86 protein-coding genes and 1 riboswitch (1 of these 87 running past the window's edge) are annotated in these 84,373 nt (G+C 36.4%); of the genes, 77 read left to right on the top strand and 9 right to left on the bottom strand.

Annotated elements, in window-relative coordinates; all coding sequences use genetic code 11:
- Positions 1–133: 133 nt before the first annotated feature.
- From CIL05_RS12045 to CIL05_RS12010, 8 genes are all read left to right on the top strand, one after another.
- Positions 134–1,225: a Leu/Phe/Val dehydrogenase gene (locus CIL05_RS12045; protein ID WP_095655786.1), complete on the top strand. Its 1,092-nt coding sequence runs from the start codon at positions 134–136 to the stop codon at positions 1,223–1,225.
- Between the two features lie 18 nt (positions 1,226–1,243).
- On the top strand, positions 1,244–2,326 hold the full coding sequence (gene buk, locus CIL05_RS12040) for a butyrate kinase (RefSeq protein WP_439144838.1): 1,083 nt from the start codon (positions 1,244–1,246) through the stop codon (positions 2,324–2,326).
- 22 nt (positions 2,327–2,348) lie between these two features.
- Positions 2,349–3,770 carry a dihydrolipoyl dehydrogenase gene (gene lpdA / locus CIL05_RS12035; RefSeq protein WP_095655784.1) on the top strand — a complete coding sequence of 474 codons (1,422 nt, stop codon included), beginning with the start codon at positions 2,349–2,351 and terminating at the stop codon, positions 3,768–3,770.
- 66 nt (positions 3,771–3,836) lie between these two features.
- Positions 3,837–4,829 (top strand): thiamine pyrophosphate-dependent dehydrogenase E1 component subunit alpha, encoded by a 993-nt coding sequence (locus CIL05_RS12030; RefSeq protein WP_095655783.1) that lies wholly within the window; start codon positions 3,837–3,839, stop codon positions 4,827–4,829.
- Between the two features lie 14 nt (positions 4,830–4,843).
- On the top strand, positions 4,844–5,827 hold the full coding sequence (locus CIL05_RS12025) for an alpha-ketoacid dehydrogenase subunit beta (RefSeq protein ID WP_095655782.1): 984 nt from the start codon (positions 4,844–4,846) through the stop codon (positions 5,825–5,827).
- Between the two features lie 22 nt (positions 5,828–5,849).
- Positions 5,850–7,115, top strand: a complete 1,266-nt coding sequence (locus CIL05_RS12020; RefSeq protein WP_095655781.1) for a dihydrolipoamide acetyltransferase family protein — start codon at positions 5,850–5,852, stop codon at positions 7,113–7,115.
- Between the two features lie 104 nt (positions 7,116–7,219).
- A complete protein-coding gene (locus CIL05_RS12015) occupies positions 7,220–7,651 on the top strand; it encodes a BrxA/BrxB family bacilliredoxin (protein ID WP_095655780.1) in 432 nt (143 codons plus the stop codon).
- A gap of 106 nt (positions 7,652–7,757) precedes the next feature.
- Positions 7,758–8,726 (top strand): aromatic acid exporter family protein, encoded by a 969-nt coding sequence (locus CIL05_RS12010; protein WP_206207778.1) that lies wholly within the window; start codon positions 7,758–7,760, stop codon positions 8,724–8,726.
- A gap of 56 nt (positions 8,727–8,782) precedes the next feature.
- Here the strand turns inward: CIL05_RS12010 and prli42 are convergent, their stop codons facing one another.
- Complete coding sequence (prli42, locus tag CIL05_RS12005) at positions 8,783–8,920, bottom strand: stressosome-associated protein Prli42 (RefSeq protein ID WP_095655778.1); 138 nt, start codon at positions 8,918–8,920, stop codon at positions 8,783–8,785.
- A 137-nt stretch (positions 8,921–9,057) separates the two neighbouring features.
- Here prli42 and CIL05_RS12000 point away from each other — a divergent pair, with 137 nt between their 5' ends.
- From CIL05_RS12000 to CIL05_RS11980, 5 genes are all read left to right on the top strand, one after another.
- Positions 9,058–10,710 carry an acyl-CoA mutase large subunit family protein gene (locus CIL05_RS12000; RefSeq protein WP_095655777.1) on the top strand — a complete coding sequence of 551 codons (1,653 nt, stop codon included), beginning with the start codon at positions 9,058–9,060 and terminating at the stop codon, positions 10,708–10,710.
- A gap of 173 nt (positions 10,711–10,883) precedes the next feature.
- Positions 10,884–11,708 (top strand): methylmalonyl-CoA epimerase, encoded by an 825-nt coding sequence (gene mce, locus CIL05_RS11995; protein ID WP_095655776.1) that lies wholly within the window; start codon positions 10,884–10,886, stop codon positions 11,706–11,708.
- The gene (locus CIL05_RS11990) at positions 11,708–13,255 is read left to right on the top strand and encodes an acyl-CoA carboxylase subunit beta (protein ID WP_095655775.1); all 1,548 of its coding nucleotides are present in this window, start codon (positions 11,708–11,710) and stop codon (positions 13,253–13,255) included. Before mce ends, CIL05_RS11990 begins: the two co-directional genes overlap by 1 nt.
- A gap of 41 nt (positions 13,256–13,296) precedes the next feature.
- Positions 13,297–14,421, top strand: a complete 1,125-nt coding sequence (locus tag CIL05_RS11985; protein WP_095655774.1) for a M20/M25/M40 family metallo-hydrolase — start codon at positions 13,297–13,299, stop codon at positions 14,419–14,421.
- A gap of 583 nt (positions 14,422–15,004) precedes the next feature.
- Positions 15,005–16,258 (top strand): DNA polymerase IV, encoded by a 1,254-nt coding sequence (locus CIL05_RS11980; protein WP_095655773.1) that lies wholly within the window; start codon positions 15,005–15,007, stop codon positions 16,256–16,258.
- 41 nt (positions 16,259–16,299) lie between these two features.
- On the opposite strand, the gene CIL05_RS11975 is transcribed toward CIL05_RS11980, so the two are convergent.
- Genes CIL05_RS11975 through CIL05_RS11960 form a run of 4 tightly spaced genes read right to left on the bottom strand, consistent with a single transcriptional unit; the run spans position 16,300 to position 20,435 of the window.
- The gene (locus tag CIL05_RS11975; protein ID WP_095655772.1) at positions 16,300–17,670 is read right to left on the bottom strand and encodes an aldehyde dehydrogenase; all 1,371 of its coding nucleotides are present in this window, start codon (positions 17,668–17,670) and stop codon (positions 16,300–16,302) included.
- 13 nt (positions 17,671–17,683) lie between these two features.
- Positions 17,684–18,631 carry a ribonuclease Z gene (gene rnz / locus CIL05_RS11970; protein ID WP_095655771.1) on the bottom strand — a complete coding sequence of 316 codons (948 nt, stop codon included), beginning with the start codon at positions 18,629–18,631 and terminating at the stop codon, positions 17,684–17,686.
- Positions 18,632–18,653: 22 nt separating this feature from the next.
- Positions 18,654–19,670 carry an NADPH dehydrogenase NamA gene (gene namA, locus CIL05_RS11965; protein ID WP_095655770.1) on the bottom strand — a complete coding sequence of 339 codons (1,017 nt, stop codon included), beginning with the start codon at positions 19,668–19,670 and terminating at the stop codon, positions 18,654–18,656.
- 24 nt (positions 19,671–19,694) lie between these two features.
- Entirely contained in the window at positions 19,695–20,435 is a 741-nt protein-coding gene (locus CIL05_RS11960) for a glycerophosphodiester phosphodiesterase (protein ID WP_095655769.1), read from the bottom strand.
- A gap of 70 nt (positions 20,436–20,505) precedes the next feature.
- Between CIL05_RS11960 and CIL05_RS11955 the strand changes: the two genes are divergently transcribed.
- The 4 genes from CIL05_RS11955 (at position 20,506) to CIL05_RS11940 (ending at position 25,051) form a co-directional block, all read left to right on the top strand.
- On the top strand, positions 20,506–22,143 hold the full coding sequence (locus CIL05_RS11955; RefSeq protein ID WP_095655768.1) for a M20/M25/M40 family metallo-hydrolase: 1,638 nt from the start codon (positions 20,506–20,508) through the stop codon (positions 22,141–22,143).
- 107 nt (positions 22,144–22,250) lie between these two features.
- Entirely contained in the window at positions 22,251–23,213 is a 963-nt protein-coding gene (locus CIL05_RS11950) for an MBL fold metallo-hydrolase (protein ID WP_095655767.1), read from the top strand.
- Positions 23,203–23,997 (top strand): SDR family NAD(P)-dependent oxidoreductase, encoded by a 795-nt coding sequence (locus CIL05_RS11945; protein WP_095655796.1) that lies wholly within the window; start codon positions 23,203–23,205, stop codon positions 23,995–23,997. The genes CIL05_RS11950 and CIL05_RS11945 overlap by 11 nt, the downstream gene beginning before the upstream one ends.
- Before the next feature lie 730 nt (positions 23,998–24,727).
- On the top strand, positions 24,728–25,051 hold the full coding sequence (locus CIL05_RS11940) for an iron-sulfur cluster biosynthesis family protein (RefSeq protein ID WP_095655766.1): 324 nt from the start codon (positions 24,728–24,730) through the stop codon (positions 25,049–25,051).
- Between the two features lie 42 nt (positions 25,052–25,093).
- Here the strand turns inward: CIL05_RS11940 and CIL05_RS11935 are convergent, their stop codons facing one another.
- Positions 25,094–26,017 (bottom strand): aldo/keto reductase, encoded by a 924-nt coding sequence (locus CIL05_RS11935; RefSeq protein ID WP_095655765.1) that lies wholly within the window; start codon positions 26,015–26,017, stop codon positions 25,094–25,096.
- Positions 26,018–26,152: 135 nt separating this feature from the next.
- Between CIL05_RS11935 and CIL05_RS11930 the strand changes: the two genes are divergently transcribed.
- The 20 genes from CIL05_RS11930 to CIL05_RS11835 all read left to right on the top strand — a co-directional run bounded on the left by CIL05_RS11930 (position 26,153) and on the right by CIL05_RS11835 (position 43,100).
- Positions 26,153–26,698 (top strand): NUDIX hydrolase, encoded by a 546-nt coding sequence (locus CIL05_RS11930; protein WP_095655764.1) that lies wholly within the window; start codon positions 26,153–26,155, stop codon positions 26,696–26,698.
- Position 26,699: 1 nt separating this feature from the next.
- Positions 26,700–27,869 (top strand): endonuclease Q family protein, encoded by a 1,170-nt coding sequence (locus CIL05_RS11925; protein ID WP_095655763.1) that lies wholly within the window; start codon positions 26,700–26,702, stop codon positions 27,867–27,869.
- 98 nt (positions 27,870–27,967) lie between these two features.
- Positions 27,968–28,606 (top strand): stage II sporulation protein M, encoded by a 639-nt coding sequence (gene spoIIM / locus CIL05_RS11920; RefSeq protein ID WP_095655762.1) that lies wholly within the window; start codon positions 27,968–27,970, stop codon positions 28,604–28,606.
- 109 nt (positions 28,607–28,715) lie between these two features.
- Positions 28,716–29,174 (top strand): ferric iron uptake transcriptional regulator, encoded by a 459-nt coding sequence (gene fur, locus CIL05_RS11915; protein WP_095655761.1) that lies wholly within the window; start codon positions 28,716–28,718, stop codon positions 29,172–29,174.
- A gap of 243 nt (positions 29,175–29,417) precedes the next feature.
- The gene (locus tag CIL05_RS11910) at positions 29,418–29,624 is read left to right on the top strand and encodes a YqzK family protein (protein WP_095655760.1); all 207 of its coding nucleotides are present in this window, start codon (positions 29,418–29,420) and stop codon (positions 29,622–29,624) included.
- Between the two features lie 5 nt (positions 29,625–29,629).
- A complete protein-coding gene (xerD, locus tag CIL05_RS11905; RefSeq protein ID WP_095655759.1) occupies positions 29,630–30,523 on the top strand; it encodes a site-specific tyrosine recombinase XerD in 894 nt (297 codons plus the stop codon).
- A 92-nt stretch (positions 30,524–30,615) separates the two neighbouring features.
- Positions 30,616–31,803: a phosphopentomutase gene (gene deoB, locus CIL05_RS11900; protein WP_095655758.1), complete on the top strand. Its 1,188-nt coding sequence runs from the start codon at positions 30,616–30,618 to the stop codon at positions 31,801–31,803.
- A 6-nt stretch (positions 31,804–31,809) separates the two neighbouring features.
- Positions 31,810–32,631, top strand: a complete 822-nt coding sequence (locus tag CIL05_RS11895; protein ID WP_095655757.1) for a purine-nucleoside phosphorylase — start codon at positions 31,810–31,812, stop codon at positions 32,629–32,631.
- A gap of 22 nt (positions 32,632–32,653) precedes the next feature.
- The gene (locus CIL05_RS11890; RefSeq protein ID WP_095655756.1) at positions 32,654–33,958 is read left to right on the top strand and encodes a pyrimidine-nucleoside phosphorylase; all 1,305 of its coding nucleotides are present in this window, start codon (positions 32,654–32,656) and stop codon (positions 33,956–33,958) included.
- A 628-nt stretch (positions 33,959–34,586) separates the two neighbouring features.
- Positions 34,587–35,771, top strand: coding sequence for a D-alanyl-D-alanine carboxypeptidase family protein (locus CIL05_RS11885; RefSeq protein WP_095655755.1), 1,185 nt, complete (start codon positions 34,587–34,589; stop codon positions 35,769–35,771).
- A 104-nt stretch (positions 35,772–35,875) separates the two neighbouring features.
- The gene (spoIIAA, locus tag CIL05_RS11880; RefSeq protein ID WP_095655754.1) at positions 35,876–36,229 is read left to right on the top strand and encodes an anti-sigma F factor antagonist; all 354 of its coding nucleotides are present in this window, start codon (positions 35,876–35,878) and stop codon (positions 36,227–36,229) included.
- Positions 36,226–36,666, top strand: coding sequence for an anti-sigma F factor (gene spoIIAB, locus CIL05_RS11875; RefSeq protein WP_095655753.1), 441 nt, complete (start codon positions 36,226–36,228; stop codon positions 36,664–36,666). Before spoIIAA ends, spoIIAB begins: the two co-directional genes overlap by 4 nt.
- An 8-nt stretch (positions 36,667–36,674) precedes the next feature.
- Positions 36,675–37,430, top strand: coding sequence for an RNA polymerase sporulation sigma factor SigF (gene sigF / locus CIL05_RS11870; RefSeq protein WP_095655752.1), 756 nt, complete (start codon positions 36,675–36,677; stop codon positions 37,428–37,430).
- Positions 37,431–37,553: 123 nt separating this feature from the next.
- A complete protein-coding gene (locus CIL05_RS11865; protein WP_095655751.1) occupies positions 37,554–38,171 on the top strand; it encodes a stage V sporulation protein AA in 618 nt (205 codons plus the stop codon).
- Positions 38,149–38,577, top strand: coding sequence for a stage V sporulation protein AB (locus CIL05_RS11860; protein ID WP_095655750.1), 429 nt, complete (start codon positions 38,149–38,151; stop codon positions 38,575–38,577). Before CIL05_RS11865 ends, CIL05_RS11860 begins: the two co-directional genes overlap by 23 nt.
- Before the next feature lie 29 nt (positions 38,578–38,606).
- Positions 38,607–40,088, top strand: a complete 1,482-nt coding sequence (locus tag CIL05_RS11855; protein WP_095655749.1) for a spore germination protein — start codon at positions 38,607–38,609, stop codon at positions 40,086–40,088.
- A 91-nt stretch (positions 40,089–40,179) separates the two neighbouring features.
- Positions 40,180–41,487: a diaminopimelate decarboxylase gene (gene lysA, locus CIL05_RS11850; RefSeq protein WP_095655748.1), complete on the top strand. Its 1,308-nt coding sequence runs from the start codon at positions 40,180–40,182 to the stop codon at positions 41,485–41,487.
- 89 nt (positions 41,488–41,576) lie between these two features.
- Positions 41,577–42,014, top strand: a complete 438-nt coding sequence (locus CIL05_RS11845) for a peptidylprolyl isomerase (protein ID WP_095655747.1) — start codon at positions 41,577–41,579, stop codon at positions 42,012–42,014.
- A gap of 47 nt (positions 42,015–42,061) precedes the next feature.
- Positions 42,062–42,529 carry a site-2 protease family protein gene (locus CIL05_RS11840; RefSeq protein ID WP_095655746.1) on the top strand — a complete coding sequence of 156 codons (468 nt, stop codon included), beginning with the start codon at positions 42,062–42,064 and terminating at the stop codon, positions 42,527–42,529.
- 199 nt (positions 42,530–42,728) lie between these two features.
- Positions 42,729–43,100 (top strand): GNAT family N-acetyltransferase, encoded by a 372-nt coding sequence (locus tag CIL05_RS11835; RefSeq protein WP_095655745.1) that lies wholly within the window; start codon positions 42,729–42,731, stop codon positions 43,098–43,100.
- Positions 43,101–43,192: 92 nt separating this feature from the next.
- Here the strand turns inward: CIL05_RS11835 and CIL05_RS22635 are convergent, their stop codons facing one another.
- Positions 43,193–43,276 carry a YjcZ family sporulation protein gene (locus CIL05_RS22635; RefSeq protein ID WP_077326775.1) on the bottom strand — a complete coding sequence of 28 codons (84 nt, stop codon included), beginning with the start codon at positions 43,274–43,276 and terminating at the stop codon, positions 43,193–43,195.
- A gap of 186 nt (positions 43,277–43,462) precedes the next feature.
- Here CIL05_RS22635 and CIL05_RS11825 point away from each other — a divergent pair, with 186 nt between their 5' ends.
- The 16 genes from CIL05_RS11825 to CIL05_RS11750 all read left to right on the top strand — a co-directional run bounded on the left by CIL05_RS11825 (position 43,463) and on the right by CIL05_RS11750 (position 59,050).
- Positions 43,463–44,200 carry a segregation/condensation protein A gene (locus CIL05_RS11825; RefSeq protein ID WP_095655743.1) on the top strand — a complete coding sequence of 246 codons (738 nt, stop codon included), beginning with the start codon at positions 43,463–43,465 and terminating at the stop codon, positions 44,198–44,200.
- A 2-nt stretch (positions 44,201–44,202) separates the two neighbouring features.
- The gene (gene scpB / locus CIL05_RS11820) at positions 44,203–44,790 is read left to right on the top strand and encodes an SMC-Scp complex subunit ScpB (RefSeq protein ID WP_095655742.1); all 588 of its coding nucleotides are present in this window, start codon (positions 44,203–44,205) and stop codon (positions 44,788–44,790) included.
- 104 nt (positions 44,791–44,894) lie between these two features.
- Positions 44,895–45,776: a superoxide dismutase gene (locus CIL05_RS11815; RefSeq protein WP_240510177.1), complete on the top strand. Its 882-nt coding sequence runs from the start codon at positions 44,895–44,897 to the stop codon at positions 45,774–45,776.
- A gap of 136 nt (positions 45,777–45,912) precedes the next feature.
- On the top strand, positions 45,913–47,013 hold the full coding sequence (locus CIL05_RS11810; protein WP_095655740.1) for a D-alanyl-D-alanine carboxypeptidase family protein: 1,101 nt from the start codon (positions 45,913–45,915) through the stop codon (positions 47,011–47,013).
- A 2-nt stretch (positions 47,014–47,015) separates the two neighbouring features.
- Positions 47,016–47,600, top strand: coding sequence for a nucleoside recognition domain-containing protein (locus CIL05_RS11805; protein WP_095655739.1), 585 nt, complete (start codon positions 47,016–47,018; stop codon positions 47,598–47,600).
- A gap of 2 nt (positions 47,601–47,602) precedes the next feature.
- Entirely contained in the window at positions 47,603–48,133 is a 531-nt protein-coding gene (locus CIL05_RS11800) for a spore maturation protein (RefSeq protein ID WP_095655738.1), read from the top strand.
- Positions 48,134–48,866: 733 nt separating this feature from the next.
- The gene (locus tag CIL05_RS11795) at positions 48,867–49,607 is read left to right on the top strand and encodes a pseudouridine synthase (protein ID WP_095655737.1); all 741 of its coding nucleotides are present in this window, start codon (positions 48,867–48,869) and stop codon (positions 49,605–49,607) included.
- A gap of 54 nt (positions 49,608–49,661) precedes the next feature.
- Entirely contained in the window at positions 49,662–50,234 is a 573-nt protein-coding gene (gene resA / locus CIL05_RS11790; RefSeq protein WP_095655736.1) for a thiol-disulfide oxidoreductase ResA, read from the top strand.
- Positions 50,235–50,275: 41 nt separating this feature from the next.
- Positions 50,276–51,925, top strand: coding sequence for a cytochrome c biogenesis protein ResB (resB, locus tag CIL05_RS11785; RefSeq protein ID WP_095655735.1), 1,650 nt, complete (start codon positions 50,276–50,278; stop codon positions 51,923–51,925).
- A 14-nt stretch (positions 51,926–51,939) separates the two neighbouring features.
- A complete protein-coding gene (gene ccsB, locus CIL05_RS11780; protein ID WP_095655734.1) occupies positions 51,940–53,127 on the top strand; it encodes a c-type cytochrome biogenesis protein CcsB in 1,188 nt (395 codons plus the stop codon).
- 292 nt (positions 53,128–53,419) lie between these two features.
- Positions 53,420–54,133 (top strand): response regulator transcription factor, encoded by a 714-nt coding sequence (locus CIL05_RS11775; RefSeq protein ID WP_095655733.1) that lies wholly within the window; start codon positions 53,420–53,422, stop codon positions 54,131–54,133.
- The gene (locus CIL05_RS11770) at positions 54,133–55,896 is read left to right on the top strand and encodes an ATP-binding protein (protein WP_095655732.1); all 1,764 of its coding nucleotides are present in this window, start codon (positions 54,133–54,135) and stop codon (positions 55,894–55,896) included. Before CIL05_RS11775 ends, CIL05_RS11770 begins: the two co-directional genes overlap by 1 nt.
- A 33-nt stretch (positions 55,897–55,929) precedes the next feature.
- Positions 55,930–56,113, top strand: a riboswitch (cobalamin riboswitch).
- 158 nt (positions 56,114–56,271) lie between these two features.
- Positions 56,272–56,712, top strand: coding sequence for a DUF4430 domain-containing protein (locus CIL05_RS11765; protein WP_095655731.1), 441 nt, complete (start codon positions 56,272–56,274; stop codon positions 56,710–56,712).
- Between the two features lie 4 nt (positions 56,713–56,716).
- Complete coding sequence (locus tag CIL05_RS11760) at positions 56,717–57,235, top strand: ECF transporter S component (protein ID WP_095655730.1); 519 nt, start codon at positions 56,717–56,719, stop codon at positions 57,233–57,235.
- Between the two features lie 98 nt (positions 57,236–57,333).
- Complete coding sequence (gene sigX / locus CIL05_RS11755; protein ID WP_095655729.1) at positions 57,334–57,876, top strand: RNA polymerase sigma factor SigX; 543 nt, start codon at positions 57,334–57,336, stop codon at positions 57,874–57,876.
- Positions 57,866–59,050 (top strand): RsiX family anti-sigma factor, encoded by a 1,185-nt coding sequence (locus tag CIL05_RS11750; RefSeq protein WP_095655728.1) that lies wholly within the window; start codon positions 57,866–57,868, stop codon positions 59,048–59,050. The genes sigX and CIL05_RS11750 overlap by 11 nt, the downstream gene beginning before the upstream one ends.
- A gap of 630 nt (positions 59,051–59,680) precedes the next feature.
- Here CIL05_RS11750 and CIL05_RS11745 read toward each other — a convergent pair.
- Entirely contained in the window at positions 59,681–59,932 is a 252-nt protein-coding gene (locus tag CIL05_RS11745; RefSeq protein ID WP_095655727.1) for a ferredoxin, read from the bottom strand.
- A gap of 190 nt (positions 59,933–60,122) precedes the next feature.
- On the opposite strand from CIL05_RS11745, the gene CIL05_RS11740 reads away from it, so the two are divergent.
- The 8 genes from CIL05_RS11740 to CIL05_RS11705 all read left to right on the top strand — a co-directional run bounded on the left by CIL05_RS11740 (position 60,123) and on the right by CIL05_RS11705 (position 68,063).
- Positions 60,123–61,184: a YpbB family protein gene (locus tag CIL05_RS11740; RefSeq protein ID WP_165769114.1), complete on the top strand. Its 1,062-nt coding sequence runs from the start codon at positions 60,123–60,125 to the stop codon at positions 61,182–61,184.
- A 4-nt stretch (positions 61,185–61,188) separates the two neighbouring features.
- Positions 61,189–62,736 (top strand): RecQ family ATP-dependent DNA helicase, encoded by a 1,548-nt coding sequence (locus CIL05_RS11735; protein ID WP_240510176.1) that lies wholly within the window; start codon positions 61,189–61,191, stop codon positions 62,734–62,736.
- A complete protein-coding gene (locus tag CIL05_RS11730; protein WP_338066936.1) occupies positions 62,723–63,250 on the top strand; it encodes a CPBP family glutamic-type intramembrane protease in 528 nt (175 codons plus the stop codon). Before CIL05_RS11735 ends, CIL05_RS11730 begins: the two co-directional genes overlap by 14 nt.
- A gap of 49 nt (positions 63,251–63,299) precedes the next feature.
- Positions 63,300–63,632, top strand: a complete 333-nt coding sequence (locus CIL05_RS11725) for a hypothetical protein (RefSeq protein ID WP_095655725.1) — start codon at positions 63,300–63,302, stop codon at positions 63,630–63,632.
- 183 nt (positions 63,633–63,815) lie between these two features.
- Positions 63,816–64,589: a metallophosphoesterase gene (locus tag CIL05_RS11720; protein ID WP_095655724.1), complete on the top strand. Its 774-nt coding sequence runs from the start codon at positions 63,816–63,818 to the stop codon at positions 64,587–64,589.
- Positions 64,590–64,727: 138 nt separating this feature from the next.
- Entirely contained in the window at positions 64,728–65,312 is a 585-nt protein-coding gene (locus CIL05_RS11715) for a genetic competence negative regulator (protein WP_095655723.1), read from the top strand.
- 297 nt (positions 65,313–65,609) lie between these two features.
- On the top strand, positions 65,610–66,887 hold the full coding sequence (locus tag CIL05_RS11710) for a Glu/Leu/Phe/Val family dehydrogenase (protein WP_095655722.1): 1,278 nt from the start codon (positions 65,610–65,612) through the stop codon (positions 66,885–66,887).
- Positions 66,888–67,070: 183 nt separating this feature from the next.
- Positions 67,071–68,063: a YpdA family putative bacillithiol disulfide reductase gene (locus CIL05_RS11705; protein ID WP_095655721.1), complete on the top strand. Its 993-nt coding sequence runs from the start codon at positions 67,071–67,073 to the stop codon at positions 68,061–68,063.
- 643 nt (positions 68,064–68,706) lie between these two features.
- Here the strand turns inward: CIL05_RS11705 and CIL05_RS11700 are convergent.
- On the bottom strand, positions 68,707–69,678 hold the full coding sequence (locus tag CIL05_RS11700) for an asparaginase (RefSeq protein WP_095655794.1): 972 nt from the start codon (positions 69,676–69,678) through the stop codon (positions 68,707–68,709).
- A gap of 88 nt (positions 69,679–69,766) precedes the next feature.
- Between CIL05_RS11700 and prsW the strand changes: the two genes are divergently transcribed.
- From prsW to hbs, 16 genes are all read left to right on the top strand, one after another.
- Positions 69,767–70,444, top strand: a complete 678-nt coding sequence (prsW, locus tag CIL05_RS11695) for a glutamic-type intramembrane protease PrsW (RefSeq protein WP_095655720.1) — start codon at positions 69,767–69,769, stop codon at positions 70,442–70,444.
- 162 nt (positions 70,445–70,606) lie between these two features.
- Positions 70,607–71,437, top strand: coding sequence for a spore cortex-lytic enzyme (sleB, locus tag CIL05_RS11690; protein WP_095655719.1), 831 nt, complete (start codon positions 70,607–70,609; stop codon positions 71,435–71,437).
- A gap of 15 nt (positions 71,438–71,452) precedes the next feature.
- Positions 71,453–72,796, top strand: coding sequence for a germination protein YpeB (gene ypeB, locus CIL05_RS11685; RefSeq protein ID WP_095655718.1), 1,344 nt, complete (start codon positions 71,453–71,455; stop codon positions 72,794–72,796).
- A gap of 88 nt (positions 72,797–72,884) precedes the next feature.
- Entirely contained in the window at positions 72,885–73,544 is a 660-nt protein-coding gene (locus CIL05_RS11680; RefSeq protein WP_095655717.1) for a flagellar brake protein, read from the top strand.
- 124 nt (positions 73,545–73,668) lie between these two features.
- Positions 73,669–74,343, top strand: a complete 675-nt coding sequence (gene cmk, locus CIL05_RS11675) for a (d)CMP kinase (protein WP_095655716.1) — start codon at positions 73,669–73,671, stop codon at positions 74,341–74,343.
- A 142-nt stretch (positions 74,344–74,485) separates the two neighbouring features.
- The gene (gene rpsA / locus CIL05_RS11670; protein WP_095655715.1) at positions 74,486–75,616 is read left to right on the top strand and encodes a 30S ribosomal protein S1; all 1,131 of its coding nucleotides are present in this window, start codon (positions 74,486–74,488) and stop codon (positions 75,614–75,616) included.
- Positions 75,617–75,775: 159 nt separating this feature from the next.
- Positions 75,776–76,390, top strand: a complete 615-nt coding sequence (locus CIL05_RS11665; protein WP_439144837.1) for a YphA family membrane protein — start codon at positions 75,776–75,778, stop codon at positions 76,388–76,390.
- Entirely contained in the window at positions 76,387–77,274 is an 888-nt protein-coding gene (locus CIL05_RS11660; protein WP_095655713.1) for a YIEGIA family protein, read from the top strand. The genes CIL05_RS11665 and CIL05_RS11660 overlap by 4 nt, the downstream gene beginning before the upstream one ends.
- A 5-nt stretch (positions 77,275–77,279) precedes the next feature.
- Complete coding sequence (locus tag CIL05_RS11655) at positions 77,280–77,465, top strand: capping complex subunit for YIEGIA (RefSeq protein ID WP_095655712.1); 186 nt, start codon at positions 77,280–77,282, stop codon at positions 77,463–77,465.
- Positions 77,466–77,630: 165 nt separating this feature from the next.
- Positions 77,631–78,941, top strand: coding sequence for a ribosome biogenesis GTPase Der (der, locus tag CIL05_RS11650; RefSeq protein ID WP_095655711.1), 1,311 nt, complete (start codon positions 77,631–77,633; stop codon positions 78,939–78,941).
- Positions 78,942–78,957: 16 nt separating this feature from the next.
- On the top strand, positions 78,958–79,995 hold the full coding sequence (locus tag CIL05_RS11645; RefSeq protein ID WP_095655710.1) for an NAD(P)H-dependent glycerol-3-phosphate dehydrogenase: 1,038 nt from the start codon (positions 78,958–78,960) through the stop codon (positions 79,993–79,995).
- A gap of 58 nt (positions 79,996–80,053) precedes the next feature.
- On the top strand, positions 80,054–80,314 hold the full coding sequence (locus CIL05_RS11640; RefSeq protein WP_095655709.1) for a stage VI sporulation protein F: 261 nt from the start codon (positions 80,054–80,056) through the stop codon (positions 80,312–80,314).
- Between the two features lie 254 nt (positions 80,315–80,568).
- Positions 80,569–80,766: a DUF2768 domain-containing protein gene (locus CIL05_RS11635; protein WP_095655708.1), complete on the top strand. Its 198-nt coding sequence runs from the start codon at positions 80,569–80,571 to the stop codon at positions 80,764–80,766.
- A gap of 21 nt (positions 80,767–80,787) precedes the next feature.
- On the top strand, positions 80,788–81,507 hold the full coding sequence (locus tag CIL05_RS11630; protein WP_095655707.1) for a YphF family lipoprotein: 720 nt from the start codon (positions 80,788–80,790) through the stop codon (positions 81,505–81,507).
- 208 nt (positions 81,508–81,715) lie between these two features.
- Positions 81,716–83,194 (top strand): stage IV sporulation protein A, encoded by a 1,479-nt coding sequence (gene spoIVA, locus CIL05_RS11625; RefSeq protein ID WP_095655706.1) that lies wholly within the window; start codon positions 81,716–81,718, stop codon positions 83,192–83,194.
- A gap of 922 nt (positions 83,195–84,116) precedes the next feature.
- Positions 84,117–84,373 carry the 5' portion of a non-specific DNA-binding protein Hbs gene (gene hbs, locus CIL05_RS11620; protein ID WP_095655705.1) on the top strand. The gene runs 16 nt beyond the window's last position, so only the first 257 of its 273 coding nucleotides appear in the window; the start codon lies at positions 84,117–84,119; its stop codon lies beyond the right edge, outside the window.

The following is an 84,373-nucleotide window of genomic DNA, read 5'->3' as shown; positions in this document are numbered from 1 at the left end:
TGGATCCATTCCAATTCTATTATCTAAGGACATCACGCAATACCCAAGCAAAATGTTTTGAATGTAACGAAATTATTCAATTGTCAAAGAGCAATTTTTTGTTCTTAAATATACTATACGAGGAGGAATAAAAATGGAAACTTTTACTTATATGGAAAAATTCGATTATGAACAGTTAGTATTTTGTCAGGATAAAAACTCAGGATTGAAAGCAATAATTGCAATACATGATACAACACTTGGACCTGCTTTAGGTGGAACAAGAATGTGGACATATGATTCAGAAGCAGAAGCTATTGAAGATGCATTGAGACTTGCTAAAGGGATGACATATAAAAATGCAGCGGCTGGATTAAATCTTGGTGGAGGTAAAACGGTAATCATTGGTGATCCCAAAAAGGATAAAAATCCAGAAATGTTTCGAGCATTCGGACGATACATCCAAGGTCTGAATGGCCGTTATATTACTGCTGAAGATGTAGGAACAACGGAACATGACATGGATCTAATTCATTTGGAAACTGATTTCGTAACAGGTATTTCTGATGCCGCGTCGTCAGGTAATCCATCACCTGTAACTGCCTATGGAATCTATAAAGGAATGAAAGCAGCAGCAAAAGAAGCCTTTGGCGATGATTCTGTAGCAGGAAAAACGGTAGCTGTTCAAGGTGTGGGAAATGTAGCGTTTGCACTATGTGAGTACTTACACAAAGAAGGCGCTGAACTAATTGTAACAGACATAAATAAAGCTGCTGTTCAACGGGCGGTGGACGCTTTTGGAGCTAAGGCAGTTGATCCTGATGCTATCTACGATGTGGAATGTGATATTTACGCACCTTGTGCACTTGGGGCTACTATTAATGACGATACGATTCCTCAATTGAAAGCAAAAGTTATTGCCGGATCTGCAAATAACCAGTTAAAAACACCTAATCATGGTGATATTATTCATGAAAAAGGAATTGTATATGCTCCGGACTATATAATTAATTCTGGTGGAGTAATTAATGTGGCCGATGAACTAAATGGTTATAACCAGGATAGAGCTATGAAGAAGGTGGAAACTATTTACGACAGTCTTACGAAAGTATTTGAAATATCCAGACGTGATAATATCCCAACATATGTTGCGGCTGACCGCATGGCTGAAGAGAGAATAGAGTCAGTAAGAAATTCCAGAAATCAGTTCCTGTTAAATGGACATCATACATTAAGCAGAAGGTAACGGGCGGAGGATAATATCTTGCAATCACTTTATCGAATACTAGTTATAAATCCAGGATCTACATCAACAAAAATAGGTGTTTTTGATGAAGAAAATTGTGTTTTCGAAAAGACGATTCGTCACAGTCAGGAAGAAATAAATCATATTAATCGGGTTATCGACCAGTATGATTTCCGCAAAAATATAATACTTGAAACATTACATTACGAGGGAATAAACATATCAAAATTAAGTGCTGTCTGTGGAAGAGGCGGGTTACTGAAACCAATCGAGGGTGGCACGTATGAAGTAAATGAATCCATGTTAAACGATCTAAGGCTTGGCTTAAATGGTGAACATGCATCCAATTTGGGTGGGATTCTGGCACATGAAATTGCAGCTGGTCTCAACATCCCTGCATATATAGTTGACCCTGTTGTAGTGGATGAGCTTGAAGGAATAGCAAGATATTCCGGAGTACCGGAAATTCCCAGAAAAAGTATTTTCCATGCATTGAACCAAAAAGCAGTTGCAAGAAAAGCTGCAACCGATATAAACAAAAAGTATGAAAATATAAATCTTATCGTTTCACATATGGGTGGGGGTATTACTGTTGGCGCCCATAAAAATGGAAAAGTGATTGATGTTAATAATGGACTTCATGGTGATGGACCATTCTCCCCGGAACGTGCAGGGACAGTTCCGGCAGGGGATTTGATTTCCTTATGTTTTTCTGGACAATATTACCGTGATGAAGTTATGAAGAAGATAGTCGGTCGAGGTGGGCTGATGGCATATCTCGAAACAAATGATGCAGTGGAAGTAGAAAAAAGAATTGCAGCAGGTGATCAGGTCGCTAAACAAATGTATGAAGCAATGGCATATCAGATAGCTAAAGAAATTGGAGCAATGAGTGCCGTATTATACGGGAAAGTGGATGCTATCGTACTTACAGGTGGACTTGCTTATGGCAAAGAATTTACAAACTTGATTACAGAACATGTTCATTGGATAGCGGATACTATTATTTACCCTGGAGAGAATGAATTGCAAGCATTAAATGAGGGTGTATTAAGGGTGCTTCATAAAGAAGAGCTTCCAAAAATATATTCAAATAATTAACAGATAAAGGAGTATACAACATATGGCAAAAGATTATGATCTGGTTGTACTGGGCGGGGGAACCGGTGGCTATGTAGCTGCTATAAGGGCATCTCAACTGGGTATGCAGGTTGCTATTGTAGAAAAAGGGGATCTGGGCGGTACTTGTCTTCATCGTGGTTGTATTCCTTCAAAAGCATTACTTCGCAGTGCTGAAGTATTCAGACAGACAAAAGAGGCCGATAGTTACGGCATCGATATAAATGAATCTACGTTGAATTTTACAAAAGTACAGGAAAGAAAACAATCAATTGTAAACACATTGCATCAAGGTGTACAAGGGTTAATGAAAAAGGGAAAAATTGATGTATTTGAAGGGTTTGGCAGAATTCTGGGGCCAAGTATTTTTTCTCCAATGGCTGGTACGATTTCGATTGAATATGCAAACGGTGATGAAAATACAATGATTGTTCCAAAAAATGTTATAATTGCTACAGGATCCAGTCCAAAATCACTTCCAGGGCTGGAAATTGATGGCACCTATGTCATGAGCTCTGATGAAGCATTGCAAATGGATGAGCTGCCTGGCAACATTATTATTGTTGGCGGGGGTGTAATTGGTATTGAATGGGCATCCATGTTGGCTGACTTTGGTGTGGAGGTTACGGTTATTGAATATATGAATCAAATTCTCCCAACGGAAGATGAGTCAATTGCTAAAGAAGTTGAAAAGCTGTTGAAAAAGAAAGGGATCACTTTTGTTAAAAATGCAAAAGTACTTGCTGACACACTGAAAACAACTGATCATGTAACAATTAATGCTCAAATAGATGATGAAAACGAAACATTTAAAGCTGAGAAAATGCTGGTATCCATAGGCCGTGAAGCAAATTCTGCAAATATAGGAATCAATAACACTGAAATTGTTACAGAAAAGGGGTTTATTCAAACCAATAATTATTTCCAGACAAAAGAATCTCATATATATGCTATTGGTGATGTAATTGGAGGAATGCAATTAGCTCATGTGGCATCACATGAAGGAATAGTTGCAGTTGAGCATATGGCAAATGAAAATCCATTACCGATTGATTATGAGAATATTCCAACCTGTGTTTATTCAAATCCTGAAGTTGCAAGTGTTGGTTTAACCGAAAAACAGGCTAAAGAAAAAGGATTCGAAATTAAAATAGGAAAGTTTCCTTTTAAAGCAATTGGAAAAGCACTTGTACACGGGGAATCAGATGGTTTTGTTAAAATTATTGCTGATAAAAATAACGAAGATTTATTAGGTGTCCATATGGTTGGCCCACATGTTACGGATATGATCTCTGAAGCAGGTCTTGCAAAAGTGCTGGACGCGACCCCTTGGGAGATTTCACATACGATTCACCCACATCCATCTCTTTCGGAAATCATGGGTGAAGCAGCACTAGCTGTAGAAGGAAAACAAATACATGGATAACTACAGAAATTCCCAGCGGTAAAGTATAATTTTAATATGGAAAATAACCAAGAAGGAGGGATTTGTATGTCAAATACTCGTCATGCGGAATTAGGCTTATCAGATGAAAAGGTATTGGATATGTATAGAACAATGCTATTGGCAAGAAAACTGGATGAGAGAATGTGGTTGTTAAACCGTGCAGGTAAAATCCCATTTGTAATCTCGTGCCAGGGTCAGGAAGCAGCTCAGGTAGGGGCATCCTTTGCTTTAGACAGGGAGATTGATTATGTTGCTCCATATTACCGTGATATGGGTGTCGTACTTGCTTTTGGTATGACGGCAAAAGAACTGATGCTTTCAGGTTTTGCGAAAGCAGAAGACCCAAATTCCGGCGGTCGTCAGATGCCAGGACATTTTGGTCAGAAGAAAAATAGAATTCTATCAGGCTCATCTCCCGTTACAACACAGCTTCCCCATGCGGTTGGAATAGCTTTGGCAGCAAAAATGGAAAAGAAGGATTTTGTTTCTTTTGTAACATTGGGGGAAGGATCATCCAATCAAGGGGACTTTCATGAAGGTTTGAACTTTGCAGGAGTCCATAATCTACCTGTTATAACTATGGTAGAAAACAATAAATATGCAATTTCAGTACCAATCGAAAAACAAATTGCCAGTAAAACCGTTGCTGATCGTGCTGTGAGTTATGGAATGCCTGGAGTTACCATAGACGGTAATGACCCATTAGCTGTTTATGAAGCTGTAAAGGAAGCCAGGGAACGTGCAGTGAATGGTGAAGGACCATCATTAATAGAGGCTGTATCCTATCGATTAACCGCCCACTCGAGTGATGATGATGATCGTACATATCGTGAGAGTGAAGAGGTGGAAGAAGCCAGGAAGAAAGATTCTATTATTACATTCGCTGCATACTTGAAAGAAGTTGGAATTCTAACAGAAGAGGTTGAAAAAGAAATAAATAAAAGTATTACTGATATTGTAAATGAGGCTACAGATTATGCCGAAAACGCACCATATGCTGAGGCGGAAAGTGCATTGAAATATGTATACGAAGAGTAGGGAGGGAAGATATAATGCCAGTAATGTCATATATACAGGCAGTAACTACTGCTTTACGAGAAGAAATGCATCGTGATGAGAAAGTATTTGTGCTGGGGGAAGATGTAGGGAAAAAAGGTGGCGTTTTCCGTGCAACAGATGGTTTGTATGATGAGTTTGGAGAACACCGGGTATTAGACACACCACTCGCGGAATCAGCAATCGCAGGTGTTGGAATAGGGGCGGCAATGTACGGGATGCGGCCGGTTGCTGAAATGCAGTTTGCTGATTTTATTATGCCTGCTGTAAACCAAATAATTTCAGAGGCAGCTAAAATGCGTTATCGCTCAAATAATGATTGGGATGCTCCCATTACCATTCGTGCACCTTATGGAGGTGGGGTTCATGGGGCGCTTTATCATTCGCAGTCCGTAGAATCTATTTTCGCTAATCAACCTGGTTTAAAAATTGTTATACCATCAACACCTTACGATGTGAAAGGATTATTAAAAGCAGCAATCCGTGATAATGACCCTGTTCTATTCTTTGAACACAAGCGTGCATACCGCCTGCTTAAAGGTGAGGTACCGGAAGATGACTATGTACTTCCGATCGGTAAAGCAGATGTGAAGCGTGAAGGTTCTGACATTACCATTATCACATATGGTTTATGTGTTCATTTCGCACTCCAGGCAGCAGAAAAACTGGCTGAAGAAGGAATAGATGCACATATTCTTGACCTAAGAACCATTTACCCGCTCGATCAGGAAGCAATTATTGAAGCAGCTAAAAAGACGGGAAAAGTTTTACTGATTACAGAAGATAATAAAGAGGGAAGTATTATTGGGGAAGTTGCAGCAATCATCGCTGAAAATTGTTTATTCGATTTAGATGCACCCATTCAGCGGTTAGCAGGTCCCGATATACCAGCTATGCCATATGCACCAACAATGGAAAAATATTTTATGGTTAATCCGGATAAAGTAGAAAAAGCAATGCGTGATCTGGCGGAATTTTAAATCCCGAAAGGAGGGACATGTAATGGCTTCTGAAAAAATTAATATGCCACAATTAGGTGAAAGTGTTACAGAAGGAACTATCAGCACCTGGCTTGTAAGTGTTGGTGATAAAGTTAATAAATATGATCCAATAGCTGAGGTTTTGACAGATAAAGTAAATGCAGAAGTTCCATCATCATTTACAGGAGTAATTAAAGAGCTGGTTGCTGACGAAGGAGAAACGATAGCGGTTGGCGATTTAATGTGTTACATCGAAACAGAAGGTGGAGCAAGCGAGGATACCTCAGAAAGGGATGCTGAACCTAAGGAAGAAAGTATAAATGAAAAGGAAGTATCTGCTGATCAATCAATGAAAAAGCGTTATTCCCCGGCGGTTCTTAGGATGGCACAGGAAAATGATATTGATCTATCAGAGGTTAATGGAACCGGTCGAGGTGGAAGAATTACACGAAAAGATATTGAAAAAGTAATTAAAACCGGTGAGATGCCAAAACCAGCCTCATCTGAGGAAACAGCTGCTCCTAAAGCTGCAGGTAGTGTTTCTTCTGCATCTAAACAGGCACCTGTTAAACAGCAGGAGACACAAGCTGGGGATATTGAAATACCAGTTACTGGTGTCCGTAAAATAATTGCTGAGAATATGGTACGTTCCAAACAGGAAATTCCACATGCATGGATGACTGTTGAAGCTGATGTAACAGATCTTGTCAGCTATAGAAACCAGGTTAAAAATGAATTTAAACAAAAAGAAGGATTCAGCTTAACATTCTTTGCTTTCTTTGTTAAAGCAGTTGCTCAGGGCTTAAAAGAGTTTCCACAACTAAACAGTACATGGGCAGGAGATAAAATTATTCAGCGTAAAGATATCAATTTATCGATCGCAGTTGCAAAAGATCAGGAGCTTTACGTACCAGTAATCAAGCATGCTGATGAGAAGAGCATTAAAGGTATTGCAAGAGATATCTATGAACTTGCAATGAAAGCCCGGTCCGGCAAATTAACAGCAGATGATATGAGGGGCGGTACATTTACCGTTAACAATACAGGTTCATTTGGATCAATTCATTCCATGGGTGTTATAAACCACCCGCAAGCAGCTATACTTCAAGTTGAATCCATTGTAAAACGTCCTGTTATAATTAATGATATGTTTGCAGCCAGAGATATGGTAAATCTGTCATTATCACTAGACCACCGAATTTTAGATGGACTGGTTTGTGGTCAATTTTTAGCACGTGTTAAGGAATTATTGGAAAACACAAATCAGGATAATACGAATGTATATTAATTAACTCATACATTCTCAGATAGTATGAATTGAAAAATCTAAATAATATTGATAAGCTAATGATAGGTTTTACCAATACTTAAATAAAGGGGATGCTAGTTCAGATGGATTTTAACCTTTTCATGAACGATGTGGTAGACGCTGCACGTAAGGATATAACAGAAGCCGGCTATGTTGAGTTGAAGAGCCCGGAAGATGTGGATAAAGAACTTTCACAGGATGGAACAACTTTAGTTATGGTTAATTCAACTTGTGGATGTGCTGGAGGAGTAGCACGACCGGCAGCTGCAAATTCAATTCATTACGATAAACGACCGGATCATTTACTAACTGTGTTTGCTGGTCAGGACAGGGAAGCAACTGAAAAAGCCCGGGAGTATTTCAAAGGATTTCCACCGTCTTCACCTTCTTTTGCATTATTAAAAGACGGAGAAATTGTTACGATGCTGGAACGCCATGATATAGAAGGTTATAGTGCTGTTGATGTAATAGGTAAACTCCAAAACCTTTTTGAAGAACATTGTGAAGAAGTGTAAAACTTTGTAATCCAGTGGTGAGGCTGTCTCTATTTAATATAGGTCAGCCTCATTTTATTAAGGGTGGATGTTTAAAAAAGATGCTATCTGCAAAGGAGAAATTAATGTGAAAATTGGCTATCGAACAATTAAGACTGCAATAGGTACTCCTGTTGCTATTTCGATTGCTCAATTATTGGGAGTAACAAACTTTGTATCTGCTGGTATATTAACTATTTTATGTATTCAGCCATCCAGAAAACGCTCATTTTTAAGTGCATGGCATCGTTTCCTTGCATGTATCATTGCAAGTATCTATTCCGTGGTATTTTTCGAATTGATTGGTTATAGTCCCATTGTAGTTGGAATAATGTTAGCAGTATTTATACCAACCACAGTATTTTTAAAGATTGCACCAGGTATAACAACAAGTTCTGTCATTATTTTAAATTTATATAGTTCATCTTATATTAATTTCTCATTTTTAATGGATCAGTTCTTATTGATAATTGTAGGTATAGGCACAGGTTTATTATTAAATTTGTACATGCCGAGCCTTGACAAACAATTAAAATCACATCAGAAAAAGCTTGAAGGTAATTTCCAGGTCATTTTGTATGAAATTGCCCTATATATCAGGGATAAAAATAAAACCTGGGATGGAAAAGAAATAACAGAGTGTGAAGAATTACTGGAGGAAGCAACTGAATTAGTGGAGCGTGACCTTGAAAATCACTTGTTTCGAAGTAAACATGCGTACCGTGATTATTTTAAAATGCGTGCAAGACAATTTGAATTATTACAAAGAATGCTGCCACTTGTCACAAGACTCCCTAATCAAGATTATATTTCTGAAAAAATTGCCCAGTTTTTCGAAGAATTATCAGAATCTGTCCATCCGGAAAACACTGCAATTTTATTTTTGGAAGAATTAGTGGAACTGCAAAAAGAATTTAATACGGAAGAACTGCCAACTTCCCGTGAAGAATTTGAAACAAGAGCGAATCTTTACAGACTATTACATGAAATAGAGGATTACCTGCGTATTAAAAGAAAGTATAAAAAAAGTGATATCAAGACGAGGGCTAGTGTTTGATTAAGAAAAGACTGGAACCTTTTGAAAAAGTCCCAGTCTTGATTTTATCTATTTTTTTATATAAACATTGCCAAACCAGCAGTCAGTGAAGATAGTAACATTGCAATAATCATTATATATATTACAAGTCTGGTTCTTTTTTCACGTTTCGATCTTTTTTTAGGTGCAGGTTTATTCGTTTGTTTTGCAGCCATTTTAAATCCTCCTTAAAAATCCACTATACTATTATGTATTTTATCGTTAAAATTGGTATTGGACAAGTATAAAAAAATAAATCGAAAAAAGGATTGAAAAATTATACTTTTAAAAGTGAAATGGAGGTAATACATAAATGACAAACAATAAGGGGAATTTTTCACAAAAAGAGAATTGGGAGAATTCAGTGGATCATGCGGTAAAGCGCTTTCCTGAAAGAAAAGATCCATTTACTACATCTTCTAATATTGAAGTAGATCGTTTATACATAGCAAATAAAGATTCAGAAGGTAATGAATTGGGTTACCCGGGCCAATACCCATATACAAGGGGAATACAGCCGACAATGTATCGCAGTCGACTTTGGACGATGAGACAGTATGCCGGTTTTGGCTCTGCAGTGGAAACGAATAAACGGTTTCGCTATTTATTGGAACAAGGCCAAACAGGACTCTCTGTTGCGTTTGATTTGCCAACACAAATTGGCTATGACTCTGACGATGTCATGTCTGAGGGGGAAGTGGGTAAAGTTGGTGTAGCAATTGATACATTGCATGACATGGAAAAATTACTTGATGAGATTCCACTCGATAAAGTAAGTACATCCATGACGATTAATGCACCTGCAGCAGTTTTACTTTGTATGTATATCGCTGTTGGAGAAAAACAGGGCGTACCTTCAGAGAAGCTGACAGGGACAATTCAAAATGATATTTTGAAGGAATATATTGCCAGAGGCACATATATCTATCCACCAAAACCATCTATGCGTTTAATTACGAATATTTTTGAATACTGTCAGAAAAACCTGCCGAAATTTAATACGATCAGTATTTCGGGTTACCACATAAGGGAAGCCGGATCCAACGCTGTACAGGAAGCTGCTTTTACAATTGCAAATGGGATGGCGTATGTTGATGCAGCTATCGAATCAGGTCTTGATGTTGACTCCTTTGCACCACGACTTGCTTTTTTCTTCAATGCGCATAATAACTTCTTTGAGGAAGTAGCAAAATTTCGTGCAGCCAGAAGAATATGGGCAAAAATAATGAAAGATCATTATCAGGCAAAAGATCCGAAAAGCTGGAAATTACGTTTTCACACACAAACAGGTGGTTCAACATTGACTGCACAACAGCCTGATAACAATATCGTACGTGTAACATTACAGGCTCTTTCTGCTGTAATGGGAGGAACACAAAGCCTGCACACGAATTCACGTGACGAAGCTTTATCATTGCCGACAGAAGAATCTGCACGAATTGCTTTACGGACCCAACAAATTTTAGCAAATGAAAGTGGCGTTGCAGACACAATTGATCCATTAGGCGGATCTTTTTATGTAGAGGAATTAACAGACAGGATCGAAAAAGAAGTAAATGATTATTTAGAGCGGATAACAGAAATAGGTGGAGCAGTTCAAGCCGTTGAAGAAGGATTCATGCAACGTGAAATCCAGCAAAATGCCTATGAGATCCAAAAGGGAATTGAGAAGGAAGAAGAAATCATTGTAGGATTAAATAAATTTAAGGTGGATGAAGAAGTTAATCCTGATTTATTAAAAGTTGATGAGAAATTAGAAAAAGAACAAATTGATTCAATCACATCAATTCGTAAGGACAGAGATTCAAAAAAAGTTGAGCAAGCATTGGGCGCATTAAAAAAGCATGCTCAGGATAACAACAGTAATTTAATACCATATATTTTAGATGCAGTTAAAGTATATGCAACAATCGGTGAAATTTGTAATATAATGCGAGATGAATTTGGCGAGTATGCGGGGATATAAGAGCGGATTCAAAAAGGAGGATAAAAAGGACCGAGAAGTTCAAGGCGGCGTAGCTTTGAGTACCGGAACGTATGCAATTAATACGTGAGGAACGGAAAAGCAAGCCAACGAAGAAATTCGATGTGTCATTTTTACCGGAATTTTTGAAAATCTATTATAAGGGGGAAATAAAGATGGGAAAGATTCGTGTATTAGTAGCAAAACCGGGACTGGATGGACATGATCGTGGTGCATTGGTTATTTCCCAGGCACTTAGGGACCATGGAATGGAAGTAATTTATACAGGTCTCAGACAATCACCGGTTCAAATAGCACAAGCAGCAATCCAGGAAGATGTTGATGTCATTGGTTTGTCATCTTTATCGGGTGCACATAAAACGCTATTTCCTAAGGTAATTGAAGAATTAATCAAACGAAATGCAGAAGATATACCGGTAGTTGGGGGAGGGGTAATCCCGAGTGAGGATATTCCATTTTTGCTGGAAAAAGGAGTTAAAAAAATATTCACCAGTGGCGCCTCTACAGAAGCACTGGCAAATTATATCCAGGAATTAATTCAACCAGGAGAGGTAACTGAAATAAAGCCCAAAAAAATTGCTCACATTGGAATTGCAGTAAAAAGTCTTGATCAGGCACTTACGTTTTACACCGATTTACTGGGTCTGGAGCTGGAAGGTGTAGAAAAGGTAGAATCTGAAGGTGTCAAGGTAGCATTTTTGAAAATTGGTGAGTCTAGAATCGAATTACTGGAAGGGTTAAATGAGTCCTCTCCTATCCAGTCGTTTATTGAGAAAAAGGGGGAAGGGATTCATCATATAGCGCTTGAGGTTGACGATATCGAATCCAGGCTGAAAAAATTAAAAACAGAAGGAATTCAGTTAATAAATAATGAAGCAAAACAAGGAGCACACAATAGTCAAATCGCTTTTATCCATCCAAAAGCAGCAAATGGAGTATTAGTTGAATTGTGTCAGCATGACGAGGGAAGTGAAGACTAATGGATATTTTCGACAAAATTAACGAACTCTATGATAAACGCAGACAAACAGAGCTTGGTGGCGGAGACGAACGAATCGAAAAACAGCATGCCAAGGGAAAAATGACTGCAAGAGAAAGAATCGATTATCTACTTGATGAGGATACTTTTGTAGAATTAAACCCATTTATCGAACACAGGTCTTCTGATTTTGGTATGAATAATAATAATGCCAAAGGTGAAGGTGTAGTTACAGGTTATGGTAAAATATTTGGAAAGCCAATTTATTTATTTGCCCAGGATTTCACAGTATATGGTGGTGCACTTGGAGAAATGCATGGAAAGAAAATTGCAGCAGTCATGGACTTAGCCGCAAAAAACGGTGTACCCTTTATTGGATTAAATGACTCAGGTGGAGCACGTATTCAGGAAGGTGTTTCCTCTCTTGATGGATATGGGCAGGTTTTTTATCGTAACTCCATTTATTCGGGTGTAATCCCGCAGATTTCCGTTATTATGGGTCCAAGTGCAGGTGGTGCTGTTTATTCACCAGCTATCACTGACTTTGTTTTCATGGTTGAAAAAACATCTCAAATGTTTATCACAGGTCCAAAGGTAATTGAGACCGTTACCGGCGAACAAATTTCATCCGAAAATCTGGGTGGAGCACAAATTCATAATGCCAAAAGTGGTAATGCACATTTCAAAGCAGAAAGTGAAGAGGATGTGCTTGATGCAGTTCGTAAATTACTTAGCTATTTACCCGCGAATAATCAAGAAAAAGCGGGGATAAAAGCATACAACGAGGAAGATCAGCTCAGGCCTGATCTGACTGATATCGTTCCTTTTGATGCAAAAAGTCCATATGATGTTAAAAAAGTAATAGCTCAAGTCGTTGATGAAGATAGCTTTTTTGAAATACATGAAAGTTTTGCGAAAAACATTGTAGTCGGTTTTGCAAGAATAAAAGGGGAAACAGTTGGATTAGTTTGTAATCAGCCCAAATATTTGGCTGGAGGACTTGATATTGATTCAAGTGACAAAGCAGCCCGGTTTATTCGCTTTTGTGATGCATTTAATATACCGATCATTACCTTTGAAGATGTAACAGGATTTTTCCCGGGGGTTAAACAGGAGCATGGTGGAATAATTCGTCACGGTGCAAAAATTTTATTTGCCTATTCGGAAGCAACGGTACCAAAAATTACTGTTATTACACGCAAAGCCTATGGTGGAGCATATGTTGCTTTAAACAGCAAATCAATCGGAGCAGATCTTGTTTATGCATGGCCAAATGCTGAAATAGCTGTAATGGGCCCAGAAGGTGCAGCAAATATTATTTTTGCAAAAGAGATAGCGGAAAGTGAAAATCCAGAAAAAACTCGTCAGGAAAAAATTGATACATATCGTGAGAAATTCGCTAATCCTTATGTTGCAGCCGGACTTGGGATGGTTGATGATGTAATTGATCCAAGGGAAACTCGAATCAAGCTTATTCAGGCGTTAGAGATGCTTTACAATAAACAGGAAGATCGGCCGAAGAAAAAACACGGGAATATTCCATTATAGTGTTTGAGCACTCAAAGAAAATACATAGGAGGACTTAAGTGATGAAAAAAGTAAATCAAGATCGGTTAATTAATGAATTTATAGAGCTTGTACAGATTGATTCAGAGACAAAATATGAAGCTGATATAGCAGAGGTTCTAAAGAAAAAGTTTTCAGATCTGGGACTTGATGTTTATGAAGATAACAGCAAGGAACAAACCGGTCATGGTGCCGGAAATCTAATTTGTACATTAAAAGGAAATAAAGAAGATGTAGATCCGATCTATTTCACTTCACATATGGATACGGTTGTTCCTGGAAAAGGAATTAAACCATCCATTCAAGATGGCTATATTGTATCAGATGGAACAACGATTTTAGGCGCAGATGACAAGGCGGGTCTTGCTGCCATGCTAGAATCAATCCGCACATTGCAGGAAAATGAAATAAAGCATGGTAATATACAATTTGTTATTACTGTTGGAGAAGAATCTGGATTAGTTGGTGCAAAAGCATTAGATGGATCTTTAATACATGCAAAATATGGCTATGCACTTGATAGCAATGGAGAAGTGGGTGATATCATTGTAGCAGCTCCTACCCAGGCTAAAGTTTATGCTGTAGTAAAAGGGAAAACCGCTCATGCTGGTGTAGCTCCTGAAAAAGGTGTTTCAGCAATAACACTTGCTTCAAAAGCCATTTCGAAAATGCCACTGGGTCGAATTGATGATGAAACTACAGCAAATATTGGACGATTCGAGGGTGGCAAACAGACAAATATTGTTGTTGACCATGTAGAAATATTAGCAGAAGCCAGGTCATTAATTCCTGAAAAAATGGAAGCACAGGTTGCTAAAATGAAAGATGCATTTGAAACTACTGCTGAAGAATTAGGCGGTTCTGCAGAAGTTTCGATTAAAGTCATGTATCCCGGATTTAAGCAGCAAGCTGGTGACGAAGTTGTTGAAATAGCGCGAAATGCAGCAAAAAACATTGCCCGTGAAAGTAAACTGGTTAAAAGCGGTGGCGGAAGTGATGCCAACGTGATTGCAGGACTCGGAATTCCTACAGTTAATTTAGCTGTTGGCTATGAAGAGATTCATACAACAAATGAACGTATCCCTGTTGACGAGCTTGTTAAAGTAACGGAATTAGTAACAGCAATCATAGAGGAAGTAGCAAAATAATGAACGGCTATTTTTGTTAAGATTTGGGACTGCATCATGGGTTCGTCCCACCGAATTGATTTATTTTTTGTCACAAAAGATGTAGACTGCGAAGTAACTTTTAATGATAATATGTGCTAAATCTACCGCTACGGAAACACATTTCGCTTTCCGCGGGCGGCTGGTGAGCCTCCTCGTGCTACGCACTGCGGGGTCTCACCTATGCCTTTCCTCCCGCAGGAGTCTTCAATGTGTTTCCTCCACTGGGACGGTGCTCTTTCTAGCGTAGGCAGAATACGAAGACTCCTACGGGAACAGCACGCGTCCGAAGACCTCGCAGAGTGGTTTTCTCGAGGAGGCTGAGGCCGTGCCCGTGGAAAGCGAAGTATTCTGTCGGAGCGAGTTTTAGCGCTCAACCATCATTAGAATAAGAGAAAGCGTCATGTTAGATAATTTTCACTATGTCGCAGTTTATATCAACTGCGACATGATTCAACCTATTGAAATGATGAAGCCCCTTTTATGAGAGCAGTTTTCTTAAGGGGCTTTATTCCGTATGCTATAATTAGTGTAGCTATTATGGATTTAGAAGGATGGATTAAGTATGATAAAGCCGAAACCTAAAAAAGGAAGAGTTATATTTCATATAGATATGAATTGCTTTTATGCTTCGGTGGAAATGGCCTATAATCCTGACCTGAAAGGAAAGCCATTGGCAATTGCAGGAAATCCGGAAGAACGAAAAGGAATTATTGTGACAAGCAGTTATGAAGCAAGAGCAAAAGGTGTTAAAACTACAATGACTGTATGGCAAGCAAGAAAACTTTGCCCTGAATTAATTATAATGCGTCCCAATTTCGATCGTTACCGAAAGGCATCCAAAGAAATGTTTCAGATGCTTGCTGAAATTACACCTGATATTCAACCTGTTTCTATTGATGAAGGATACATGGACGTAACTGAAGCACAGCATTTCGGAAGTCCGTTGGAAACAGCAAAGGACTTACAGCAAAAAATTTTAAAGGAACTCGATTTGCCTTGCAGTATTGGGATTGCCCCAAACAAATTTTTGGCAAAAATGGCCTCTGACATGAAAAAGCCGCTGGGTATAACTGTACTTAGAAAAAGGGAATTATCCCAAATTCTATGGCCATTGCCGATTGAGGAAATGTATGGAGTCGGGGAGAAAACAGCTGCCAAATTAAAGAAAATTGAAGTAGAAACGATTGGTGATCTGGCTGCAAAGGACGTCTACCAGTTAAGACAGGTATTAGGAATAAACGGGGAGCGTTTAAAAAATAGAGCGAATGGTGTAGACACAAGACCAGTTGACCCGGATGCAGTATATGAGTTCAAAAGTATTGGAAGCTCACAAACTTTACCATATGATACAATAGATGAAGCGGAAATAAGTAAACTAATGGATCAGCTTGCAGACAATGTGGAAAGACGAATGAAGCGTAAAAATGCAGCAGGCCTCAGTGTACAGATTATGATTCGTTTTCACGACCGTAAAACCATTACAAGAAGTAAAAAGCTTCAATCCTATATTGATTCAAAAGAAGAAATTCTTCATACAGCCACTGAATTATTGAAAAAGCATTGGAATCAGGAGCCAGTACGATTACTTGGTATTACCATTCAGGATGTTGATGAAAAACAAAACCTCGGCAGACAGCTTGATTTGTTTACATATGAAAAAGAGGCAAGTAAAGAGAAGTTATACACTGCAATTGATACTTTGTCAGCGAAATATGGTGAAAATGTGTTTAAAAAATGGAAGGAAAATAATCGTAAGGATGAAGAGCTCTCCCGAACAAGCTTTCAAAAGGATTTTTTAGATGATTATAAACATTAAAGACTTACACATTTAAGAGATTACCAGTGTAAGTCTTTTGCCTATTTCATAATTTTTTTAACTACAGATTGAGCTAGTTTACTACCGGGATAGCGAAATGGCATATCAAATTTAGTTGTTTGTTTTAAGATACTTTTTTCATGTGAGAAAGTATCAAAGCTGTACTTACCATGATATGATCCCATGCCACTTGCCCCGACTCCGCCAAAAGGTAAATGTGGATTGGCCAGATGGTAAAAGGTGTCATTAATACTACCACCACCAAATGATAAAAATTGCATAATCTGCTGCTGTGTTTTATCACTTTCTCCGAAGTAATAGAGTGCCAGCGGTTTTTCCCTGCTTTTTATTTTTACAACTGCATCTTCAATATGATTGAAGGTTAAAACTGGCAGAATAGGGCCAAATATCTCCTCATCCATAATAGGATCGTTCCATGAAATCCTGTCTAAAATCGTTGGCTCAATTGCTAATAATTCACGATCTGCATTTCCGCCGTGTAATACAGTCCCTGTTGATAAAAATTGTTCAAGACGATTAAAATGTTTTTGATTTATAATATGTGTATACTCATCATTCTTAAGCGGGTCTTTCCCATAAAAGGACTTTATATATTTTTTCATCGCCTTTAGTAGTTTAAATTTAGCTTTTTCATGTACATATAAATAATCAGGTGCCACACAGGTTTGTCCTGCATTTGTAAATTTCCCCCAAACAATTCGTTTTGCTGCAAGGCTGATGTTGGCATCCTCATCAACAATAACCGGGCTTTTTCCACCTAATTCCAGTGTAACAGGCGTAAGATTTGTGCTGGCTTCTTTCATAATGATTTTGCCAACCTCCGTACTGCCGGTGAAAAATATATAATCGAATCGCTGTTTTACCAATTCTTCACTTATTTCCTTATCCCCTTCAACCACTGTAAAGTAAGAAGGATCAAACGTGTTTTGTATCATTTCTGCCAGGATTAAGGAAGTAGCTTTAGCATATTCCGATGGCTTTAAAACTACACAATTCCCAGCAGCTAAAGATCCAATTGCAGGAGCCAATGCCAATTGTAATGGGTAATTCCAGGCAGAAATAATTAAGCTGACCCCATAAGGTTCTTTCATAATAAAGTTTTTGGTCCCTTTATGTGTAATTGGGGCAGCTACTTTACTTGGTTCCATCCATGCAGCAAGGTTTTTAATAGCAAAATCCAATTCACTGTAAAGAAATCCCAGTTCTGTTGTAAGTGTTTCATGGGTAGATTTATTTAAATCGATTTTTAATGCCTGATAAATTTCAGTTTCGTAGTCTTTTAGCATTTGTTTTAATTTTTTTAATTGCTCTTTACGAGTTAAATAATCCAATGTATTTCCATTCATAAAAAACGCATGCTGATCGGCAACTATTTCAGCTGGTTGCTTCATTGAAATCTCTCCTCTAATTAGATCGTTCTCTATTTTTTTGTTTTGTATTTATTTCGATTTTGACAAAGTCATTTGCTAACTCTGTATCAGGAAAAATTTCACGGGCTTCATTTAATAATAACTGATTATCCTGCTTTTGATATCGGGATGAAATATGTGTTAATACTAATCTTCCCACATTATTTTCTTTTGCCATTGTTGCTGCTTGTGTAGTAGTGGAATGAAAATACTGTTTTGCCAAAGCTGCTTTTTTATGATTAAAGGTTGCTTCATGAACAAGGACATCCGAATCTTCCACAAGTGGGTTATGTAAATGTGATGTACGGGTATCACCAAGAATACTTATAATACGTCCTTTTTTATCAGTTCCAATAAATTCTTCACGATGAATAACTTGCCCATCTGCCGTATGTAACACCGCATTTTCCTTTATTTGCTGGTATATGGGGCCTGGCATAATGCCGATATCCATTAATTTATCTACCAATAATTCACCTGGTTTATTTTTTTCAACAATACGAAAACCATAACTTGGAATACCGTGATCGAGTTTCCCTGCATGGACAATAAACTTTTCATCCTCCATGATTTTCCCCTCACTAATTTCAACTATGGTTAGCGGATAGGTTAGGTGTGTACCACTGACTTTGAGGCTTGTTTCTATATATTCTTTAATTCCAGCAGGGCCGTAAATGGTTAATGGTCCATCACCACCCTGAAAAGACCTGCTGCTCAGGAAACCAGGCAATCCAAAAATATGATCACCATGCAGATGTGTAATAAAAATTTTTTTTATTTTTCCTGGTTTAATGGATGTATGTAAAATTTGCTGCTGGGTTGATTCTCCGCAGTCAAATAACCATATACTGTTTAGTTCCTGTAATAAAGTCAGGGCAATTGCTGATACATTTCTCTCTTTTGAAGGAACACCTGCACCGGTACCAAGAAAAATTAATTCCATCATATAGCCCTCCTGTCATTTGTTATTTCCACCCACGTTTATATTGTGTGGGTGCATCTATAGTATATCCTATTTCATCTGCTGCTGCTTTTGCCCAGTAAGGGTTTCTAAGTAGTGACCTTCCAATAAACACAAGATCTGCTCGATTATTTTGCAAAATTTCTTCGGCCTGGATACCTGACGTTATTAAACCAACTGCACCTGTTGCAATAGAGGCTTCATTTTTTATTGCTTCACATCGCTTTAGCTGATAGCCGGGATATGTTGTAATTGAAGCTGGAACTACGCCTCCGGAACTGCAGTCAATTAAATCTACACCTTGTTCTTTCATCCTGTTTGTATAATAAAATATATTTTCCAGGGTATTTCCGGCTTCATGATATTCATCTGTAGAAATTCTAACAAATAATGGACCAGTCCACTCAGATTTAATTACTTCAATAATTTCACTTAGAAAATGATAGCGGTTTTCCATACTGCCTCCATACGCATCGTTACGCTTATTTGTTAATGGAGAAAGAAATTGATTGATTAAGTATCCATGTGCACCGTGAATTTCAATCATATCAAAACCAGCTTCCTTAGACCGTCTTGCTGCATTTTTAAATGCATCTATTGTAGTTTTGATATCATCCAATGTCATTTCTGCAGGCTGCTTCGATCTTTCATTAAAAGCAAATGGGGAAGGTGCATAAATGGTTGATTCTAAATTAGCCTTCCTCCCGGCATGTGCAAGCTGTATTGCTGACTTTGCACCACATGTATGAATCTGTTTATTTAATTGTTGAAATCCGTTTATATGTGCCTCACTCCAGATCCCCAGATCCTGGGCTGAAATCCGTCCCTCTGGCTGAACTGCGGTTGCTTCAGTCATTACTAATCCAACCTGACCAACTGCACGTGAGGTATAATGTGTAAGATGGAATGGTGTGATTTTTCCATCCTCTTCCATTGATGAATACATACACATTGGTGACATAACAATGCGGTTTTTAATAGTGATTCCTTTTATATCTATTGGTGTAAATAGTTTTGCCATTTGGACTCTCCCCTTAGTTTTCTATTAATGCTTCTGATCAACCATTTCCCGATATTGCAATGCTTTTTCCGGAACATCGGTGAAAATACCATCACAATCAAAATTAAAACATTTTTTCATATTTGCTAATCGATTAACTGTATAAACACGAATAGCCATTTCAGCCTGATGGCACTGATTGACAAGCAGTGGAGTAAATAATCGGTATTTTATGTGAAGGGCATTTGCGCCAAGCTCCTGTGCGTATCGGACCAGATTTTTATTCCGCTTCGAGGTTAAAAATGCGACTTCAATCTCTTTATTAAAGCTTTTCAGCCGCTTCACACTGCTTGGATTGAATGTTGATAATGTGGTACGATTTAATAGTTGATAATGTTCAATTAATTCATAAACAATTGACTCTAGGTTCTTGTAATCTATTTTATTATTTTTAAGCTCAATATTTAAATATAAAGCCTTATCTTTTGCCCATATTAAAAATTCTTCCAGCGAAATTATTTTTGTACTGGCAAACTTATCTGTAAACCACGAGCCTGCATCGAAGTTATTAAGTTGTTCAAAGGTATAGTCTTTTATGTACCCAGTACCATTTGTTGTTCGTTTTAAATGTTCATCATGAATTAATACTGGAATATTATCTTTCGTTAGTTGTACATCTGTCTCAATACCGTCTGCCTTCTGGTGATAAGCAAGTTCGAATGCCGGCATTGTATTTTCAGGTGCTTGTTTACTGGCTCCACGATGAGCTATTATTTTTGTTTTCAATAAATCCACCTCTCAGTTGATTGTGTTTTATTTTTAGTTAAAAGTCAATTTATACAAAGGAGGAATAACGATGAAAAGCTGGCAAACCAAGACCGAATTAACAGAGCTGTTATATTCACTTGTTAATCATCAAAGTATTACAGGTACAAAAGCGGAAATTGCGCTTGCTGAGTATCTACATCATCTATTAGCACAAAAGGAATACTTTCAAACCAATCCTGCCTATTTAAATTTACACCCACTTGATGATGGAAGACGACTTTTAACCGCATTGGTAAAAGGAAAAGAGGACAGGAAAGAAACAGTTATTTTATTAAGTCATTTTGATGTAGTTGGTACCGAGGATTATGGTTCCATCCAAAATCTTGCTTTTCATCCAAAGGAATTGACGAGAAAAATGCATACAATCAAAGATGAATTGCCTAAAGCTGTCCAGGAAGATTTAGAAAACGGTGATTGGTTGTTCGGACGTGGAACAATGGATATGAAAGCAGGTCTTGCGATTCATTTATCTATGATAGAAAAAGCAATTGATGGTGAATTTGATGGCAATATTTTATTGGTAACCGTACCTGATGAAGAGGTAAATTCGAAAGGGATGTTAACAGCTTTACCTGTATTAAATCAATTGCGAAAAGAAGAAAATCTTATCTATAGTGCATGTATGAATGGGGAGCCAATGTTTAGTAAATATCCCGGTGACACTAACCATTATGTATATACCGGGTCAATCGGAAAAGTCTTACCCGGATTTTATTGTTATGGTAAAGAATCACATGTAGGAGAGCCATTTGCCGGAATAAATCCAAATTTAATGGTTAGCTTTTTGTCACAAAAGCTTGAATTAAATGAGTCATTTATCGAAAAAATAGATGATGAAGTAACACCACCACCTGTTAGTCTGATGCAACGCGATCTTAAAGAGGAATACTCTGTGCAAACACCAGGCGCAGCTATCGCCATGTATAATGTATTATATTTAAAGCAATCTTTTAAAGAAATTAATCAAAAATTACTGGCAGGTGCCCAAACCGCAGCTCAGGAAATTGAGGCATATATTCAGCAAAAGGCGGCAAAGTTTGCTGCGGTATCCGAAAAATTCACCATACCTGATTCAACTGTAAATGTATTCATGTATGAAGAATTATATGCCGAAGCAGTTAAACGGTATGGTGAAGCGGAAATCATTCGCCGGCAAAATTTATTAGTAAGCCAGCGGAAACAAGGGGATCGTGACTTTTCTTCATTGCTTGTGCAGGATTTAGCATCAATTTGTAAAGAGCTATCACCAATGATCGTACTATTTTATAGCCCGCCGTTTTATCCGGCTGTATCTTCACATGATGAGCCAATTATTAAAAAAGTAATGAAATATGTAAAAGAATATACCAAAGTAAATTTTGCCATCGATTTAACAGTATCGGAATTTTTTACTGGATTATCTGATTTAAGCTATGTTGGCCCCGTATCTTCTAATAGTAAGTTAAAACAATTAACAATAAATATGCCATTGCAAAATAAAGGGTTTGTTTTTCCAGATGACATTATGAATCAATTAACCATGCCTGTTTTAAATATCGGACCGCTTGGAAAGGACCCGCATCAATGGACGGAGAGATTGGAGGTAACCTATAGTTTTGACTATTTACCCTCAGTTATAACAGAGGCTATTCATCAGCTGTTAAAAACAAAGGAACCGAGGAGTTGATAACCATCTCAGGCGATCCAAAGCTTCACTTTATGTGACTTTTAGAAAGAAAAGGTGTAAAATTATACAATAACTGAATGAACATTCATTTTTGGAGGATCTAACTTATGAAAGTATTAGATAAGACAGTCAGTCAAATTACTATACCAACACCTTTTGCAGTAGGAGATACGCATGTATATCTGATTAAAGGAGATATGCTTTCATTGGTTGATGCAGGTGTGAAGACAAAAGAAGCATGGGAAGCTTTACAAATCCAATTAAAGGAATTGGGTTATTACCCAAATGATATTGAACAAATTATTCTAACACATCATCATCCGGATCATACAGGTCTAATAGAACAATTTCCCCGGGCACAAAGCTTGTTTGCACATGAAAATGTAGACTTGTGGCTGACAAGAGATGAGTCTTTCTTCTTACACTATGAAAACTTTTTTAAGGAATACTTTATATCCTGTGGAATTCCGGAACGTTTTCATTCTGTTTTGGATAAATTACGGGCACCTTTAAGATTTTCAGGTGAGGGAAAACTAACAGCAACAATTGATGAAGGCGATGTACTGCCGGGACATGGGGATTGGCAGGTTATAGAAACGAAAGGTCATGCACAAAGTCATGTATCCTTTTTACGCCAAAATGATGGTGCTTTTATAGGAGGGGATCATTTATTGCAACATATCTCACCAAATCCATTAATTGAAGCTCCACATGTTGGTGCCACTGAGCGTGCTAAACCGATGCTGCAATACCGAAGAAATTTAAAGAAGTGTCTTCATTTAGGAATTGCTTCGGTCTTACCTGGACATGGCGAGGTGTTTTCCAATGTGGAAGAATTAATTCCGTATCGATTAAAGAAACAGGAACAACGTGCAAATAAGGTCTACCTGTTAATAAAAGAAAAATCGCAGTCAGCCTATCAGCTCTGTAAGCAAATCTTTCCCAAACAATATGAGAAACAGATTGATCTAACCATGTCTGAAACCATTGGACAACTGGATTATCTCGAGGATGAGGGATTAATTGTAAAAACGGTTGAGAATGGTATTTTTATGTACGATGCAAAATAAAGTAGCGAATAAAAATATAATAATCACTGGTGCCTCAAGCGGTATTGGAGAAAGAATTGCCTGGCATATTGCCGAAAATGGCGGTGTGCCAATTATGCTTGCACGTTCTATCGACAAACTAGAAAAACAACAGAAGCTTATGGAAAAAGAGTTGAATGCAAAGAGTTTTGCCTACAAAGTTAACCTGCAAAACAGCTCAGAGATTGATAGTGTGATTGAAGGAATTCTATTGAAACACGAAAAAATCGATGGTTTGATTAATAATGCCGGAACAGGAATGTTCGCTTACGTAAACGATATGGCATGGCCTGATGTTGAGGGAATGTTTCAGTTAAATGTGCTTGCTTTAATGCGAACTACAAAGCTGATGCTGCCTCATTTTTTGGATAACGAAGAAGCTCATATTATAAATATCGCTTCACAGGCCGGGAAAATTTCAACCCCAAAAACCGCTGCCTATGCTGCGACTAAACATGCAGTTCTTGGTTTTACGAATGCATTAAGACTTGAAATAAAACAAGAAAAAATACATGTCACTACAGTTAATTTAGGACCAGTTCGAACTAACTTCTTTAAAGAAGCAGATCCTAATGGGACTTATCAAAAAAATGTTGATCGGTATATGTTGGATCCGGACATGGTTGCAGCTAAAATAGTTCAACATTTATTTACGAATAAACGGGAAATTAATCTACCATATTGGATGGAATTAGGAAGCAAGCTCTATCATCTTTTTCCACAATTAATGGAGCGCTTGTTAAAGAAACAGTTTGATCAGAAATAAACTTAAGGGTACTTCACTACTATAATCCAACCGGTAGTCATAAAGACGGCTAATTTTTTCAGCTCTTTATCTTTATTTTCTACTGTTTTCTAAAAGATTGGGACTGCACCATAGGTTTGTCTCACCAAAAAGAAATGTTGTTTATGTCATAAAATCTATAGACTGCGACGTAACTTTTAATGATAATATGTGCTAAATCCATCGCTACGGAAACACATTTCGCTTTTCGCGGGCGGCTGGTGAGCCTCCTCGTGCTACGCACTTGCGGGGTCTCACCTATGCCTTTCCTCCCGCAGGAGTCTTCAATGTGTTTCCTCCGCTGGAATTGTACTTAAAAACTTTTTTAAAGTTCTTGATTAATTAAACAAATCCTTGCACTTTTATGGCGGTTGTTTGGAGCGGAGGGCCGTTGACTCCTGTGGGAACAAAGGCTTTCGGTGGGGCGAGTAATCGCAGTCCCAGCACGTGTCAGAAGACCCCGCAGAGTGGTTTTCTCGAGGAGGCTAAGGCCGTGCCCGCGGAAAGCAACGGTCCGCAGCGGAAAACCACCCACTGATACGTCGCAGTATATATCAACTACGAAGTTTAAAAGCAACAAATGGTTTCGATGGGGCGAGCAGAACGCAGTCTCAAAATTTGCGTAAAGAGTCTTATTTATATGAGGATTATGTATCAATTTTTTTAGAATTTATCCTTTTTCTGTTAAGCTAATAGTAGAGGAGGGGTTCTGATGCATTTAACAATTACTCCCGAAGCCAAAGTGCTTTTAGATAGGTTAAATACAGATAATAATCATTATTTAGTACTATGGTATGATACAGAAGGTTGCGGATGTGGTGTAAATGGTATTCCTACGATCCGTTTTACCAATGAGAAAGATCCATTAGATATAAAAGTAGAAAATGAAGTATATCCAATTTTGATTCATAAACAGCAAGCGACATTTTTTGCTGAAGATATGAAGTTGGACGTTAAAGGTGAAATGTTCCGCCTTTCCAGTCCGGAAGGCATTTTAAATCCATTTATTTCAGCGCAAAGTGTATGTGTAGTATAAAATAGTAAAGGAAGGGATGACAGCCACTGTCATCCCTTATCTTTAAATACGGTGACTTTTATATGTTATTGGGCTGGATGCTTTTTGAAGCTTTAAATACATTTCATCTGTTAAGCCTTTTGAAGGATCAAAGCTGGTATTTTCCTTTAGTTGATCAATCGAACTTGCTCCAAAAACAGCACTTGCTACTGCAGGGTGTTTCAGTATATATTTAAATGCAATTTCATTTAATGTTAATCCATCTTCTAAATTTCCTGAGATACCCTGATATACATTTTTAAGTTCTTCATAGGAATAATCCAAAAATCCATTCTTTCCTTTTGCTTCTATCTGTCTTTCAGCTTTGTTGCTTAACATTCCTTTTGCCAAGGGGCCACGGGCAAGCACACTTATATTGTTAGCATGCAGTAAGTCCAGAACATCTTCCTCGGGTCTTCGGTCAAGTATATTATACTGCATCATGACAGCATCAATTGTGGAATGTTTGACATACTCATGAATGACATTCGGACGAATTGACGATATACCATAAGCACGAATAAGCCCCTCTGTTTTTAATTCCTCAAATGCTTCGATCGATTCATTGATTGGATCATCAATTGTCCCGCCATGAAGCATATAAAAATCAATATAATCAGTACCTAAACGCAGCAGACTATCTTTTGCACCTTCTTTTATATGTTTTTTTGACGGATCCCAGAACCAATCCTTATTATCTTTGTTAAAATTATTTCCAACCTTTGTGGTTAAGATAACCTTGTCGCGTTTATTTTTAATTGCTTTTCCGATAATTTCCTCATTTTCTCCAAAATCATATAAATCAGCAGTGTCAAGATGATTTATCCCGGTATCCAAAGCATGATCAATGATTGCAGCAGCTTTTTGTACATCTGTACCAAGTGACATACAACCGAGTGTCAGCTCAGAAATATAAATATCTGATTTACCTAACTGTCTATTATTCATTGTAGGCAGCCTCCAATTCTTTTTCTATATTCCTATTGTAGGAATAGCCTATAACTATTACAACTATTTCACAGCGATAATTTGAATAACTATGATAAAATGGAGGAAATATTATATTTGTAAGGGTGATAATAAATGAAAAAATTTGAGGAAAAAACAATAAAAAGTGAAAAAATTTATAATGGAAAAATGATACAATTACAGGTCGATGACGTAACTTTACCTAATGGCAAAACAGCTAAACGTGAATTGATAAAGCACCCGGGTGCTGTCGCTGTTATTCCAATTACCAAAGATAATAAAATTGTATTTGTAGAGCAATTTAGAAAGCCGCTTGAAAAATCAATCATTGAAATCCCGGCTGGAAAATTAGAAGAAGGGGAAGAACCGGAAGTAACTGCAATTCGCGAGCTGGAAGAAGAAACAGGATATACTGCGAGTAGCCTGTCTTTTGTCAGTTCGTTTTACACATCGCCCGGTTTTGCCGATGAGCTTATGTATATTTATATAACAGATCAATTGGAAAAGATGGAAAATCCAGTAGCTGGGGATGATGATGAATTTATTGAAATCCTGGAATTGACATTGGATGAAGCGAAACAATATTTGGAGGAAGAACGCATTCATGATGCAAAAACGAATTATGCGATCCTTTACCTACATGCACTGGAGATGAGATAGGATGCTAAATGCTTACTTTGCAGATATGCATATTCATATTGGGCGGGATATTTATGATAAACCCGTTAAAATAACAGGGGCAAAAACCCTGACATTGACGAATATTTTAAAGGAATCCAGTCGAAATAAGGGAATAAACCTGATTGGAGTAATCGATAGCCATGCACCGGCAGTTCAACAGGAAATAGAACAGCTTATTGAAGCAGATAAGGCATATGAACTTTCTGATGGTGGAATCCGATTTGAGAAAGTTACGTTATTATTAGGTTCAGAAATTGAAGTATATGACGAACATTGTCATGGTCCAATCCATGTATTATGTTATTTTCCATCCCTTGAAAAAATAAAAAGATTTTCCGAATGGTTAACTACAAAGATGAAAAACATTACACTGAGTTCCCAAAGGTATTATGGAACAGCTAAAGAATTGCAATATAAGGTGAAAGAGCTGGGCGGTATTTTTATTCCAGCACATGTATTTACTCCATTTAAAAGCTTATACGGAAAAGGAGTAATTAAATCTTTGGAAGAAGTACTCGATCCGGATTTAATAGACGCAATTGAACTTGGTCTCAGTTCAGATACAGAAATGGCTGACCAAATAAAAGAATTGCATAACTATACGTTTGTTTCAAATTCCGATGCTCATTCTTTAGCTAAAATTGCACGTGAATATCAGGAAATATATATGGAAACACCTTCATTTAAAGAATTTTACTGGGCCTTGCATCAAGTGAATGGTAGAAAAATCAAACAAAACTTTGGTATGAATCCACAACTGGGTAAATATCATACGACTGTTTGTAATAATTGTATGGAAGTTCTGAGTCCTGATGCCAGTAAATGTTCTGCATGTGGTTCAACTAAAATTACCAAAGGTGTATTTGATCGGATTCAGGAATTGAAAGATGCAATCGAAGTAGAAACAGACAGGCCCCCATACTTATATCAGGTTCCATTAGAATACCTGCCAACACTGGGTAAGAAGACTTTTCAGAAACTACTGGACCATTTTGGGACAGAAATGAATGTAATCCACTATGCAACACTGGAACAATTAAAAGAAGTAATCCCGGAGAAACTAGCAATTTCTATTATGGAAATGCGAGAAGGGCAATTAAAGATCAAAGCCGGTGGGGGCGGCAAATATGGAAGTATAACTTCTTCCTAAATTATTATTTAAAAAATAAATGATAGTGAATTTGGTATTTTTACTCGGAATTCTTCATAGTTTTTAACATAGTAAGATCTTTTGAATGGAGGATTCCGATGTACAAAAATAGAGCGCTACTAATGAATCACATAAAAGAGCATGCAACTATTTATCTTTTTATGGTCATTTTATTTTTAACCGGGATTATATTTGGAGCAATTATCGTTAATAGTATGAACTGGATCCAAAGAGATGAGTTGTTTTTTTATCTGGAAAGATTTTTTGGGCAAATTTCAGAAAATCAGCAGTATGATAATATTGAGCTGCTTAAAAGTAGTTTTTTTTATCATGCTAAATATTTGCTATTATTATTTATTTTAGGAATATCTGTGATTGGTTTGCCGATTATTTGGATTTTATTGTTTATCAAAGGATTAGTAGTCGGTTTTTCAGTGGGCTTTATGGTTAATCAACTTGGTTTCAAAGGACTGCTGCTTGCCTCATTGTCAATTGCTCCACAAAATATTTTAATCATACCAATATATATTATTGCCGGAAGTTTATCGATGATATTCTCACTTACTTTATTGAGTAAATTATTCAGCCGAAAAATTTCTCAACCTGTTTTTGAACCTTTTGGTAGATATGTTACTATATTTTCTTTACTACTGGTGGCTTCTTTTGCTGCTGCATTGCTGGAAACATTTGTTGCCAACGAGGCAATGGAGTCATTAATTAAATCATTTTACCAATAATGAAACTTATATTATAATTATTATAAATATAAATTAGTGACTATTATACTTTGACACGCTTTTCATAGGTGCATATAATAAAGATGGGATATGAGGGAGGGGACTTGCCATGGAACATCGAATTGATCGTATAAAAAAACAGCTCCATGCACAGAGCTATAAGCTTACTCCGCAAAGAGAAGCAACTGTAAGGGTACTGCTGGAGCGGGAAGAGGATCATTTAAGTGCGGAAAATGTCTTCCTGCTTGTTAAGGAAAAAGCACCTGAAATTGGTTTGGCTACCGTTTATCGTACATTGGAATTATTATCAGAATTAAAGATTGTTGATAAAATAAATTTCGGTGATGGCGTTTCTCGTTATGACCTTCGTAAAGAGGGAGCCGAACATTTTCATCATCACCTTGTTTGTATTGAATGTGGTTCTGTTGAAGAAATTGTGGATGATTTATTGGAAGATGTTGAAAAAATCGTCCAGGATGACTGGGGATTTCAAGTAAAAGATCATCGTCTTACATTTCACGGAATCTGTAAGCAATGTCAGAAAGCAGCGGTGAAAACATCAACATAATATTGCCTGATTTGCCTTTTTTCCATGGGAAGAAAGGCTTTTTGTTATAATTTCAATCCAGGTTACAAGTGTTTTTTTAATTTACAAATCAATCGAAAAGAGGTACATTTGTGATGTAATGCTTTTTAGTTGGATAAAAAAGGCATTTAAACCCAGCTTCTTAATATTGTATGTATAATGTTATTCTTTTTTGGCATATCTTCTAATAGGATTAGTTTTTCTGAGAAAGAGAGGATATGCTGTATGAAACGAATAATATGGGATACAATAAAGGTTTTTATTATATTTATAGCATGCACATTTTTATTTTATTTTGGTTTGCGTGCGATGCATTCCGAATATGAGCAATATCATCGCTACGATCCACCAGAAGGTCCGGCAGTAAAAGTATTTAATACAGAGCAAAGTTTTTTTGATCGATTGAATTTATTTTTTCGATTAGGGGAGTAACAGGTATGCTTACTTATGCAATAGATGATTTTTTTCATTATTTACAAATAGAAAGAGGTTTATCAGATAATACATTAACATCGTACAAGCGTGACTTAAGAGGATACATTCACTATATTGAAAAAGTAGTTCAGAAAACGGATTGGAACGATGTTATCAGAAATGATATTATTGGCTTTTTGTACATGCTAAAGGATAATGGGAAATCATCATCAACGATTTCACGTCATATTTCATCGATACGTGCATTTCATCAATTTTTAATACGGGAACAAATTGTAAATAAGGATGCAAGTCTACATATTGAAACACCAAAAAAAGAAAGAAAACTTCCTGATGTATTATCAGTACAGGAAATTGAAGCATTACTGAGTATTAATGGAAGCACACCTTTAAGAAGCCGGAATAAAGCAATGTTCGAACTACTTTATGCTACTGGATTACGTGTCAGTGAAATGATTTCATTGAAAGTAAGTGATCTTCATTTAACTATGGGGTTTGTCCAATGTTTTGGAAAAGGGTCAAAAGAGAGAATTGTTCCACTTGGAAATGTCGCAATACATGCAGTAGAAGAATATCTAAATGATGCAAGAGGGCAATTAGTAAAACGAAATAATGATACAACAATGCTGTTTGTTAACCAGCATGGAAGACAATTATCACGCCAGGGGTTCTGGAAAATATTAAAAGCTGCTTCAAGAGAGGCAGGTATAAAAAAGACAATAACCCCACATACATTACGTCATTCCTTTGCTACACATTTGCTGGAGAATGGTGCAGATTTACGTGTGGTTCAGGAGATGCTTGGACATGTGGATATATCCACAACACAAATATACACACATGTGACAAAAACTAGATTAAAAGATATATATGAATCATATCATCCCAGGGCTTAATTTTTAATTTTAGTTGTCTGACATCCTACAACATGAAACCAAAGACATATATATGGTGAGAGTTGGGAATATAATTACAGGAGGTATTAAATATGAAAAATTTCAAACGTGTATTTTTAATCGTAATGGATTCAGTTGGTATCGGGGAAGCACCGGATGCCGATGAGTTCAATGATAGAGGCGCTGATACACTGGGACATATTGCAGAGCATATGAATGGACTCCATATGCCCAATATGGCGAAGCTGGGTCTGAGCAATATAAAAGAAATTAAAGGAATCCAAAAACCGGAAACACCAAAGGCACACTATACAAAAATGCAGGAAGCATCCAATGGTAAAGATACAATGACAGGACACTGGGAAATAATGGGGTTAAATATTCAACAGCCTTTCAGAACGTTCCCTGATGGTTTTCCTGAAGAATTAATAAATGAGTTAGAGAGTAGATCAGGTCGAAAAATCATCGGAAATAAACCAGCCTCAGGTACAGAAATATTGGAAGAGCTTGGTAAGGAGCATATGGAAACAGGGGCATTAATCGTATATACCTCAGCAGATTCAGTGCTGCAAATCGCAGCACATGAAGAAATTATTCCAATCGAAGAGCAGTATCGAATTTGTGAAATTGCACGTGAATTAACACTTGATGAAAAATATATGGTTGGCCGTATAATTGCACGACCGTTTATCGGGGAACCTGGTGCATTTCAACGGACATCTAACCGTCATGATTATGCTTTAAAACCATTTGGCCGAACAGTAATGAATGAGCTTAAGGATGATAACTATGATGTTATTGCACTTGGCAAAATTTCTGATATTTATGACGGTGAAGGGGTAACAGAATCTATCCGTACCATAGATAATGAAGATGGTATGACAAAACTGGTTGAATCAATGGATAAGGATTTTAACGGGATAAGTTTCTTAAACTTAGTTGATTTTGATGCAAAATATGGTCATCGCCGTGATCCCGAAGGTTATGGGAAAGCTCTTGAAGCATATGACGTGAGACTTCCTGAGGTTTTTAACAAGCTTAAAGCGGATGACCTTTTGCTTATTACTGCAGACCATGGGAATGACCCTGTTCATCACGGAACTGATCATACACGTGAATTTGTTCCATTAATAGCTTTTCATACAGGTATTACCTCAGGTCAGCAACTCCCGGAAAGAGAAACATTTGCAGACATTGGAGCAACTATTGCGGAAAATTTTAATGTTAGCATGCCGAAATTCGGGAAAAGTTTTTTAAATGAAATTAATATGAAGGGATGAAGTCAATTGGATCAATTAACAATCAATGAGGCAAGTTCGTTTATACAGAATAAATTATCAATTAAACCATCAATTGGACTAATACTTGGATCTGGACTGGGAATATTAGCCGACGAAATTGAGGATTCAGTAGCAATCTCTTATAAAGATATTCCTCATTTTCCGGAATCAACTGTTGCGGGCCACAAAGGGCAAATAGTTGCTGGTACTTTAGAGGGGAAACAGGTTATTGCTATGCAGGGGCGTTTTCATTACTATGAAGGTTATTCTATGAAGCAGGTGACTTTTCCAATACGTGTCATGAAACAATTGGGTATTGAAGGAATTATTGTTACAAACGCTGCAGGCGGGATAAATACAAGCTTCAGTCCCGGTGATCTCATGTTAATTACAGATCATATAAATAATATGGGGAATAATCCATTAATCGGAAAAAATAATGATGAATTAGGAGCACGTTTTCCGGATATGTCTCAATGTTATGACAGGCAATATATTAAACATGCCGAGGATTGTTCCAAAGAGCTGGGGCTAACTATTCAAAAAGGCGTTTATGTAGGAAACACCGGTCCTGTTTACGAAACACCGGCAGAAATTAAAATGCTGAGAACCTTTGGTGGTGACGCTGTAGGAATGTCTACAGTGCCAGAAGTTACTGTTGCTGCACATGCAGGTGTTCGTGTCCTGGGAATTTCATGTATTTCAAATATGGCAGCAGGTATATTAGACCAACCGTTAACACATACAGAGGTAATTGAAACAACTGATAAGGTAAAAGAAGACTTTTTACTGTTTGTAAAGAAAATTATTCATTCATTACCACAATAAATTTAAAAAAGGTGATCATAAAATGCGAATGTACGATATTATCGAAAAAAAGAGAGATGGACATGAATTATCAAAGGCAGAAATTAATTTTTTCATAAAAGGATATACAGAAGGAGAAATTCCGGATTATCAGGTTAGCGCGTTATTAATGGCAATCTACTTTCAGGATATGACGGAAGAAGAACGGGCGAATTTAACCGATTCCATGGTGAAATCGGGTGATCAAATTGACCTTTCTCCTATTTCGGGAATAAAGGTTGATAAACATTCCACAGGTGGAGTTGGTGATACAACAACATTAGTATTAGCTCCTTTAGTTGCGTCAGTTGGAGTACCTGTTGCAAAAATGAGTGGAAGAGGACTAGGTCACACAGGTGGAACAGTTGATAAGTTAGAGGCAGTTTCCGGATTTCATGTCGAAATATCGAATGATGAGTTTATCGGGCTTGTAAATAAAAATAAAGTTGCTGTAGTTGGTCAGTCAGGTAATTTGACACCTGCAGATAAGAAACTTTACAGCTTAAGAGATGTTACGGCAACGGTGAATTCCATTCCGTTGATTGCAAGCTCCATTATGAGTAAAAAAATAGCTTCAGGTGCTGATGCCATCGTTCTTGATGTTAAAACAGGTGCTGGTGCATTTATGAAAGACCTGGATGATGCAAGAGATCTTGCAAATGCAATGGTGTCTATTGGAAACCGTGTAGGAAGAAATACAATGGCGATTATTTCAGACATGAGTCAGCCCTTAGGTAATGCTATTGGTAATGCTTTAGAAGTAAAAGAAGCTATTGATACTCTAAAAGGCAAAGGACCTGATGACTTAACGGAACTTTCGCTTACTTTAGGCAGTCAAATGGTTGTACTGGCAAAGAAAGCAAGCAGTATTGAAGAAGCAAGAGAAAAATTAAAAGAAAACATTTCAAATGGCAAGGCATTTGAACAGTTCAAAATCTTTCTAAAGTCCCAGGGTGGAGATGCTGCTATAGCCGACAATCCTGAACTACTTCCAAAAGCATCATATAAAATAGAGCTTCCAGCAAAAGTATCCGGGACAATTGAAGAAATAATTGCCGATGATATAGGTACTGCAGCAATGCTGCTAGGCGCCGGCAGAGCAACAAAAGAATCCGAAATTGATCTTGCTGTAGGAATTGTACTACATAAAAAGATTGGGGATTTAGTTGAAGAAGGCGAGTCATTATTGACTATACATGCAAATCAAGATTCAGTTGAAGAAGTAAAAGAAAAGCTATATGCTAGTATAGCTATTACAAAAAATGACGTAAAAGCACCAACTTTAATCTATGATACAGTTACAAAATAATTATCAAAAACACACTTTAACAGGTGTGTTTTTTTTGGCTTTTTTGGTATACTCTGGGACTGCACTTCATTCGCTCCATCAAAATATTGTTACTTTTTAACTATCGTATTTGATAGAAAAGACGACGTAAAATCAATGTTAGTAGGTCTCAACGACCGCTCCGGAAACACATTTTGCGGACCTTAGGGCGGCTGGTGAGCCTCCTCATGCTACGCACTCGGGGGTCTCACCTATGCCTTTCCCCCCGCAGGAGTCTTCAATGTGTTTCCTCCACTGTGATGGAACTTTGTAACTTTAAAAAAAATTCTTGATTAATTCAAACAAATGGTTCTTGTTTGTATATTTTTGGCAGTTGTTTGGAGCGGAGGACCGTTGACTCCTACTTAGAACAGCACGTGTCTGAAGACCCCGCAGAGTGGGTTTCTCGAGGAGGCTGAAGCCGTGCCCTAAGGTCCGCAACGGTCCGCAGCGGAAAACAACCAAGCGCATACGTCGTCTTCTACATCTTTTATGCCAAAAACAATAACCTTTTCGAAAACAGCCTTTTTGATTATTTGGGCGTTTATTCCGTATAAAAAATACCAGTTTCGGTAACCCTAGAATTATATTGATTGTTGGAGGTAAAACTATGAAAAAGTATGTGTTAATTTTTAGCATCGTCATTTCTATGCTTTTTATTTCAGTTATACCAGTATTTGGTGAAGAAAAAAGCACAGATAATTCTGATGGAAATTTAAGCCTTGCGCCTAATGCAAAATCAGCTATTCTAATTGAACGTGATACGGGAAAATTGCTTTTTGATAAAAATGCGAATGAGAAGCTTCCACCTGCAAGCATGACGAAGGTTATGACACTTCTATTAATAATGGAGGCATTGGATCAAGGCAATTTAAAATATGATGAAATAATTCGTGTAAGCGAACGTGCTGCTTCCATGGGAGGTTCACAGGTGTTTCTTGAAGCAGGTGAAGAAATGTCAGTTGAAGACCTATTAAAGGGAGTTGCAATTGCTTCAGGAAATGATGCAAGTGTAGCATTGGCAGAACGAATAGCTGGAAGTGAAGATGCTTTCGTTACTAAAATGAACGATAAAGTAAAGGAATTAAATTTAAAAAATACTAAATTTCAAAATTCTACAGGTTTACCTGCTGAGGATCATTACAGTACAGCATATGATATGGCAATAATTGCGAAAGAATTATTAAAATACGAAACTATAACAGAATACACATCAATTTATGAAGATTACCTGCGAAAAGGTGAAAAGAATGAATTTTGGTTAGTAAATACGAATAAATTGGTTAAATTCTATCCTGGAGTGGATGGTTTAAAAACAGGTTTTACAAATGAAGCTAAATATTGTTTAACTGCTACAGCTAAAAAGAATGACATGCGTGTCATTGCAGTTGTAATGGGAGCAGAAACTACGAAAGAACGAAATGCCACGGTATCACAAATGCTAGATTATGCATTTAACCAGTTTGATACAAAAAAATTATTTGAAAAAGATCAAATTATTACCAATTTACAACTATTAAAAGCAGAGAATAAAAACATTGATATTGTAGCATCACAATCAATTAGTGTGATTCATGGAAAAGGGGAGAGTACTGAAAATATAAATACGGAGGTTCACCTGAATAAGGAGATTGATCTTCCATTAAAAAGAGGAGACCAGGTTGGAAAATTAATTGTAAAAAATGGGGAGGAAGTTTTATCCGAAACCCCTCTAACAGTTGAACAGAACATTGAAAAGGCAAGCTATTTTACATTATTTAAAAGATCCTTGCAGAAATTGGTGAAATCCAGATAATTTCTTCTAATTTAGATGGATTTCTTCTTCTTTTGTCATATAGCAGGAATTAACCCCCTTCATAAAGAAAGAGAACTTACAGAGTAAAATGAGGAGGTAAGGAAATGGGATTAAATTCAATGTTTGATATTAAAGAAGATGTATTGATTGTAAGATTGTCCGGAGAGCTGGACCATCATGAGGCAGAGGCACTAAGAAATAAATGGAAGGATCTCATCTATACAAATTCAGTAAAGCATGTAATTTTAAATTTGGAATTTGTAACCTTTATGGATAGCTCCGGCCTTGGTGTGATACTGGGCAGATATAAAGAAGTATTGCAGCTTGGTGGAGAGATGGTTGTATGCTCCATCTCTCCGCCAATTAAACGTTTATTTGAAATGTCAGGGTTGTTTAAAATTGTGCGTTTAGAGGAGAACGAGGAATTTGCATTAGAATCATTGGGGGTGGCTTCATGAGGAATGAAATGTTTGTAGAATTTTCAAGTGTCAGTGAAAATGAAGCTTTTGCAAGAGTAACTGTTGGGGCCTTTATTACACAATTGGATCCAACAATGGATGAGTTAACGGAAATTAAAACGGTAGTTTCAGAGGCAGTAACAAATTCCATTATTCATGGGTATAATAACGAAGCACATCATAAAATCTCTATTAATTGCGTCATATATGACGGGGAAATCGAATTAACAATTAAAGATAATGGCATTGGTATTGGTGACATTGATGAAGCGTTGCAACCACTGTATACATCCAAACCGGAATTGGAAAGGTCCGGAATGGGTTTTACAATCATTGAAAATTTTATGGATTCCGTTGAAGTTATTTCTACCCCTGGTAAAGGAACAACAGTTTTCATGACGAAGCAACTAATGAAAAGTAAAACGGTTAGTAAATAGGGATGCCTATGGATGTAAATGTTAAAAAGACGAAACGAAAAAACGCTTTAACGGATGAACAGGTAAAAGATTATATTCTTAGGAGTCAACAGGGGGATAAAGAAGCCAGGGATCAATTAGTTGAAAAAAACATTCGTCTAGTATGGTCTGTTGTACAGCGCTTTATCAACAGGGGATATGATCCTGATGATTTATTCCAAATTGGAAGTATCGGTTTAATAAAATCGATTGATAAATTTGATCTTTCCTATGATGTTCGTTTCTCAACATATGCTGTTCCGATGATTATTGGGGAGATTCAGCGATTTATAAGGGATGACGGAAGTGTGAAAGTAAGTCGTTCTTTAAAAGAAGCAGGGAATAAAATTCGTAAAAAGAAAGATGAGTTAACCAAACAGCATGGGAGGTCTCCCACAGTAAATGAAATTGCTGAAGCATTGGAAATTTCTCCTGAAGAAGTAGTTCATGCACAGGAAGCAGCAAAATCACCGCATTCCATTCATGAAACAGTTTTTGAAAATGATGGTGACCCGATTACACTACTGGATCAAATCGCTGAACACGATACGAAATGGTTTGACAAACTGACCTTACAAGAGGCAATCAGAGGTTTAAATGAACGTGAACGATTAATAGTCTACTTACGCTATTATAAAGACCAAACCCAGTCAGAAGTTGCGGAAAGACTTGGAATATCACAGGTGCAGGTATCAAGACTTGAAAAAAAGATATTACATGACATGAAGATGAATATGGATTCATGAAATGATTAAATCATCACGTAGCTGTGATGATTTTTTTTCGTCATAATAATCATAGTTCTGGCAAATACTATTTCTATAACAAATGATCACCTATTCAAACAACAACTAAGAGGATGATATATAGTGGGAGACATTATTTATTTGCGAATGAAAAAAAATCTGGAATTATCCTCAATGCAAGAGGTTCAATTAAAAGATATTGCTTATATATCAACTACTGCAGTAAGTAAGGAAAAATTAGAAAGTATTCCGATTTATAGAATCACAAAAAAGGATAAAAATATTGTTATCATTGACAGTTTTTTAATCCTTGATCATTTAAACAGCATATACAAAAATATAGAAATACAGCTGATTGGACCAACTCAAACGATCATACGAATTAAAAAAAATAATAAGAAACCAGCTATTTTGTTAGTGTCAGCAGTTTGGGTTTTATTATTTGTTGGGGCGGCAATGACTATTATGAATTTTCATTATGACGTCAGCATGCAGGAAGTTCAACAAAAACTGCATTATATACTTACAGGCAAGCAAAATGAATTCCCTCTGTGGATTCAAATTCCATATTCAATTGGTCTGGGGATGGGGATGTTGTTATTTTTTAACCATTGGTTTAATAAGCGGATTAATGAAGAGCCAAGCCCATTGGAAGTAGAGATTTTTAATTACCAGCAGGATCTTGATAATTATGTAAATTACTATGAAAATGAATTAAATGATACAAAGCCTCCTCTTTAATTTAATACAGATTATTATTGGGTTTTCAGGAGGTCTTGCTGTTGGAGCTGGGTTTGTTGCATTTCTGACCGTTTTGGGAATTATTCCACGTTTAATTCAACTAAGTAAATCGGAAAAATTATTAAAAGTTTATATTGGATGCGTCATTTTTGGGATATTATTTGGAACCTATCTGTCTTTTACAAATATAACCTGGGAGCAACCAATGATTCTACTTGCTTTTTGGGGATTGCTGCACGGAATATTTAACGGGATGCTTGCTGCGGCATTAACTGAGGTGTTGAATGTTTTCCCGATATTAAATAAGCGGCTGGGAATAGACCAACATATCCTGTGGTTACTTATGGCGATTGTTTTTGGTAAGATCGCAGGTTCAATATTTCAGTGGACGATATTTGTTAAGTAATTCCGCAACATGAAGGTGGATTGTAAATAATGAAACAAAAAGATAATAAAAGTCTTATATCTCCAACTATAAAAAATAATGAAGCCTATATGAGAGAAAGAATAGGTGTTGACGTTTCATTTGATCTCGGATTTAGAGAACTCATCATTCTTAAGAAAGAAATACAAATCTATTATGTGACGGGTTTATGTGATTCATTAATTATTTCTGAACTTTTAAGTAAACTGGTGAGTATCAATGATACGGAGAGCAATTCAAAAAAGGTTTATGAAATAATTAAGAATCGTTTAGTCCATCAGCAGGTAACACCCATCGAAACAATGGACGAAGCAGTAGACCAAATGCTGTCAGGTTTAATCGTCCTATTCGTAAACGGGGAAAAACATGCACTTGTAATTGATGTACGGAGTTACCCTGGAAGAACTCCGGATGAGCCGGATACAGAAAGAGTCGTTCGTGGTTCAAGAGATGGATATACTGAAAATGTCGTAGAAAATTCTGCCTTAACAAGAAGAAGAATCAGGGATGCAAGGCTGAGAAATGAAATGTTAAAGGTTGGCGAGCGCTCTAAAACGGATATTTGTATTAGTTATCTGCAGGATGTTGCCGATGATGGACTTATCGATTTAATAAAAAAGAAAATTAATGATATTGAAATTGATGGAATTTCGATGGCGGATAAAACAGTTGAGGAATTTATTATAGAATCTAAATGGAATCCATATCCTTTAGTAAGATATACTGAAAGACCTGATGTAGCTGCAAGTCACTTATTGGAAGGTCATGTACTCATTATTGTGGATACATCCCCAAGTGCGATTATTTTGCCGACAACATTTTTTCATCATTTGCAGCATGCAGAAGAATATCGTCAATCTCCTGCAATCGGAACATTTGTGAGATGGATCAGATTTATTGCTGTATTTGCATCGATGTATCTATTGCCATTATGGTTGTTATTTGTTTTGGATCCGACTTTGCTTCCTAAAGAACTGTCATTTATTGGCCCGAATGATGAGGGAAATATTCCGATAACCGTTCAAATAATTATGGCAAGTTTAGGAATAGAGTTTCTGCGTATGGCAGCAATTCATACACCAACTCCGCTATCTACTGCTATGGGACTTATAGCAGCTGTATTGATAGGGCAAATAGCAATTGATGTGGGTATGTTTACCCCTGAGGTAATATTATATGTTGCCGTCAGTGCGATTGGAGCATATGTGACTCCCAGCTATGAATTAAGTGTAGCAAATAAATTAATAAATTTATTGTTCGTGTTGTTAACAGGTATTTTTTTATTAAATGGATTTATTATTGGTATTGTGATTCATACCCTCTATTTAGTAAATTTAAGGTCTTTAAAAACACCTTATCTATGGCCATTCATACCGTTTAATGCGAAAGCTATACTCCATATCATATTCCGCATTCCAGTTCCATTTGCAAATACAAGACCAAGTATTGTCCACCCGAAAAACAATTATCGTCAACCAATAGAAAAGAGCTAACTTAGAATTGTTAGCTCTTTTGTTTTTTCCTTTAATATGATAAAGTTTTTGTATCATTTTATATTTTTGAAGGGAATCGGGGTAAATAGATATGTTAATAGACAATCATCCGTTTCAAGTAAACAAACAGGGCCATTTGGAAATTGGCGGGCTTGATACCACCATATTAGCTGAAAAATATGGTACACCGTTATACGTATATGATGTTTCTATTATACGGGATAATTGCAGAGCTTTTGTAAATACGTTTGACGATTTAGGTGTAAAAGCCAGGGTGGCCTATGCCAGTAAAGCATTTTCTTCGATTGCAATGCTTCAGGTAGTTAAGCAGGAAGGATTATGTTTGGATGTAGTTTCAGAAGGAGAATTATACACTGCACTACAAGCTGGTTTTCCAAAAGAAAGAATTCATTTGCATGGTAATAATAAAAGCTCACGTGAACTATCAATGGCTATTGAACATAATATAGGCTGTATTGTTGTTGATAATTTTTATGAAATAGATCTTATCACCGGAATTTTAGAAGAACATAATAAAGAAATAGATGTTCTCATGCGTGTCACACCCGGTATTGAATCAAAAACACATCAATACATTATGACCGGAAATGAAGATTCCAAATTTGGTTTTAATCTTCAAAATGGACAGGCTGATGAAGCGTTTAAACTATTGCATAATCATAAATCGATTCGTTTTAAAGGGTTACATTGTCATATTGGTTCACAAATTTTTGAAACAGATCGTTTTATAAAAGCAACAAGTGTATTATTTGAAGAGATTTCCAAATGGAATAAATTATTTGGTTATACACCTGAAGTATTAAATCTTGGAGGAGGATTTGGTATTCGTTATACGAAAGAAGATTCTCCTGCCCCATACCAATCCTACGCAGAGGCCCTGGTGCAGGCAGTTCAACAACATGTAGAAGAGTTGAATATACCAATGCCCGAGATATGGATTGAACCAGGCAGATCAATCGCAGGAAATGCAGGAATTACGCTATATACAATCGGCTCCATGAAAGATATACCCGGCATTCGTAAATATGTTTCGGTTGATGGTGGAATGACTGATAATTTAAGACCGGCACTATATCAGGCTGAATATGAAGCGGTTTTGGCTAATAAAGCAATGGATCCTGTAACAAATGAAGTTTCAATCGCAGGTAAATGCTGTGAATCCGGTGATATGCTTATTTGGGATCTACCCGTTCCACATGTTGATCATGGTGATATTCTGGCAGTATTTTCAACGGGGGCGTACGGTTATTCCATGGCCAATCATTATAATCGTTTTCCGAATGCAGCGGTTGTATTTGTTGAAAAAGGTGAAGACAAATTAGTAGTAAAAAGAGAGACTTATCAGGATGTTGTTACAAACGATTTATCCTATGAATAATAAATGAAAAGTAATGAAATCTTTTAAATGTAATAATTTAGTGTTAAAATATACAATGATCTAAATCAAATTCTGGAGGGAATCTAATAATGACTAAAACAGGTTATATAGTAATGGAAAATGGTAATAAAATTGAGTTTGAACTTTATCCTGAGGAAGCACCGAATACAGTAGCAAATTTTGAAAAACTGGCAAATGAGAATTTCTATGATGGACTAGCCTTTCATCGGGTAATTCCAGGATTTGTTAGTCAAGGTGGTTGTCCAGTAGGAAATGGTACTGGATCAGCTGGATATACAATTAAATGTGAAACAGAAGGAAATCCTCATAAACATGAAGAAGGTTCACTCTCTATGGCACATGCTGGTAAAGATACTGGAAGCTGTCAATTCTTTATTGTTCATGAACCACAGCCACATTTAAATGGTGTTCATACGGTCTTTGGAAAAGTTACATCAGGTATTGAATATGCAAAAGAAATGAATAATGGTGATGTAATGAAAGAAATGAAGATAGCTTCAGAATAATTGCATGAACCTGGAACTGATCCAGGTAAATTTTAAGGAAGTAATTGATGGATATATATTTGCTGGTTTTCCTTATTACGATAGCAGCTCCCTTTAGTATCTTTTTGCATGAACTAGGTCATGCTATTGCGGCTCGCACCGTCAATGCTGATCAAATTACATTATCAATTGGTCTCGGCAATAAAATAAGTACAATTTTTCTGGGGAAAATTCAAATAACTATTAATGCTATTTTCTTTTTAGGCGGTTTAGCTAAAAGTGAAAGGAACATTCCATATAAGTCGTCTGAAATTGTATGGATTTCAATTTCAGGTCCGATAACAAATGCTGTATTTGCGTTTTTGGTTTATTTAGCCTATTTCATTTACCCGAATAATTTTTTGCATTTACTTTTCTTGTTTAATTTATGGCTTGCCTTTGCAAATATTATCCCATTTAAAATTAAAGAAAAGAAAACGGATGGCTATACAATTTTTAAAGAGGCTGTCCATACTTTAAAAAGGATGTTAAAGTAATTATCAAAAATAACTTTTAAAATTCCGGGATTAATAGTAGTATGATTTATATAAATATTGTTAATGCTGGATGATAGAGCAATTTGGAATCAGAATTTGACAAAGCAGAGTAATAATGCATAAATATATATACAAAACAAACTCTAACCACCATATTACTTAATGAGATTGTAAGTTATTTTGTTAATGAGGGGTATCTATGTTAATTCGTTATAAAAAGAATTTAGAAAAAATAGCCATGGGATTACTATCTTTTATGCCGGAAGAGAAAAAAGATGTAAAAAAATTACTTCAAACAATAAAAGAATATGAAACGAACCCTAATTGGCATCTTTATTTGTGGAAAGATGAAGATGTATTAGGTGCGATAGGATTAAGGATTGAAAATGATATTAATGCAGTTGTCCAGCATATTTCTGTAAATCCTTCACATCGCAGTCAAGGGATTGGCAAGAAAATGGTAAATGAAGTGAATAGGCTATATAAAGAAAAATATGCTGTTTGTGCAAATGATGAAATACAGCAATTTTACAGTAAATGTGATGAAACTGACACACAGGAAAATGAATAAAAAAGCCAGCCCATTGTCAGAGGCTGGCTTTCTTCTTACTATAAATAGCTAATAATATTCACATATTAGCTACTGTAGAATAGTACTACAGCTTACATCCAAGCAGCACCAACAATAATTAATAGAATGAACAGTACTACTATCAACGCAAATCCTCCGCCATAATTACCACTCACTGAAAAAACCTCCTTTGTCTTCTGAACATAAATGTTTTGTGGTAACATTTATCTTACGTTAATAACTTATGATGATAAGAGTCATGATGTATAGGCGTTTATGACAAAACTGAAAGATTTTCGTTATAAAAGTGCATTCTGAAGCTGTTAACAGTTGATTAGATTTTATTGAAAGGAAGAAAAAAGATGAATCAGGCTTATCAGGTAAAATTAGATGCATTTGAAGGCCCGCTTGATTTATTGCTGCATTTAATCAAACAATATGAAATTGATATTTATGATATACCTGTTGCACAAATTACAGAACAGTATATGAATTATATTCATACAATGCAACGGCTCGAGTTGAATGTTGCAAGTGAATATCTTGTGATGGCTGCAACACTTGTAGCGATTAAGAGCCAAATGCTCCTGCCAAAACAGGAAATTGATGAGGATATGGATGATTATGAAGAAGATCCGAGAGAAGAACTAATGCAGCGGCTGATTGAATATCGACAATTTAAACATGCTGCCGAAAAACTAAAAGATAAAGAATTAGATGCAAATCAAATCTTCACCAGACCCCCTGTTGTATTTGACAATCAAATCGCTAAAAAAGCTCTGATGAACCAAGGAGATATTTCCATTTATGATATGCTTGGCGCTTTAGATAAAATGTTTGAGAGGAAAAAGTGGAATGAACCGCTCGATACAAAAGTAAAAAGAGCGGAAATACCGATTGATGAAAGAATGAAAGATGTTCTCGAGCTTGTGAGGGGATCAAAACAAGGTATTTCATTTGATCAGTTATTTACAACAAAAAGCCGATCACATATCGTCGTAACCTTTATGGCATTATTGGAATTAATGAAGTCCAATGAGATTTTTTGTAAACAAAAAAATAACTTCGATGAATTAATTGTGTTCTATATGGGGGAATAAATATGGAATTTAATGCATTAAAAGCAATTACGGAAGGCCTCTTATTTGCGAGTGGTGACGATGGAATTACTTGTAGACAATTATCAAAAATACTGGAGATTATCGAGCCAACTGTTATACATATACTGGATGAATTAAAGTCTGATTATGACCGTACAGACAGAGGGATTATGATTATGCAGTCCAATGAGGTTTTTCATTTAACAACAAAACCCGAACATAGCGCTTATTTTAAAAAATTATTGGAAACACCCCAAACCACGAAAATGTCGCAGGCTGCATTGGAAACACTGGCCATTATTGCGTACAAGCAACCGATAACCCGAACGGAAATTGACGAAATCAGAGGGGTCAAAAGTGATCGACCAGTCCGGACACTGCTCTCAAGATTTTTAATTGAAGAGGTTGGTCGGAAGGAAAGTATAGGTAGACCAATATTGTTTGGCACCAATAAAGATTTTTTAACGTACTTTGGGTTAACATCTTTGGATGAACTACCACCCCTTCCGGATCATGCAGATTCAGATGAACTTGAACAGGAAGCTGATTTGTTTTTTGAAAAATTTAACCAAAAGATGGATATAGAATAAGTATTAAAACAAGCCTCACAGTGATTTTTTTATAAATTACTGTGAGGCTTGTTTAAAATACACAGATGACTAAGGGTGGGCATATGCTACTCCGGGGTGATTATGTGAATAAAACCAATCAAAAGTATCTGGAAAGTCTTAATGAATGGGGAGAACAAATTAAAACTAAGTTGAAAGATAATGAAATTCCTGATGATGAATTGAATCTGGCAATCGGGCAAATCGACAGCTGGCAGCAACAAATTAATCATGAGCTGGAACGGGATCAAAATCCTGAAAATGAAGAATTAACTTTATTACAAACGGAAGGTGAACGAATACTGAATGATATAAAATACAAAAAGCATAAGAAACCTGGGCAGTCGAGTATTCCATATGGAAAGCATCAATTGCCACCGTTACCTTACGAATATAATGCTTTAGAACCCTATATTAACGAAGAGATTATGAGGCTGCATCATGATGTACATCATCAATCCTATGTAGATGGTTTAAATAAAGCCGAAAAAGCTTTATATGAACATAAACAGGATAATAACATAATAAAACATTGGTTAAGAGAACAAGCTTACAATGGTTCGGGACACTATTTGCATACTATTTTTTGGTACAATATGACACCAAATTCAAGCAAAGAACCAATTGGTGAAATCAAAAAACGGATAAATAAAGACTTTGGTTCATGGAAAAAATTTAAGGAACTTTTTAGTGAGGCAGCAAATTCTGTAGAAGGGGTTGGATGGGCTATTTTGGTGTGGTCACCAAGAAGTGGAAGACTTGCTGTTCAAACAATTGAAAAACATCAGCTATTTCAACAGGCTGACGTGATTCCTTTACTTGTATTGGATGTATGGGAACATGCCTATTATTTACAATATCAGACGGATAAAAAAGATTATATAAATAACTGGTGGAATGTAGTTAATTGGGAAAATGTAAATAAGCGGTATATAGAAGCTGAAAAGGTCAAATGGCATTTATATTAAAGGGTGCTATCCCAAACTAATAGTATAATAGCACGGTTTCCTCAGGCGTTTTGTATGAGCGATGATTAATTTATTCATATCATTATGTCTCCTGCATAAAATATACAGACATAATAACCGTGGGAGGAAACCTGCTATGAGATTTATTTTTTTCATCATTATTTTGTTATTATTCAGTCTGGTAAATCCGGTAATTGGACAAGCAACCCCTGAAGTATCCGCTAATAATGCTATTTTAATAGAACAATCGACGGGAAGGGTATTATATGAAAAAGATGCACATGAACCAGAATTGATTGCCAGTATTACTAAAATTATGACTGCACTTATAGCAATTGAATCGGACAAGATGAAAGAGAAAGCTAAAATAAGCAGAAAAGCAATTTATACAGAGGGATCATCCATCTACCTGGAGCAGGGAGAAAAAATGACGATTGAAGATCTTGTATATGGTTTAATGCTCAGATCCGGTAATGATGCTGCAGTAGCTATTAGTGAACATATAGGAGGAAGTGAAGAAGGCTTTGTTTATTTAATGAATGAAAAAGCAAAATGGCTGGGAATGACAAACAGCAGTTTTGAAAATCCGCATGGGCTCGATTCGGACAATCATTATTCTTCCGCTTATGATATGGCATTATTGATGCGTAGCGCAATGAAAAATGAAGAATTCAGAAAGATAACCGGGACTACTTCCTATAAATCGGAGAACAGATCTTATAGCTGGCAGAACAAAAACAAATTACTAACTCAATATTATGATAGTTGCACAGGTGGAAAAACGGGTTATACGAAAAAGACCGGCAGAACGTTAGTCACTACAGCCAGCAAAAATGGAATGGATCTTATCGCAGTGACATTAAACGCTCCTGATGACTGGCGGGATCATATAAATATGTTTGAATGGGGATTTGATAACTATGATATGGAGTCAATTGCTAAAAAAGGAGAAATACAATATAAACTTAAAAAAACGGACAAATCCATCCCCGGTTTTACCCGGAATGATATTTTTTACCCGTTAACAGAAGCAGAAAAAGATAATATAAAGAAAAAATCCTATTTACTAAAAGAGGATAATAGGGTAGCTGATGATACCATCGGGAAAACTGTTTTTTATCTCGATGACATACCAATAGCTGAAACAACCATTTACAATGAAGAAAACAGACCACGTGAGGATAAGTTTTATTCTCTGGTGTTATCAATGTATCAGAAAATTATTGGGTTTGAATAATCATGGTAAATATTATATGGGCAGGTATGGCTGTTATTGGAATCATATATGCAATGTTTAATGGGACGATGGATCAAGTGAATAAAGCTGTATTTGAGAGTGCAGATGAAGCTGTTACTTTGTCAATTGGATTAATTAGTGTTTTGGTTTTCTGGCTAGGCATTATGAGAGTTGCCGAGAAAGCTGGTATATTGCGGGTACTTACAAGGTTATTAAGACCCATTATCAGTAAGCTGTTTCCGGATATACCAAAAGATCATCCTGCAATGGGATATATATTATCAAACTTTACTGCAAATATATTTGGTCTTGGTAATGCAGCAACACCGATGGGGATCAAAGCAATGGAACAGATGAAACAGTTAAGTGGCAATGATACCGCCTCAAGATCAATGATCACATTTTTAGCATTAAATACTTCGAGTTTAACAATCATCCCAACAATGGTAATTTCGATTCGTATGCAATATAATTCACTCGCTCCTACTGAAATAGTTGGGACAACGATTATAGCTACAGTCATATCTTCATTAAGTGCGATTCTGATTGACCGTTTTTTCTATTATAAAAGTACCTGGAGGAAATAAAAATGGGGATTTTAACGTCGGTTAGTACCTGGTTGATACCATGTTTTCTATTGCTTGTACTAATTACTGCGACATGGAAGCAGGTTTCAACCTATGAAGTGTTTGTCGAAGGAGGGAAAGAAGGTGTCAAGATGGCATTTTCTTTACTTCCTTTTTTAGTAGGAATGATTGTTTCTATTTCAATACTGAGAAGTTCAGGAGCCCTGGAAGCATTTACAAATCTGATTACACCATTTCTTGTATTTATCGGAATTCCACCTGAGATTATACCACTGGCCCTGGTGAGACCTATTTCAGGTACAGCTGCACTTGGAATGACCACGGAATTAATTGCCACAAACGGGCCAGATTCATTTATTGGCAGATTAGCCTCAACCATGCAAGGGAGTACAGATACGACATTATACATTTTAACCGTCTATTTTGGTGCTGTTGGAATTAAGAAGATGGGGTATGCGTTAAAGGTTGGACTATTAGCAGACCTAATTGGTATACTAGCATCAATAATTGTTGTTTCGATTATTTTTGGATAATATTTTTTACTGGCGTTAACGTAGAGTTAGCGCTATTATTATGGAAGAAAATATAAAAAAAGGCTGTTTTTGCATAGAATGGGACTAAGCACTGCTCGTCCTACCGAAGTGATTTGTTTTTTTCTGCTCTGTAGTCGATATAAAAGACGACGTAAAATCAATGATAGTAGATCCATTGACCGCTACAGAAACACATTTCGCGGACCTTAGGGCGGCTGGTGAGCCTCCTCGTGCTACTCGTCTTTAGGGGTCTCACCGATGCCTTTCCTCCCGCAGGACAAGGAAGACTACGTAAGCGAAATATCGCACGCAGAAAAAGTGTTTTTCTTTTTCAAGGAGTCTTCATGTGTTTCCTCCGCTGGGTTTGCGCTTTGTAACATTTGAAAAATTTCTTGATTAATTCAAACAAATCGTTCTTGTTTGCACATTTATAGCGGTTGTGTGTTGAGCGAAGGACCGTTGACTCCTGCGGGAACAGCACGTGTCTGAAGACCCCGCAGAGTGGGTTTCTCGAGGAGACTGAAGCCGTGCCCGCGGAAAGCAACGGTCCGAAGCGGAAAACAACCTAGCGCTTACGTCGTCTACTATAGAAACTACGAAAGTTAAAAAAGCAACAAATGGTTTCGATGGGGCGAGCAGTGCGCAGCCCCAGTATTTTGGTCGAGCGAACGAAGTGCAGTCAGTCCCAAAGTTTACGAAAAGAGCCTAAAAAAAACTAAAGTATGGTGATAATATGACAAACAAGTTGGAAAGATTACAAAAAGTGATTGCACAGAGTGGTGTAACGTCAAGACGAAAAGCGGAACAGCTTATTATAGATGGTAAAGTAAAGGTAAATGATGAGATCATCAATACGCTCGGTTCAAAGGTTTCTGAGAGTGACAAAATTGAAGTAAATGGTGTACCTTTGGAAAAAGAAGCACCTGTATATTACATGATGTATAAGCCGCGTGGTGTCATTTCCAGCGTGAAAGATGATAAAGGCAGAAAGGTTGTAACTGAACTTTTAGGTGGTGTAACAGAACGGGTTTTTCCAATTGGACGACTTGACTATAATACATCCGGTATCCTGTTATTAACAAATGATGGGGAATTTGCTAATCTGCTCATGCATCCGAAGCATGAAATTGAAAAGGTATATGTTGCTAAAATTAAAGGAATACCGGGAAATGCGGAATTAGGGCAATTGAAAAAAGGTGTAAAGGCTGACAGGGATGTTCTAAAAGCAGTTAAGTACAATATATTGTCCACAGACAAAACGAAAAACACGATGATTATTGAATTGACATTGCATGAAGGCAAGAACAAACATGTAAGAAGAATGATGGAGGGACTTGGTTATCCTGTCATGAAATTAAAACGAGAAAAATATGGAATGCTGACACTACAAGGACTGCAACCAGGGAACTACCGGTCACTAACCCCAAAGGAAGTAAAACAAATGCGTAATGAAGCGATAAAAATTGTTGAATAATAGTCAAATTTAACATAGCTTTTAAATGGTATAATGGCTTGGGGAGTGATCCAATTGAGTCTAGATCAAATAAGAAAAAATAAAAAAAATAAAAAAAGAAACCGTCTGATTTTTAGATCAGTAATTTTGGCAGTTATGCTGGTGGCAGTTGTTTTTGCTGTTGTCTCAAACCTCCAAAAAGATAATACAATATACAGAGCAGGGGATCCTGCACCTGATTTTAAGCTGCAGCAAATAAGTAAAAATAATGAGCTTGAAACAATCCAGCTAAGTGATTTGGAGGGTAAAGGTGTCATGCTGAATTTCTGGGGCACCTGGTGCAAGCCGTGTGAAGCAGAAATGCCGTACATGCAGGATTTATACCCTGAATATAAAGAAAAAGGAATCGAAATTGTTGCAGTCAGTTTGGATGCAACAGAGCTAGTTGTGCATCGTTTTATTGATGAATATGATTTGACTTTTCCTATTCCACATGACAAAACAGGAGAAGTAAAGGATTTATATAAAGTAGGACCAATACCCAGTACGTTTTTTATTAATCCGGACGGAGAAATTGAGGAAGTAGTAGAGGGTGCACTGAGTTTAGAGAGATTGGAAGGGTACTTTCAGGATATACAGCCAAAGTAAAAGTAATAAAAAGCAACCTACTATTATTGTGAGGGATATGAATGAATAAAATAAAATGTGAATGCGGACATGTCAATCCTGAAGGAACTGTCCTTTGTGAAGCTTGTGGTAAACCGATTGAAGGAAATCAGCATATTGAAGGAAATGATGAGAAAAAACTCCTGAATATGCGTTATGATGGAACGGCTCGAAGATCACAAACATATAACAAATCTATCATTGATAAAACATGGAGTTTTTTCTCATCTGTAAAAGTGGGAATCTGGTTAATTGTTCTTGCTTTAATTGCTTCAGCAGTAGGATCTATCTTCCCACAGGAAATATACATACCTGCAGACGCTGTATCACGCGATCCTGCAATTTTTTACGAAGAACGTTATGGAATATTTGGTCTTATTTTTTACCAGCTGGGATTTCATAATCTATATGGCTCCTGGTGGTATATGATTTTAATTGCTTTAATAGGGGTTTCATTGGTAATTTGCAGTCTGGATCGATTTGTGCCATTATATAAAGCTTTAAAAAAACAAAAAGCAAAACGCCATGAGACATTTTTAAACAGACAACGATTATTCAGTGAAACGGAAGTTGTATCTGGTGATGAGATACAAAAAGTAAAAGCCCGTTTAAAGAAGCAAAATTACAAGGTCAGGGATGAAGATGGACACATTCTGGCTGAAAAGGGACGGTTTTCCAGATGGGGTCCCTATGTAAACCATATTGGACTTATTATCATTTTACTTGCAGCGTTACTTCGTACAACACCACTTTTTTATACGAGTGAGTATGTCTGGGTTAGAGAAGGACAGCAAATGGTAATTCCTGGAACAAAGGGCGAATATCATATCGAAAACAAAGACTTTACTATCGAGAATTATGATGAAAATGACGAACGATTTTCTGATGCGATAACTCAAGAGGGTGGTATGGTACCAAGTAATTACCAGACTGATGTAGTTATTTATAAAGCAGAGGAGTCTTCAGTCCCTGGTGCAGAACCTGAACTTAAAACAATAATTGAGGATGATATACGGATGAATCATCCTATAGAATTTGACGGATATACAGTTTATCAAAAAGGTTATCAATTGAATGAATTTACAAACATGTCATTTAAAATACATGAAACAGATGATTCCAATGAGGAAGCTTTGGGTACATTTACGATTGATTTAACAGCACCTGAATCTGAATACGAGCTGGATAATGGTTTTCGTGTAGAATTGGGTCAATACTACCCGGATTATTATTTAGATGATAATGGAGAACCGGCATCTGAAACAAATTTCCCAAGAAACCCTGCATTTGTTCTAATGGTTTATCCTCCAGGAAGTGATCAAGCAGAAATAAGCTTCTTAGGAATTGGTAAAAATATTGATGCAACTGGTGAAAATGAATATAAAGTTGGGATAACCGATTTCGAGATGCATGACGTTAGTGGATTAAGTGTCAGAAAAGATTACACATTGCCATTTTTCGGCCTTGGAGCAGCTATTTTTATGATTGGTGTTATCCAAGGGATGTACTGGCAGCATAGAAGAATTTGGATACGTCCGAAAAAGGATGGGCTATTACTGGCTGCACATACAAATAAAAACTGGTTCGGTGTTAAAAAGGATATTGAAAAAGCAATTTCAGATACAAATATTGAAATGGTGGATGATCAACAAGAACTTGATGAACAGAATTAATTAGGAGGGTTTTTATGGATTTAGTTAGTTTAAGCAGTACAATGCTTTATTCAGCTTTTGTACTCTACTTGATTGCTACAATATTCTTTTCGGCTACGATTGGAAAAAAAAGAAAAGAGTCCAATAAAGGAATAGCAGGAAAAATTGGGATTACATTAACCATTATTGGTTTTATTGCGCAAATTGTTTATTTTATAACAAGATGGATTGCAAGCGGACATGCTCCTGTAAGTAACCTGTTTGAATTTATGACATTTTTTGGAATGACCATCGTATTTGCGTTTATTATCATTTATTTTATTTATAAATTAAGTGTATTAGGATTATTTGCCTTACCTGTGGCACTGATTATTATTGCATATGCAAGCATGTTTCCTACTGATATTGCACCATTAGTGCCGTCATTGCAAAGTCACTGGCTATATATACATGTGACTACAGTTTCGTTGGCGCAAGGTATATTGACAATAAGTTTTGTTGCTGGTCTGATCTATTTAATAAGACAAATTGATCAATCGGTTAGAAGTAAACGAACTACCTGGCTAGAAATTATTTTATATTCATTAATTTTATTTGTTGGTTTCATTGTTACAACAACTGCCTTTAACTTAATGAATTATAATGCAACATTTGAATATCCATCAGGTAATAATGTGCTTACATCTGAATATACTATGCCTGCTATTGCCGCCCCGTCAGATGGTACATTAATTACGGAAGACGTGATGCAACCATGGTTTGAAACACCTGAATGGATGCATGGTGTTGATGCAGGCAGAAAATTTAATACATTAATCTGGTCATTTATTTCCGGATCAATTATTTATGTGTTACTCAGGTTACTATTGAGAAAACGAATTGGTGCAGCAATACAGCCGTTGTTAAAGGGTACAAAACCGGATTTATTGGATGAAGTAGCATATCGTGCAGTTGCAATTGGATTTCCGATATTTACATTAGGAGGATTAATCTTTGCAGCTATCTGGGCAGAAGAAGCCTGGGGACGCTTCTGGGGCTGGGATCCGAAAGAGGTTTGGGCATTAATAACCTTTTTCTTCTATGCAGCTTTTCTGCATTTAAGACTTTCACGTGGATGGCATGGAGAAAAAACAGCCTGGCTAGCTGCAGGCGGCTTTGCGATTATCATGTTTAATCTGATAGCTGTTAACTTAATATTAGCCGGCCTTCATTCGTATGCATAAGTTATTTACACTGATAGGAAACTTTTTTAGGCAGTAAAGGAAATATATCCATATTCCTTTCTGCATAAGTGCAACTAAGGCATCGCCCAAAGGCTGGCGAGTGCCAAGTTTTCTAAGAAATCAGTATAAGTGCAGGCTTTACGCTTTCGCCGTTAAGGCTTGGCGATAAGCCAAGATTTCTAAGAAAGAGGCACCATTGTTTTTTGGATGATGGTGTCTATTTCTTTATACAAATCTGTCCGGTTAGTCTATAATTAATGTATAGATAAAATATTGATGAGGGGGAGCACATATGGAACCAATTGCCAGCATATTAGTTGTAGATGACGAAGAAAGAATCCGCCGTTTAATTCGAATGTATTTAGAGCGTGAAGATTACATCGTGGAAGAAGCTGAGAATGGCACGGTGGCTTTGGAAAAGGCCTTAAATAAAGATTATGATGTCATATTATTGGATATTATGATGCCTGAAATGGATGGTATTGAAGTTTGTCAGGAATTAAGAAAGGAAAAAACAACTCCTGTCATTATGCTGACAGCAAAAGGGGAAGAAGTGAACCGGGTTCAGGGATTTGAAACAGGAGCAGATGATTATATTGTAAAACCTTTCAGTCCGAGAGAAGTTGTTCTGCGAATAAAAGCGTTGTTACGTAGAGCGACAACTTCCTTTAACAAAACCAATGCATCTGCAAAAAATATTCTTATGTTTCCACATATCTCAATTGACCATGATGCCCATCGTGTAACGGCAGATGGTGAAGAAGTGGCTCTTACTCCGAAAGAGTATGAATTACTTTGTTTCTTAGCAGAGTCACCGGATAAAGTATTTAATCGGGAGACTTTGTTAAAAGAAGTTTGGCAATATGAATTTTTTGGTGATTTACGAACAGTTGATACACATGTGAAAAGACTTAGGGAAAAGTTAAATAATGTTTCCAAGCAGGCTTCTAAAATGATTGTGACTGTTTGGGGCGTAGGATATAAATTTGAGGTAGATGATGTGTAATGTTTTGGAAAAGCGTAGTAGGTAAACTAGCAATAACAATTTTGTTGCTAGTTTCTTTTGTATTATTAATATTATCGATACTGTTACTCGAGTTTTTCGAGAACTTCCATATTGAAGAAGCTGAAAAGGATATGTTGCAAACAGCTACAAAAGTATCTGTATTGGTTGAACAGAATGATGATAAATCTGTAATTTTGGAAACGACCAATCGTGTTAAAGATCCTAGAAGTAGAGTTGCAATTTTATTTGATGATGGAGAAATATGGGTTTCAGACAGTGCAGATGAAAATTTATCTGAATTAGAAAGATCATGGATAGAAAATGAAAGAGATTTAACAAGAGTAGTAACAAATAATAAAGAGATTAGGAAACAAATAATCCTGCCTAATACTGAGATGGAAGCAATGATTGTAGGTACTCCTATCGATCGCAGTGGTGGAGCTATATTTGTGTATCAATCATTAGATGTAATTGATCAAACGAAGGCTGAAACGACTAAAATTATCTTTTTGGCTGCAGGTATAGCTATTATTCTGACAACTATTTTTGCGTTTTTCCTATCAACGCGGATTACTTCACCATTAATAAAGATGAGAGAAGCTGCCTTTGACTTAACAAGGGGGGAGTTCAATACAAAAGTTCCCATCCTAACACATGACGAGATCGGTGGACTGGCGCTTGCATTTAATCGAATGGGCAGACAGCTGAAATTTCACATCAATGCATTGCGTCAGGAAAAAGAACAGCTGTCAGGAATCGTGAGTTCCATGGCGGATGGTGTAATGACTTTGAACAGAAATGGCGACATGATTGTTACGAATCCTCCGGCAGAAAGGTTTATTGAAGATTGGTATTTTGAAAATAACCTTAAAATGAATGATGAGAATCGAAAGTTACCAAGCGAGTTAAATGAAATCCTGCAGGAAGTAATAGATGGAGAGAAAGAGGCTTTACATGAATTGAACGTTCAGGGGCGTAGCTTTGTTATGCTGATGACACCACTATATGATCAATCCTATGTTAGAGGAGCTGTAGCGGTGATTCGTGATATGACAGAGGAAAGACGATTGGACAAGCTTCGTAAGGATTTTATAGCGAATGTATCCCATGAACTAAGGACACCTATTTCCATGCTGCAGGGATACAGTGAGGCAATTGTTGATAATATAGCTGAAAGTAAGGAAGAAAAGAATGAGTTAGCACAAATTATCCATGAAGAATCTTTACGTATGGGACGACTTGTAAATGAATTATTGGATCTTGCAAGAATGGAAGCAGGCCATATTCAACTTAATAAGGAAACGATGGAAGTTGAGGCTTATGTCCAGCGAATTATGAAGAAATTTAATGGAATAGCAAATGATAATCAAATTGAACTCGTATTAACGATGGACATAACCGAACCTGAAGCCTTATTTGATCCGGATCGGATAGAACAGGTTTTTACAAATTTAACAGATAATGCAATTAGACATACAGCAGAGGGCGGATTTGTGAAGGTTCATATCGAATGTAGTAAAAATGAGCTGCATGTGGCCATCGAAGATAGTGGAAGCGGTATTCCCGAAGAGGACCTGCCATTTGTATTTGAACGTTTTTACAAGGCAGACAAATCCAGAACTAGAAATAAAGAGAAAAAAGGAACAGGGCTTGGATTGGCAATTGCCAGAAATATAATTGACGCACATAATGGAAAAATTTTTGTGAAGAGTAAAGTGAATCAGGGAACTACTTTTAGTTTTAAAATCCCACAAAATTATTAAAATATGTTAAGCTATAAAAAGTAATTAAATTGAATAAATTATACAGAAATTGGTGTTTTTTCTTAAAAGGGAATCTGGTGAGAATCCGGAACTGTCCTCGCAACTGTAAGTGATATACGAAATAAGCAATATCCACTGTATGAAGATCTCATATGGGAAGGGCTTAGAGTAGGCTAATATCATAAGTCAGTAGACCTGCCAATTCCTGTGTTTCAATGCTTCCGGGGGTGTGAGCAATTGAGACAACCGATTACATATGATCTATATGACATGTATATTTCGATTGTCTAATTAACTAACTCACTGAAGCAGAGTTAGTTTTTTTATTTTCTTTTTAATTACATACATAGATTAAAACAGGAGGAATGATGGGAAATGAATAAATGGATATTGCGTTTAGGATCCATATTTGTTGTATTTGCTTTATTAGCTGGATGTGGATCAGATGAAAATAATGAACAAAATTCAACGTCAACGAACAATTCAAGTGGGCAGGAAGAAAGTAATCAGGAATCAGAAGAAGTAAGTGAAGATTCTGTGCTGATTACAATTTCTAAAGATGAAGGATCAGAGTTTATACATGAGAAGGAAATAGAAATTGAAGAAGGTGACATTTTAATGGATGTCATGAAAGAAAACTTTTACGTGGAAGAAGAAGATGGATTCATTACGTCCATTGAAAGAGCTGCACCAAAAGAAGATGAGCAAAAAGCCTGGATGTTTTTTGTCAATGATGAAATGGCCCCCGTTGGAGCACATGAATTTGAATTAACTCCTGGCGATAAGATAACCTTTGACCTGCAATCATGGGAATGATTAGTTGAACACGTATAAATTAACCTTGTTGGCATTATTGGCAGCACTTGCAGTTGCAGGAAGAGTTGTTTTTGTATATCTGCCAAATGTTCAGCCTGTTACTGCTTTGATCATCATTTGTGGCATATTTCTAGGTCCTGTCGCCGCCGTGATATTAGCGGTTTTAACAACCTTTTTATCGAATATGCTTTTAGGGATGGGGATCTGGGCAATTTGGCAAATTGTATCCTGGTCACTAATTGGAATAATGAGTGGGTTTTTAGGAAAAATACCAAGACGTATTCCACTCTTTGTCATCGTATTATTCTCTATTTTCAGTGGATACTTCTATGGGTTTATTATTTCATTAACAAATTATCAAATAGCAGGTGGCAATTTCTTTGCGTATTATGTATTCGGATTACCATTTGACACGAATCACGCAATAGGAAATGCTGTATTTATGATATTATTGTACCCAACCATTTCCTATTTTTTAAAAAAATATGCCAATAATCGTTTCAGTACGCAAAATACCAACTAAATTTAGTTGGTATTTTTCCTTTATATACTCTATATTAAGGTTAGAATGTAACTTTTAGGTGATTACAAACGACTATATAGATGAACGGAGGATCTTTTATGAAGGTCGTTTTTGAAGAGTTTTATGAAAAATACCATCAAGATTTATTTCAATTTGTATTTTATATGGTAAAAGATAAGCAATTAACAGAAGATCTCGTTCAGGAAATTTATATAAAAGTATTAAAATCCTATAAAACATTTAAGGGTGAAAGCAGTGAGAAGACGTGGCTGTTTTCGATTGCGAGACATGTTACAATCGACTATTTTCGTTCGCAAAGCCGAAAAAGGAAACGGATAATGGAATTCTTTGACTGGGGTGAAAAGGGACAGTTAATCCAGGATCTGAAACCATTACCTGATGAACTAGCTGTACAAAATGAGGAAATACAAACCGTTTATAGGTATTTAGATAAATGTACGGTTGATCAAAAAAGTGTACTTATTTTGCGATACATACAATCGTTTTCAATACAGGAAACAGCAGAGATTTTAAACTTTAGTGAAAGCAAGGTAAAAACTACCCAGCACCGCGGGCTAAAAGTATTAAAAAAGCATTTAGCCGAAGACCAAATGAAAGGGGGAGATGTTGATGAAACATAATGATGATCAGGAATTAATCGAAAAACTAAAAAACATGCCGAAGATACAAGATACTCAGGATAAAGATAGCTTATACCAGCACATCTCCTCAGGGTTAAATCCAAAACAAAAACAGCCGAAAAGAAACAATAAATTAGTACCTGTCTTAGGGACATTAATGGCTGCCATATTATTACTAATCATGCTGCCATCATTTTTAAATACGAATATGTTCGAAACGCAAAATGAGAATTCTACTGCAGACCGCGCATTTGATGACGCTAACTTGAATAACAAGGCAGAAGAATCTCTAAGTGGGCAGGAAGAATCAAGTGATATGCAAGATGCGGAATCAGAAATAATGATGATGAGTGAACCTCTCGATAGCTATGTCATTGATGGAAGTGTTAATAATGAAGTAATTGCTCATGGCGCTATTGCAGACAGTCAGCAGCAGTTTGTTATTCCACTTACTTTTGTTGTACCAGAGTCAGAGGATATAGATACGTTTTATAGTGAAATGGAACATTATCTGCACGTTCAGGAGTGGGGAGTTAGTGATTATTTATTTAAGAATGTATCTTTTAAACTGGAAAAAGAGAACAATCAGGTAGTCGTAGATCTTCCAGCGGATTTTTCCGTAGGTGAGGGATCAGCCACTGCAAGTATTTTTGAAAAATCACTGACAACTATGTTTAAGCAAGAAGGAATTGATAAAGCAGTATTTAATACAGAGAATGATCAGGGACTGGACCTTGGACCATTCGGATTAATAGATGAATTACCTCTTAGTAAAGAGCAAAATGCCAGTTATAAAATTTATCATGAAGAAGATGCTGTTAGATCATTTCTAATTCCAATCCCGAATGAGGGTGAAATGATGATTGATGATGCTTTAATGGCAATGAAAACTGATGATAAGGACTTCAATGTCTCTCAAACTATACCTGACAATATCAATATGACAACTGATTCAACAGAACAAGAGCTTACAGTAACTTTTTCTGATGAAAGCTCACTAATGAATAATCAGGATACCCTTACGATGATTGAGGCTATTCTTATGACAGCAAAAAGTTATGGCTATGATTCAGTTTCTTTTCAGAATAGTAACCTGGAAAAAATCGGCTCATATTTACTGACAGAATCCATTCCCGTTCCAGTGGGGGCAAATCCAATCAACTCTATAGAATAAACTCTCTTCCTTCACTCGCATTTGATGTCAAGTGCGACGTAACTTTAGTGTGATTTCCTCTCCCCCTTTAGAAGATGGGTGCTAATTCAGCGCTACGGAAATACACTACGCTTTCCGTGGGCGGCTGGTGAGCCTCCTTGTGCTACGCACTGCGGGGTCTCACCTATGCCTTTCCTCCCACAGGAGTCTACGTGTATTTCCTCCGCTGGTATTACGGTTACTGCCGATGAACTGAATTAGTAATCAATAAACAAACGAACCACCTCGCCAGTCCGGGTGAGCGGAGGCCGTGCCTGCGGAAAGCATCCGCCCGCAGCGATCCCGGACGGCGGCAATAGCACATGTAATTGGAGTCAATCTCGATTTACTTCGCAGTTTATAGAATTTGTGACAAAACTAACCCCAATCTTTTAGAAGGCAGCATAGATTAAAAGTGACTGATCATAAGAAGGTCCCAGGGCTTTAGCGATGGGGTGGATGCGCCCTATCTAATCGCTAGCTAAATATAGCCTAAAGTTTTATATTCCCTAACATAGTAAAAAAGTGTTATAGAAATATCTTTTCTAAAACACTTCCTAACTTATTTTGCTATAATAAAGATAGAGAAACATTTTTGCCTGAAACAATTGATTAATCCTCAAATTTCAATGGGTCACCATCAAATGGTTTTTCTGAAACTTTAATAGAATCAGTTGGACAACCCATATTTGCATCAATCATATCTTCCTGCAAAAACTCATCGAGTTCTAATGTACCGGTATTGTCATCCAATACGACAAAGGCTAGGCCTTCATCATCGTAATCATATATATCAGGAGCCGCTGCCCCGCATGCCCCACAGGCAATACATGTTTCTTTGTCAACAATAGTATATTTTGGCATGTAGTACCTCCTAAGAAACGCTTGCATTTCACCAAGCATAAACGATATATAATTATTGTAAAACTGATTTTGATGCAATTCAACTTAAATTTAATGTGGTTATGATAACAAATACTTTTTATCCTGGTAATTTTACAAAACAGTCACAATTGCGATGGGTTTTGATATCCAGATAAAGGAGGATCTGAAAATGTTGGTGGAAGGAATTATTTTGAAATGCAGTATGAATATACAAGGGGAACGAACGGATTCAGCCATCTACCATATTCTTAAGGGGAAAAGATCCATCCAGACTGTTCAGGATATACATCTTTATCAATTAGAAAACTTTTTTGGTGTTTATAAATCTTTAAAGAAGCAATTATTTGAACGGAAGATTAATGAATTAAATGCCAAGGGATTCCTTCAAAGAATATCAACTTCCGAGCCTCTTTTTAAAACCTCAAAGGCTGGTGTGGATTGGCTTGATCAAAGTACTGTTGAAATACCTTATCATTATTTTGCTGGTTTAAAGTATAATGGAATGGCTAACAGCTTTTTTGAACGGTTAACATTGCTTATTCAGACATTAACAAACAGTTATATGAAATACTATAAATTTATTCCAGTCATTGATACAACTTCGGTTGAAAATTGGGTTAAAGCCCTTTTTTTAAAAGCGAAATCTAAAGAATCCTACATTCTGTCAACTATATTTCAGGAGTTGGAAAGCTTACTGCATTATTTAACTGATCAGGAAGCGGAAATGTTTGTTGATCGCTTATCCGGTTATAAAAATTATGGGATGAGTATTCATCAGCTTGCTGTTAAATATGAAATGACAAGTGAAGATACGCAACTGTATTTCACGGGAATTATTCATCGTATGCTAACAATGATAGAAAATGCAAATTCCAGTTTTCCTTTCATGTCATTTATATTAAAAGATATATCGAACAAGCATATGATTACAAATTCAGCCAACAGTACATATACGTTTTTAAAAAGAGGTTATTCCATTGACACGATTGCACAATTAAGACAACTGAAAAACAATACAATTTATGATCATATCGTTGAAATTGCTTTATATGATGCAAACTTTCCAATACATAACTACGTTTCCAAAGAGGATCAGCAGAAGATTATGAAAGCATCCAGCATAACGAGATCATACAAATTAAAAATGATTAAACAATCAGTTGATGAGCATATCAGTTATTTTCAAATTAGACTTGTTCTGGCATATGCTAAAAATTCACTCGGGAGGTGATTTCGTGAGTCAGCCGGAATTAGAAAATTACTTACAGACTTATTTTGGCTACAGTACCTTTCGGGTGGGACAAAAAGAAATCATTCAGGATATAATGGAGGGCAGGGATGTACTGGGAGTATTACCAACGGGATCAGGTAAATCAATTTGTTATCAATTGTCTGCCAAGTTGCTCGATGGTATAACAATTGTTGTATCCCCTCTTATTTCCCTAATGATTGATCAGGTAAAACAATTAAAGGCGATAAATTTTAAAGAAGTAATTGCATTAAATAGTTTTATGGAGCCGATGGAGAGAAGAAAAGTCTATCAAAAACTGCATACATATAAATTAATTTATGTATCTCCGGAATTGTTGCAGAAGAAGGAATTACAAAATATACTTAGTAAATTACATATAAGCTTATTCGTCATTGATGAAGCGCATTGTATTTCACAATGGGGCTATGAATTCAGGCCAGATTACTTAAAATTAAACACCATTGTTGAAACATTAAATAACCCGACCATCCTGGCCTTGAGTGCTACGGCAACATCCAATGTGCAGCGTGACATAATAGACGCTATGAAAAGGCCCGCTATTATTAAACATATTTATCCAATGGACAGAGATAATATTGCCTTTTGTGTAGAAGAAGTGGAAACTGATAATGAAAAGCTTCCAATTCTTAGCAATTTATTAACAAATTACCGAATTCCAACGCTGATCTATTTTTCAAGCAGACAAACTGCGGAAGATATTTCGAAACTATTATCGGATAAAATTCCATTTAGACGAATCGCTTTTTATCATGGTGGAATGGAACAAATAGATCGTATAGCCATCCAACAGCAGTTTATGAATGATCAACTGGATATAATTTGCTGTACAAGTGCATTTGGAATGGGGATTAATAAAAGCAATATTCGTCTGGTCATTCATTATCATCTTCCCCCACAACTGGAATCGTTTATTCAGGAGGTGGGGCGGGCCGGAAGAGATGGGGAGTCAAGTTTAAGTTTGCTGCTATTTTCAAAGAAGGATTTATATATTCCAAAAAGAATTATACAGAGTGAATTACCATCAAAACAGGATTTGCAGTCAGTTTTTTCTCATCTATTGAACATTTTTAACTCAAGCGGCAAGCTTCCTTCCAATGAACAGCAAGTGCAAAATTTATTGCAGCTAAGTGAAACACAATGGCGATTCCTGCGTTTTCAATTAGAAAAACATGGTATGATTGATGAGAATACGATTTTATATGAGAAAGAAAATTGGGAAAAAGTGTTTCAAAAAATAAATAATCTTATTTTTGAACGATCATTATTGAAAGAAAACAAGTTAAATGAAATCATCCAATGGGTACATGAAAAGGAATGCTTACGGAAGCATTTATACAAAAGCTTTCAATCTTCATACCAAAAACCTAAATTCCAATGCTGCAGTAATTGTGGCTTTTCCATATCCGAATGGGAACCGCTGGAAATAACGAATGTTAAAAATGTTGAGTTGTCATGGGAAAATAAACTAAAGAAATTATTATTTATTGGAGTAAACGATGAAGCAAAGTGAATTAATTAAACAAATGTCAGATGAGGAATTAAAAAAGCAACTCGTTTTATCTCAAATATTAATTTTGTTCGCAGGTATTGTTTTAAGTCTATTTCTCTTCGATAGCCAACGGGAATGGTTGTTCTATTTTGAGTGGGATCTAAAAGATATTCTCATTTACGGCTTCACTCCAGGTTTGCTAATTGTCTTTGTTGATATGATATTAATTTATAGTTTGCCGAAAAAATACTATGATGATGATGGAATAAATGATAGAATTTTTAGCAACCAATCTATATTATATATTTTTTCAATTTCTTTAATCGTTGCTGTCTCTGAGGAGTTATTATTCAGAGGCGTGATCCAAACAACTTTTGGATATGTGTTTGCCAGTGTATTATTTGCACTCATTCATTTCAGATATATTAAAAAGCCGGTTATGCTGATCTCAATATTTTTTGTAAGCTTTTTTATTGATATTTGTTTGAAATCACAGGAAACTTGGTTGTCACAATTACTGCTCATTTTATTGTAGATTTTTTATTGGGATTAGTTATTCGCTTTAAAAAGTGAGGTGCTTTCGATTGGAAAATAAAACAGATCAGCATGAAAATCAAGCAACAGAACTGCGTAAACTATTGGACGAGGTTCAGCAGGGAGAAAAAGAAGTTCAGGAACAGCAAATAACAGAAGCTGAAGCTGAATCAGAAGCTGAAATGGAACAAGTTAGAGATATAGATATATTGAATTTACCCCCTAGAAAAGAAGTACATGGGAAGATGCTAAAAAGAACCCATATAAAAATAAGTATTCCACTTCTTCGTCTATTATTTGTAATTATTCTCCTTTTAGGTATTGGAGTGGGGGCATATTATTTTTACGGGGAAGAAATGATTGATATGTTTTCTAATATTTAATAGCTATGCAGAATCGCTTTTCTGCATAGCTATTGTTCTTCTTAGATTGCTTTTTGAAATGTGACTTCAGGTCCCCAGGCGATTAAATGAGATGTCGCCTTAAGTTATCCCTATTCATCAAATAAGATGTATTATATAATTTATAAGGGATTCTTAGTTTAGTTAGTTTAGGAGAGGTTATGATTGGTTTATATAATTTTAATACTAATTTTTGTGTTTTTCCTTATCATTTACATGTTTTTCAAAGCACATCATGATACGATTGATTATAGAACAATACTTGATGAAAGATTGCCGTCAAACTTTAATAATTTCCGGATTTTTTTCATATCGGATATCCATAGGAGAAACATTAATGAAACGACAATAAAATCAATAAAGCAATCGATTGATGCAGTCATTATTGGTGGTGACTTAACTGAAAATGGAGTGCCACTAAAGCGTACAAGCGAAAATATAAAAAAACTGAAAAGGTGGAATGCTCCTATCTATTTCATTTGGGGAAACAATGACTATGAGGAGCAACCTGAGAAAATTCATTCCATGCTACTAGAGGAAAATGTTACGATTTTGGCGAACAATCATAAAGACATTGTAAGAGGAAATGAAACCATAAGTTTATTAGGCTTGGATTGCTGTACATATAGTGAAGCAAGAATCGACCTAGCCAGGAAAGATGCAGCTGGAGAATATTTTATTTTAACAACACATGCACCAAAAGCTTTTGATGAGCTTGACTCAATGCTAAAAAACAGTATACATACAGTACTTGCAGGACATACACATGGAGGCCAAATACGTATTTTCGGGTATGGTCCATATGAAAGAGGCGGCTTTCAAAAATCACGTTATACAAACAAATTAGTTAGTGAAGGATATGGATATACAACTTTACCTTTTCGATTAGGCACAAAATCAGAGTGTCATGTCATTACATTTTCAAATTATATACAATAAATGTATAGGTTCAGTTCAACAATTTCACCTCATGCATATAGTGTATAAAGAGCAGATAACTTTGTTGTGTTTATTATTTTCACAAGATATATATAAGCTTTTTTTAAATAAAATGGTTTCTTAAAAGGAGGATACTGTATGCGTATTGAAAGAGTGTCCGATGATCAATTCACGATTTTTTTAACATTTGATGATTTAATAGAACGTGGTTTTACAAAAGAAGATTTGTGGCATGATGCGTCAAGTGTCCAAAATCTGTTTAGTGATATGATGTATGAAGCTAGTACGGAATTAGGGTTTGAATTAGATGGCATGCTGCTTGTTCAAGTGCACTTGATGCAGGCACAAGGGATGCATGTTATCGTTACACAAAAATATGAAAATATAAATTGGGATGAGGATTTCATTGAAATGAAAGTTACTTTGGATGAAAGTAAAGAACTAATTTTCTCCTTTGAAGAGTTTGAAGACGTGATCCGGGTAGCATCTTATTTAACAGCATTATCCATTGACGGTGGTCAGGTTTATCATATGGATGGCCGTTATTATATGTTATTAAATGATGATGATTTGGTAAATAAAAATAAAGAAAATATTATTGCAGTTATGTCCGAGTATTCCTACCCCAGTATTATCACTTCCTATAGATTAAAAGAGTATGGAAAAGTGATTTTTATGGGAAATGCAGTCCAACAAATTATTCATAACTTTTACTATAGCTAAAGCCTGATCAGTATTTATTCGCCAGGAAAGAAGTGCAATCGATGAATAATTTCTTACTTATGGGGAGTTTTCGGTGAGAGAGAACCTTTATTATCATCAACTATAAACAAGCGTTAAAAGAAAATGAAAATATTAGAAAACCTGATAAAGTCATAGGAAAAAGGAATCGTTTACATTATTTAGATAATATTGTGATGAAAGAATTTATTTTATTGCATATTTCTTATGAAAGTGTATACTAATCACTGAGTAGAGCTATTTATAAAATATTATTGAGATATTCTAGGAGGTAAATTCATGGTAGCCGACAAAGCAGCAGATTCTACCAAAGAAGATAATAAACTGGATGTGTTAAGTTCAACACGAACTGTTGTAAAAACTGCATTGGAAAAGTTGGGATACCCAGATGAAGTTTTTGAGCTATTAAAAGATCCAATCAGAATGATGACAGTAAGAATTCCTGTACGCATGGATGATGGATCAATAAAGATTTTCACTGGTTATCGCGCCCAGCATAATGATGCTGTAGGACCTACTAAAGGTGGGGTTCGATTCCATCCGGATGTAACCGAAAAAGAAGTAAAAGCATTGTCCATTTGGATGAGTTTAAAAGCTGGTATTGTTAACTTGCCATATGGTGGCGGTAAGGGTGGAATAATTTGTGATCCACGTGAAATGTCTTTTCGTGAGCTAGAAGGGCTTAGCCGGGGATATGTGCGTGCTATTAGCCAAATCGTAGGACCAACGAAGGATATTCCTGCACCGGATGTATTTACAAATTCACAAATCATGGCATGGATGATGGATGAATACAGTCGTATCGATGAATTTAACAGTCCAGGATTCATTACAGGGAAACCAATTGTTCTTGGTGGTTCCCATGGAAGAGAATCTGCAACTGCGAAAGGTGTTACAATTGTTCTTAATGAAGCTGCCAAGAAGAAAGGCATTGATGTAAAAGGAGCCCGTGTTGTTGTACAGGGGTTTGGAAATGCCGGTAGCTTTTTATCAAAATTCCTCCATGATGCCGGGGCAAAAATTGTAGGAATTTCAGATGCATATGGAGCATTGCATGATCCGGACGGTCTGGATATTGATTATTTACTCGATAGAAGAGATAGTTTTGGAACAGTGACAAAATTATTTAATAACACCATATCAAATAAGGAATTACTCGAGTTGGATTGTGATATTATCGTTCCAGCCGCAGTAGAAAACCAGATTACTGAAGAAAATGCCCATAATATTAAAGCAAGCATCGTTGTAGAAGCGGCAAATGGCCCGACTACAATGGAAGGAACTAAGATTCTAACTGAAAGAGGAATTCTTTTAGTTCCGGACGTATTGGCTTCTGCTGGTGGTGTAACCGTTTCTTATTTTGAGTGGGTACAGAATAACCAGGGGTATTATTGGTCAGAAGAAGATATTGATCAAAAATTACATGAAATTATGATTAAGTCATTTAACACTATTTTTGAAACTGCTGAAACTAGACGTGTAGATATGAGATTGGCAGCATATATGGTTGGTGTCAGAAAAATGGCTGAAGCCTCCAGATTCCGTGGTTGGGTTTAAAAATAGAACATAACAAATGAAAAAAAAACTCTTATCATGTATAGTTGGATAAGAGTTTTTTTGTATGTTTATTAAGGCAGATAGGAGAGAGTTCTTATCTGACTACGTGCAACTAAGGCATTCACTTAAAACTTGACGAATGCTAGGGTAAAAGCTAATGCAGGATAAAGGAAGTGCATAATTGTGCAGAATGAAAAGGTTATTATTATAGGTGGGGGGCCTTGTGGTATGTCATGTGCGATTGAATTGCAAAAACATGGCATGAACCCATTAATTATTGAAAAGGAAAATATTGTAAATACAATATATAACTTTCCAACCCATCAGATGTTTTTTAGTTCAAGTGAGAAATTGGAGATCGGGGATGTTCCCTTCATAACAGAGAATCAAAAGCCGGTAAGAAATCAGGCTTTAGCATACTATCGTGCTGTGGCAGAGCGTAAAAATCTGCGTGTTAACACTTTTGAAAAAGTGATAGAGGTTAAACCCGAGAATAATGGGTTTCTTGTTCGTACGTCAAAAAACACACACGAAATATGTAATTATGAGGCAGACCATGTCATCATCGCAACAGGGTACTATGACCAGCCTAATTACTTGGGTATTCCTGGAGAAGAATTAAGTAAAGTAATGCATTATTTCAAGGAACCGCATCCTTACTTTAACAAGGATGTTGTTGTTATCGGAGGAAAAAACTCCGCTGTTGATGCAACGTTGGAGCTTCATAAAGCTGGAGCACGTGTAATGGTGATTTATCGTGGTGAGGAGTATTCCAAAAGCATTAAACCATGGATACTTCCTGAGTTTGATTCATTGGTGAGAAAAGATCTTGTGCAGATGCATTTTCAATCACAAGTTACAAAAATAACTAATAATGAGCTTTATTATACAAATAATAGCGAAACGATGAGAATCAAAAATGATTTTGTTTTTGCAATGACTGGTTACAAACCAGATCTATTATTTCTTGAAAATATAGGAATAGAAATTGATAAAATGAATGGAGCCCCTCGCTATAATGAAAATACATTTGAAACAAACATTTCAGGTATTTATATAGCAGGCGTAGTAGCAGCAGGCTACAATAATAATAAAATATTTATTGAGAATGGACGCTTTCATGGACAGGCGATTGCTGAGTCTATAACCCAAAAAAGTAAAATGATAGCAGAGTAAAGTCTGCTATCATTTTTTAAAGCTGTTTTCGTTAGTTTTGGGACTGCACTTCGTTCGCCCCACCAAAATACTGGGACTGCGCACTGCTCGCCCCATCTAAATCATTTGTTGCTTTTTAATCCTTGCAGTAGCATAATAGTACGATCTAACTACTGTTTGCTATAAGTATTTTCTATAATCGCCGTTCGGGATCGCTCCGGGCGGATGCTTTCCGCGGGCACGGCCTTAGCCTCCTCGAGAAAACCACTCTGCGGGGTCTTCGGACACGTGCTGTTCCCGCAGGAGTCACCGCCCTTCGCTCACCCGAACTGGTGAGGTAATTCGATGTTTTAAATATTGATTACTAAGCAGTTCATCGGCAGTAATCGGAATACCAGCGGAGGAAACACATGTAGACTCCAGCGGGAGGAAAGGCATAGGTGAGACCCCACAGTGCGTAGCACGAGGAGGCTCAACAGCCGCCCGCGGAAAGCGAAATGTGTTTCTGGAGCGCTGAATTAGCACTCATTTTCTAAAGGATGGGAGGAAGTCAGACTAAAGTTATGTCGTCTTTTACATCTTTTGTCACAAAACAATATTTCTTATTGGTGTGACGAGTAATCGCTGTGCCAATCTTTTAAACCATTTTTTATAGAAGAAGCCGTTATAGTTCTTTTTCAAAAATTCTTTTCAGTAAACTAAAATCTTTTGTTTTTTCCAGTGCGATCAATAATTTAATTCTTGCCTTTGGGCCGGTTAATCCATTCGTAAAGATAACTCCCATTTCCTTTAACTGTCGCCCCCCACCTTCATATCCATAGGTTGGTTGTACAATCCCCTGATAGCATCTTGAAACAAGTACAACAGGGATCTGGTCATCCAGTATTTTTTGTAAAGGTATAATAGCTTCTTTTGGTAAATTCCCCTGACCTAACCCTTCAATTACTAAACCATCCGGATTAGCCTGATGCAATGCGTGGATGATTGGTTGATCCATTCCAGCATAAGCTTTCAGCAAGAAAACATTTTTAGATATGCTTTCTACCGAATGGGTATAGCGTGAGATTACTGTATGATGAAAAATAATAGAATCTTTCGTAATAATTCCGATTGGCCCAAATTGAGGGCTTTGAAATGTTGCAACATTATTTGTGGAAGTTTTTGTTACATTGCCGGCAGTATGTATTTCATCATTCATTACGACCAATACACCCTTGTAGGAGGCTTCATCCTCAACAGCTACCCGAATAGAACTAATTAAGTTGTATAATCCATCTGAGCCAATTTCATTGCTTGATCTCATGGCCCCGGTTAAAATAACTGGTTTATCTGTCTCAAGAACCAAGTTCAAAAAATAGGCAGTTTCCTCCAGGGTATCCGTGCCATGTGTAACAACAATTCCATCATATGAGGAAATAACATCTTTAATTCGTTTCGCTAACCCCAGCATATGTTTTGGAGTTATCTGCGGGGAAGGCAGATCATACTCAAAAATCTCATTAATATTGGCATATGTCTGATAAAAATATTGAGCATCGGTTAATGGGTGTTTACCTGTTGTAGTGATTTCTCCAGTTTCTTTATTCTCCAGCATGGAAATAGTACCACCGGTATGAATGATTAAAATATCTTTCATTTTTTCACCTGCTTTATTTTTGCTATTTTCAACCATGGTACTTAATGATACGATAAACATAACGTAATTGGAAAGAGGGTCCTGAGCAATGTTTAGCATTTTATCAGTTGGAATTGCCCCAGCTTTTGCATTAATGTCTTTTTTCTATTTAAAAGACCGATATACCGAGCCGCTTCCCTTAATTATAAGAACATTCTTATTTGGAACGATTCTCGTATTTCCAATTATGTTCATTCAGTATGCGTTTTCTGTTGAGGGACTAAGTAATAATAATTTTGTAGACTCTTTTCTACTCATAGCATTAACAGAAGAATTTTTCAAATGGTTTATTTTTCTTTATGCCATATATCATCATTCAGAATTCGATGCCCATTATGATGGGATTGTATATGCCGTAGCAATCAGCTTAGGATTTGCAACAGTTGAAAATGTTTTATATTTATTTACCAATGGAATAGAATATGCTTTTTCAAGGGCGTTGTTTCCAGTCTCCTCACACGCTTTATTTGCTGTGATCATGGGATATTATTTTGGAAAAGCAAAAACAAGCAAATCCCATAAGAAAAGAAATATAGCCTTGGCTTTTATTTTACCCTATCTGCTTCACGGAACCTATAATTATATTCTAAAAACCGTTACAAGCAATTGGCTTTTTTTGTTAATACCTTTCATGATAGCTTTATGGGTATTTGCCTTGCACCGGGTAAAAGCAGCAAATAAACTTACTTCCAATATTATTCTTCAAAAAAGAAAACAACAAGCCTAAAACCTCTGTAGCAGAATATACAGAGGTTTTTTTATGTCCATTTTTCATTGAATTATAGAAACACATTCAATATTTGTGAATAAAAAGGACATTTAATCGAAAAATAGGTATTACAAGTTGAATATGTTCCAGAAAATTAATGCAAAAGCAGGAGGAAAAAATATGACCTATAAAAAGCTGTTCCTTTTATTTATTATTATCATATTTTTGTTCATAGGACTTCAGGCATCAAACCAGCCAAAACCTGTCAGTGCCTTTAGTGAACAAGTAATTCAGCAAGGCGCTGTGGGTGACGATGTCATTGAACTACAAGCGAGATTACAATATTTAGGGTTTTATAATGGCAAGATAGATGGTGTTTTCGGCTGGGGAACTTACTGGGGTCTACGAAATTATCAGTATGAATTCGGACTCGAAATAGATGGATTGGCCGGACAAACTACAAAACAAAAATTAGTAGATGCAAGTAACTATGATGAGAAATATGTGAAGGAACAAATAAAACAGGGGAGAAAGTTTACACACTATGGTGGGGTGGATAATAAAAAGCAGTCTGTGCCAAATAAGACTGGAGACGCAGGAGGTGGGGAAGAAGCTGAAACCACAAATACAGCATCCGTAAATGTACCACAGGGCTATTCACAAAATGATATTCAATTACTGGCAAATGCAGTTTATGGAGAAGCCAGAGGGGAGCCTTACGTTGGTCAGGTAGCTGTGGCAGCAGTTATCTTAAACCGGATAGAAAGCCCGACATTTCCAAATAATGCATCAGGTGTAATTTTTGAACCCAGGGCATTTACCGCAGTTGCAGATGGTCAAATTTGGCTGACACCTAACGAAACTGCAAAACAAGCAGTATTAGATGCTATAAATGGCTGGGATCCAACCGGGAATGCTTTATATTATTTCAATCCGGATACTGCCACATCTGCCTGGATCTGGACTAGACCACAAATCAAAAAAATAGGAAAACATATATTTTGTAAATAGAAAGGTGTGATTCATATGTTTCGATGGATATTAATAGCAATTCTTACGCTTGGAATTGCAGGTACTGCAGTTTGGGGGTATCAGGAACATCAGGAAAAAAATGAAATCTTGATTCAAGCAGAAAATACGTACCAACGCTCTTTTCATGAACTTTCTTATAATATAGATTTGTTACATGACAAAATTGGTACTTCGCTTGCAATGAATTCCAATCAAAAACTATCTCCACAATTAGTCGATATATGGCGTTTATCATCCGAAGCTTTGTCAAATGTTGGTCAACTGCCTTTAGGACTGCTTCCTTTTAATAAAACAGAAGAGTTTCTGTCTAATATAGGAGATTTTACTTATCGAACTGCTGTAAGAAACTTGGAAGATAATCCACTTTCGGATGAAGAGACAAAATCACTGGAAGATTTATATAAACAATCCGGCAATATTAAGGATGAATTAAGACAGGTTCAGCATATTGCATTGGAAAATAATTTGCGCTGGATGGATGTCCAATTAGCTTTAGCTAATGAAGATGAACAAATGGATAATACAATAATAGATGGCTTTAAAACCGTTGAAAAGAAAGTGGAGGGTTTTGCTGAGAGCAATGTAGATTCTTCCATAATAGGAACTTCCTCAAAGGAACATCAATATAAGTTTTTGAATGGAGATAAAATAAATGAAAAAGAAGCGTTAGTCAAAGGGAAAAAACTTTTCAATGTAAAGAATGAGGATAATATAACCGTAACAAAGAGTGGAGAAGGTGCGGACGTTTCAATGTACAGCATTTCCTATCGAAATGGAGATAAAAATGCCTATATGGATATGTCAGTACAAGGCGGACATCCAATCACTCTCTTAGTTGATCGACCAATTAAAGAAAAAAAATTAAGTTTAAATGAGGGTTTAAAGAAATCAGAAGAATACCTGAAAAAATTCGATTTTGAAAATATGACAATCTTCCAAAGCAATGAATACAATAACATTGGTGTATATTCATTTTTATATAACGAAGATGGTGTTCGGGTTTATTCTGATGCTATGGAAGTAAAAGTAGGATTGGATAATGGTGATATACTTGGTTTTACAGCAAGAAATTATTTTATGAATCACACTGACAGAGACATACCGGAACCTAAAATTTCAAAATCGGAGGCAGAAGAAGCAGTAAACCCAAATGTAGACATACAGGAAGATTTTCTGGCGGTTATTGACAACGATTTAGGAGAAGAAGTATTAACTTATGAATTTCTAGGGGTATTGGATAATGAAACCTACCGTATTTTTGTAAATGCGATGGACGGTAAAGAGGAAAAAGTTGAAAAATTAGATGGAAAAGAAATAAATTATGCCGGCAATATGTAGGGGGAGACAAAAGTCTTTCCCTTTTTTGACTTTTCTGCAATAATAGGTATATTGCATTATATTTACATAATAATGTGGGGGCTTTCACATGAAAATAGGGACTTTACTCAATTTAAAATTAAAGGATCCACATACGGGAGTAATCGATAAATACCGTTCAAAGATAATAGAAAAAAATGAGCATTACTTGTTCATTGATTACCCAATTAATGAACAAACAAGAAAAACAGCCTTTTTACCTAAGGGAACAATTTTTTCTGCTGCATTTGCGGAAACAGATAAAGCAATTTATCAATTCCGTTCAGAAATAGTAGCAAAAGTAAAATTGAATGTACCTGCATTAGCAATTAAATTACCTGATAAAAGTAAGATTCAGCGAATTCAGCGCCGTGAATTTGTTAGGATTGATGCAGCGGTGGATGTGGCAATTCATAGTAGTGAATATAGATTTCCCCCTTTCGCAACTGTTACCTCTGATATAAGTGGTGGAGGACTGTCAATAATTGTACCGAAAGGAATTGACCTTGACACCGGACTAACAGTTGATGTCTGGCTAGCATTGCCATTCAATTCGGGTAAATATGAATATGTTTATACACAGGCAGAAATTGTATTTATTAAAACGATAAATCATTCCATTGTAACTGCTTCTTTAAAATTTATTTCTGTGACAAAGAAAGCACAACAAATTGTGATAAGCTATTGCTTTGAAAAACAGCGGGAAGCACGAAAAAAAGAATTAACATAGATAGACCACATTTTTAAATCAGTATGTTATTATTTAAGCTAGACATATTAAACTTGGCTATGGTCAGGTTTTTTTCAAGGGGAATATGTTTTTATCGTAGCAATGAGAGGAATGATTTCTATCAATGGATATAATCAGAGTTGCAATTGATGGTCCGGCAGCGGCTGGAAAGAGTACAGTAGCAAAAATTGTTGCAGAAAAGCTTAACTATATTTATATCGATACAGGTGCGATGTATCGGGCTTTAACTTTAAAAGCCCTGGATAGTTCTCTTCAGTTGGGAGCTGAACAGCCACTGGTTGATTTATTGCATCATACCGATATTGAACTTAAACAAAGTGAAAACGGACAACTGGTATTATTAGATAAGGCTGACGTTACTGCAGAAATTCGTTCTCAAAAGGTTACAAACAATGTATCCTATGTAGCCAAACACCCTAAAGTCCGAATAGAAATGGTTAATAGACAACAAGCCTTAGCTGAAAAGCGTGGAGTTGTAATGGATGGAAGAGACATAGGAACGCACGTACTCCCGGACGCCGAAGTTAAAATATTTTTAGTCGCATCAGTTGAAGAGCGTGCGAAGCGTAGATATGAAGAAAATGTAAAAAAAGGTTTCCCATCAGATCTTGAAGAACTAAAAGAAGAAATCGAACAAAGAGATTTGATTGATTCGAAACGTGAGGCAGCACCACTAATAAAAGCTGATGATGCTACTGAGATTGATACAACTTCATTATCAATTAATGAGGTTGCTGAGCAGGTTTTAACAGAAGTTACAAAGGTAGCAAGCAAATAAGAAAACTTTAAATAAATCATCGGTAATAGACTACTTTACTTGACAAATAATTGGAATTATTAGAAGTTATAAAAAAGACTACTTTTAATTTTGTTAACATTTTATTGGTATAGGGTTAAGAACCGTATAGGAGGCTATGGATATGAGTGAGACAAATAATGAATTACCGGAAGTAAACGTAGGGGATATTTTAACAGGAACGGTTGTGAAATTGGAAGAAAAACAAGTTTTTGTTGATATTGGGTATAAGACAGAAGGAATCCTTCCAATTAGTGAATTATCCAATCTTCATGTTGAGTTAACAAGCGATGCTGTAAAAGAAGGAGATTCACTTACATTAAAAGTGAAAAAGGTTGATGATGATGAAGTAATACTTTCAAAAAGGGCAATTGATGCTGACAAAGCATGGGGTGAATTAGAACAAAAATATAATAACAATGAAGTGTTTGAGACAGAAGTGAAAGAAGTGGTTAAAGGCGGCCTTGTAGTAGATGTAGGTATTCGCGGATTTATCCCGGCGTCACTCGTCGAAACATTTTTTGTTGAAGATTTCACTGATTATAAAAATAAAATGCTAACAGTGAAAATTGTTGATTTAAATAAGGAACAAAATCGCATTATATTATCCCACAGGGTAGTAGTAGAAGAAGAGGCTGATTTACAAAAAAGTTCCCTACTGCAATCCCTAAAAGCTGGACAGGTTCTGGAAGGAACTGTTCAACGCCTGACAAACTTTGGTGTTTTTGTTGATATTGGTGGCGTTGACGGGCTTGTTCATATATCTCAATTAGCACACGAACATGTAGAAAAGGCAGCAGACGTTGTTTCAGAAGGTGATAAAATTAAGGTTGAGGTATTATCAGTTGATCGTGATAATGAACGTATTTCCTTATCCCATAAGAAAACAATTCCAGGGCCATGGGAGAACATTGAAGATCGCATTTCAAAAGGTGATGTCCTTGATGGAACTGTCAAAAGACTTGTTAATTTCGGAGCATTTGTGGAAATTCAACCAGGCGTTGAAGGTTTAGTCCATATTTCACAAATTGCAAACAGACATATTGGTACACCACAGGAAGTTCTTGAAGTCAATCAGCAAATCAAGGTTAAAGTATTGGATGTAAGCGAAAAAGAAGAGCGCATCTCACTAAGTATTAAAGAATTAGAACAAGAACAGGAAGCTAAAGAGTTTAAACAATACGAAAAAGATGAGGAACAATCAGGATTCCAGCTTGGTGATGTTATTGGGGATAAACTCAATAAATATAAGTAACAGATAAGCGATGAATGAATCTGACGAGGATTAATCCAAAGAAAAATGTAAACCTTTATACTTCTTTAACCAGGTAACAAATAAAGTCCTTTCCTAAAATGGGGAGGGCTTTTTTGTATAGGGAGAGAAAATAATAGCTATAATGCCTAATAATGGGCGGTGAATGTATTGGCGAATGGTTTGTTGTTTTATTGGTTCAGTTGGATAATCTGGATAATGGTAACTTTTTTAATGAAGAAAAATAAACGAAGGACATTATTTGCTTGTTGGGTATTAGTATCAATCATAGGTTCAAATTATAATTTCACATTTGGAAATTTGTCTGTTTCATTCTCATTTCTGTTCATTTTATGTGGGGCCATTATATTTCTGGTTCAACTTCCAAGGTTAATGTATCATTTATTTGCCTCCTTCACGATAACAATCGGTTATGCAGCCATTCTTTTCTGGGAAAAGATTTCACCTGTATGGGTTGTATTGCCGAGACCACTTCTCCTTTCATTTCTAATTATCCTTTTAATTATTATTTTGACAAAAAGCCTTGACCACCGTTTAGGGATAGGCGCCCTCGGAATATCCGCTGGTGAATATATTTATAGTCTTACACTTTCCGGTTATGGGTTTTATGAGTCAATTGGGCAGGCCTCATTCCTTGAAAATTTAGTAGTTACTATAGTAATAATTACTTTTTTAGACATACTACATAAATGGAAACACAAATTTTTCTCTCCTATACATAAATATAATGAATCAATCGGTGAGGTGGCTAAATGAATGAGTATACGATGCCTATTATATTTGGGGTTACGCTTGGGACAATAGCTCGAATAATGATGCTGCGAACAGATTACAGGCAATATCCGACATATTTACATGGAAAAACAATTCACTTATCGCTCGGATTTATTGCGGCATTGCTAGGTGCTGTGGCTGTACCCGCAATAATGGAGATGGAGTTTACAGCAGTGACCCTATTAACCGTTGCTGCAACACAATTCAGAGATGTACGTAATATGGAAAGAAATACATTAACTGAGATTGATGGATTTGAATTAGTCCCCAGGGGTAAAACCTACATAGAAGGAATAGCAATTTCTTTTGAAAGCAGAAATTACCTAGTTATTTTTACTGCTTTCATTGGGACATTATTTTATATTATTTGGAATGTATATTTTGCTATTGCCGGTGCTTTAGTGAGTTTGTTTATCAGTAAGTTCTTAATGAGTGGATCGAACATAAAGGACATTGTGGATATAGAGTATCATCCACTTCACTTTGAAGGTGCGGGACTTTATGTTGAAAATATATATATTATGAATATTGGTCTCCCTGAAAGACAGGAAGAGATTATCAAGTATGGAATGGGCTTTGTATTGACACCAAAAAACATGAACGTAATAACAACGATTGGTAATCTTGGGCAACGTCAGGCAATATTGCACGATGTATCCATTTCTCTAGGTGTTTTCCGTGATTCGGGTACACCCGCTTTAACCCCTTTGATTAAACGTGATTTAGATGATGGGCGCATAGGCATTTTTATTCTTCCTCAAGTAAGAGAAATAGATAAAGCTAAAGAAATCATTGGCGCTGTTCCCGTATTGGAAAATGCAATTAGGATGCCTTCTGAATCTAAAAAGCATAATAAGGAGGAATAACTACTGTGAAGCTGGAAAAGGCTGTGTTGGCTGTAATAACAACGAATAAAACGAAGATCTCAGGTGGTGCCCCTATTTTTATATGTGAAGATAAAAATGAACTGGAAAGTGTTGCTGCAAATCTCGAAGCAATAACAGATGGTATTGCACATGCGCTGGGCGATGAAATATTTATTATTGTGAAGCACTGAAAACAATTGTTAATATCAGCTTCTTTTGCTAGAATGAATTACAGTTAAAGAGCGTGTTCAAAAGAAGGATAAAAAGAATTGGAAAGTTCGATGCATCATTTTAACCGGATTTTTTGAACAACTTCTAAAGCAAATATCTGGGAAAAGAGAAAGGATGTTCCTTTCATGAGGAAATCTGTAGTAGCAATTGTAGGAAGACCCAATGTGGGTAAATCAACTATATTTAATAGACTTGTTGGGGAGAGAATTTCTATTGTAGAAGATATTCCCGGTGTAACGAGAGATCGAATATACGCCGAGGCTGAATGGTTAACTTCTACATTTAATCTTATTGATACTGGTGGAATTGAAATTGGAGATGAACCTTTATTAGTACAGATGAGACAACAAGCTGAAATTGCAATCGATGAAGCTGATGTAATTATATTTTTGGTGAATGGAAGAGAAGGAATTACAGCGGCCGATGAAGAAGTGACAAAATTATTATTTAAATCAAATAAGCCTATTGTGCTTGGAGTAAATAAAATTGACAATCCTGAGATGCGCGAGAATATATATGAATATTATTCTTTGGGATTCGGTGAACCATTTCCCATTTCCGGCTCACATGGTTTAGGTTTAGGAGATTTATTGGACGAGGTAGTTAATCATTTTCCAAAAAGAGAAAATGAAGATATTAAAGAAGACACGATATACTTTAGTTTAATTGGCAGACCAAATGTGGGAAAATCATCCCTGGTAAATTCATTACTAAATGAAGAACGGGTTATTGTAAGTGAAATCGAAGGTACAACAAGGGACGCTATCGATACGCATTTGCATAGAGATGATCAAGATTTTGTAATTATTGATACGGCAGGGATGCGTAAACGCGGCAAAGTTTATGAAACAACTGAAAAATATAGTGTCTTGCGGGCATTAAAAGCAATTGAACGCTCGGATGTTGTATTGGTTTTAATTGATGCAGAAACAGGAATAAGAGAACAGGATAAGAAAATTGCCGGTTATGCACATGAAGCTGGAAGGGCAATTGTTATTGTCGTAAATAAGTGGGATACAGTTGAGACGAATGAAAAAGCAATGAAAGAATTTGAAGCTAAGGTACGCGCTCATTTTCAGTATCTGGATTATGCACCAATTGTTTTTCTGTCGGCTAAAACCAAAAAGAGGCTTCATACGTTAATCCCATCAATTAAACTAGCCAGTGAAAATCATGCGAAACGTGTTCCTACAAATGTTTTGAATGATGTAATTATGGATGCAATAGCTATGAATCCAACACCAACGATCAAAGGCAAAAGACTAAAAGTATTATATGCAACCCAAGTAGCGGTTAAACCACCTAGCTTTGTTGTGTTTGTTAATGATCCAGAATTAATGCATTTTTCATACAAACGATTTTTAGAGAATAAAATCAGGGATGCATTTGGATTTGTTGGGACACCAATTAAAATTTTCGCAAGGAAGAGACAATAGAAGGGGAGGAAAACCATTGACAAAAGTTGCTGTTTTAGGTGCAGGGAGTTGGGGGACTGCTTTAAGTGTTGTGTTGGCAGATAATGGACATGATGTTCGATTATGGACACATCGTCAGGAACAGGCTGAAATAATTAATTCAACTCATAGAAATGAAAAATATTTAGAACCAGCGATCCCTGAGAGTATAAATGCTTTTTATCATCTTGAAGAGGCAATAAAGGATGTAACTGCAATCGTAATCGTTGTGCCAACAAAGGCAATACGAGAGGTTTGCAGTCATTTAAATGACGTGTTAAAGCATTCTGTAACAATTATTCATGCATCTAAAGGAATCGAACCTGTAACCCTGAAAAGAGTCTCACAGATGATTAGTGAAGAAATGAGTAAGTACAGTGAAGATGATATTGTCGTTTTATCAGGTCCCAGCCATGCTGAAGAGGTGGCATTAAGACAGCCAACAACGGTGACTGTATCATCAATTAATCAGGAAAACGCCGGAATTGCACAGGATTTATTTATAAATGAAGTATTCCGTGTTTATACAAGTCGTGATATTCTTGGGATCGAGCTTGGTGGGGCATTGAAGAATATAATCGCCCTTGGGGCCGGGATATCCGATGGACTGGGATTTGGAGATAATGCAAAAGCTGCCCTTATAACTAGGGGGTTAGCTGAAATTGCGAGATTAGGAACATCACTTGGTGCAAACCCGCTTAGCTTTTTAGGATTACCAGGTGTTGGTGATTTAATAGTAACCTGTACAAGTGTGCATAGCAGAAATTGGCGTGCAGGAAATTTATTAGGTAAAGGAAATCAATTAGATGAAGTATTAGATCAAATGGGTATGGTGGTGGAAGGTGTCAGAACAGTTAAAGCTGCCTACCAATTTGCGGAAGAGCAACAGGTGGAAATGCCGATAACCACGGGGATTTATCAGATATTATTTGAGGGGAAACCTCCAAAAGAAGTGGTTGAGCAATTAATGAACCGAACGAAGCGTGAAGAAATGGATGACCTTGCTCAACTCTTAAATGAACGTTATTCACAATAACACTAAAAACCCTCCTTGCATATAATATATTGACTTCACTTAGCAAGGAGGAGAATATGTGAATAATTTTCAAAAAGGTCTTTTTGACAAAATACAGCAAAAATCAAATATTAATCCGGATGATGTTTATAAAGCAGCTGATTCAGTTAAAAATGCTGATTTTACTGATGAAAAGACAGTGAGACAGCTTGTTCGTCATTTAGCTAAAATAGCGAATAAACCAATATCGAAGGAAAAAGAAGATAAAATTGTACAATCCATTGTTAAGAATAATATGCCAATGGATATGCAATCGTTGAATCAATTATTTAAAAAATAATGATACTTGGGCAAGTGAGGATACATTAATGCGTATACTTGCATAAAATAAATCGCACAAGCATTCATGGATAGAGCTAGCTTAGGATATTATTTAGTCAAACCGGGATGAGGTTGCCCCCTTCATCTCGGATTATTTTTGTGTTTTTCTGTAATAAATTAAATAATTCGAAAAAAACATTTTGATACTTGAAATAAAAACCATATGGTATAATACCTTGTGCAAAGTAATTGCTAGAAGTGGGAGTGAAATAAATGTCAACAGCTATGCTTAAAATGTATATATCCTTTGCAGGAATGATTCTCCTTATTTTAGCTATCGGTCTAATTTTGTTAAGCAGATATAAGCTTAAAGGCTGGTTAGCCGGAATTATCACTGTTCTTGCATACATATGCCTGGTTATAGGTGGATTAATTATTCTATACATAGTTTTTAGCGGACCAACAGGATAGGTTTTATGAGGAGGCTATTTAGTGAAACGTACATATAGTAAGGTCTTGTTAGCAGTTGTACTGGTATTTATATTAAGCGGCTGTCTATATCCCCAGAGCAAGCTTGAAAAAAATCAGCAACCTAATGAATCACAATTAGAACTTGCACAAAATGCTGTAAATCAATATAAAGAAGAGAAACAAGGACTTGTTCCTATAAAAACAAAGGCAAATGATACACCTATTTTTCAAAAATACCTCATTGATTTTACTGCTTTAAAAGAAAGTAATACTATTACTGAAATACCTGGAAATGCATATGAAAATGGCGGGATTTATCAATACACCTTAATACACCCGGAGGATAACCCGCAAGTGAAATTAATTGATTTACGGATTACTGAGGAAATAAGAAAAGTAAATGTACAATTAGATATTTTCCGAAGTAAACACACTTATCCTCCTTATGGTGAAGAGGTCAGTGATGGAATATTTACAGTTGATTACGAAAAATTGAATTTTGATTCCCACCCAGTTGTTAAAAGCCCTTATTCAAAGGAAAACCTCCCAATTGTAATGGATGTGAATGGTCAATTGTATGTAGATTATCGGATAGATCTTGCTAATGCGCTAAAAGAATATGAACATGAATATAAAGAAGGGGACGATATTCGTTATATACTGGCAGAAAATACGCCATTTGTTCCTGCATATTCCTTGCCATATACAATTAAAGACTCAGAACCCGTATTTTTTAATTAAATATAACATATTAATTCCCTTGTAACATATATTGTTGCAAGGGTTTATTTGTTTTATCTTTTATTTTTGCAGATATTAGAAACACCAAGTTTGGTCCTTTTGTTCTTTTACAAATGTTTAAGTCATAAATTGATAGGACAACATCATAGACTTGTAATGTCAATTATTCGTAGTTTGTTAAAATGCACGAAGATCGGGAGGGGATCTTTTGGAAAGAGTAGATATTTTTAAAGATATCTCAAAGCGGACAAATGGAGATATTTATCTTGGAATAGTAGGAGCTGTCCGAACAGGTAAATCAACCTTTATTAAAAAGTTTATGGAATTGGTTGTACTTCCTAATATTGAGGAAGAAAGTGAACGTGCAAGAGCACTTGATGAGCTGCCACAAAGCGCAGCAGGTAAAACCATTATGACAACAGAGCCAAAATTCATTCCAAATCAAGCAGTTACTGTCAATGTTGATGATGGTCTTGATGTAAATGTACGATTGGTTGATTGTGTCGGATATGCAGTTGAGGGTGCAAAAGGATTTGAGGATGAGAACGGGCCAAGAATGATCAATACACCTTGGTATGAAGAACCAATTCCTTTTCATGATGCGGCTGAAATTGGTACACGTAAAGTTATCCAGGAGCACTCAACAATAGGTGTGGTTGTAACGACAGATGGAACAATCGGAGAAATTCCAAGAAATGATTATGTTAGTTCAGAAGCTAAAATAGTAGATGAATTAAAAGAAGTCGGAAAACCATTTATAATGGTTGTAAACTCTGTTCGACCTACAAGTCCCGAAACAGAATCACTTCGTCAGGAATTAAACGAAAAATATGATATACCTGTTTTATCGATGAGTATTGAATCCATGACAGAGCATGATGTGTATAATGTTTTACGGGAGGCTTTATATGAATTTCCTGTTTTGGAAGTAAATGTTAATCTTCCAAGCTGGGTAATGGTTCTAAAAGAAAATCATTGGCTAAGAGAAAATTATCAGGAAGCAATCCAGGATACGGTGAAAAACATTAAAAGACTGAGAGATGTAGATCATATTGTTGGAGATTTTGCAGATTATGATTATATTGACAAAGCAAATTTAGCGGGCATGGAAATGGGTGAGGGTGTCGCAGAAATTGATTTACATGCACCTGATTACTTATATGATGAAATTTTAAAAGAGATTGTTGGAGAGGAGATACGGGGAAAAGACCACTTGTTAAAATTAATGCAGGATTTTGCTCATGCGAAACGGGAATATGATCAAGTATCAGGAGCACTCCAAATGGTCAAACAAACTGGATATGGAATTGCCGCACCTACGCTTGAGGATATGATATTGGATGAACCTGAAATAATCCGGCAAGGGTCAAGGTTTGGTGTACGTTTAAAAGCTGTTGCACCATCTATCCATATGATAAAAGTGGAAGTTGAATCAGAATTTGCTCCAATTATAGGGACAGAGAAGCAGAGTGAAGAACTGGTCAGGTATTTAATGCAGGACTTTGAAGAAGATCCATTATCCATATGGGAATCCGATATCTTCGGAAGGTCGCTAAGCTCTATTGTCAGAGAAGGAATTCAAGCGAAGATAGCGCTAATGCCTGAAAATGCCAGATATAAACTAAAAGACACACTGGAACGTATAATCAATGAAGGATCCGGTGGCTTAATAGCAATAATCCTTTAGCAGCTAATTACAAGCTGCTTTTTATTTTGGATGTTTTTTTAAGGGTTGGGATTATAGGTTCGTCCCACCGAAAAGATTTGTTAGTTTTTGTTCATAAAAGATATAATAGACGACGTAAGCGCTAGGTTGTTTTCCGCTGCGGACCGTTGCGGACCTTAGGGCAGGGCTTCAGCCTCCTCGAGAAAACCACTCTGCGGGGTCTTCAGACACGTGCTTTTCCCGCAGGACAAGGAAAGCTCCGGCAGCATTACATCGCACGAAGAAAATTGGTCTGTATTTTCGAGGAGTCAACGGTCCTCCGCTCCAAACAACCATCATAAAAGTGGATAGCGATTGTTTGATTCAATCGAGTGGTAAATTTTTTTTTGAAGTTGACAAGCATAATACCAGCGGAAGAAATATACGAAGACTCCAGCGGGAGGAAAGGCATAGGTGAGACCCCACAGTGCGTAGCACGAGGAGGCTCACCAGCCGCCCTAAGGTCCGCGAAGTATATTTCTGGAGCGGTAATTACGCACCATTCATCATCTCTAGCACTATATATCAACTGCGAAAGTTTAAAAAGCAATAAAACTTACGAAAAGAGCTTTTTTTTGAAAAACGGCAGGAATTTATAAAGAACTGTCGTATATCTATAGTGAAGTATTAATCGATGTAATGCTACCCAAGGGTTTCAACCTTTTTTAGGAATTTGTATCTAAAAATATGGGACTTTAGTATAAATTTACGTATTTAAGAAATAAATCGTAAAAAAATGGGTGCTAATTGTTGAATTTTGTAGCAAACTCGGTTAATATAAGCCTTGTCACTATTGAAATAGATGGCATTTGCGTATAAAAACTGGCAAATTGGTTAACAAATGATGATAGATTAATTATTTGTTCCAATGTCGATTGAACTTATTTGGGAGGAGGTGAATGTCATGAACAAAACAGACTTAGTAAATGCAGTAGCTGAGAAAAGCGAACTTTCTAAAAAGGACGCAACGAAAGCTGTTGATGCAGTTTTTGAATCTGTCATGGATTCACTTAAACAAGGTGAAAAAGTACAGTTAATAGGATTTGGAAACTTTGAAGTACGTGAGCGTTCAGCTCGTAAAGGTCGTAATCCTCAAACTGGAGAAGAGATCGAAATCCCTGCAAGCAAGGTTCCTGCGTTTAAACCAGGAAAAGCCCTTAA

Origin of the sequence: Virgibacillus profundi (assembly GCF_002287375.1) — a bacterium.
In the GTDB taxonomy this organism is placed as follows: Bacteria; Bacillota; Bacilli; order Bacillales; family Amphibacillaceae; genus Virgibacillus_K; species Virgibacillus_K profundi.
Note: the sequence above shows the minus strand (reverse complement) of the source record. Positions and strands in the feature narration are given on the sequence as shown.

What these genes read in the sequence shown, in the direction of transcription:
- CIL05_RS11635 (WP_095655708.1), top strand. Translation starts at nt 80,569, where the DNA reads ATGTCAACAGCTATGCTTAAAATGTATATATCCTTTGCAGGAATGATT.
- CIL05_RS12030 (WP_095655783.1), top strand. Translation starts at nt 3,837, where the DNA reads ATGTCAAATACTCGTCATGCGGAATTAGGCTTATCAGATGAAAAGGTA.
- cmk (WP_095655716.1), top strand. Translation starts at nt 73,669, where the DNA reads ATGGATATAATCAGAGTTGCAATTGATGGTCCGGCAGCGGCTGGAAAG.
- spoIIAA (WP_095655754.1), top strand. Translation starts at nt 35,876, where the DNA reads ATGGGATTAAATTCAATGTTTGATATTAAAGAAGATGTATTGATTGTA.
- CIL05_RS11940 (WP_095655766.1), top strand. Translation starts at nt 24,728, where the DNA reads ATGCATTTAACAATTACTCCCGAAGCCAAAGTGCTTTTAGATAGGTTA.
- CIL05_RS11745 (WP_095655727.1), bottom strand. Translation starts at nt 59,932, where the DNA reads ATGCCAAAATATACTATTGTTGACAAAGAAACATGTATTGCCTGTGGG.
- CIL05_RS11845 (WP_095655747.1), top strand. Translation starts at nt 41,577, where the DNA reads ATGACTAAAACAGGTTATATAGTAATGGAAAATGGTAATAAAATTGAG.
- CIL05_RS11750 (WP_095655728.1), top strand. Translation starts at nt 57,866, where the DNA reads ATGAAACATAATGATGATCAGGAATTAATCGAAAAACTAAAAAACATG.
- rpsA (WP_095655715.1), top strand. Translation starts at nt 74,486, where the DNA reads ATGAGTGAGACAAATAATGAATTACCGGAAGTAAACGTAGGGGATATT.
- deoB (WP_095655758.1), top strand. Translation starts at nt 30,616, where the DNA reads ATGAAAAATTTCAAACGTGTATTTTTAATCGTAATGGATTCAGTTGGT.
- resB (WP_095655735.1), top strand. Translation starts at nt 50,276, where the DNA reads ATGAATAAAATAAAATGTGAATGCGGACATGTCAATCCTGAAGGAACT.
- CIL05_RS11810 (WP_095655740.1), top strand. Translation starts at nt 45,913, where the DNA reads ATGAGATTTATTTTTTTCATCATTATTTTGTTATTATTCAGTCTGGTA.
- ypeB (WP_095655718.1), top strand. Translation starts at nt 71,453, where the DNA reads ATGTTTCGATGGATATTAATAGCAATTCTTACGCTTGGAATTGCAGGT.
- CIL05_RS11855 (WP_095655749.1), top strand. Translation starts at nt 38,607, where the DNA reads ATGAAACAAAAAGATAATAAAAGTCTTATATCTCCAACTATAAAAAAT.
- CIL05_RS11985 (WP_095655774.1), top strand. Translation starts at nt 13,297, where the DNA reads ATGAAAAAAGTAAATCAAGATCGGTTAATTAATGAATTTATAGAGCTT.
- CIL05_RS11805 (WP_095655739.1), top strand. Translation starts at nt 47,016, where the DNA reads ATGGTAAATATTATATGGGCAGGTATGGCTGTTATTGGAATCATATAT.
- sigF (WP_095655752.1), top strand. Translation starts at nt 36,675, where the DNA reads ATGGATGTAAATGTTAAAAAGACGAAACGAAAAAACGCTTTAACGGAT.
- CIL05_RS12000 (WP_095655777.1), top strand. Translation starts at nt 9,058, where the DNA reads ATGACAAACAATAAGGGGAATTTTTCACAAAAAGAGAATTGGGAGAAT.
- CIL05_RS11660 (WP_095655713.1), top strand. Translation starts at nt 76,387, where the DNA reads ATGAATGAGTATACGATGCCTATTATATTTGGGGTTACGCTTGGGACA.
- sigX (WP_095655729.1), top strand. Translation starts at nt 57,334, where the DNA reads ATGAAGGTCGTTTTTGAAGAGTTTTATGAAAAATACCATCAAGATTTA.
- CIL05_RS11800 (WP_095655738.1), top strand. Translation starts at nt 47,603, where the DNA reads ATGGGGATTTTAACGTCGGTTAGTACCTGGTTGATACCATGTTTTCTA.
- CIL05_RS11730 (WP_338066936.1), top strand. Translation starts at nt 62,723, where the DNA reads ATGAAGCAAAGTGAATTAATTAAACAAATGTCAGATGAGGAATTAAAA.
- CIL05_RS12045 (WP_095655786.1), top strand. Translation starts at nt 134, where the DNA reads ATGGAAACTTTTACTTATATGGAAAAATTCGATTATGAACAGTTAGTA.
- lpdA (WP_095655784.1), top strand. Translation starts at nt 2,349, where the DNA reads ATGGCAAAAGATTATGATCTGGTTGTACTGGGCGGGGGAACCGGTGGC.
- der (WP_095655711.1), top strand. Translation starts at nt 77,631, where the DNA reads ATGAGGAAATCTGTAGTAGCAATTGTAGGAAGACCCAATGTGGGTAAA.
- xerD (WP_095655759.1), top strand. Translation starts at nt 29,630, where the DNA reads ATGCTTACTTATGCAATAGATGATTTTTTTCATTATTTACAAATAGAA.
- CIL05_RS11740 (WP_165769114.1), top strand. Translation starts at nt 60,123, where the DNA reads ATGTTGGTGGAAGGAATTATTTTGAAATGCAGTATGAATATACAAGGG.
- CIL05_RS11700 (WP_095655794.1), bottom strand. Translation starts at nt 69,678, where the DNA reads ATGAAAGATATTTTAATCATTCATACCGGTGGTACTATTTCCATGCTG.
- fur (WP_095655761.1), top strand. Translation starts at nt 28,716, where the DNA reads ATGGAACATCGAATTGATCGTATAAAAAAACAGCTCCATGCACAGAGC.
- CIL05_RS11795 (WP_095655737.1), top strand. Translation starts at nt 48,867, where the DNA reads ATGACAAACAAGTTGGAAAGATTACAAAAAGTGATTGCACAGAGTGGT.
- CIL05_RS11765 (WP_095655731.1), top strand. Translation starts at nt 56,272, where the DNA reads ATGAATAAATGGATATTGCGTTTAGGATCCATATTTGTTGTATTTGCT.
- prsW (WP_095655720.1), top strand. Translation starts at nt 69,767, where the DNA reads ATGTTTAGCATTTTATCAGTTGGAATTGCCCCAGCTTTTGCATTAATG.
- ccsB (WP_095655734.1), top strand. Translation starts at nt 51,940, where the DNA reads ATGGATTTAGTTAGTTTAAGCAGTACAATGCTTTATTCAGCTTTTGTA.
- rnz (WP_095655771.1), bottom strand. Translation starts at nt 18,631, where the DNA reads ATGGAATTAATTTTTCTTGGTACCGGTGCAGGTGTTCCTTCAAAAGAG.
- mce (WP_095655776.1), top strand. Translation starts at nt 10,884, where the DNA reads ATGGGAAAGATTCGTGTATTAGTAGCAAAACCGGGACTGGATGGACAT.
- lysA (WP_095655748.1), top strand. Translation starts at nt 40,180, where the DNA reads ATGTTAATAGACAATCATCCGTTTCAAGTAAACAAACAGGGCCATTTG.
- CIL05_RS11770 (WP_095655732.1), top strand. Translation starts at nt 54,133, where the DNA reads ATGTTTTGGAAAAGCGTAGTAGGTAAACTAGCAATAACAATTTTGTTG.
- CIL05_RS11945 (WP_095655796.1), top strand. Translation starts at nt 23,203, where the DNA reads ATGCAAAATAAAGTAGCGAATAAAAATATAATAATCACTGGTGCCTCA.
- CIL05_RS11925 (WP_095655763.1), top strand. Translation starts at nt 26,700, where the DNA reads ATGCTAAATGCTTACTTTGCAGATATGCATATTCATATTGGGCGGGAT.
- CIL05_RS11930 (WP_095655764.1), top strand. Translation starts at nt 26,153, where the DNA reads ATGAAAAAATTTGAGGAAAAAACAATAAAAAGTGAAAAAATTTATAAT.
- CIL05_RS11955 (WP_095655768.1), top strand. Translation starts at nt 20,506, where the DNA reads ATGAAAAGCTGGCAAACCAAGACCGAATTAACAGAGCTGTTATATTCA.
- CIL05_RS11890 (WP_095655756.1), top strand. Translation starts at nt 32,654, where the DNA reads ATGCGAATGTACGATATTATCGAAAAAAAGAGAGATGGACATGAATTA.
- CIL05_RS11775 (WP_095655733.1), top strand. Translation starts at nt 53,420, where the DNA reads ATGGAACCAATTGCCAGCATATTAGTTGTAGATGACGAAGAAAGAATC.
- CIL05_RS11910 (WP_095655760.1), top strand. Translation starts at nt 29,418, where the DNA reads ATGAAACGAATAATATGGGATACAATAAAGGTTTTTATTATATTTATA.
- CIL05_RS12015 (WP_095655780.1), top strand. Translation starts at nt 7,220, where the DNA reads ATGGATTTTAACCTTTTCATGAACGATGTGGTAGACGCTGCACGTAAG.
- CIL05_RS11840 (WP_095655746.1), top strand. Translation starts at nt 42,062, where the DNA reads ATGGATATATATTTGCTGGTTTTCCTTATTACGATAGCAGCTCCCTTT.
- CIL05_RS11990 (WP_095655775.1), top strand. Translation starts at nt 11,708, where the DNA reads ATGGATATTTTCGACAAAATTAACGAACTCTATGATAAACGCAGACAA.
- CIL05_RS11860 (WP_095655750.1), top strand. Translation starts at nt 38,149, where the DNA reads ATGATACAAAGCCTCCTCTTTAATTTAATACAGATTATTATTGGGTTT.
- CIL05_RS11680 (WP_095655717.1), top strand. Translation starts at nt 72,885, where the DNA reads ATGAAAATAGGGACTTTACTCAATTTAAAATTAAAGGATCCACATACG.
- CIL05_RS12020 (WP_095655781.1), top strand. Translation starts at nt 5,850, where the DNA reads ATGGCTTCTGAAAAAATTAATATGCCACAATTAGGTGAAAGTGTTACA.
- prli42 (WP_095655778.1), bottom strand. Translation starts at nt 8,920, where the DNA reads ATGGCTGCAAAACAAACGAATAAACCTGCACCTAAAAAAAGATCGAAA.
- CIL05_RS11980 (WP_095655773.1), top strand. Translation starts at nt 15,005, where the DNA reads ATGATAAAGCCGAAACCTAAAAAAGGAAGAGTTATATTTCATATAGAT.
- spoIIM (WP_095655762.1), top strand. Translation starts at nt 27,968, where the DNA reads ATGTACAAAAATAGAGCGCTACTAATGAATCACATAAAAGAGCATGCA.
- CIL05_RS11975 (WP_095655772.1), bottom strand. Translation starts at nt 17,670, where the DNA reads ATGAAGCAACCAGCTGAAATAGTTGCCGATCAGCATGCGTTTTTTATG.
- CIL05_RS11710 (WP_095655722.1), top strand. Translation starts at nt 65,610, where the DNA reads ATGGTAGCCGACAAAGCAGCAGATTCTACCAAAGAAGATAATAAACTG.
- CIL05_RS11935 (WP_095655765.1), bottom strand. Translation starts at nt 26,017, where the DNA reads ATGAATAATAGACAGTTAGGTAAATCAGATATTTATATTTCTGAGCTG.
- sleB (WP_095655719.1), top strand. Translation starts at nt 70,607, where the DNA reads ATGACCTATAAAAAGCTGTTCCTTTTATTTATTATTATCATATTTTTG.
- CIL05_RS11950 (WP_095655767.1), top strand. Translation starts at nt 22,251, where the DNA reads ATGAAAGTATTAGATAAGACAGTCAGTCAAATTACTATACCAACACCT.
- CIL05_RS11885 (WP_095655755.1), top strand. Translation starts at nt 34,587, where the DNA reads ATGAAAAAGTATGTGTTAATTTTTAGCATCGTCATTTCTATGCTTTTT.
- CIL05_RS11835 (WP_095655745.1), top strand. Translation starts at nt 42,729, where the DNA reads ATGTTAATTCGTTATAAAAAGAATTTAGAAAAAATAGCCATGGGATTA.
- CIL05_RS12025 (WP_095655782.1), top strand. Translation starts at nt 4,844, where the DNA reads ATGCCAGTAATGTCATATATACAGGCAGTAACTACTGCTTTACGAGAA.
- spoIIAB (WP_095655753.1), top strand. Translation starts at nt 36,226, where the DNA reads ATGAGGAATGAAATGTTTGTAGAATTTTCAAGTGTCAGTGAAAATGAA.
- CIL05_RS11825 (WP_095655743.1), top strand. Translation starts at nt 43,463, where the DNA reads ATGAATCAGGCTTATCAGGTAAAATTAGATGCATTTGAAGGCCCGCTT.
- CIL05_RS11715 (WP_095655723.1), top strand. Translation starts at nt 64,728, where the DNA reads ATGCGTATTGAAAGAGTGTCCGATGATCAATTCACGATTTTTTTAACA.
- scpB (WP_095655742.1), top strand. Translation starts at nt 44,203, where the DNA reads ATGGAATTTAATGCATTAAAAGCAATTACGGAAGGCCTCTTATTTGCG.
- namA (WP_095655770.1), bottom strand. Translation starts at nt 19,670, where the DNA reads ATGGCAAAACTATTTACACCAATAGATATAAAAGGAATCACTATTAAA.